At 60.6% G+C, this 115,343-nt stretch carries 102 protein-coding genes and 4 tRNA genes (1 of these 106 only partly in view); 60 read left to right on the top strand and 46 right to left on the bottom strand.

From position 1 onward, the window contains the following. Positions 1-219: the 5' portion of a DNA-3-methyladenine glycosylase 2 family protein gene (locus tag ACR0MO_RS02840; RefSeq protein ID WP_170621849.1), read on the bottom strand. 414 nt of this gene lie to the left of the window's left edge; 219 of the gene's 633 nt are visible here — the first part of the coding sequence; the start codon lies at positions 217-219; its stop codon lies beyond the left edge, outside the window. A gap of 97 nt (positions 220-316) precedes the next feature. On the opposite strand from ACR0MO_RS02840, the gene ACR0MO_RS02835 reads away from it, so the two are divergent. Beyond that, positions 317-1,543 carry an MFS transporter gene (locus tag ACR0MO_RS02835; protein ID WP_480890874.1) on the top strand — a complete coding sequence of 409 codons (1,227 nt, stop codon included), beginning with the start codon at positions 317-319 and terminating at the stop codon, positions 1,541-1,543. Here the strand turns inward: ACR0MO_RS02835 and ACR0MO_RS02830 are convergent, their stop codons facing one another. From ACR0MO_RS02830 to cysS, 3 genes are all read right to left on the bottom strand, one after another. Next, complete coding sequence (locus ACR0MO_RS02830; protein WP_480889604.1) at positions 1,544-2,326, bottom strand: squalene/phytoene synthase family protein; 783 nt, start codon at positions 2,324-2,326, stop codon at positions 1,544-1,546. Then, positions 2,323-3,957 carry a citramalate synthase gene (gene cimA / locus ACR0MO_RS02825; protein ID WP_480889602.1) on the bottom strand — a complete coding sequence of 545 codons (1,635 nt, stop codon included), beginning with the start codon at positions 3,955-3,957 and terminating at the stop codon, positions 2,323-2,325. The genes ACR0MO_RS02830 and cimA overlap by 4 nt, the downstream gene beginning before the upstream one ends. A gap of 90 nt (positions 3,958-4,047) precedes the next feature. Next, on the bottom strand, positions 4,048-5,445 hold the full coding sequence (cysS, locus tag ACR0MO_RS02820) for a cysteine--tRNA ligase (protein ID WP_480889599.1): 1,398 nt from the start codon (positions 5,443-5,445) through the stop codon (positions 4,048-4,050). Positions 5,446-5,652: 207 nt separating this feature from the next. On the opposite strand from cysS, the gene ACR0MO_RS02815 reads away from it, so the two are divergent. Both ACR0MO_RS02815 and ACR0MO_RS02810 read left to right on the top strand, forming a co-directional pair. Next, positions 5,653-5,997, top strand: coding sequence for an MmcQ/YjbR family DNA-binding protein (locus ACR0MO_RS02815; RefSeq protein WP_480889596.1), 345 nt, complete (start codon positions 5,653-5,655; stop codon positions 5,995-5,997). A gap of 56 nt (positions 5,998-6,053) precedes the next feature. Next, a complete protein-coding gene (locus ACR0MO_RS02810; protein ID WP_480889594.1) occupies positions 6,054-7,241 on the top strand; it encodes a pyridoxal phosphate-dependent aminotransferase in 1,188 nt (395 codons plus the stop codon). 5 nt (positions 7,242-7,246) lie between these two features. Here the strand turns inward: ACR0MO_RS02810 and ACR0MO_RS02805 are convergent, their stop codons facing one another. After that, positions 7,247-7,774, bottom strand: a complete 528-nt coding sequence (locus ACR0MO_RS02805; protein WP_480581036.1) for an outer membrane protein — start codon at positions 7,772-7,774, stop codon at positions 7,247-7,249. Positions 7,775-8,177: 403 nt separating this feature from the next. Between ACR0MO_RS02805 and ACR0MO_RS02800 the strand changes: the two genes are divergently transcribed. Then, positions 8,178-9,722: a trimethylamine methyltransferase family protein gene (locus tag ACR0MO_RS02800; protein ID WP_480889590.1), complete on the top strand. Its 1,545-nt coding sequence runs from the start codon at positions 8,178-8,180 to the stop codon at positions 9,720-9,722. Between the two features lie 54 nt (positions 9,723-9,776). On the opposite strand, the gene ACR0MO_RS02795 is transcribed toward ACR0MO_RS02800, so the two are convergent. Together ACR0MO_RS02795 and ACR0MO_RS02790 are read right to left on the bottom strand one after the other, a co-directional pair. Then, positions 9,777-10,019 carry an EF-hand domain-containing protein gene (locus tag ACR0MO_RS02795; RefSeq protein ID WP_170450391.1) on the bottom strand — a complete coding sequence of 81 codons (243 nt, stop codon included), beginning with the start codon at positions 10,017-10,019 and terminating at the stop codon, positions 9,777-9,779. Positions 10,020-10,560: 541 nt separating this feature from the next. Further along, complete coding sequence (locus ACR0MO_RS02790) at positions 10,561-14,181, bottom strand: vitamin B12-dependent ribonucleotide reductase (protein ID WP_480889587.1); 3,621 nt, start codon at positions 14,179-14,181, stop codon at positions 10,561-10,563. A gap of 531 nt (positions 14,182-14,712) precedes the next feature. Between ACR0MO_RS02790 and ACR0MO_RS02785 the strand changes: the two genes are divergently transcribed. Further along, positions 14,713-15,147 (top strand): hypothetical protein, encoded by a 435-nt coding sequence (locus tag ACR0MO_RS02785; RefSeq protein ID WP_170450388.1) that lies wholly within the window; start codon positions 14,713-14,715, stop codon positions 15,145-15,147. Between the two features lie 11 nt (positions 15,148-15,158). On the opposite strand, the gene ACR0MO_RS02780 is transcribed toward ACR0MO_RS02785, so the two are convergent. The 4 genes from ACR0MO_RS02780 to pdxH form a co-directional block, all read right to left on the bottom strand. Beyond that, positions 15,159-15,235: transfer RNA gene (locus ACR0MO_RS02780), tRNA-Pro, on the bottom strand. Between the two features lie 43 nt (positions 15,236-15,278). Continuing rightward, the gene (locus ACR0MO_RS02775; RefSeq protein ID WP_480708233.1) at positions 15,279-15,746 is read right to left on the bottom strand and encodes a DUF192 domain-containing protein; all 468 of its coding nucleotides are present in this window, start codon (positions 15,744-15,746) and stop codon (positions 15,279-15,281) included. 7 nt (positions 15,747-15,753) lie between these two features. Further along, positions 15,754-16,260, bottom strand: a complete 507-nt coding sequence (locus ACR0MO_RS02770) for a cold-shock protein (RefSeq protein ID WP_480626273.1) — start codon at positions 16,258-16,260, stop codon at positions 15,754-15,756. 142 nt (positions 16,261-16,402) lie between these two features. Continuing rightward, positions 16,403-17,008 carry a pyridoxamine 5'-phosphate oxidase gene (gene pdxH, locus ACR0MO_RS02765; protein WP_170450383.1) on the bottom strand — a complete coding sequence of 202 codons (606 nt, stop codon included), beginning with the start codon at positions 17,006-17,008 and terminating at the stop codon, positions 16,403-16,405. A 135-nt stretch (positions 17,009-17,143) separates the two neighbouring features. Here pdxH and fabI point away from each other — a divergent pair, with 135 nt between their 5' ends. The 5 genes from fabI (at position 17,144) to trpE (ending at position 23,147) form a co-directional block, all read left to right on the top strand. Continuing rightward, positions 17,144-17,950 (top strand): enoyl-ACP reductase FabI, encoded by an 807-nt coding sequence (fabI, locus tag ACR0MO_RS02760; protein WP_170450381.1) that lies wholly within the window; start codon positions 17,144-17,146, stop codon positions 17,948-17,950. Between the two features lie 4 nt (positions 17,951-17,954). Beyond that, on the top strand, positions 17,955-18,464 hold the full coding sequence (gene gpt / locus ACR0MO_RS02755; RefSeq protein WP_170450379.1) for a xanthine phosphoribosyltransferase: 510 nt from the start codon (positions 17,955-17,957) through the stop codon (positions 18,462-18,464). Positions 18,465-18,528: 64 nt separating this feature from the next. Beyond that, positions 18,529-19,704, top strand: a complete 1,176-nt coding sequence (locus ACR0MO_RS02750; protein ID WP_480889584.1) for an aminotransferase — start codon at positions 18,529-18,531, stop codon at positions 19,702-19,704. An 81-nt stretch (positions 19,705-19,785) separates the two neighbouring features. Beyond that, positions 19,786-21,627, top strand: coding sequence for a peptidyl-prolyl cis-trans isomerase (locus ACR0MO_RS02745; RefSeq protein WP_480889581.1), 1,842 nt, complete (start codon positions 19,786-19,788; stop codon positions 21,625-21,627). Positions 21,628-21,638: 11 nt separating this feature from the next. Continuing rightward, positions 21,639-23,147 (top strand): anthranilate synthase component I, encoded by a 1,509-nt coding sequence (gene trpE, locus ACR0MO_RS02740; protein WP_480889578.1) that lies wholly within the window; start codon positions 21,639-21,641, stop codon positions 23,145-23,147. A 42-nt stretch (positions 23,148-23,189) separates the two neighbouring features. On the opposite strand, the gene ACR0MO_RS02735 is transcribed toward trpE, so the two are convergent. Beyond that, a complete protein-coding gene (locus tag ACR0MO_RS02735; RefSeq protein ID WP_170450371.1) occupies positions 23,190-24,623 on the bottom strand; it encodes a polysaccharide deacteylase family 2 protein in 1,434 nt (477 codons plus the stop codon). Positions 24,624-24,819: 196 nt separating this feature from the next. Here ACR0MO_RS02735 and ACR0MO_RS02730 point away from each other — a divergent pair, with 196 nt between their 5' ends. The 6 genes from ACR0MO_RS02730 to lexA all read left to right on the top strand — a co-directional run bounded on the left by ACR0MO_RS02730 (position 24,820) and on the right by lexA (position 29,645). Further along, a complete protein-coding gene (locus ACR0MO_RS02730) occupies positions 24,820-25,401 on the top strand; it encodes an aminodeoxychorismate/anthranilate synthase component II (protein ID WP_170450369.1) in 582 nt (193 codons plus the stop codon). Continuing rightward, entirely contained in the window at positions 25,398-26,417 is a 1,020-nt protein-coding gene (gene trpD / locus ACR0MO_RS02725; RefSeq protein WP_170450367.1) for an anthranilate phosphoribosyltransferase, read from the top strand. Before ACR0MO_RS02730 ends, trpD begins: the two co-directional genes overlap by 4 nt. Beyond that, the gene (gene trpC, locus ACR0MO_RS02720; protein ID WP_170518825.1) at positions 26,414-27,226 is read left to right on the top strand and encodes an indole-3-glycerol phosphate synthase TrpC; all 813 of its coding nucleotides are present in this window, start codon (positions 26,414-26,416) and stop codon (positions 27,224-27,226) included. Before trpD ends, trpC begins: the two co-directional genes overlap by 4 nt. Then, positions 27,226-27,699: a cyclic pyranopterin monophosphate synthase MoaC gene (moaC, locus tag ACR0MO_RS02715; protein WP_170518828.1), complete on the top strand. Its 474-nt coding sequence runs from the start codon at positions 27,226-27,228 to the stop codon at positions 27,697-27,699. Before trpC ends, moaC begins: the two co-directional genes overlap by 1 nt. Next, on the top strand, positions 27,696-28,868 hold the full coding sequence (locus ACR0MO_RS02710) for a molybdopterin molybdotransferase MoeA (protein WP_170518831.1): 1,173 nt from the start codon (positions 27,696-27,698) through the stop codon (positions 28,866-28,868). The genes moaC and ACR0MO_RS02710 overlap by 4 nt, the downstream gene beginning before the upstream one ends. Before the next feature lie 78 nt (positions 28,869-28,946). Further along, positions 28,947-29,645 carry a transcriptional repressor LexA gene (gene lexA, locus ACR0MO_RS02705; protein WP_170450359.1) on the top strand — a complete coding sequence of 233 codons (699 nt, stop codon included), beginning with the start codon at positions 28,947-28,949 and terminating at the stop codon, positions 29,643-29,645. On the opposite strand, the gene ACR0MO_RS02700 is transcribed toward lexA, so the two are convergent. Then, positions 29,639-31,690 (bottom strand): ComEC/Rec2 family competence protein, encoded by a 2,052-nt coding sequence (locus ACR0MO_RS02700; RefSeq protein WP_480889572.1) that lies wholly within the window; start codon positions 31,688-31,690, stop codon positions 29,639-29,641. The two genes, lexA and ACR0MO_RS02700, sit on opposite strands and share 7 nt — an antisense overlap. Positions 31,691-31,768: 78 nt before the next feature. Between ACR0MO_RS02700 and gltX the strand changes: the two genes are divergently transcribed. Further along, a complete protein-coding gene (gene gltX / locus ACR0MO_RS02695; RefSeq protein WP_170450354.1) occupies positions 31,769-33,169 on the top strand; it encodes a glutamate--tRNA ligase in 1,401 nt (466 codons plus the stop codon). A gap of 122 nt (positions 33,170-33,291) precedes the next feature. Further along, complete coding sequence (gltA, locus tag ACR0MO_RS02690) at positions 33,292-34,587, top strand: citrate synthase (RefSeq protein WP_170450352.1); 1,296 nt, start codon at positions 33,292-33,294, stop codon at positions 34,585-34,587. 281 nt (positions 34,588-34,868) lie between these two features. Here gltA and ACR0MO_RS02685 read toward each other — a convergent pair whose 3' ends face one another. Further along, positions 34,869-35,936 (bottom strand): PA0069 family radical SAM protein, encoded by a 1,068-nt coding sequence (locus ACR0MO_RS02685; protein ID WP_480889569.1) that lies wholly within the window; start codon positions 35,934-35,936, stop codon positions 34,869-34,871. 289 nt (positions 35,937-36,225) lie between these two features. On the opposite strand from ACR0MO_RS02685, the gene ACR0MO_RS02680 reads away from it, so the two are divergent. After that, positions 36,226-36,924, top strand: coding sequence for a cobalamin B12-binding domain-containing protein (locus ACR0MO_RS02680; RefSeq protein WP_170450348.1), 699 nt, complete (start codon positions 36,226-36,228; stop codon positions 36,922-36,924). A gap of 180 nt (positions 36,925-37,104) precedes the next feature. Next, on the top strand, positions 37,105-37,764 hold the full coding sequence (locus tag ACR0MO_RS02675; RefSeq protein WP_480889567.1) for a DUF1638 domain-containing protein: 660 nt from the start codon (positions 37,105-37,107) through the stop codon (positions 37,762-37,764). 2 nt (positions 37,765-37,766) lie between these two features. Here the strand turns inward: ACR0MO_RS02675 and ACR0MO_RS02670 are convergent, their stop codons facing one another. Continuing rightward, a complete protein-coding gene (locus tag ACR0MO_RS02670; RefSeq protein ID WP_170518846.1) occupies positions 37,767-38,177 on the bottom strand; it encodes a SufE family protein in 411 nt (136 codons plus the stop codon). Positions 38,178-38,317: 140 nt separating this feature from the next. Between ACR0MO_RS02670 and ACR0MO_RS02665 the strand changes: the two genes are divergently transcribed. Further along, positions 38,318-38,845 (top strand): hypothetical protein, encoded by a 528-nt coding sequence (locus ACR0MO_RS02665; RefSeq protein ID WP_480881504.1) that lies wholly within the window; start codon positions 38,318-38,320, stop codon positions 38,843-38,845. A 6-nt stretch (positions 38,846-38,851) separates the two neighbouring features. Here ACR0MO_RS02665 and rnd read toward each other — a convergent pair whose 3' ends face one another. The 3 genes from rnd to purM all read right to left on the bottom strand — a co-directional run bounded on the left by rnd (position 38,852) and on the right by purM (position 41,763). Further along, on the bottom strand, positions 38,852-40,009 hold the full coding sequence (gene rnd, locus ACR0MO_RS02660) for a ribonuclease D (RefSeq protein ID WP_480889564.1): 1,158 nt from the start codon (positions 40,007-40,009) through the stop codon (positions 38,852-38,854). A 114-nt stretch (positions 40,010-40,123) separates the two neighbouring features. Continuing rightward, positions 40,124-40,720, bottom strand: a complete 597-nt coding sequence (gene purN / locus ACR0MO_RS02655; RefSeq protein WP_480889562.1) for a phosphoribosylglycinamide formyltransferase — start codon at positions 40,718-40,720, stop codon at positions 40,124-40,126. After that, positions 40,717-41,763, bottom strand: coding sequence for a phosphoribosylformylglycinamidine cyclo-ligase (gene purM, locus ACR0MO_RS02650; protein ID WP_480889560.1), 1,047 nt, complete (start codon positions 41,761-41,763; stop codon positions 40,717-40,719). Before purM ends, purN begins: the two co-directional genes overlap by 4 nt. Before the next feature lie 106 nt (positions 41,764-41,869). Here purM and ACR0MO_RS02645 point away from each other — a divergent pair. After that, a tRNA-Ile gene (locus ACR0MO_RS02645) sits at positions 41,870-41,946 on the top strand. A 92-nt stretch (positions 41,947-42,038) separates the two neighbouring features. Here the strand turns inward: ACR0MO_RS02645 and ACR0MO_RS02640 are convergent. Next, positions 42,039-43,358 carry an ATP-binding protein gene (locus tag ACR0MO_RS02640; RefSeq protein WP_170621863.1) on the bottom strand — a complete coding sequence of 440 codons (1,320 nt, stop codon included), beginning with the start codon at positions 43,356-43,358 and terminating at the stop codon, positions 42,039-42,041. Between the two features lie 44 nt (positions 43,359-43,402). On the opposite strand from ACR0MO_RS02640, the gene ACR0MO_RS02635 reads away from it, so the two are divergent. The 3 genes from ACR0MO_RS02635 (at position 43,403) to ACR0MO_RS02625 (ending at position 44,676) form a co-directional block, all read left to right on the top strand. Further along, complete coding sequence (locus ACR0MO_RS02635) at positions 43,403-44,317, top strand: MBL fold metallo-hydrolase (protein ID WP_170450331.1); 915 nt, start codon at positions 43,403-43,405, stop codon at positions 44,315-44,317. A gap of 75 nt (positions 44,318-44,392) precedes the next feature. Further along, positions 44,393-44,467, top strand: a tRNA-Asn gene (locus ACR0MO_RS02630). A gap of 134 nt (positions 44,468-44,601) precedes the next feature. Next, a tRNA-Asn gene (locus tag ACR0MO_RS02625) sits at positions 44,602-44,676 on the top strand. Between the two features lie 21 nt (positions 44,677-44,697). Here the strand turns inward: ACR0MO_RS02625 and ACR0MO_RS02620 are convergent. From ACR0MO_RS02620 to zwf, 4 genes are all read right to left on the bottom strand, one after another. Next, positions 44,698-46,317 carry a long-chain-fatty-acid--CoA ligase gene (locus tag ACR0MO_RS02620; RefSeq protein WP_170450329.1) on the bottom strand — a complete coding sequence of 540 codons (1,620 nt, stop codon included), beginning with the start codon at positions 46,315-46,317 and terminating at the stop codon, positions 44,698-44,700. Positions 46,318-46,495: 178 nt separating this feature from the next. Then, complete coding sequence (gene pgi, locus ACR0MO_RS02615) at positions 46,496-48,100, bottom strand: glucose-6-phosphate isomerase (protein ID WP_480889556.1); 1,605 nt, start codon at positions 48,098-48,100, stop codon at positions 46,496-46,498. Between the two features lie 5 nt (positions 48,101-48,105). Next, entirely contained in the window at positions 48,106-48,777 is a 672-nt protein-coding gene (gene pgl, locus ACR0MO_RS02610) for a 6-phosphogluconolactonase (RefSeq protein WP_170450325.1), read from the bottom strand. Further along, complete coding sequence (gene zwf, locus ACR0MO_RS02605) at positions 48,774-50,228, bottom strand: glucose-6-phosphate dehydrogenase (RefSeq protein ID WP_480889554.1); 1,455 nt, start codon at positions 50,226-50,228, stop codon at positions 48,774-48,776. Before zwf ends, pgl begins: the two co-directional genes overlap by 4 nt. A 173-nt stretch (positions 50,229-50,401) precedes the next feature. Here zwf and ACR0MO_RS02600 point away from each other — a divergent pair, with 173 nt between their 5' ends. Together ACR0MO_RS02600 and ACR0MO_RS02595 are read left to right on the top strand one after the other, a co-directional pair. Beyond that, complete coding sequence (locus ACR0MO_RS02600) at positions 50,402-51,355, top strand: radical SAM protein (protein WP_480889551.1); 954 nt, start codon at positions 50,402-50,404, stop codon at positions 51,353-51,355. A 92-nt stretch (positions 51,356-51,447) separates the two neighbouring features. Further along, positions 51,448-52,992, top strand: coding sequence for a caspase family protein (locus tag ACR0MO_RS02595; RefSeq protein ID WP_480889549.1), 1,545 nt, complete (start codon positions 51,448-51,450; stop codon positions 52,990-52,992). 4 nt (positions 52,993-52,996) lie between these two features. Here the strand turns inward: ACR0MO_RS02595 and ACR0MO_RS02590 are convergent, their stop codons facing one another. Further along, entirely contained in the window at positions 52,997-53,266 is a 270-nt protein-coding gene (locus ACR0MO_RS02590; protein ID WP_480889547.1) for an usg protein, read from the bottom strand. Positions 53,267-53,489: 223 nt separating this feature from the next. Between ACR0MO_RS02590 and gyrA the strand changes: the two genes are divergently transcribed. Together gyrA and trhA are read left to right on the top strand one after the other, a co-directional pair. Next, positions 53,490-56,183 carry a DNA gyrase subunit A gene (gene gyrA, locus ACR0MO_RS02585; RefSeq protein WP_480890872.1) on the top strand — a complete coding sequence of 898 codons (2,694 nt, stop codon included), beginning with the start codon at positions 53,490-53,492 and terminating at the stop codon, positions 56,181-56,183. 133 nt (positions 56,184-56,316) lie between these two features. Beyond that, positions 56,317-56,979 (top strand): PAQR family membrane homeostasis protein TrhA, encoded by a 663-nt coding sequence (trhA, locus tag ACR0MO_RS02580; RefSeq protein WP_170450312.1) that lies wholly within the window; start codon positions 56,317-56,319, stop codon positions 56,977-56,979. On the opposite strand, the gene ACR0MO_RS02575 is transcribed toward trhA, so the two are convergent. The 4 genes from ACR0MO_RS02575 to ACR0MO_RS02560 form a co-directional block, all read right to left on the bottom strand. Then, positions 56,976-58,241, bottom strand: coding sequence for a DsbA family protein (locus ACR0MO_RS02575; RefSeq protein WP_170450310.1), 1,266 nt, complete (start codon positions 58,239-58,241; stop codon positions 56,976-56,978). The two genes, trhA and ACR0MO_RS02575, sit on opposite strands and share 4 nt — an antisense overlap. Positions 58,242-58,335: 94 nt before the next feature. Next, positions 58,336-59,805 (bottom strand): carboxypeptidase M32, encoded by a 1,470-nt coding sequence (locus ACR0MO_RS02570; protein ID WP_170450308.1) that lies wholly within the window; start codon positions 59,803-59,805, stop codon positions 58,336-58,338. A 5-nt stretch (positions 59,806-59,810) separates the two neighbouring features. Further along, entirely contained in the window at positions 59,811-60,956 is a 1,146-nt protein-coding gene (ctaA, locus tag ACR0MO_RS02565; protein WP_480580974.1) for a heme A synthase, read from the bottom strand. Positions 60,957-61,018: 62 nt separating this feature from the next. Next, the gene (locus ACR0MO_RS02560; protein WP_480580972.1) at positions 61,019-61,762 is read right to left on the bottom strand and encodes an RNA methyltransferase; all 744 of its coding nucleotides are present in this window, start codon (positions 61,760-61,762) and stop codon (positions 61,019-61,021) included. Between the two features lie 162 nt (positions 61,763-61,924). Between ACR0MO_RS02560 and ACR0MO_RS02555 the strand changes: the two genes are divergently transcribed. Further along, positions 61,925-62,548 (top strand): thiamine phosphate synthase, encoded by a 624-nt coding sequence (locus ACR0MO_RS02555; protein ID WP_170629638.1) that lies wholly within the window; start codon positions 61,925-61,927, stop codon positions 62,546-62,548. Here ACR0MO_RS02555 and ACR0MO_RS02550 read toward each other — a convergent pair. Continuing rightward, positions 62,541-63,644: a HupE/UreJ family protein gene (locus ACR0MO_RS02550; RefSeq protein ID WP_480580970.1), complete on the bottom strand. Its 1,104-nt coding sequence runs from the start codon at positions 63,642-63,644 to the stop codon at positions 62,541-62,543. The two genes, ACR0MO_RS02555 and ACR0MO_RS02550, sit on opposite strands and share 8 nt — an antisense overlap. Before the next feature lie 163 nt (positions 63,645-63,807). Between ACR0MO_RS02550 and ACR0MO_RS02545 the strand changes: the two genes are divergently transcribed. From ACR0MO_RS02545 to ACR0MO_RS02535, 3 genes are all read left to right on the top strand, one after another. Further along, positions 63,808-64,701 carry a PfkB family carbohydrate kinase gene (locus tag ACR0MO_RS02545; protein WP_170621872.1) on the top strand — a complete coding sequence of 298 codons (894 nt, stop codon included), beginning with the start codon at positions 63,808-63,810 and terminating at the stop codon, positions 64,699-64,701. Next, the gene (locus ACR0MO_RS02540) at positions 64,698-65,609 is read left to right on the top strand and encodes a pseudouridine-5'-phosphate glycosidase (protein ID WP_480889541.1); all 912 of its coding nucleotides are present in this window, start codon (positions 64,698-64,700) and stop codon (positions 65,607-65,609) included. Before ACR0MO_RS02545 ends, ACR0MO_RS02540 begins: the two co-directional genes overlap by 4 nt. Before the next feature lie 64 nt (positions 65,610-65,673). After that, positions 65,674-66,351, top strand: coding sequence for a DUF502 domain-containing protein (locus ACR0MO_RS02535; RefSeq protein WP_170450295.1), 678 nt, complete (start codon positions 65,674-65,676; stop codon positions 66,349-66,351). Here ACR0MO_RS02535 and ACR0MO_RS02530 read toward each other — a convergent pair whose 3' ends face one another. The 3 genes from ACR0MO_RS02530 to ACR0MO_RS02520 all read right to left on the bottom strand — a co-directional run bounded on the left by ACR0MO_RS02530 (position 66,352) and on the right by ACR0MO_RS02520 (position 68,570). Next, positions 66,352-67,377, bottom strand: a complete 1,026-nt coding sequence (locus ACR0MO_RS02530) for a patatin-like phospholipase family protein (protein ID WP_480889538.1) — start codon at positions 67,375-67,377, stop codon at positions 66,352-66,354. A gap of 64 nt (positions 67,378-67,441) precedes the next feature. After that, entirely contained in the window at positions 67,442-68,215 is a 774-nt protein-coding gene (locus tag ACR0MO_RS02525; RefSeq protein WP_170518922.1) for a 3-hydroxybutyrate dehydrogenase, read from the bottom strand. A 136-nt stretch (positions 68,216-68,351) separates the two neighbouring features. Then, positions 68,352-68,570 carry a hypothetical protein gene (locus tag ACR0MO_RS02520; protein WP_480626285.1) on the bottom strand — a complete coding sequence of 73 codons (219 nt, stop codon included), beginning with the start codon at positions 68,568-68,570 and terminating at the stop codon, positions 68,352-68,354. On the opposite strand from ACR0MO_RS02520, the gene ACR0MO_RS02515 reads away from it, so the two are divergent. Next, on the top strand, positions 68,515-70,329 hold the full coding sequence (locus tag ACR0MO_RS02515) for an extracellular solute-binding protein (RefSeq protein ID WP_480889535.1): 1,815 nt from the start codon (positions 68,515-68,517) through the stop codon (positions 70,327-70,329). The genes ACR0MO_RS02520 and ACR0MO_RS02515 overlap by 56 nt on opposite strands. A gap of 527 nt (positions 70,330-70,856) precedes the next feature. After that, positions 70,857-71,096 carry an SPASM domain-containing protein gene (locus tag ACR0MO_RS02510; RefSeq protein WP_170450287.1) on the top strand — a complete coding sequence of 80 codons (240 nt, stop codon included), beginning with the start codon at positions 70,857-70,859 and terminating at the stop codon, positions 71,094-71,096. Here the strand turns inward: ACR0MO_RS02510 and ACR0MO_RS02505 are convergent. Beyond that, on the bottom strand, positions 71,085-71,708 hold the full coding sequence (locus ACR0MO_RS02505) for an XRE family transcriptional regulator (protein WP_170450285.1): 624 nt from the start codon (positions 71,706-71,708) through the stop codon (positions 71,085-71,087). The two genes, ACR0MO_RS02510 and ACR0MO_RS02505, sit on opposite strands and share 12 nt — an antisense overlap. Positions 71,709-71,772: 64 nt before the next feature. Between ACR0MO_RS02505 and ACR0MO_RS02500 the strand changes: the two genes are divergently transcribed. The 5 genes from ACR0MO_RS02500 (at position 71,773) to ACR0MO_RS02480 (ending at position 77,630) form a co-directional block, all read left to right on the top strand. Then, positions 71,773-73,290 carry a class I adenylate-forming enzyme family protein gene (locus ACR0MO_RS02500; RefSeq protein ID WP_170450283.1) on the top strand — a complete coding sequence of 506 codons (1,518 nt, stop codon included), beginning with the start codon at positions 71,773-71,775 and terminating at the stop codon, positions 73,288-73,290. Further along, positions 73,287-73,946 (top strand): DsbA family oxidoreductase, encoded by a 660-nt coding sequence (locus ACR0MO_RS02495; protein WP_170450281.1) that lies wholly within the window; start codon positions 73,287-73,289, stop codon positions 73,944-73,946. The genes ACR0MO_RS02500 and ACR0MO_RS02495 overlap by 4 nt, the downstream gene beginning before the upstream one ends. Positions 73,947-74,021: 75 nt before the next feature. After that, complete coding sequence (locus tag ACR0MO_RS02490) at positions 74,022-75,230, top strand: multidrug effflux MFS transporter (RefSeq protein ID WP_170450279.1); 1,209 nt, start codon at positions 74,022-74,024, stop codon at positions 75,228-75,230. A gap of 61 nt (positions 75,231-75,291) precedes the next feature. Next, a complete protein-coding gene (locus ACR0MO_RS02485) occupies positions 75,292-76,956 on the top strand; it encodes a hypothetical protein (RefSeq protein ID WP_480626066.1) in 1,665 nt (554 codons plus the stop codon). Further along, the gene (locus ACR0MO_RS02480; RefSeq protein WP_170450274.1) at positions 76,953-77,630 is read left to right on the top strand and encodes an SH3 domain-containing protein; all 678 of its coding nucleotides are present in this window, start codon (positions 76,953-76,955) and stop codon (positions 77,628-77,630) included. The genes ACR0MO_RS02485 and ACR0MO_RS02480 overlap by 4 nt, the downstream gene beginning before the upstream one ends. On the opposite strand, the gene mfd is transcribed toward ACR0MO_RS02480, so the two are convergent. After that, complete coding sequence (mfd, locus tag ACR0MO_RS02475; RefSeq protein WP_480889532.1) at positions 77,627-81,082, bottom strand: transcription-repair coupling factor; 3,456 nt, start codon at positions 81,080-81,082, stop codon at positions 77,627-77,629. The genes ACR0MO_RS02480 and mfd overlap by 4 nt on opposite strands. A gap of 21 nt (positions 81,083-81,103) precedes the next feature. After that, the gene (locus tag ACR0MO_RS02470) at positions 81,104-81,628 is read right to left on the bottom strand and encodes a component of SufBCD complex (protein WP_170453021.1); all 525 of its coding nucleotides are present in this window, start codon (positions 81,626-81,628) and stop codon (positions 81,104-81,106) included. Between the two features lie 119 nt (positions 81,629-81,747). Between ACR0MO_RS02470 and hemB the strand changes: the two genes are divergently transcribed. The 4 genes from hemB (at position 81,748) to ACR0MO_RS02450 (ending at position 86,593) form a co-directional block, all read left to right on the top strand. Next, the gene (gene hemB / locus ACR0MO_RS02465) at positions 81,748-82,746 is read left to right on the top strand and encodes a porphobilinogen synthase (protein ID WP_480872557.1); all 999 of its coding nucleotides are present in this window, start codon (positions 81,748-81,750) and stop codon (positions 82,744-82,746) included. Positions 82,747-82,889: 143 nt separating this feature from the next. Next, the gene (locus tag ACR0MO_RS02460) at positions 82,890-83,462 is read left to right on the top strand and encodes a YSC84-related protein (protein ID WP_170450268.1); all 573 of its coding nucleotides are present in this window, start codon (positions 82,890-82,892) and stop codon (positions 83,460-83,462) included. A 165-nt stretch (positions 83,463-83,627) separates the two neighbouring features. After that, positions 83,628-86,090 (top strand): penicillin acylase family protein, encoded by a 2,463-nt coding sequence (locus tag ACR0MO_RS02455; RefSeq protein ID WP_480780654.1) that lies wholly within the window; start codon positions 83,628-83,630, stop codon positions 86,088-86,090. A gap of 107 nt (positions 86,091-86,197) precedes the next feature. After that, entirely contained in the window at positions 86,198-86,593 is a 396-nt protein-coding gene (locus tag ACR0MO_RS02450) for a nuclear transport factor 2 family protein (protein ID WP_170450264.1), read from the top strand. Positions 86,594-86,596: 3 nt separating this feature from the next. On the opposite strand, the gene hflX is transcribed toward ACR0MO_RS02450, so the two are convergent. The 4 genes from hflX to trkA all read right to left on the bottom strand — a co-directional run bounded on the left by hflX (position 86,597) and on the right by trkA (position 91,152). Further along, a complete protein-coding gene (gene hflX / locus ACR0MO_RS02445) occupies positions 86,597-87,868 on the bottom strand; it encodes a GTPase HflX (protein WP_170450263.1) in 1,272 nt (423 codons plus the stop codon). Then, positions 87,868-88,107, bottom strand: a complete 240-nt coding sequence (hfq, locus tag ACR0MO_RS02440; protein ID WP_010440340.1) for an RNA chaperone Hfq — start codon at positions 88,105-88,107, stop codon at positions 87,868-87,870. Before hfq ends, hflX begins: the two co-directional genes overlap by 1 nt. Before the next feature lie 130 nt (positions 88,108-88,237). Next, on the bottom strand, positions 88,238-89,776 hold the full coding sequence (locus ACR0MO_RS02435) for a TrkH family potassium uptake protein (protein WP_170450261.1): 1,539 nt from the start codon (positions 89,774-89,776) through the stop codon (positions 88,238-88,240). Then, a complete protein-coding gene (gene trkA / locus ACR0MO_RS02430; RefSeq protein WP_170518960.1) occupies positions 89,776-91,152 on the bottom strand; it encodes a Trk system potassium transporter TrkA in 1,377 nt (458 codons plus the stop codon). The genes ACR0MO_RS02435 and trkA overlap by 1 nt, the downstream gene beginning before the upstream one ends. A 96-nt stretch (positions 91,153-91,248) precedes the next feature. Here trkA and ACR0MO_RS02425 point away from each other — a divergent pair, with 96 nt between their 5' ends. Beyond that, a complete protein-coding gene (locus tag ACR0MO_RS02425; RefSeq protein ID WP_170450257.1) occupies positions 91,249-91,728 on the top strand; it encodes a hypothetical protein in 480 nt (159 codons plus the stop codon). Here the strand turns inward: ACR0MO_RS02425 and ACR0MO_RS02420 are convergent. From ACR0MO_RS02420 to dusB, 7 genes are all read right to left on the bottom strand, one after another. Beyond that, positions 91,720-92,880, bottom strand: a complete 1,161-nt coding sequence (locus tag ACR0MO_RS02420) for an MFS transporter (RefSeq protein WP_480889528.1) — start codon at positions 92,878-92,880, stop codon at positions 91,720-91,722. The two genes, ACR0MO_RS02425 and ACR0MO_RS02420, sit on opposite strands and share 9 nt — an antisense overlap. A gap of 53 nt (positions 92,881-92,933) precedes the next feature. After that, complete coding sequence (locus tag ACR0MO_RS02415; RefSeq protein WP_170450253.1) at positions 92,934-93,512, bottom strand: helix-turn-helix domain-containing protein; 579 nt, start codon at positions 93,510-93,512, stop codon at positions 92,934-92,936. A gap of 24 nt (positions 93,513-93,536) precedes the next feature. Further along, positions 93,537-94,946 carry a nitrogen assimilation response regulator NtrX gene (gene ntrX / locus ACR0MO_RS02410; protein ID WP_170450251.1) on the bottom strand — a complete coding sequence of 470 codons (1,410 nt, stop codon included), beginning with the start codon at positions 94,944-94,946 and terminating at the stop codon, positions 93,537-93,539. After that, complete coding sequence (locus tag ACR0MO_RS02405) at positions 94,943-97,207, bottom strand: sensor histidine kinase NtrY-like (RefSeq protein ID WP_480780695.1); 2,265 nt, start codon at positions 97,205-97,207, stop codon at positions 94,943-94,945. Before ACR0MO_RS02405 ends, ntrX begins: the two co-directional genes overlap by 4 nt. Positions 97,208-97,330: 123 nt before the next feature. Continuing rightward, on the bottom strand, positions 97,331-98,698 hold the full coding sequence (locus ACR0MO_RS02400; protein ID WP_170450246.1) for a sigma-54-dependent transcriptional regulator: 1,368 nt from the start codon (positions 98,696-98,698) through the stop codon (positions 97,331-97,333). Beyond that, positions 98,698-99,780 (bottom strand): two-component system sensor histidine kinase NtrB, encoded by a 1,083-nt coding sequence (locus ACR0MO_RS02395; RefSeq protein WP_480881527.1) that lies wholly within the window; start codon positions 99,778-99,780, stop codon positions 98,698-98,700. Before ACR0MO_RS02395 ends, ACR0MO_RS02400 begins: the two co-directional genes overlap by 1 nt. Beyond that, positions 99,777-100,760, bottom strand: coding sequence for a tRNA dihydrouridine synthase DusB (dusB, locus tag ACR0MO_RS02390; RefSeq protein ID WP_480889525.1), 984 nt, complete (start codon positions 100,758-100,760; stop codon positions 99,777-99,779). Before dusB ends, ACR0MO_RS02395 begins: the two co-directional genes overlap by 4 nt. A gap of 185 nt (positions 100,761-100,945) precedes the next feature. On the opposite strand from dusB, the gene ACR0MO_RS02385 reads away from it, so the two are divergent. From ACR0MO_RS02385 to ACR0MO_RS02315, 15 genes are all read left to right on the top strand, one after another. Continuing rightward, a complete protein-coding gene (locus ACR0MO_RS02385; RefSeq protein WP_480889523.1) occupies positions 100,946-102,076 on the top strand; it encodes a bifunctional 2-C-methyl-D-erythritol 4-phosphate cytidylyltransferase/2-C-methyl-D-erythritol 2,4-cyclodiphosphate synthase in 1,131 nt (376 codons plus the stop codon). Beyond that, entirely contained in the window at positions 102,073-102,570 is a 498-nt protein-coding gene (locus ACR0MO_RS02380; RefSeq protein ID WP_170518984.1) for a phosphatidylglycerophosphatase A family protein, read from the top strand. The genes ACR0MO_RS02385 and ACR0MO_RS02380 overlap by 4 nt, the downstream gene beginning before the upstream one ends. Continuing rightward, entirely contained in the window at positions 102,567-103,034 is a 468-nt protein-coding gene (locus tag ACR0MO_RS02375; RefSeq protein WP_170518988.1) for a CinA family protein, read from the top strand. Before ACR0MO_RS02380 ends, ACR0MO_RS02375 begins: the two co-directional genes overlap by 4 nt. A gap of 207 nt (positions 103,035-103,241) precedes the next feature. Then, positions 103,242-104,423, top strand: a complete 1,182-nt coding sequence (locus ACR0MO_RS02370; RefSeq protein ID WP_170518991.1) for an ammonium transporter — start codon at positions 103,242-103,244, stop codon at positions 104,421-104,423. A 138-nt stretch (positions 104,424-104,561) separates the two neighbouring features. Beyond that, on the top strand, positions 104,562-105,242 hold the full coding sequence (locus tag ACR0MO_RS02365; protein ID WP_480889518.1) for an orotate phosphoribosyltransferase: 681 nt from the start codon (positions 104,562-104,564) through the stop codon (positions 105,240-105,242). A 225-nt stretch (positions 105,243-105,467) separates the two neighbouring features. After that, the gene (locus ACR0MO_RS02360) at positions 105,468-106,958 is read left to right on the top strand and encodes a replicative DNA helicase (RefSeq protein WP_170450230.1); all 1,491 of its coding nucleotides are present in this window, start codon (positions 105,468-105,470) and stop codon (positions 106,956-106,958) included. A gap of 117 nt (positions 106,959-107,075) precedes the next feature. Continuing rightward, positions 107,076-108,152, top strand: coding sequence for a Hint domain-containing protein (locus tag ACR0MO_RS02355; protein ID WP_480889516.1), 1,077 nt, complete (start codon positions 107,076-107,078; stop codon positions 108,150-108,152). 219 nt (positions 108,153-108,371) lie between these two features. Then, positions 108,372-109,406: an alanine racemase gene (alr, locus tag ACR0MO_RS02350; protein ID WP_480889513.1), complete on the top strand. Its 1,035-nt coding sequence runs from the start codon at positions 108,372-108,374 to the stop codon at positions 109,404-109,406. Continuing rightward, the gene (locus ACR0MO_RS02345; RefSeq protein ID WP_170621896.1) at positions 109,403-110,185 is read left to right on the top strand and encodes an MlaE family ABC transporter permease; all 783 of its coding nucleotides are present in this window, start codon (positions 109,403-109,405) and stop codon (positions 110,183-110,185) included. The genes alr and ACR0MO_RS02345 overlap by 4 nt, the downstream gene beginning before the upstream one ends. Beyond that, the gene (locus ACR0MO_RS02340; RefSeq protein ID WP_480708274.1) at positions 110,182-110,928 is read left to right on the top strand and encodes an ABC transporter ATP-binding protein; all 747 of its coding nucleotides are present in this window, start codon (positions 110,182-110,184) and stop codon (positions 110,926-110,928) included. Before ACR0MO_RS02345 ends, ACR0MO_RS02340 begins: the two co-directional genes overlap by 4 nt. Before the next feature lie 12 nt (positions 110,929-110,940). Continuing rightward, on the top strand, positions 110,941-111,570 hold the full coding sequence (locus ACR0MO_RS02335; RefSeq protein WP_480708276.1) for a hypothetical protein: 630 nt from the start codon (positions 110,941-110,943) through the stop codon (positions 111,568-111,570). Continuing rightward, positions 111,567-112,019: a paraquat-inducible protein A gene (locus tag ACR0MO_RS02330; RefSeq protein ID WP_480708278.1), complete on the top strand. Its 453-nt coding sequence runs from the start codon at positions 111,567-111,569 to the stop codon at positions 112,017-112,019. The genes ACR0MO_RS02335 and ACR0MO_RS02330 overlap by 4 nt, the downstream gene beginning before the upstream one ends. 151 nt (positions 112,020-112,170) lie before the next feature. Next, entirely contained in the window at positions 112,171-112,950 is a 780-nt protein-coding gene (locus ACR0MO_RS02325; protein WP_480889508.1) for a kinetochore Spc7 family protein, read from the top strand. 120 nt (positions 112,951-113,070) lie between these two features. After that, entirely contained in the window at positions 113,071-114,435 is a 1,365-nt protein-coding gene (gene radA / locus ACR0MO_RS02320; protein WP_480889506.1) for a DNA repair protein RadA, read from the top strand. 40 nt (positions 114,436-114,475) lie between these two features. Then, the gene (locus ACR0MO_RS02315) at positions 114,476-115,066 is read left to right on the top strand and encodes a CvpA family protein (protein ID WP_170450215.1); all 591 of its coding nucleotides are present in this window, start codon (positions 114,476-114,478) and stop codon (positions 115,064-115,066) included. The last annotated feature ends 277 nt before the right edge of the window (positions 115,067-115,343 follow it).

Raw genomic sequence — 115,343 nt, 5'->3', positions numbered from 1 at the left:
TGCGTCCTGCATCCGCTTCCAAATCGCATTGGCCGAGGCCACGCTGACCTGCTGGCTGACAATTGCGCTGAGCAGTTGGGCAAAGCCGTCGGGCTTACGCCGCAGGGGCAAAGGACCGGTCTGCTCCATCGCATAAGCCATGCGCGGGCAGGCATTGGCCAACCACTCGGCCCCTTCCGTCACGCAGTCGGGGGTTTCAATGATGCGTCCTACGGCCATGGGATCTCTGCTTTGTGACACGCATCGCACGTTAGGGGCCACAGCCGCATATGCAAGCCGCTTGTGTGTCAGCGTTTTCACCGATACGCATTGGCGCATGACGATGACCACAGCCACCCCGGACGACTCGCAAGCCAAACGCAATGTTGCTGTTCTGGTCGCCGCGCAATCGATTCTGGGCGCGCAGATGCCGATGATTTTCATCGTTGGTGGCTTGGCCGGGCAATCGCTGGCCAGCAACCCCTGCCTCGCCACCTTGCCCATTTCGCTGATTGTTCTGGGCTCGATGCTGGCCGCCACACCAATCTCGGCCATCATGCAGCGTTGGGGCCGCCGCGCGGGCTTTCTGGTCGGCGCAACAGCCGGAGCGTTGGGCGGTCTGGTCGGGGCCTATGGCCTCTATCTCGGCTCGTTCCCGATCTTTCTGCTGGGAAGCCTGCTGACCGGCATCTACATGAGCGCGCACGGGTTCTACCGTTTTGCCGCAGCCGATACCGCCTCGGACGCGTTCCGGCCCAAGGCGATTTCCTATGTCATGGCGGGCGGTCTGGCCGCCGCAATCATCGGCCCGCAAATCGTCAAACTGACATCGCAGGCCTATGTCATTCCGTTTCTGGGCACATATATCGCGGTGATTGCCGTCAACGTCATCGGCTCGGCCCTGTTCTTCTTTCTGGACATCCCGACGCCGCCAAAACCCACCGCAGACGCACCTAAAGGCCGGTCGCGGCTGGAGTTGCTAAAGACCCCGCGCATCGCCGTTGCGATCATCTGCGCCATGGTCTCCTACGCGCTGATGAACCTTGTGATGACCTCGACCCCTCTGGCGGTCGTCGGCTGCGGGTTCTCGGCCAATGACGCGGCGGATGTGGTCACCAGCCATGTGCTGGCCATGTATGTCCCCAGCTTCTTCACCGGCCACCTGATCGCGCGGTTTGGCGTCGAAAAGATCGTGGCCCTTGGTCTTGCCATCCTTGCAGGCGCCGGATTCGTCGCCCTGCAAGGGGTCGAACTGGGCAATTTCTTTATCGCCCTGATCCTGTTGGGCATTGGCTGGAACTTTGGCTTTATCGGCGCAACCAGCATGCTCGCCGCCTCGCACGAGGTGCACGAACGAGGCCGGATGCAAGGCCTCAACGACCTGCTGGTGTTCGGGGGCGTGACGATTGCCTCGCTGGCCTCGGGCGGGTTGATGAACTGTTCCGGAGGTTCTCCGGTCGAAGGCTGGACGGCTGTCAACCTCGCCATGATCCCGCTGCTGACCCTGGCGGGCGGAGCGCTGCTGTGGCTGGTCCTCAGGCCAGCCGATCCGAAGACAGCCTGATCACCACCGACCCGTCGCAGCGGTCCACATCAGAGACAGCCGCCGCCGCGCCTCACCTTGCGTCAAAGCGCCCGCCGCAACGCGATCCGGGCGTGCGATCACCCGTTTCAAAATCCATTCGGCCTGCCACCCGACATAAAGCGCCGGACGGGCGTCTGCCGATACCGCATCGCGGTCAGATCGGGCCCGCGTCAATCGCACCAAAGCTGCCTCTGCCAGCGTCTTCACCCCATCGGGCGTGCCATCCAGTAAAGGAATACGCCCGCGCGCCTCAAGCTCGGGGATCGCGCGGAACCAGTTCGCAACGCCTACGCCATAGCCGAAATCACGCAGCACACCCTCATCCGCAGCCCCAAGAGCCTGTGCCGCGGCCACCAGCAGCGAACCTGAACTGTGATTGATATAGGCGTCAAAGTGGTCCTGATCCTCGAACGGGTCACGATAGATGTCCCACCGCCGCACCGCCACATATTCGTCCAGCATCCCGGCCAGATGGGGCGACAGGACACGGGACACTGGCGTCACAACCTCATGCCGCCGCACGGTCGGACCCTGCGCAATCTCCTGCAAGGCATCGCGCCACCATTGCAGGCGTATCTCGGCAATCATTGCCTCTTGCGTGACCCAGGGCGCGCGCGCGACCTCGACATTCAGCGCATAGATCGGAAACAGGACCGCCCGCGCCGGGACAGGAGCGGCCATTGCCGCCAGAAACCGATCAGGATCGGCTTTGTGCACCAAAGCGGCACAGGCTTTGACATCCTCGTCAAACGTCGCCGTCACTCTGCCGCCGCCTGCTGAGGGTCACAATCGCGCACCAGCTTCCACTGGATTGCGTCCAACAGCGCCTCGAAGGACGCGTCGACTATGTTCGCGCTGACCCCAACGGTGGACCACCGTCGCCCCTGCCCGTCTTCGCTGTCAATGATGACGCGCGTGACGGCCTCGGTCCCGCCCTGGGTGATCCGCACTTTGAAGTCGACCAGCCGCATATCCGCCAGCACCTGAGAATATTGCCCCAGATCCTTGGCCAGCGCCTTGGCCAGCGCGTTCACTGGCCCGCGGTCACTGCCTTGCTCGTCCAGAGACTCACTGACCGACAGTTTCTTTTCACCATCGACCTTCACCACAACCACGGCCTCGGACAGGCTGACCATGTTGTTGTACTTGTTCTTGCGCCGCTCAACCGTGACCTTGTAGCGCTTGACCTCGAAGAACTCGCGCAACTGCCCCAGCTCATCCCGCGCCAGCAGTTCGAAACTGGCCTGCGCGGTGTCATAGGAATAACCCTCGGCCTCGCGCTGTTTGATCCGCTCAAGAATGCGCCCCAATGCCGGGTCGCCTTTTTCCACGGTCAGACCGGCCTCGGTCAGGCGCTTGCGCAGGTTCGACTGCCCCGCCTGGTTCGACATCGGGATGATCCGCGCATTGCCCACCGTCGCCGGATCGACATGTTCATAGGTCGAGGGATCCTTGAGAATCGCGCTGGCATGCAACCCGGCCTTATGCGCAAAAGCCGAGGCCCCCACATAGGCCGACTGCTTGCTGGGCACCCGGTTCAGGATGTCGTCCAGCATCCTGCTGATCCGCGTCAAACCGGTCAGAGCATCAAGGCTGACGCCAGTCTCGAATTGCGAAGCGTAAGGTTCTTTCAGCAACAAAGTCGGGATCAGGGCCGTCAGGTTCGCGTTGCCACAGCGTTCGCCCAACCCGTTCAGCGTGCCCTGAATCTGCCGTGCACCTGCATCTACGGCGGCCAGCGAACAGGCCACCGCATTCTCGGTATCGTTATGGGTGTGAATGCCCAACCGATCCCCCGGCAGCCCGGCATTGATCAGGTCCGCAACGATGCGGCCAACCTCGGCAGGCAGAGCACCACCGTTGGTATCACACAGCACAACCCAGCGCGCGCCAGCCTCCAGCGCAGCGCGGCAGACCTCGATCGCGTAGCCGGGGTTGTCCTTGTACCCATCAAAGAAATGCTCGGCATCGAACAGCGCCTCGCGCCCTTGTGCGACCAGATGCGCAACCGAAGCGTGGACGTTCTCGACATTCTCCTCCAGCGAAATCCCAAGCGCATGGGTCACGTGGTAATCATGCGACTTGCCGACCAGACAGACCGCCTGCGTGCCCGCATTCATCACCGCCGCCAGCACGTCGTCGTTCTCGGCCGACCGACCCGAGCGCTTGGTCATCCCAAACGCCGTCAACCGGGCCGAGGTCTTTGGTGCGACCTCAAAAAACGCGCTGTCGGTCGGGTTCGCGCCGGGCCAGCCGCCTTCGATATAATCGACCCCCAACTCATCCAGCGCCTGCGCGATTTGCACCTTCTCAGCAGTCGAGAACTGCACCCCCTGCGTCTGCTGCCCGTCGCGCAGGGTCGTGTCGTAGAGGTAAAGGCGTTCCTTGGTCATTATTCTGGCTCTTTGGCTTGTTCGGGCGGTGCCCGACCGAGGGTGGATGCGAAGCGCCCGCCCATGGGGGCGGTCGGGCGGTACGCTTTGTTAGATGCTCTCCAGTTTCGATGGATCAAATTCCGAACCGGGAACCAACTCAACGGCTTCTTTGCTCATGCGCACCTCAAGACCAGCGGCGATGAATAGGGATTTCAACCGGTCAACCTCGGCAAAATCCTTGCTGGCCATGGCCGCCACGCGCGCCGAGGCGAGCAGTTCTTCATAGGTCGAAAAATCCATCGCCTCCGAAGTTGCCCACGCGCCCAGATCGACCGTCAACAGACCAAGCAACTGCGCACTCGCCAGCAAGGCCGGCGCGTCGCCTTCCGATGCCAAACGATGCAACTCGGTGATGGCACCCGCTGTATTCAGATCATCCGCAAGTGCCGCGATCACCGAGGGTGCCGCGCTGGCGGCGGGCTCGATGCCCGCTGTCAGCGCCCGCCACTTGCGCAACGTTGCTTCGGCCTCACGCGCTTTCTTCTCAGTCCAGTCCATCGGCTTGCGGTAATGGGTCTGCAAGAATACAAACCGGATCACCTCACCCGGCACACCCTGTTCCAACAGGTCATGCACCGTGAAGAAATTACCCAGCGACTTGGACATTTTCTTACCTTCGACCTGCAGCATCTCATTATGCATCCAGACCCGAGCGAACTCACCATCGGGATGCGCGCAGCAACTCTGCGCGATCTCGTTTTCATGGTGCGGAAACATCAGGTCGTTGCCGCCGCCGTGGATGTCAAAACTCTCCCCCAGCAGCTCATAGCTCATGGCCGAGCATTCGATATGCCAGCCCGGACGACCCCGGCCCCAGGGCGACTCCCACCCCGGCAGTTCATCAGTCGAGGGCTTCCACAGCACGAAATCCATCGGATTTTTCTTATACGGCGCAACCTCGACCCGTGCGCCCGCGATCATGTCATCGACCGACCGACCCGACAGCTTGCCGTAGCCTTCCTTCCACGAGTCCACCGCGAACAGCACATGACCTTCGGCCGCATAGGCGTGGCCCTTGGCGATCAGGTCTTCGATCATCTCGATCATCTGAGGGATAAACTCAGTTGCGCGTGGCATCTGGTTCGGTTCCAGCGTCCCAAGCGCGCCCATATCATGCAGATACCACCCGATGGTCTCATCCGAGCGTTCGTGGACCAACTGCTCCAGAGACCCTTCGGCCCCGGCCTGTTTGCGCTTCAGCGCGGTCACGTTGATCTTGTCATCTACGTCGGTGAAATTGCGCACGTAAGTCACATGATCCGCGCCATAGACATGCCGCAACACCCGATACAGCGTGTCGAACACCACCACCGGCCGCGCGTTGCCCAGATGGGCCCGGTCATAGACGGTAGGTCCACAGACATACATCCGCACGTTTTCGGCATCGATCGGAACGAAATCTTCCTTCGTCCGCGTCCGCGTGTTGTGCAGCTTGATTGTCGTCATCGAAAGGGCTCCTAAAGCTTGCGCGTTGGCGCGGGCTTAGCAACTTGTCTCAGAGATGAAAACGAAAGAAACCGGCCCGCTTGATAAATCAGCAGGTAATGCAGCAGATAATGATGCAGCTCATCCGGTTCATGGCACTTGGCATAACACGCGTCACGCGCCAAGCCAAGGCTTGAGTTTGCGGACCTTCCCCGGCACTCTGCGACCATGAGCCGGGATTTCGTCAACTCCGTATGCCGCGACCTGCCGGGGACCGAATGGTCGGACCCCTGGGGTGGCGGCCACGACGCCTGGAAGGTGGGCGGCAAGATGTTTGCCTGCATCGGCACCGCAAATGACGGTGTCTCGGTCAAGACACCGGACATCGAAACCGCCCAGATGCTGATCGACGCAGGCGTGGGCGTCAAAGCCCCTTATTTTCACCGCAGTTGGGTGCGCCTGCCCTTTGATGCGGATGAGGAAGAGATGCGGCATCGGCTGGCCGCTTCGTACGATCTGGTGCGCGCATCGCTCACCAAGAAACTTCAGGCAACCCTGCCCGCGCGAAGCTGATTGACATTCGCTGGCGGCTCTGCCCCATTCAGCGTCAAGACAAACAGGGGCATTGCATGAAACTGTCAAATCGCATCACGCATCTTACCGGCGGCGGCAGCGACGGGTGGGACGTGTTCTACCGCGCGCGTCGCATGATCAGCGAGGGTCACGCCGTAACCGAACTGACGATTGGTGAGCATGACATCCGCACCGATGCCTCGATCCTGCAAGCCATGGATCTTTCGGCGCGGTCTGGCCATACCGGCTATGCTATGGTGCCGGGTACGGATCTACTGCGCGACACGGTGGCAGCACGGGTTCAGATGCGGACCGGCGTGCCCACGTCTCGCAACAACGTGCTGATCACCCCCGGCGGACAAGCCGCCCTGTTCGCGGCGCATACTGCAGTCTGTGATCCGGGGGATGTGGGTCTTTACCTTGATCCCTACTACGCGACCTACCCCGGCACGATCCGCGGTGCCGGAGCCGTTGCGCGCGCCGTTCAAACGTCGGCCGACAATGCCTTTCAGCCCCGCGCTGAAGATATTGATGCGGTCGCGGATGGGGCCGTTTCCTTGCTGATCAACTCACCTAACAATCCCACTGGCGTTGTCTATTCCCGCGAAACGATTGAAAACATTTCCGAATTATGCACCCGCCGCGACCTGTGGCTGATCTCGGACGAGGTCTATGACACGCAGGTTTGGGAAGGTGAGCACATTTCGCCCCGCGCCCTGCCCGGCATGGTCGAGCGGACGCTGGTCGTTGGCTCGATGTCGAAATCTCATGCCATGACCGGCTCGCGCTGTGGCTGGATCGTGGGCCCGGAACAGGTGATTTCACATCTGATCAATCTGGCAACACATACCACTTACGGGGTGCCCGGTTTCGTTCAGGACGCCGCCAGTTTTGCCCTGAATGCGGGAACCGAGTTAGAGGCCGAAATCGCCGCCCCTTTCCGCCGTCGCCGAGCGCTCGCCAAAGAGATTTTGGCCCGGCAGCAAACAGTGGGCCTCGTCCCTGCACAAGGCGCGATGTACCTGATGCTGGACGTGCGCGCGACCGGGCTGAGCGGCGAAGAGTTTGCGAATGCCCTGCTGGATCAACACGCGATTGCCGTGATGCCGGGTGAAAGCTTTGGACGCGCTGCTGCTGGTCACATTCGTGTTGCCATGACGGTGGATGATGATCGGTTTGCTTCGGCCTTGCAGATCCTATGTGAGTGTGCGGCCAATCTGGCGGATCAACGGGCGGCAGAGTAACCGGCCTAGAACCGGAAAGTTGTGCGCAGATTGAAAACGTTCGACCCAAGACCCCCTTCGGACCGGGTCACATCGTCAAAGTTCTGGCGCAATGCCTCACCGCTGATGATAAAATTCTCGCCAATCGGATAGGCTACGCCAATCCCATAGACAGCTGCCGTATCGCTGTCGGCTGAGGTCTCTGCGCGGGCGGCGCCGACAACAACATATCCCAACGCACCACCAAAATCGTATCCACCGCGCAGCTTGACGCTGGTCATGCTGTCCAGACTGCCCTGATCCTGACTCAGGTTCAGTGACAAACGGTTATATTCCAGTTCGCCGCCCAATACGAAATTGCCAAAATCCTGATCGTACCCGATATGCGCCCCAAAGACGGTGTTGTCGCCGCTGGACCCAGCCGGGCCATCCGCCTCGGCGTATCCGAAACTGAAACCGGCATAGGCCCCTGTCCAGTCCTGCGCAAAGGCGGGACCGACGCTGGCGATTGTCATCCAGACAATCAGGGCCGAAAGCGATTTCATCTCCGTCATCAGGACACGCTCAATCCAAAATAAGCGGCAACAGGCTTAACATAACAGGTGGTCTACAGGGACCAGAATTCAATTCACTTCACGAGTTATTCAGCAATAAGTTAATAAACTATAACAGATTTCTTCCCTAACGGGAGAAAATCTGACTCTGACACCTATCTCGCGAGGCCCGCTTCGAAACCTGCCGGTTTTTTACCACCGCGTCGCAAACGGGACAGATCGCGTCGCCCTTCGCTGCAACTATTGCGATCACGAATAGCGAGGTTCCATGCCGAACGAAATTTGGAAAATACGTCTGATCAGCCGCACCATCGGTGCGGACCGCGGGCGTGCGGCGCGCGGGCGTCCGCAGCTGTCTTGATCCTATACACTCAAGACTGATTCCAAAGACCGGACCCCTGACATGAATGACCAACCCCGTAACACCTCTCGCAGCGGTGGGCGCTCTGCGCGCCGCGCAGCCCGTGCCTCGGCGCTGCCCGAGCATCTGCGCCCGATCCGCCCCGGCATGGAGGGTGGAACATACAAGCCTCTGACCCAGGCGCAGATCGAGAAAATTCACAACGCCGCGCTGCAAGCCCTTGAAACCATTGGCCTTGCCGACGCCCCGCAAAGCGGGATCGACTATCTGGTTGGTGCAGGATGTACGCTGGGCGATGATGGGCGCATCCGGTTTCCCCGCGCGTTGGTCGAAGATACGATCGCCAAGGCAAACCGGTCGATCACCCTATACAGCCGCGACGGGCGGCACGATCTGGATCTGACCGGGACCAAGGTCCACTATGGCACCGCCGGGGCCGCTGTCAGCATGGTTGACGTCCATGGCCGCGAATACCGCGATTCAACCGTGCAGGATCTGCATGACGCGGCGCGGATTTGCCAGCAGCTCGACAACATCCACTTTGTCCAGCGTCCGATGGTGTGCCGTGACATTCTCGACAACATGGAAATGGACTACAACACGGTTTATGCTGCCTGTTCAGGGACTTACAAGCATATCGGCACCTCGTTTACCGAGCCGTCGCACGTGGCCCCGGCCATGGAGATGCTGCACATGATTGCAGGTGGCGAGGACAAGTGGCGCGAGCGGCCGTTCGTATCGAACTCGAACTGTTTCGTGGTGCCGCCGATGAAGTTCGCCACCGAAAGCTGCGAAGTGATGGAAGAATGCATCAAGGCCGGAATGCCGGTTTTGTTGCTGTCCGCAGGCATGGCCGGGGCCACCGCGCCTTCGACCATCGCCGGCGCCATCACTCAGGCAACGGCAGAATGTCTCGCCGGTTTGGTTTATGTAAATGCCGTAAAGCCAGGCGCACCCGCGATTTTTGGCACCTGGCCTTTCGGTCTGGACCTGCGGACCGGTGCCATGTCCATCGGGTCCGGAGAGCAGGCATTGCTAAGCGCAGGCTGCGCCCAGATGCATCAGTTCTACGACCTGCCGGGCGGCGCTGCTGCGGGTGCCTCGGATTCGAAAATGCCCGACATGCAGGCCGGGTGGGAGCAGATGTGCTCGAACGTCATGGCCGGATTGTCCGGGTTGAACATGGTGTATGAATCCGCCGGTATGCACGCCTCGCTGCTGGGTTTCTGTTTCGAAAGCCTTATCCTCAGCGACGATCTGATCGGACAGGCGCAGCGCTGTGTTCGCGGGATCGAAGTCAATGACGAAACGCTCGCTCTGGACCAGATTGCTCAGGTCTGCATGGGCGGCCCCGGGCATTATCTTGGAACCGACGCCACGCTCAGCCGGATGCAGGTCGATTACGTCTACCCCACCTTCGGGGATCGGACGTCGCCGAAAGAATGGGCCGAACTGGGCAAGCCGGATTTGCTGGACAAGGCCACCGCGCGGAAGGAAGAAATCCTCGGGATGCCTTCGCCTGCCCGCTTTGATCCGCTTCTGGATGCGGAACTGCGCAACAAGTTCAACATTCACTTGCCCGCGTAACATATTGAAAACAGGCGGTCCGATGGGGATCGGACCGCCTTTTGTCATGCCGGATTACCCGTTGTTGGGCAGCAGTCCGGCCTCTTGCGCAATTGCGACTTCGTCCTGATCCAACGCGCCGTCGCCGTTGGCATCCATGGCCGAGAAGGTATCGGCGTCCACCTCGGGCACGACGGCCTGCACTTCGTCGATGGTCAGCACGCCATCCCCGTTCGTGTCCGCCGCCGATTGCGCCAATGCCAGCGCGGGCAGCCCGAGTGCGATTGCCGAAATAACGGCCAAATTTTGCGGTTTCATGTTAGTGCCTCCTGAGTGAGTTTTTCGTGTTTGCGTCCGGACAGGTCTTACAAACACCTTCAACCTGGTTCTGGTCACCCCATTGACCTGAACTGCGGGATTTCGCGCCATTCTTTGCGACTTTCCCCGAGTCGGGTCCGCAATCCCTTGCTGGACGAAACGCGCAACCCGCCCGTCGGCGATTCTTGCCCGACAAAATGCAGCCGATCCGGCAAGGGCTTGCTGATAAGGGGCGACTCGGCGCAACAAAAAAGAAAGGGGGCCGAAGCCCCCTGTCAGTTTCGCCTTCCAGGCTCATTTCGTTGACCGCCCGGTATTTTTTGCCTGCGGCCTGGACTGCGCATGGGGCGAGCGCACCCGCCCCGTGAAAGAGTGGGAGGGAGCAAATATTCCGCCCCACCCTGTTTGCGGCCAACACGGGCATGTCGGCCAAGTGGAGAAAGGTCTTCGGTAAGTCTTGCGACCATTCTCCGTATTCGTCGGGGTCGGTACCTGTGGCAGTTATCCGACCCCTGCGCCCCGGGGTGCCGGGGCGCTGAACTCAGCTACACCCGCTAGTTGCGCCGCAGGTGTTGCACTTCATGCAGGTGCCGTTTCGCACCAGCGTGTAGTTTCCGCATTCGCCGCACGGGTCTCCCTCGTACCCTTGCATCTTGGCTTTGGTGCGAGCATCCATGCCGGTTGCCACGGCTGTTTCCGCGACCGGGGTATCGAAGGCCGCTGCAGTTTCCGCCATGCCGTTCAGTTCGGCCTGACCCGCGTTGAACACCGCCAGATCCTGCGGCAAACGCTTGCGCAGATAACCGGTCGAACTGATTTGCTTCAGCACTTCCAGAGACTTGGACGCCGCGCTGTCGCTGACTTCCGAGACGTTCGAGACGCCTTCTTCCTCACCGCGACCCAGATCGTCAAAGCTGGCGCCTTCGGGTTTCACATGGGCCAAATCGGTGCGGTCCAGATAGGACACGGCCAATTCACGGAAGATGTAATCCAGGATCGACGTCGCGTTCTTGATCGAGTCGTTGCCTTGCACCATCCCCGCCGGTTCGAACTTGGTGAAGGTGAAGGCGTCGACGAATTCCTCCAGCGGCACGCCGTATTGCAGGCCAACCGACACGGCGATGGCAAAGTTGTTCATCATCGCCCGGAAGCCAGCGCCTTCCTTGTGCATATCGATGAAAATCTCGCCCAACTTGCCGTCTTCGAACTCACCCGTGCGCAGATAGACCTTGTGGCCACCCACGATCGCCTTCTGGGTATAACCCTTGCGGCGATGGGGCAGTTTCTCGCGATGGCTGCGGATCATTTCCTTGACCACAACCTTCTCGATCACCTTCTCGGCCAGAACAACGGCTTTTTCCTGCGTCGAACCGCTTTCCAGCACTTCCGCCGCCTCGTCGTCATCCTCGACCAGCGCCGCCGCCAGAGGCTGCGACAGTTTCGAGCCGTCACGGTAGAGCGCGTTGGCCTTCACACCCAGCGACCACGACAGTTCATATGCCTTCTGGCAATCCTCGATGGTCGCGTCATTCGGCATGTTGATCGTTTTCGAGATCGCACCCGAGATGAAGCTTTGCGCCGCCGCCATCATGGTGATGTGGCTGTCAACCCCAAGGAAACGCTTGCCTTTCTTGCCGCACGGGTTGGCGCAGTCGAAGATCGAATAGTGCTCTTCCTTCAGATGCGGCGCGCCTTCCAGCGTCATGGTTCCGCAGACGTGATCGTTGGCTGCGTCGATATCCGCGCGGGTAAAGCCCAGATGGCGCAGCAAGTCGAAAGTCGGGTCGTTCAGCTTGGTCGCCGGGATGCCCAGAACGCCGGTGCAGAAATCCTCGCCCAGTGTCCACTGGTTGAAGACGAACCGGATATCAAAGGCGCTTTCCAGCGCGGCATCCACCTTGGCCAGTTCATTGGGGCCAAAGCCATGACCGGTCAGCGAAGTATGGTTAATGCCCGGCGCGTTACCGATGGTGCCGTGGCCGACCGCATAGCCTACGATCTCTTCGATCTGAGATGAGGAATAGCCCAGCTTTTCCAGCGCCGACGGCACCGAGCGGTTGATGATCTTGAAGTAACCGCCGCCCGCGAGCTTCTTGAATTTGACCAGCGCAAAGTCCGGCTCGATCCCGGTGGTGTCGCAATCCATCACCAGACCGATGGTCCCGGTCGGCGCGATCACAGTGGCCTGCGCGTTGCGATAGCCGTTCTTCTCACCAAGGCTCAGCGCCTCGTCCCAGGCGGACATGGCCAGATCGACCAGACGTTTATCGGGGCAGTTGCCGTGGTCCAGAGGCACCGGCTTGACCGCCAGTTTCTCATAGCCATCCGTCACACCCTGCGACGCACGGCGGTGGTTACGGATGACGCGCAGCATGTGATCAGCGTTGCGCTCATAGCCCTTGAACGGACCCAGTTCGCCTGCAATCTCGGCCGAGGTCGCGTAGGCCACGCCGGTCATGATCGCGGTCAGCGCACCACAGATCGCCCGGCCTTCGTCCGAGTCATAGCTGTAGCCCATGTTCATCAGCAAACCGCCGATATTGGCGTAACCCAGGCCCAGTGTGCGGAAGTCATAAGACAGTTGCGCGATTTCCTTCGACGGGAACTGCGCCATGGTTACCGAGATTTCCAGCGTCAGGGTCCACAGACGCGAGGCGTGCATATAATCCTCCGCCTGGAACTCACCGTCTTTCAGGAAGGTCAGCAGGTTCATCGAGGCCAGGTTACAAGCCGTGTCATCCAGGAACATATATTCCGAACACGGGTTCGAGCCGCGAATCTCACCATCTTCGGGGCAAGTGTGCCACTCGTTAACGGTGTCGTGGAACTGGATGCCCGGATCAGCACAGGCCCATGCGGCGTGGCCGACCTTTTCCCACAGATCACGCGCTTTCACGGTTCGGGCGACCTTGCCGTCGGTGCGGTTGATCAACTCCCAATCGGCGTCTTTTTCAACGGCGGTCAGGAACGCGTTGGTCACGCGGATCGAGTTGTTCGAGTTCTGGCCCGAGACCGAGCTATAGGCTTCGGAATCCCAGTCGGTGTCGTAGGTCGGGAACTCGATACTGTCGTGGCCCTGCTTGGCGTAATCCAGCACGCGCTTGATATAAGTCTCGGGGATCGCGACCTTTTTAGCCTCACGCACCGCCTTTTTCAGGGCGTCGTTTGCGTTCGGATCATAGGCGTCATCGGCAGCCCCGTCCCAGGACCGGATGGCCTCGAAAATGCCGTTCAGCATCTTCTCGTGCATCTTCGATCCGGCAACGATCGAGGCCACTTTCTGCTCTTCGATCACCTTCCATTCGATAAACTGCTCGATATCCGGGTGATCCGCATCGACGATCACCATCTTCGCTGCCCGACGGGTTGTCCCGCCTGATTTGATCGCACCCGCAGCGCGGTCGCCGATCTTGAGGAAGCCCATCAAGCCCGAGGATTTGCCGCCACCCGACAGCGCCTCGCCTTCGGCCCGCAGATGGCTGAAGTTGGTGCCGGTGCCCGAGCCGTATTTAAACAAGCGCGCTTCACGCACCCACAGATCCATGATGCCGCCTTCGTTCACCAGATCATCATCGACGGACTGGATGAAGCAGGCATGCGGCTGCGGGTGTTCATAAGCGGATTTCGATTTGGTCAGCTTGCCGGTTTTGTAATCGACATAATGGTGCCCCTGCGCCGGGCCATCGATGCCATAGGCCCAGTGCAGACCGGTGTTGAACCACTGCGGCGAGTTCGGCGCGGCACGCTGGGTCGCCAGCATATAGCGCATCTCGTCGAAATACGCGCGCGCATCCTCTTCATCCGAGAAATAGCCGCCCTTCCAGCCCCAATAGGCCCACGCGCCTGCCAGACGGTCGAACACTTGCTTCGAGGACGTCTCACCATCAAATTCAGCGCCATCGGCAGGAACCGAGCGCCACAGGAATTCGGGGACGTCTTTCTCTTTTACTTTCTTCAGCTTGGACGGAACACCGGCCTTGCGGAAGTATTTCTGCGCAAGGACGTCGCTGGCCACCTGGCTCCAGCTTGACGGAACTTCGATGTTGTCCAACCGAAAAACGATGGTTCCGTCGGGGTTCCGGATCTCTGATGTTGCAGACACGAAATCAAGATCTGCGTATGCGTCCTGCCCCGGTTTGGTGAATTTTCTTTCAATTTTCATGTCCGCTGCCTTCGAATTAATGACCGTCTACCCAGCGTCAGACCCATGAAATACCGGGCCCACCACCATGCCGAACCTGACAGACGCAGAAGATCAGGCGTTGCCCGTGGCAACACATAACCGTCTTAGCGGTTGCACATTTCTTTGGTGTGCGTTCCGTCCCTCGCCCGCGCCGTCCCCGGATTTCATACCAGATGTAGTGGCGTCTTGTTCGGCTCATACAATCTGACGTATCTCACCATAGATCGTCAACGGCATTTTTGGGTCATTTTTGAAATCTTTTGTGTTGACCCGATCCCCGACAAAGGCCTCGGGACCCGGTGCTGCGATTCCTCCACAGAATGATCCACGGCGAAATTCCGCCGAACCCAAATCTCTCAAAATGGAATTGTTGTTTTTACCAGCACAGTTATCAGCGTTTGATCAACCAACGCCCGACTGGCTAGGTTGAAACAGAATCATCCCGCGCCTTTGCAATCCGGCAAATCCGGCGCGTGACAAAAACGCAAATGATTGAGGGCTTACAAGAAGATGCAGCCGTTTCGCTTTCTCCCGGCACTGGCCCTGATCGTGGCCTGCACACAACAAGATGTGCCCGATGCGTCACGCAGCGCGCAGTTCGAAACCTACCCCACGCGCCTGTTCGAAACCTTCGAAGCCAGCTGTTCCGGCCCCGGCGAAACCTTTCAAAAACTCGGGGATCGCGGTTTTGCGTGCAGCGAGTTTTTGCCGCCCGAAGCGACCGCGTTCCTGATTCTGAACTACGACGGGGATCCTCAGGACCTGCCCAAAAGCATCATGCGGCTGATCCCGACCAAAACCTCGGGCGGCTACAGGGTCGATGCGTCCTTGGTATTTGAAGTGCCGCAGAAAAACGGATCAAAAGTTGAGGTTCCGGTGGAAAGCGAAGAATTGGACAAGACGATGAGCACGCTTTACCGCGCGTTGGGTGGCTCGCCGACCTGAACGGAAGAAAGTGGTCGGGGCGGCAGGATTCGAACCTACGACCCCCTGTACCCAAAACAGGTGCGCTACCAGACTGCGCCACGCCCCGGACCGTGCGCCTTCCTAACGATGCCGATCTGATTTGAAAAGCCCTAACAGGGCCAAATTGCGGGGCCCTGCGAAAAAATTTCGTGCCGCATCTGGGTTCCCGCCTCGATCCCGTATCGTGCGGACAAACCGGCGTTGATTTCCAACACCGCAAACACGGCATCGCCCCCTTCAATCGGGGTCAAATCGCCCGGAATGGCCCCTTGATGCACGCGCGTCACGGCTCCGGTCTTGTCCAGAAAGATGATGTCGAGCGGTATCAGAGTATTCTTCATCCAGAACACAACCGGCTGCGGCGGATCGAACACGAACAACATGCCCGACCGGTTCGCAAGGTGTTCGCGGAACATAAGGCCGCGGGATCGTTCTTGCGGGGTAACGGCAAGCTCGACGTCGAACCGAATCTGCGCCTGATCGTTTTTCAATTCGACTCGGTCAGGCCGGCATTCGGCAAACACGTTTCCGGCCCACATCGTAAGGATCACGGCAGGAACGGTAAGGCAGCGCATCATGAAAGGGTCAGTCGTCCAGCGCGGCTTCCCAGGCAAGGACCTGTGCCGCCATGCGCCCGCGCTTGCCATCGATCACCCGCATGGCCAGCGCCTCGCCCGGCTGCAGATCCGCAAGGCCCGAGCGGCGCAGAACCTCGATATGCAGGAACACATCTTCGCCGCGACCAAAGACATTGGCAAAACCAAAGCCCTTGCCCTTGTCGAACCATTTGACCCGCGCCGCCACCAGCGGGGCGTCAGAGATCACGTCAGGATCAAGTTCGGCAAAATCAGCCAGCAGCATCGAGTCCGTGCGTGCAGGCGGATCAACACTGATCACCTCGACCGCCTGAACGCCGCGATCGGTGCGATGGGTCATGATCTCGATCCCTGCCCCGTCCGCGACCGAGCTTTGACCGAAATTGCGCAACACGTTCACGTGCAACAGAATATCCGGACCGCCTTCGTCAGACACAACAAATCCGTATCCCTTTGCGGGATCGAACCATTTTACGTGTCCCCGGACGCGATACATGTTGTTCAGATCTTCTGGCACTGTTTTCCCATCGCGAATTTTAGCAGTTCGTTAAGGGTTTGTTGTTTATGGGAATGACCCACAATTTCAAGCTGAAAAAGTCGTTTATTTTCTGACTGTTGCATTTCGCGACACGTGAACGTCATGGATTCAACCTTTCCACATGCCACGCCGAATCCGGCTTTTCCCGTTGCCACCTGAATCTGTCGTGCAGACGAAACGCCCCGTCAGCCCAGAATTCGATTTCGGTTGGCGCTAATCTGTACCCTCCCCAAAACGGTGGCCTTGCTGGATTAGGACCGTGCTTTGCCGTCACCTTGGCGACCTCGGCCATCAGCGCGGCCCGACTGCTGAGCGGTTGTGATTGCCGCGATGCCCAAGCCCCCAACCGGCTTTTCAGTGACCTGGATGCATAATATTCATCCGCTTTCGGCCCATCTTCGCGGGTGATTGTACCACGAACTCGGATCTGACGCCGCAATGATTTCCAGTGCATGACAAAAGCGGCCTTCCCTGCACCGTCCAACTCGGACGCCTTTTTGCTTTCATAGTTTGTGTAGAAAACAAAACCGTTCGGTTCAATATCTTTCAACAGAACCATGCGCGAGTTGGGCATGCCATCCGCATCGACAGTTGCCAGGGCAATTGCATTGGGGTCGTTTGATTCAGTCTTTTCAGCCTCGCCTAACCACCGAGCCGCTATTTCAAACGGATCGGAGCCAGCAAAGATGCCATCACGCTCGGTCATTTCCATCCCCTGGAAAGTATTGTCCCCGAACCTAAGGCGAGAACCTGCTGCGGGCAAGGGTGCACGGCCTTGATGCAGCGCACCCAATGGCATAAACCAACGCAACACATCGCGAAGACAGGCGGAGAACCAAACATGTCAAATCAGTTGATGGCCGGAAAACGCGGCCTCATCATGGGACTGGCCAATGACAAATCAATCGCATGGGGAATCGCCCGCGCCTTGTCCGACGCCGGGGCCGAGCTGGCCTTTTCCTATCAGGGCGATGCTCTGAAAAAGCGCGTCGATCCATTGGCGGCTCAGTTGGGAAGCGAGGTTGTCCTGCCCTGCGACGTAAGTGACGAAGCATCGATCGATGCGCTGTTCACCGCGCTGGAAGAAAAATGGGGCAAGCTGGATTTCGTCGTTCATGCCATCGGATTTTCCGACAAGAACGAATTGCGCGGTCGCTATGTCGACACCAGCCGGGCGAATTTCAAACTGACCATGGATGTGTCGGTTTATTCCTTTACCGCTGTGATGCAACGGGCCGAAAAGATGATGTCCGAAGGCGGCAGCGCGATCACGCTGACCTATTACGGCGCAGAACAGGTGATGCCACACTATAACGTGATGGGCGTGGCCAAAGCGGCGCTTGAGGCATCGGTCAAATACCTGGCCGAAGATCTGGGCAAGGACGGCATCCGCGTGAACTCGATCTCGGCCGGTCCGATCAAGACGCTGGCCGCCAGCGGCATCGGCGACTTCCGCTATATCATGAAGTGGAACGAGTATAACTCGCCCCTGCGCCGCAACGTGACCATCGACGATGTGGGCAATTCGGCGCTGTATCTGCTGTCGAACCTGTCCGGCGGTGTGACCGGGGAAAACCTGCACGTGGATTCGGGTTATCACATTGTCGGCATGAAGGCCGTCGATGCCCCGGACGTCGAGAAAGGCTAAAGACATGAGCGCCAAGGACCGCCTGCCCCACGAAAAGGGATTTCACATCAGCTGGGATCAGATCCACCGCGATTCGCGCGCTTTGGCGTGGCGGCTGGACGGGCAAGGCCCCGATGACGGCGCATGGCGCGCGGTTGTTGCGATCACCCGTGGCGGCATGGCCCCGGCAATGATCGTCAGCCGCGAGCTTGATATTCGCACCGTCGATACAATCAGCGTCCGCTCGTACCACCATCAGGAACAGGGCGAGGCCGAAGTTCTGAAAGCCCCAGATGCGGCGCTTATGGGAGATGGCGAAGGTGTTCTGATCATCGACGATCTGGTCGACAGCGGCAAAACCTTGGAACTGGTACGCGCCATGTATCCCAAGGCGCATTTCGCCACCGTTTACGCCAAGCCCAAAGGCCGCCCAATGGTGGACACGTTCATCACCGAGGTCAGCCAGGACACCTGGATTTTCTTCCCGTGGGATATGGCCCTGCAATATGTCGAGCCCTATCGCGGCACCGACTGATCCCTTCTTCTGTTTAAAAATACCTCGGAGCGCGAGGCAGAGCCTCGCAAAAGATCGGCACGCCATGACCCAGACCCGCACCAGCGCCACCTTCCCACCCCCGGTGATGGAGGCGCGGCGTTGGCTGGACGGCGTCACATTTCCCGATGATCACCCTCTGATCAATGTCAGCCAGGCCGCGCCGGTGGATCCTCCGCCGCTGGCCCTGCGGCAGGCCATGGCCGACTTCACGGTGCAGCAGGACAGCGCGCATCTCTACGGACCCGTTTTGGGCAATGACGATCTGCGCACCGAACTGGCCAACCAGATCGGAGATCATTACGACGCCACTGTGATGCCGGAACAGGTTGCGATCACCTCGGGCTGCAATCAGGCCTTCTCAGCCGTCATCTCGGCCATCACCGATCAGGGGGATGAGGTGATCCTGCCAACCCCCTGGTATTTCAACCACAAAATGTGGCTGGACATGGCAGGCGTGCAAGCTATCGATCTGCCAACCGGTGATGATCTGCTGCCCGACCCGGATCAGGCCCGCGCCCTGATCACCGACAAGACGCGCGCGATTTCCCTGGTCACGCCCAACAATCCCGGCGGGGTCGAGTACCCGGCTGATCTGGTCCGCGCCTTCTATGATCTGGCGCGCGAAGCAGGCATCTATCTTCTGGTCGACGAAACCTATCGCGATTTCGACAGCCGCAGTGGCCCACCGCATGAGTTGTTCCAACAGACCGGCTGGGACGAGACGCTGGTGCATCTCTATTCCTTCTCGAAAGCCTACCGCCTGACCGGGCACAGGGTCGGCGCCATTGCGACCAGCGCGGCCTTGCTGGCCGAGATCGAGAAATTTCTGGACACCGTTGCGATATGCCCCGGCCAGATCGGCCAGTTTGCGGCCCTATGGGGGATGCAGAACCTGAACCAGTGGCTGGCAGGTGAGCGCGACGAAATCCTCGACCGCCGCGCTGCCATCGCTGAGGGGATGCAGGCACTGACGGCAAAAGGCTGGCGGCTTTTGGGGCTGGGCGCTTATTTCGCCTATCTCGAACATCCGTTCGACATGCCCTCGGATGAATTGGCCCGTCGTCTGGTCCCCGAAGCAGGTATTCTGCTGTTGCCGGGCACCATGTTCATGCCCGCAGGCGACCCTGCCGGGGAACGGCAGGTCCGTGTGGCTTTTGCCAATCTGGACCGGGCCGGAATCGGCCGGTTGTTCGATCGTTTGCAGACGCTTTCCTTCTAAGCTTGCCCCCCGGCGGCACGCGTCGTATTCAGGGCCCCGACCAACAGGGCAGAGACCTGCCAAAAACACCAAGAGGGCATTATGGCTGCAGGCAAGAACAGTCTTTCAAAAACCTTTGTCTGGATACTGATGGGCCTTCTGTTCGTAGGTCTCGCAGGCTTTGGCGCAACCAATCTCAGCGGTACGGTGCGGACCGTGGCGCAAGTGGGCGACGAAAGCGTCTCGGTCGAGGCTTATGTGCGCGAACTACAGCGCGAAATCCGCGCCGTCGAGGCGCAGACCGGTCAGCCGCTGCAAATGTCTCAGGCCCGTGAATTTGGGTTGGACCAACTGGCCCTGTCGCGCCTGACTGCGCTGGCCGCTTTGGACAACGAGGTCGCTCAGCTTGGTATCTCGATCGGGGATGAAAACCTGCAGGAAGAGATCGTGTCGATCCCGGCCTTTCAGGGCGTGAACGGCACGTTTGACCGCGAAGCCTATCGGTTCCAACTGGAACAGATCGGCATGACCGATACCGAGTTCGAAGACGATCTGCGCAAGGAGTCCTCGCGCACGATCATTCAGGCCGCTGTGACTGGTGGCGTGAAGATGCCCACAACGCTGACCGAAACCATGGTCGACTATATCGGCGCGCGCCGCAGCTTTACCGTGGCCACGCTTGGCGTTGACGCGCTGACCACTCCGGTCGCCGAGCCGAGCGAAGATCAGGTTCAGTCTTACTACGATGAGAACACGGATCAGTTCACCCTGCCTCGTACCAAAAGCCTGACCTATGCCATCCTGTCGCCCGAGATGCTGGTGGACACGGTCGAGGTTGACGAGGACACGCTGCGCCGTCTTTACGATCAGCGCGCGGACGAGTTCCAGCAACCCGAACGCCGTCTGGTCGAGCGTCTGAACTTCCCCAGCGAAGAAGCCGCAAATGATGCCAAGGCCCAGCTCGAAGTCGGCGGTACGACTTTCGAACAACTGGTTCGCGACCGCGAGTTGGAGCTGAGCGATATCGATCTGGGCGACGTCACACGCGATGATCTGGGCGAAGCCGCCGATGCGGTGTTTGCCGCCGAACTGGACGCGGTCGTCGGTCCGTTGCCGTCGGTCTTCGGCCCTGCCCTGTTCCGCATCAACGGATCGCTGGCCGCAAACAACACTCCGTTTGAAGACGCCGAACCGGCCCTGCGGGAAGAAATCGCCTCGGACCGCGCCCGCCGTTTGATTGAGGCGCAGTCGGAAGACATCAACGACATGCTGGCCGGTGGTGCGACACTGGAAGAACTGGTTGCCGAGACCGAGATGGAACTGGGCCAGATCGATTGGACCGGCGACAGCGACGAAAGCGTTGCCGCCTATGACGGGTTCCGCACCGCCGCCGAAGCCGTGCGTGAAGGCGACTTCCCCGAGATCGGCTTTCTTGAGGACGGCTCGATCTTTGCCCTGCGATTGGATGAAGAACTGCCGCCGCGCCCTGAACCGCTGGACAGCGCGCGTGATCGCGTCGCCGCTGCTTGGACTGCTGCAGAAACCAACAAGGCACTGCTGGATCAGGCAGCCTCGGTCCTGGTGGAATTGGCAACCGACGGCGATTTCACTGCAACCGGCTTGCCGTTCCGCGTCGAAAACGCCCTGACCCGCACCGCGTTTCTGGACGATGTGCCGCCCAGTTTCATGGCCGAAGTGTTCGAAATGGAACCCGGCGAGTTGCGCGTGATCAGCGGTAACGAAGCGGCCATGATCGTGCGTCTGGATGAGATTCTGCCGCCAGCCGAGACCGACGAACTGCGTCAGGTGCAGGAAGCACTGACCGCTCAACTGGATCAGGCACTGGCCCAGAATATCTTTGACGCCTATGTGCGCGATGCGCAAACACGGGCCCGCCCTGTGGTCGATCAGCAAGCCCTGAACGCCGTGCAGGCAAGCTATTAAACGAGACCAAGATGGCACTGACCCCCGATTTCGACAGTTTCGCCCGCGCCTATGAGGCGGGTGAAAATCAGGTCGTCTACACACGTCTCGCCGCTGATCTGGACACGCCAGTCTCGCTGATGCTGAAACTGACCGGCGCGCAGAAAGATGCGTTCATGCTGGAATCCGTCACTGGCGGAGAGGTGCGCGGGCGCTATTCGATCATCGGGATGAAGCCGGATCTGATCTGGCGCTGCCAGGGTGAAGTGTCTGAACTGAACCGCTCGGCGCGATTCGATGCCGAGGCGTTTACGCCTCAGGACGGCAACCCGATGGACAACCTGCGCGCGTTGCTGGCCGAAAGCCGTATCGCACTGCCCGACGATCTGCCGCAGGCCGCCGCCGGGCTGTTCGGCTATCTGGGTTATGACATGGTGCGTCTGGTCGAGTATCTGCCAGACGTGAACCCCGACCCGCTGGGTCTGCCGGACGCGATCATGCTGCGCCCGTCGGTCATCGCGGTGCTGGACGGTGTGAAGGGCGAGGTCACCGTTGTCTCGCCTGCCTGGGTCAGCGAGGGGCAATCCGCCAAGGCCGCCTATGCGCAAGCGGCTGAGCGAGTGATGGACGCGGTCCGCGATCTGGAACGCGCCATGCCTGCCGAGACCCGCGATCTGGGGGACGCGTCCGAGGTTGCGCCGCCCGTGTCGAATTTCACCAAATCCGGCTACATGGAAGCGGTTGAAAAGGCGAAGGAATATATCCGCGCGGGTGACATTTTTCAGGTCGTTCCGGCGCAGCGCTGGACGCAGGATTTCCCGCAACCGCCCTTTGCGCTCTATCGCTCGCTGCGCCGCACCAACCCGTCGCCGTTCATGTTTTACTTCAACTTCGGCGGCTTTCAGGTCGTGGGCGCAAGCCCGGAGATTCTGGTGCGCGTCTTCGGCGACGAAGTCACCATTCGCCCCATCGCAGGCACCCGCCCACGCGGCGCGACGCCCGAAGAAGACAAGGCAAACGAGGTCGATCTGCTGGCTGACAAGAAAGAACTGGCAGAGCATCTGATGCTGCTGGATCTGGGCCGCAACGATACAGGCCGCGTTGCCAAGATCGGCACCGTACGTCCAACCGAAGAGTTCATCATCGAACGCTACAGCCACGTGATGCACATCGTCTCGAACGTGGTTGGCGAACTGGCCGAGGACAAAGACGCGCTGGATGCCTTCTTTGCCGGGATGCCTGCGGGGACCGTCTCGGGCGCGCCCAAGGTCCGCGCGATGGAGATCATCGACGAGCTGGAGCCGGAAAAGCGCGGCGTCTATGGCGGCGGTGTCGGCTATTTCAGCGCGGGTGGCGACATGGACATGTGCATCGCTCTGCGAACGGCCATCGTGAAGGATCAGAAGCTTTATATTCAGGCCGGTGGCGGCGTTGTTTACGACAGCGACCCTGAGGCGGAATATATGGAGACCGTCCACAAATCGAATGCGATCCGACGGGCAGCGGCAGATGCTGCCCGGTTCACCGGCAACGGCAACTAATAAGAAAAGGCGGCGATCCCGGATCAGCCGCCTTTCTTTATCTTACTGCACTTCGCGCATCATGACGGCCGAGATCGGGGCCATCGCAACCCGATTGCCGCGATCTTCCAATCCCCAAAGCAGCAGGGCCGAGATCGTCTCGGGCCGCACACGACCCAGCATCACAACCGTGCCTTCCTGTCCGGCGCGGAACACGGCCTGGTCCAGGAACCGGCGCATGATCTTGGGGTCCTGACGTGCCCCGTCGATATCGCGGAACACCACGCCCGACGGCACACCGTTGCGGGCCGCGATCTTCTGGACTGTGTTTAGCCCGTTATCCTGCGTGATCAGCCCCCGACCCGTCACGCCCGCAATCTCGGCCACCTGATCGGCCAGTTTGCGATTGCCCTGAATGCCGGTATCGACCCCTTCCAGAATACCCACGGTTTCCGGCAGCGCTTCAAGCCACACGGCCATCGAAACCTCGGCATCCTGTGCGCTGGCCGCCTCATGCAGATCAACCAAGGCCATCACCTCGAACCCGGCGGCTCGGTGGCGGGCCATCTTCTCGGCTGCATTCGGGTCGGACGGGCTGACGGCGAAGCTGATCGGATAGGGAAAATCCTGCAGCGCCTCGGCTCCAAATGCGTCCTCGTCATCGATCAGAATGATCGACATCAGCGGTTTGGCCTCGGGGTTATCGAACGACGCGGCGTACGCCTCGATGGGCTTTCCGACCGCGATGGCAATCGATCCATCCGTACCTGCCGCGTCCGTGCTTGGTGTATCCGTCGCTGGCGGATCGTCCCGTTCAGTCAGGGGAACAACGCGTTTACCAATGATTGAGCTGGTGCTGGTCTCACCCTCCCCCCCGATCTGAGGCAGCGCTGCAAGACGCGGCAAGGTCCGGGGCAAAACATCCTCATCGCCTTCAACGGCAATCGGGCTGTTTTCAAACGGGTTCTCTTCGGTGTCCTCGTTGGACGTGCCCGGCAATTGCGCCGGTTCTGGCTGGGGTTCCAGTCCAGCCACATCTTCGTTTGCAGGCGGCGCGGGTGTCTCATCGATCACCAGCGGTTGGCTATCGTCCTGAGGGGCCTGCGGCGCTGCCCCCGGCAGTTGTGGCGCGGCGGGCGGATCCGTCAGCACCGCGACGTCCTCGGACACCGCAGGATCAGGCTGTTCGGCCTGTTGCGCCGGATCCGTGATCACAGGTTGGGCATCTGCCTCGGCCTCAAGACCTGACAGATCGGCTGCGTCCTCTTCTTGGTACTCGGCAACATTTGGCGCAGCGGGGGGCACTTCGACCAGATCCGCATCCGATCCGGTCTCGGCCACACCTTCCGGGGCCTCGGATGTCGCCACGTCTTCGGGTTGCGGCGCTTCGGTCGTGACCGCGGTTCGCTGAGCCAACGGCGCCTGCAACGACAGTACCGTGCCCAGAATCAAAACAACGACCGCGCCCGCGACCATTCCCCCGATAAATCCGCCCATGACCAGTGCCTTTCGCCTGTTTACTGCTTTGCCCATCCCGACGCCGTCTGCTGCGACGCTTGGCCTGATGACGCGCCGGGAACGGGATGTCCTCTTGACGCTGCCGCACAAGCCTGAGCATGTATGTCCCGACATTATACCGTGGCCGGGGGCTGCATCGCCAGCCTGAAATGCCCAAGCGAAGATAAGTGCCCAAATGCTGCTGCTGATCGACAACTACGACTCGTTTACCTACAACCTGGTGCATTATCTGGGCGAACTTGGGGCCGAAATGGTCATTCGCCGCAACGATGCGCTGGATGTGCAGGAAGCCATGGCGATGAACCCCGCCGGCATCCTGCTCAGCCCCGGCCCCTGCGACCCGGATCAGGCCGGGATTTGCCTGGCGCTGACCGAAGCCGCTGCCGAGACAAAGACACCCCTTATGGGTGTGTGTCTGGGCCATCAGACTATCGGACAGGTCTTTGGCGGTAGGGTCGTGCGCTGCCATGAGATCGTGCACGGCAAGATGGGCACGATGAAACATACCGGCAAAGGCGTCTTTGCCGGACTGCCCTCACCCTTTGAAGCGACCCGCTACCATTCCCTGATCGTCGAGCGTGAGACGCTGCCGGACTGCCTTGAGATCACGGCGGAACTGGAAGACGGCACCATAATGGGGCTGCAACACAAGGAACTGCCCATTCACGGCGTCCAGTTCCACCCGGAATCCATCGCATCCGAGCATGGCCACGCCCTGCTCAAGAACTTCCTGCAAGAACTGAAAGTCCCCGCATGAGCGACGCATTGAAACCACTGATCGGCGCGTCGGCTGATCGGCCTTTGACCCGTGCCGAGGCGGAACAGGCCTTTGGCATTCTGTTCGACGGCGAAGCCACCCCCAGCCAGATTGGCGGGCTACTGATGGCGATGCGCACGCGGGGCGAAACCGTGGACGAATACGCCGCCGCCGCCGCTGTGATGCGCGCCAAGTGCAACGCCGTGACCGCACCTGCGGGTGCAATGGACATCGTGGGCACCGGCGGTGACGGCAAGGGAACCCTGAACATCTCGACCGCGACGGCCTTTGTCGTGGCGGGGGCCGGTGTCACCGTGGCCAAGCACGGCAACCGGAATCTCAGTTCCAAATCCGGCGCGGCGGATGCGTTGGGCCAGATGGGAATCAACGTGATGGTTGGCCCACAAGTGGTTGAAAAGGCGCTGAATGAGGCCGGTATCTGCTTCATGATGGCCCCAATGCACCACCCGGCCATTGCCCATGTCATGCCCTCGCGGCAAGAGCTTGGGACGCGCACGATCTTCAACATTCTCGGGCCGCTGACCAACCCGGCGGGCGTCAAGCGCCAGTTGACCGGCGCGTTCTCGCGCGAATTGATCCGACCGATGGCAGAGACGCTGGGTCTGTTGGGTTCCGACCGTGCATGGCTGGTCCATGGCTCGGACGGCACCGATGAGTTGACCATTACCGGCGTCAGCTGGGTTGCCGCGTTGGAAGACGATACCGTCAAAGAGGTTGAACTGCACCCGGAAGACGCGGGCCTGCCTGTGCACCCGTTCGAGGACATCATCGGCGGCACGCCCGAGGAAAACGCCACCGCTTTTCGCGCCTTGCTGGAGGGCGCGCCGTCGGCCTATCGCGACGCCGTTCTCCTGAATTCGGCAGCCGCTCTGGTCGTGGCCGAGGCGGCCTCGGACCTGCGCGAAGGCGTTGAAAAGGCTGCCGAAAGCATCGACAGTGGCAAAGCAAAAGAGAAAATAACCGCCCTGGCGCGGATCACACAGGAAGCCGCATGACCGAGACTGTTCTGGACAAAATCAAAGCCTACAAGCTGGAAGAGATCGCAGCGGACAAGGCGCAAAAATCGCTGGACGAACTGGAAAGCGAGGCGCGCGAAGCGCCCGAAGTTCGCGGCTTTGCTGCAGCGCTGCACGATGCGTCCCGCACCGGGTATGGACTGATTGCCGAGGTCAAAAAGGCCAGCCCTTCCAAAGGCTTGATCCGTCCGGATTTTGATCCACCGGTTCTGGCGAAAGCCTATGAAGATGGTGGCGCGGCCTGTTTGTCGGTGCTGACGGACACACCAAGCTTTCAGGGCACCAAGGAATATCTGACCGCAGCCCGTACCGCCACCAACCTGCCCGCCCTGCGCAAGGATTTCATGTATGACCCCTATCAGGTCGTCGAAGCGCGCGCATTGGGGGCAGATTGTATCCTGATCATCATGGCCTCGGTCGAGGACGCTCAGGCCGCTGAACTGGAACAAACCGCTTTTGACTGGGGCATGGACGTTCTGATCGAGGTTCATGACGAGGCTGAGTTGGAGCGTGCAACGCAGTTGAAAAGCCCCCTGATCGGGATAAACAACCGTAATCTCAAGACGTTCGAGACCACTCTTGATACGACCCGACGTTTGTCGAAGCTGGTTCCGGGAGACCGGACGATCGTCTGCGAAAGCGGTCTGGGCGCGCCCGAGGATTTGGCCGATATCGCCCGTTACGGCGCGCGGTGTTTCCTGATCGGCGAAAGCCTGATGCGTCAGGACGACGTGACCGCCGCGACCCGGCACATCCTGTCAAACCCGCTGATCCCCGGAGTGATGTGATGCCGCTCACCCATTTCGATGCGCAAGGTCAGGCCCATATGGTCGATGTCTCGGAAAAAGAGGTGACGGACCGCGTAGCTGTCGCATCCGGGTACATCAAGATGGCGCCGGAAACCTTTGATTTAATTTCAGAAGGTCGCGCCAAGAAGGGCGATGTTCTGGGCGTTGCGCGACTGGCCGGGATCATGGGGGCCAAGAAAACGCCTGAATTGATCCCCCTTTGCCACCCTCTGCCGGTGACCAAGGTTGCCGTGGAGCTGACGCTGGACCCTGATCTGCCGGGTGTTCAGATCGAAGCCACCGTAAAGACCTCAGGCCAGACCGGGGTTGAGATGGAGGCGCTGACGGCCGTCTCGACCGCCGCGCTGACGGTTTATGACATGACCAAAGCCGTGGACAAGGCGATGGAGATCGGCGGTATTCGGGTTCTGCTGAAAGATGGTGGAAAATCAGGGCGTTACGAAGCGCAATGATCACGGTTGAAGACGCCCGCGCCCTGCTGTTCGATCTGGTTGCTCCGCTGCTGGTCGAGCACGTGCCACTGGCCCAATCCGCAGGTCGGGTCCTGGCTGAAGACGTCGCAGCGACGCGCGATCAGCCACCCTTTGCGGCCTCTTCCATGGATGGATACGCGGTCAAAGCGGCTGAGGTTGAACTGCATGCCATGTTCAAGGTTGTAGGGGAATCCGCTGCGGGCAATCGCTTCGATGGACGTGTAGGGCCGGGTCAGGCCGTGCGCATTTTCACCGGCGCGCCGGTGCCGGAAGGTGCTGATTTCATTGTTATTCAGGAAGATGTGGAGCGCCGGGGTGATTTGATCACCATCACCGACGCCCCCGGCCCCAAAACCAACATCCGGCCCGCCGGGGTGGATTTCGCCAAGGGCACCAAAATCACCGCCCCGCGTCTGATCCGCCCCGAAGATGCCGCCCTGATGGCCTCCATGAACATCGCAAAGGTGCCGGTCACGCGGAAACCTCAGATCGCGCTGATTTCGACCGGGGATGAGTTGGTCATGCCCGGCGAAACGCCCGGCCCTGACCAGATCATCGCCTCGAATACGTTCGGCCTGAAAGCCCTGCTGGGGGGGCTTGGCGCACATGTCCGCGTCCTGCCCATCGCGCAGGACACGGTATCGTCGCTTGAAACCGCCTTTGGTCTGGCCGAGGGCGCGGATCTGGTGGTGACAATCGGCGGCGCGTCGGTCGGCGACTATGATCTGGTGTCTGACGTGTCCGAGGCGCTGGGGATGGAACGGTCGTTCTACAAGATCCGAATGCGGCCCGGAAAACCCCTGATGGCCGGACGGATGGGCGATGCGGCCATGGTCGGTCTGCCCGGAAATCCCGTCAGCGCAATGGTTTGCGGCTATTTGTTCCTGGCCCCGATGGTGCGGCGCATGTTGGGTCTGGATACGGTTGTGACACCATTCAGGACCGCCACTTTAGTCGAGCCGCTGTCGGAGAATGGCCCGCGCGAGCACTATATGCGCGCAATCCTTGACGAAAACGGCATCCGCGCCTGTGCTGATCAGGACAGTTCCCTGCTGAGCGTTCTGGCACAGGCCAACGCCTTATTGGTGCGCCCGCCCGACGATCCCGCGCTGCCTGCGGGGGCAACGGTGCGCTACCTGCCGATATAGAACATCGTCAAATTCGTTGACACAAAACGTGAACATGCGTAGAACAAAAGAAAACGCATGAGCGACGAGGTGTGAGCGATGCTGACCAAGAAGCAATTGGATTTGCTGGAATTCATCCACAAACGCGTGCAGGCGGACGGTGTTCCGCCCAGCTTTGACGAAATGAAGGCCGCGCTGGACCTGCGTTCGAAATCCGGCATTCATCGGTTGATCACGGCATTGGAAGAGCGTGGATTTATCCGCCGTCTGGCCCACCGTGCCCGCGCGATCGAGATTGTGAAACTGCCTGAAAGCCTTGGCGGACAACCCACGGCGGGGTTCAGCCCGCGCGTGATCGATGGTGACAAGCCTGAAGGCCAACGCCCGGCAAACTTTGAACCTGTTGCGGTGGACGCTATGGAACTGCCCGTTATGGGCCGGATCGCCGCTGGTGTGCCGATTGAGGCGATCAGCCACGTCTCGCATCGTGTGGCCGTGCCCGGCCCCATGGTTTCGGGTCAGGGCTCGCATTACGCGCTTGAGGTAAAGGGTGACTCGATGATCGATGCCGGGATCAATGATGGCGACGTCGTTGTGATCCGCGAGACATCGACCGCCGATAATGGCGACATCGTTGTTGCTCTGGTCGAGGATCAGGAGGCCACCTTGAAGCGTTTCTTCCGCCGCGGTCAGGCCATCGCGCTTGAGGCCGCAAACCCGGCTTATGAAACGCGGGTGCTGCCCGAAGACAAAATCAAGGTTCAGGGTCGTCTGGTCGGGTTGATCCGCACCTACTGATCCCGCTTCTGGCGCCGGTCCCCGGAAGGTTTCGGGGACCATAAACGATGCCCTGTCAGATCGGCGCTGGTGATCAGCTTTCCATCAGTGATGGAGAGGCTACCGGTCTCATACAGCCGTTCGGGGTCAAAAACGCTGCAATCTCCGTCCATGTCCAGATTTATGGCTGAAACAACGATCTGATTCTCATGACATTCGGTGAATTCCTGCGCGGCCCTTTTGCCGGTGACATGGATGACCTCTTTGTCCTGCAAGGCAATCCGCTGGATAAGGCCGGACTGCCCCGGCCAACGACCGGCGGCGTGCCCCTGATCCTGCCCGTCCCCGTCATTCTCTAACCAGACAGTCGCAACAAAACCGCTGCCTTTTTCTTTGCTCAGCGCCCTGCCCTGTTCGGTTATGACGCCCACCAATCCACCGGACTCGGCGATCAGCACCTCGGGGCGATGGCCAGACGTCCAGAACAAAAAGGCAAGGGCAACGGGGGCAAGGCCGATCCACCGCGCCCGGCCCTGCCACAGGGCAATCCAAAGCGCGCCCAGGGCCATCACCGGCAGCATAAACCAGGGCGGGCTGACAACGTAACCCTGCGCGCCCTCAAGGCTCGAGACCCAGTCCGCTATCATCAAGATCCATCGCAGGCCAATGCCCATGATCTGAATGGCAATCGCCTCCAACCCAAACGGGGCCAACAAGGCCGCAACCACGGCAAAGGGCACCACAACCGACCCCATCACCGGAACCGACAGAAGGTTCGCCAGCAGGCCATAATGCGACATGGTGTTGAAATGTGCCGCGCCGATTGGCGCAGTGGCAAGACCGGCGATTGCAGATGACATGAGAACGCCGGCTATCGGCTGCACCCATTTGGGGCCGGGCATCGGGCCGAAGTCGCGCAATGCGCCAAAGACGGCCACAAGGGCCGTGGTTGCCGCAAATGACATCTGAAAACCGGGGCTCAGCAGGGTTTCGGGGCGCAAGGCCAGCACGATCAACGCCGCCACGGCCACCGCCCGCAACGAGATGGCACGGCGGTCGATCAGAACCGCCCCCAACATGACGGTGACCATGACAAAGGCACGTTCGGTCGCCACGTTACCGCCCGAGAGCATCAGGTAGATCACCGCAGCGACCAGCGCACATCCCGCAGCCAGTTTGCGAACCGGAACGCGCAGGGCCAAGGCCGGGATCGCGGACAGCCCGATCCGGCAGGCCACAAAGACAAACCCGGTCAACAGCCCCATATGCAAGCCCGAGATCGCAAGTAGATGCGCGAGATTCGAGGCCCGTAACGCCCCAAGCGCCGCTTGCCCCATACCGCTGCGGTCTCCGGTGGTGACGGCGGCGGCAAAGCCGCCAACCTCACCCGGCAAGATCTCACGCACCCGCTCGGAAATCTTCATGCGGATCGCGGTAATCCGAACCCCGTCCATCGCGTCCTGCGGCGGGGCAATGGTCATGACCGGAACGCGGGTGTATCCAACCGCGCCAAGGCGTTGAAACCAGGCGTGGCGGCGGAAATCGAAACCGCCGGGCTCGACCGGGCCTTGCGGCGGCGACAAATGGGCGGTGGTCATGATCCGCTGCCCCGGCGCAATGGGATCGATCTGAGAATGTACGGAAAGACGGATGCGCTGCGGTCGCCGATCATGCGGCACGTCCCCTACCCGCACCTGATCCAGCGTCAGTCGCAGCGCATCCGAGGCAGACCGGTCCATGGCGACGACCCTCCCCTCGATGGGGCCGTAATACCGCCATGACAAAACCGGTTCCGCCACCATATGGGCGCGGGCACCTGCCAGCAGAAAGCCGACAGCAACCAGCGCCCCCCCGATTGCCAACGATCCCCATCCGGCCGGTAAAAAGCGGCACAGGCCGATCAGCACCAAACCGGTGGTCGCAAAGCCCAGATAGATCGGCCAGCCCGGTTCGAACCGCAATCCGAAATAGAGGCCAATCCCAAGCGCCAGACATACCGGAGACCATGGAAACAGGAACCCCGTCTGGTTCAGCAGCGCCGCCTGGGCCCGTGCAAGAACACGCATGGTTGCCCCCGTCCTTCGGGCTCGTTAGACAAGCGCCACACTATGCCCGTCGCGGTTACCAAAAGGTTAATCAAAATAATGTCCGATCAGGTCGTCACCCGTTTTGCACCCTCACCCACCGGTTTTCTGCACATCGGCGGTGCACGCACAGCGCTGTTCAACTGGCTTTATGCGCGCGGGCGCGGCGGCAAGTTCCTGCTGCGAATCGAAGACACGGACCGCGAGCGGTCGACCCCCGAGGCCACCGCGGCGATTCTACAAGGCATGGAGTGGCTTGGGCTGGATCACGACGGCGACGTGATTTCTCAGTTCGAAGGGGCCGCACGACACGCCGAGGTTGCGCATCAGCTATTGGCTGAGGGCAAGGCTTATAAGTGTTTCTCGTCTCAGGATGAAATCGCCGCATTCCGCGAACAGGCACGGGCCGAGGGGAAATCGACCCTGTTCCGCAGCCCCTGGCGCGATGCGCCCCCTGAAACCCACCCCGATGCGCCTTTTGTGATCCGCATCAAGGCGCCGCAGGACGGCGCGACCGTGATCCGGGATCAGGTTCAGGGCGATGTGACCATCCGCAACGATCAGCTAGACGATATGATCCTTCTGCGCTCGGACGGGACACCGGTTTATATGCTGGCGGTTGTGGTTGATGACCACGATATGGGCGTCACCCATGTGATCCGCGGCGACGATCACCTGAACAACGCCGCCCGCCAGATGATGATCTACGAGGCGATGGGCTGGGACGTTCCAGTCTGGGCGCACATTCCGCTGATTCACGGGCCTGACGGCAAGAAACTGTCCAAACGCCACGGCGCTTTGGGCGCGCAGGAATATCAGGCGATGGGCTATCCCGCCGCCGGTATGCGCAACTATCTGGCACGTCTGGGTTGGAGCCACGGTGACGATGAATTCTTCACCGACGCACAGGCGAAAGAGTGGTTCGATCTGGATGGAATCGGCAAAAGCCCGGCGCGTTTCGACTTGAAAAAGCTGGAAAACCTGTGCGGTCAGCACATCGCAATCTCGGATGATGCTGCGCTGCGGCAAGAAATTGAAGATTACCTCGCGGCAGCAGAGCTGCCCGCTCTCACACAGACACAATCGGGTGATCTGGAACGTGCGATGTATTGCCTCAAGGATCGCGCGCGCACTTTCCCGGAACTGCTTGAAAAAGCGCATTTTGTACTGACCGAGCGTCCGATTGCCCCGGATGAGAAAGCCGCAAAAGCGTTGGCATCAGTATCCGATGGTATACTGAATGAATTGACGCCGCAGTTGCAAAATGCTAGCTGGTCCCGGAACGAGCTGGAAGAGACGTTGAATTCCTTTGCCGAAGCAAGGGAGGTCAAGTTCGGCAAGCTGGCAGGCCCGCTTAGGGCTGTATTGGCTGGTCGGGCCGTCACACCTTCGGTTTTTGACATGATGCTTGTGCTGGGACGCGATGAAACCCTGGCGCGGCTTTCTGAGGCAGCGAAATAAACCCAAGCTTCATAAACGGGTAACGCTGCTCCGCTAACACCCGGACTGCGCGCTTGCGCGCGGTCATTGCCCGCAGGTTTCGGCAACGATCTGGCCTGCGCACGAATGAAGAAGGGACAACCATGACTGATAGCAACAAAACAGCCACTCTGACCGTGCATGGAAAAGAGTATGAGTTGCCGGTTCACTCGCCGACCGCTGGGCCTGACGTTGTCGATATCCGCAAACTGTACGGTCAGGCGGGTGTGTTCACCTATGACCCCGGCTTTACCTCGACCGCAAGCTGCGACAGCACCATCACCTATATCGATGGCGAAAAGGGCGAGCTGCTGCACCGGGGCTATCCGATCGATCAACTGGCCGAGAAATCCCACTTCCTGGAAGTGTGCTATCTGCTGCTGTACGGAGAGTTGCCGAGCGCCAAGGATCTTGAAACCTTCGAGACCACGATCACCCGTCACACCATGCTGCACGAGCAGATGCAGTATTTCTATCGCGGCTTCCGCCGGGACGCGCACCCGATGGCGATCATGGTGGGCGTGGTTGGCGCGATGTCGGCCTTCTATCACGATTCGACCGACATCTCGGACCCGCATCAGCGCGAGGTCGCCTCGCACCGTCTGATCGCCAAGATGCCCACCATCGCGGCCTGGGCCTTCAAGTACCACACCGGTCAGCCTTTCGTTTATCCGCGCAATGATCTGGACTATGCGTCGAACTTCCTGCGCATGTGCTTCAGCGTTCCAGCCGAAGAGTATGAGGTGAACCCGATCCTCAGCCGTGCAATGGACCGCATCTTTACCCTGCACGCGGATCACGAACAGAACGCCTCGACCTCGACCGTGCGTCTGGCGTCGTCGTCCGGTGCAAACCCGTTTGCCTGTATCGCCGCCGGCATCGCCTGCCTGTGGGGTCCGGCCCATGGCGGTGCGAACCAAGCCTGTCTAGAGATGCTGGAAGAGATCGGCACCGTTGACCGTATCCCTGAATACATCGCCCGCGCCAAGGACAAGAACGACCCGTTCCGCCTGATGGGCTTTGGCCACCGCGTCTACAAGAACTTCGACCCGCGCGCCAAGGTGATGAAGCAGTCGGCTGACGAAGTGCTGGATCTACTGGGCATCGAAGACAATCCGAAGCTGCAGGTCGCCAAGGAACTTGAGCGTGAGGCGCTGGAAGATCCGTATTTCGCCGAGAAGAAACTGTTCCCGAACGTGGACTTCTATTCGGGCATCATCCTCGAGGCGATGGGCTTCCCCACCTCGATGTTCACCCCTATTTTTGCCCTGTCACGCACCGTTGGCTGGGTCAGCCAGTGGAAAGAGATGATTGCCGATCCACAGAACAAGATCGGCCGTCCGCGTCAGTTGTATCTGGGCGAGACCAACCGCGACTACGTGGATATCGAAAACCGCTAAGGCGGCATGACACAAGAAAGACCCCGCGATTTGCGGGGTTTTTTTTGAGCGGTCAAATGTGGATCCGGCCGGCAACGGTAAACCTCGTCGTGCCGCCGCTTCGAATTCTTCTAGCGTCGCCAATGCTCTTTTTCTTGACCAATGCCTCTGTTTGCGGGTTTCGGTCAGGGCTTTGATCCTTGCCGCAAGTGAACCAGCGACCCAGCCAATTGGTCCACAAGAGGCCTGATAAGATGGCGCCAGCAGCCTTTTGGCCCAGAAATGACTATGCCCGGTCCATCTCAAAACAGGCTCAGCTGGTCCCCGGCCTGCGGCGGGGTCGAGAACAGATCGCAGCGCAGAGCGTCGGATTTGATTGCCAGCCCAAGGCGCTTGCAGGTTTTCGTAAAACGCTGCGCAATGACCTGCGCATACTCCCCCTCGCCCCGCATTCTGTGACCCCAACGGGGATCGTAATCCCGACCTCCGTGCATGTCGCGCAGGCGGGACATCACCTTACCCGCGCGCGCGGGTTCATGCTGGGTCAGCCATTCTTGCCATAGTCCCGAGACCTCTCTGGGCAAGCGCAGCATGATCCAACTTGCGGTGTCTGCACCGGCGTCCCGGCCTGCCTCCAGCAACTGTTCCAATTCGTGATCGGTCAGCCCCGGAACCAGCGGAGATGTCATCACGCGCACCGGCACCCCGGCTTGCGTCAATCTGCGGATCATCTGCAACCGTCGGTTTGGTGACGGGGCCCGAGGTTCCATCCGACGCGACAAATCCCCATCCAGCGTCGTCAGCGATATACCGACCCGCGCCAGTCCCAACTCGGCCATTGGGGCCAGAATATCCAGATCCCGCTCGATCAGTGCGCCTTTGGTGACAATGGCAACCGGGTGGTTGAAATCCTGCAAAACCTGCAAGCATTCCCTTGTTATCAAACGGGTTTTCTCTATGGGCTGGTAGGGGTCTGTGTTGGTCCCCAAAGCGATAGTCGCCACGCGGTAGGACCGCGACGACAGTTCTTTGCGCAGAACATCCGCCGCGTTCGGACGGGCAACCAAACGCGTTTCAAAGTCCAGCCCTGCGGACAGACCCAAATAAGCGTGGCTGGGTCTGGCAAAACAGTACACGCAACCATGTTCGCACCCGCGATATGGGTTAATCGATCGATCAAAGGGCAAATCCGGAGAGCGGTTATAGGTGATCACACTCCGCGCGACCTCATCCCGAACCTCGGTACGCAGGGGTGGCAGGTCTTCGTCCGCCGACCAGCCATCATCGGTTGCGACAGTGGCATAGCGTTCAAACCGACCAGCGTCGTTTGATGCGGTTCCCCGCCCCCGGATTGTGAAATGATCGGCCACTTGTTCGCTCTTTGTTCCTATTGGCAAAGTAACCAAAGACCGCCGCTACGGCAAGTGCCACGCGGCTTTCCGGCCAAAAAACAGAATCCAAGGGATTTCGCCTAACGACCTGAACCATATGCAGAATGATCTTGCGAAGAATTCAGTCGCAGATTGCGAATTTCTATCCTATAGGTCGGTCCCGAAACCACTGAGGTCGTAATCGTCACAGTCAAACTGCGACGTTTTAGCCAAAACGGAACAAATGCCACCATGGACCTGTGGTCCAAACAGCTCAGGGAATCGCCCCATGTCTGATGAAGAAGACATCATCCTGTCCGAACTGAACGACGACGAACTTGTCGAACAGATGTTCGACGACCTTTACGATGGCCTGAAGGAAGAAATCGAAGAAGGTGTGAACATCCTGCTGGAACGCGGATGGATGCCTTATGACGTTCTGACCAAAGCGCTGGTCGGTGGCATGACCATCGTCGGCCATGACTTCCGCGACGGTATCCTGTTCGTGCCCGAGGTTCTGCTGGCCGCCAACGCCATGAAAGGCGGCATGGCTATCCTCAAGCCTCTGCTGGCGCAAACCGGTGCCCCGCGCGTAGGCAAGATGGTGATCGGAACCGTGAAGGGCGACATCCACGACATCGGCAAGAACCTTGTCTCGATGATGATGGAAGGCGCGGGTTTCGAGGTTGTCGATCTGGGCATCAACAACCCGGTCGAAAACTACCTGGAAGCGCTGGAAAACGAACAGCCCGACATTCTGGGCATGTCCGCCCTGCTTACCACCACCATGCCTTACATGAAGGTGGTGATTGACACGATGGTCGAGCAAGGCGTGCGCGACGACTACATCGTTCTGGTCGGCGGCGCACCTTTGAACGAGGAATTCGGCAAGGCCATCGGTGCCGACGCCTATTGCCGGGACGCCGCCGTTGCGGTGGAGACAGCGAAAGAATTCGTATCGCGCAAGCACAACCAACTGGCAGGCTGACCCGTCAGACATATCTGATTGAAAGGCCGCCCTCACCGGGGGCGGCTTTTTTGTTGGATTGTCACAAGTGAAGCGGTCAGGAACCAAGGCGTCGGCGACCTGACACAGGATGTCGGTGCAAGGCTTGCCCAAAACCGTCATTCGTCCTTTTCTGAACACAGCGCAGCAGAAAGCACAGCCATGCCGAACGACACCCTGCCCGACGATACAAGCCTGACCAATCAGGGATACTCCACCGATGCGTCCGGAAGCATCCTGTTGATCGCCTGCGGAGCCTTGGCGCGCGAGATCCTGGATCTGAAAAAACGCAATGGCTGGGATCACATGGCGCTCACCTGTCTTCCGGCAATTCTGCACATTCATCCGGAACGGATCACGCAGGCGGTCGAGGACGCCGTGGCCAAACACCGCGATCATTACGACCAGATCTTTGTGGTCTACGCCGATTGCGGCACCGGTGGACTGCTGCAACAAGCCTGCGAGCGTCTGGGGGTTGAGATGGTCAAAGGCCCCCATTGCTACTCGTTTTTCGAAGGCAATCAAACCTTCGCCGACCACGGCGATGATGAAACGACGGCTTTCTATCTGACGGATTTTCTGGCCCGGCAGTTCGATGCCTTTGTATGGAAACCGCTAGGGTTGGACCGTCACCCGGAACTGCGGGACATGTATTTCGGCAATTACACAAAGCTCGTCTATCAGGCCCAGACCGATGACCCTGCCCTGACCGAACGCGCCCGCGCCTGTGCCGACAAGATGGGTCTGGAATTTGAACGCCGCCTCACCGGATACGGCGATCTTGAGGTCACCCTGAAAGGCTGGGCCAAGCGACCGGGTTAGGGTCAGGCGTTCTCTTGCGCGACGTCGCGGATACGTTCGATCATGGCACGCAAGCCGTTTGAACGCTGCGCTGACAGGTGGTCGTTCAGCCCAAGCCGCGCCAATTCACCGCCTGCGTCCACCTTGGGAACTTCGGCCACGGGCAAACCGTTATACAGCGACCGAAGAACCGCAATCAGCCCGCGCACGATCAATGCGTCGCTATCCCCGTCAAACCGGAACACGCCGTTTTCGATCATTGGGTGCAGCCACACCTGACTGGCGCAGCCGTTCACCTTGGTCGCCGGAACCTTGAGCGCATCGTCAAGCGGGTCCATCGCCTTGCCCTGCTCGATCACATGGCGGTACCGGTCTTCCCAGTCCTCCAGAAACTCAAAATCCTCGACGATGTCTTCAAAGGCGGGCGTTGCCATTGTGCGGCGGTCCTTCCGTTGCATTCACAATTGTGACCTAAGGCGGCGATGCACGGCTGTCCAGCCCCTGCCGTGGCTTTTCAAGGGGCGGAAATTGCGCTAACCCATTGACTGAAATACAGCCAAAGAACCGTGGGTCCATGCAAAAATCATTGTCCATCCTTGTCGTCGCCGCACTGACCCTGACCGCCTGCAACAGTTGGCGCGAGTCGCGCGTGAACCCGTCGAACTGGTTTGGCTCCAGCACCCCGGCCCCGGTCGAGACAGCTCCGGCAAATAACGCGGATGCGTTGATTCCCGAGCAACGCGGCGGTCGCGGTCTGTTTGCGCGCCCTGAAGAGGTTGATACCAGCGTTCCTATCGCCAAAATCGATGAATTGCGGATCGATGCCATACCTTCGGGGGCAATCGTATATGCCTCGGGCACTGCAATCCGTCAGGGCGCATATGAGGCGCGGCTTGTACCTGTGGAATCAGAAGAAAACCGGAAGAATGGCGTTTTGGAGTTTGTGTTTCGCGTGAACTACCCGACCTATCAGACCGCACAAGGGTCTGAAAGGACGCGCATGGTGTCCGACGCGATCAATGTCACCAAGCAAGACCTGGAGGGCATCCGCGTGGTCCGGGTGGTCGGACAGCAAAACGCACTGGAATCGCGGCGGCGTTAAGGGCGTTTACAGTGAAACGACCTTGACGGCCTGACCTTTGGCAGACAGTGCAATCTTGCCCTCGCACAGCTTCAAAGCATCCTCGCCAAACACTTCGAACCGCCAGCCTGACATGGCAGGCAATTCGCGCTCGCCTGCTGCGATCTGATCCAGTTCGGAACTGGTCGCGATCAGCTTGGCGGCCACGCCCGAACTTTCGGTTTTCGATTTCAGCAGCACGCGCAGCAAATCCGCCAGCGCCGGGTTGACCTTCAGCTTGTCGCGCGAGGTATCGACCTTGGGCATCTGGTCCGGCGGGCAGTTCACACCACGCTTCACGGCAGCCAGAATACCATCGGCAATCGCGCCCTTACGCGCCTCACGCAGCAACAGGCGCGATCCGCCCAGTTCCGACGGGTTTTTGGGCTTGGTCGAGGCAAGCTCGATCAGCGCATCATCCTTGAAAACACGGTTGCGCGGCACGTTGTTTTCCTGCGCATACGACTCACGGAATTGTGCCAGTTCCCGCACGACGGCGAGAAACTTGGCCGAGTTTGTGCGGGTTTTCACCCGTTTCCACGCATCCTCGGGTCGGATGTCATAGGTTCCCGGCTGCGTCAGCGTGCGCAATTCCTCGGATACCCAATGGCTGCGCTTGGTCTTTTGAAGCTCGGCCGCAAGATGTTCGTAAATCCGGCGCAGATGGGTTACATCGGCCAATGCGTAGGTCTTTTGCGCATCCGTCAAAGGACGCTTGGACCAGTCGGTGAACCGGGATGTCTTGTCCACGCCCTGCTTGCAAATCTTGCGCACCAGTGTCTCATAGCCGACCTGCTCACCAAAACCGCAGACCATCGCGGCGACCTGGGTGTCGAACAGAGGGGTCGGGAATACATTGGCCTCGACCCAGAAGATCTCAAGATCCTGCCGGGCCGCGTGGAACACCTTGACCACATCTTCGTTTTTGAACAACTCGAACAGAGGCTCCAGCGACAGGCCATCCGCCAGCGGGTCGACCAGAACGGCGCTGTCCTCATCCTCGGACGGGACAGCCAGCTGCACCAGGCACAGTTTGGAATAATAGGTCCGCTCGCGCAGAAACTCGGTGTCTACTGTGACATAGGGGTATCCGGCAGCAGCCGAGCAGAATTCAGCCAGCTCTTGCGTCGTCGTCAGGGTTTTCATGCGCCGTACTATTCTTGCTCTTGTTCTTTGTGTGACTGCCCGTTTTTCCGCGTCCCGAGCGATACAGGCGACCATAAGACGATTTTTACGCGCGTGTAAATCACCCAAGGGCGATCAGGGCAGCATAAGAACAGACCTGTTGCCTTCTGCGTAACGGCGCAGCACCGCTGGGTAGAGTTGATGCTCCCACACCAGAACCTTTGCGGCCAGATCCTCGGGCGTATCCTCGGGCGAAATGGGGACCCGCGCCTGACCCAAAATCGGACCATCATCCAGCGCCGCCGTCACCTCGTGCACGGTGCAGCCATGTTCCGAGTCACCCGCCTCGATGGCCCGTGCATGGGTATGAAGGCCTTTGTATTTCGGCAGCAATGACGGGTGGATATTCAGCATCCGGCCCTGAAAGCGCGTGACGAAATCGCCGGTCAGAACCCGCATGAACCCGGCCAGACAGACGATATCCGGCTGTGCCTCTTCCAGCGGTTTCAGCAATTCGGCCTCAAACGCGGCGCGGTCGCCTTTGTACGGGCGATGATCGACGGCTGCGGTCGCGATCCCGCGATCCCGGGCCTTGACCAGACCGCCTGCCTGCGCGTCATTCGACAGAACCAGACAGGGCCGCGCAGGATGATCGCCGGTCATGCTGTCGACCAGCGACACCATGTTCGACCCGCCCCCGGAAATCAGGATGGCGACGCGCTTGTGACTCACAGCAGCTTGCCCGAATAGGCCACGCCCGCTGTCTCTGTGACCGTGCCGATGCGCGAGACGGTCTCACCTGCGTCGCTCAACAACGCCGACAGCGCATCTGCCTGATCTGCAGCGCAGACAACGATCATGCCGATGCCGCAGTTGAAGGTCTTCAGCATCTCGGCCTCGGCAATCCCGCCGGTTTCAGCCATCCAGCCAAAGACCGGCGGCAACTCCCACGCATTCAGATCGATCTGCGCACCCAGCCCTTCGGGCAACACGCGCGGCAGGTTCTCGGTCAGGCCACCACCTGTGATATGCGCCAGCGCATGCACGCCCCCTGCCCGGATCGTCGCCAACGCAGGTTTCACATACAGCCGCGTCGGCGTCAGCAGCGCCTCACCCAACGAGCCGTCACTGAAGGGCGAGTCAGCGTCCCAGCCCAGCCCCGAAATCTCAACCAGCTTGCGCACCAGAGAATAACCGTTGGAATGCACCCCGTTCGAGGCCAGCCCCAGCAGCACATCGCCCGCCTGCAAGCCATCCGGCAGGTCCGCCCCGCGCTCCATCGCGCCGACCGAGAAGCCCGCCAGATCAAAATCGCCATCGGGATACATGCCCGGCATTTCCGCCGTCTCACCCCCGATCAGGGCACAGCCCGATTGGGCGCAACCTTCGGCAATGCCCTCGATGATCCGCGCAGCAGTATCGGTGTCCAACTTGCCGGTGGCGAAATAATCGAGGAAGAACAAGGGCTCAGCACCCTGACAGATCAGATCGTTGACACACATGGCCACCAGATCAATGCCAACACCATCCACGACGCCGGTATCGATCGCGATCCGCAGCTTGGTGCCGACACCATCGGTCGCCCCGACCAGTATGGGGTCTTCATACCCGGCCGCCTTGAGGTCAAACAGGGCTCCGAACCCGCCCAGCCCGCTCATCACGCCGGGGCGGTTGGTCCGCTTGGCGGCGGGCTTGATCCGGTCGACCAGAGCGTTGCCTGCATCAATGTCAACGCCTGCATCGGCATAGGTGATTCCGTTCTTGCCCGCTGTCATGGTAGGTCCCTTACGAATGCTTTGCGGGCGGGTTAGTCGATTGTGCGCATCTATGCAACGGTCAGGCTTGACGCGGGCGTTCACCGTGGTACTCAAAGCCTCAGGCGGGCCTGTAGCTCAATTGGTTAGAGCAGAGCGCTCATAACGCTTTGGTTGCGGGTTCAAGTCCTGCCGGGCCTACCAGAAAACCGGGTTTTCTTACGGAATCAGGTCTTAGATTCCTCGTTCCGCATTCGAATTGATCCGACACGGCGTTGCCCAAATGTCTGCCGCATCTACCGCCCAATGATAATATCGGCGCACAATCCGCCCAGTCGCTCGCTTTTGCCCAACCTTAGCACTCCGCCATGCGCGCGGGCGACGTCGGCGACGATGGCAAGGCCAAGGCCGACGCCGCTGCCTTGGTTCTGGTTGCGCGCAGGATCAAGGCGGGTGAAAGGCTTGACCGCTTCGGTCCGCATCTCCGAAGGGATGCCCGGGCCGTCATCTTCGACCCGGATGCGCAGGGTTTTTGGCGTGACCGACAGGCTTATGTCAGCGCGATTGCCATAGCGGACGGCGTTCCCGATCAGGTTTTCGACCGCGCGTCGAATGGCCATGGGGCGCAGCATGACGGTGCCCTGCCCGTCAACGTCAACCAGTTCAGCCTGATAACCGGCCCGTTTGGCATCCTCGACGATCTGGCGCACAAGCGCCTTGGGCTCGACCTCTTCCGGAGAACCTTCGGCAGCGCCGCGGGAAAAATCCAGAAAAGCATCCAGCAAAGACTGCATCTCGGTGACGTCTTGCTGCAGCGGCGCGGCCTCATCCTCGGGCAGCATCGACAAGCCAAGCTTCAGGCGGGTCAAGGGGGTCCGCAGGTCGTGGCTGACGCCGGACAGCATAAGCGTCCGCTGCTCCATCTGGCGTTCAATGCGGGCGCGCATGTCCAGAAAAGCGTTTCCGGCTGCACGTACTTCAATCGCCCCGCCCGGGTTGTAAGGTACAACGCGCCCGCGTCCGAACGCCTGTGCTGCATCAGCCAGCCGCGTAATCGGCCGCAACTGGTTGCGCATGTAAAGAAATGAGATCGACGTCATGACAATCGCAAAGAACAGCATGGTCACGATCAACTGGTGCGGTGCCGTCGGGGCCAGCCGCCTGCGGTCGAACACAAGTTCGAGCGTCCCCAGATGCGTATCCAGATATAGCCGGGCGTCCGGGCCGTTGGGCAGCGCCACGGCATCCAGATCCGGCAAAAGGGCGTGCAGATTGGCCTCGACCTGCGGCGCAATGAAATCATACCAACGCCGCGTTCCGATATTCGGCTCTTCATTGATGCCAAGGAATCGCGCGCTGATTTCAAGCGCAACCAGATCTGGACGCACGGCAGCGATGGCCTGTTGCTGTGTCTCGACATCACTCATCGCGCTTGTGATCAGATCAACTTCGCGCGCGGCGGCACGGACCATTTGCGCGGTCACGTCCTCAAGATGCCGTTGCAGGAACGCATTCCCGACCACCAGCAACAGGACGATCACCGGCACAACCAGAATCAACGCCGCCCGGGCGTAAAGACTGTGTGGCAGATAGGGTTTGAGCCATTGCGAAGACATGCGCTAAACCTAGCGGGCTGCCCGGGTAAGAGGAAGAGGACAGAATGCAGGCCCCAGACGATTTCAACCCGCCCGCCGGGATTGCCACGCAGTTGCAACCGGGGGTGCGGCGCATTCTGGCCCCCAACCCTTCGCCCATGACCTATCGGGGCACCAATACCTATCTGCTGGGGCAGCGGGATATCGCAATCATTGATCCCGGCCCTTTGTCGGACGCGCATCTAAATGCGATTCTGGAGGCTTTGGAACCGGGCCAGAAGATCAGTCATATCTTTGTGACGCACAGCCATCTGGATCACTCACCGCTGGCGGCACCACTGGCTGCACGCACCGGAGCGCAGATCTACGCCTTTGGGGGGCCCGAGGCCGGGCGCAGCGCGGTCATGTCCCAACTGGCCCAAAACGGTCTGGCCGGAGGCGGTGAAGGCATCGATACGCAGTTTCGCCCGGACATCGAAGTCGCCGATGGAGAGGTGATTGAGGGAGAGGATTGGCAGCTTGAGGTGATCCACACGCCGGGACATCTGGGCAACCACATCGCATTGGCCTGGGGCCAGACCTGTTTCACCGCAGATCACGTGATGGGCTGGGCCAGTTCGCTGGTGTCACCACCTGACGGAGACCTGACCGATTTCATGACCGCCTGTTACCGGCTTCAGGAACGCGAATGGGCGGTCTTCCACGCCGGGCACGGAGCGCCCATCACCGACCCGTCCGGGCGGTTGGAGTGGCTGATTCAGCACCGCCTTGGACGCGAGGCGCAAATCCTGTCGGCGCTGGAAGACCGCCCCGGCACGGCCCGAGACTTGGCCGAGCGTATTTACACAGAAACTCCCAAATCCCTTCTGCCCGCAGCGGAACGCAATGTGTTTGCCCATCTGGTTGATCTGGTTGGAAAATCCAAGGCAACCCATAGCGGCGCCTTGTCCGCAGACGCCGTTTTTGCCCGGCAGGATTGAGCCCGAAAAAATTTTACGAAACGCACGCTTCCCCACTGGACGAGGAAAATCCGGGTTGTTATACGCGCCCTCAGTTCCGGCGTAGCTCAGCGGTAGAGCAGTTGACTGTTAATCAATTGGTCGTAGGTTCGATCCCTACCGCCGGAGCCAAAATCTTCCCCCTCAAAATCATGCTTCTATTGGGCGCAATCACCAATGAATTGCGGCCAGAGTTGCCCTGTCAAAAAAACTTGCCTGTACCCTCTGGACGACGCGAAATCTGGTTGTTATACGGCGCGGACCGTTCCGGCGTAGCTCAGCGGTAGAGCAGTTGACTGTTAATCAATTGGTCGTAGGTTCGATCCCTACCGCCGGAGCCATTCACCCTCACACGCGCAAGATCATCCCGCCAGGGCGTCCTTGTAATCCGCGCGCAGGTTGCGTTTCAGCACTTTGCCGGTTGCGTTCAGTGGCAAAGCATCAACGAAAACAACCTTGTCCGGGATTTGCCATTTGGCGATTTTTCCATCGAAGAAGGCCAGCAGTTCCTGTTCGCTTGGGTCCTGCCCTTCGGCTTTCACAGCCACCAACAAGGGGCGTTCGTCCCATTTCGGATGCGGTACACCTACAACGGCAGCGGTGGCGAGCTTTGGATGGGCAACGGCGATGTTTTCCAGTTCCACCGAACTGATCCATTCGCCACCGGATTTGATGATGTCCTTGGACCGGTCCCGAATCGTCATGTAGCCGTCCGGGTCCAGGGTCGCCACATCGCCGGTGGCGAACCAGCCATCCTGCAACAACTCCTGATCCTGCATCTGGAAATAGCTGTCCAGAACCCAGTGGCCGCGCACCATCAGATCGCCTTGGGTTTCGCCGTCATGGGGCAGATCATTGCCATCGTCATCAACGATTTTCAGTTCCACCCCGAACGGCGGACGGCCCTGATTCTCGCGTATTTTGCGCTGTTCTTCGATGGGCAGGTCCAGATGCTTGGCAAGCGGCGTATTGGTTGTGCCCAGCGGGCTCATCTCGCTCATCCCCCAGGCGTGAATCGTGTCAACGCCATAGGTGTCGCGGAACGTGTCGATCATCGATGGCGGGCACGCCGCGCCGCCAATCACGGTGCGTTGCAGACTGGTCAGCTGGCTGCCCGATTGCGCCGCATGGGCCAGCAATCCCTGCCAGATCGTGGGAACGCCCATAGCCAGCGTCACGCCGTAGGTGTCGATGAGGTTAACCAGCGCCTCGCCATGCAAATCCGGGCCGGGCAACGCCATTCTGGACCCCGACATCGCACAGGCATAGGGCGAGCCCCAGGCATTCACATGGAACATCGGCACAACCGGCATCACCACATCGCGGGCCGAAAACCCGATGCAATCGCGGGTGTTTGACCCAAAACTGTGCAGCAAAGTCGAACGATGGGAATACAAGACACCCTTGGGGTTCCCCGTCGTGCCCGAGGTGTAACACAGGCTCGACGCCATGTTTTCATCGAAACTGGGCCAGACAAAATCCGCATCGCCGGTCTCGATCAGTTCATCATAGAACTCCACCCCATCGATCTGGGACAGCGCCTCGTCATTACGTGGTCCCATCAGGACAAAGTGCCGGACCTCGGTCAGCGCGGATTTCAGAGCCGCGACCAGAGGGATAAAGGTGGCATCAAAAAACAGAACCCGGTCCTGCGCGTGGTTTATGATATAGGACAGTTGCTCGGGGAACAGACGCGGATTGACCGTGTGGCACACATATCCCGCGCCCGAAGTGCCATAGTAGATCTCAAGATGTCGCCGGTTGTTCCAGGCCAACGTGCCGATCCTGTCCTGAGGCTCTAATCCCAGCTTGGTCAGCGCGGATGCCAGTTTGCGCGCATTGCCGGCGACCTCGGCCCAGTTCGTGTGCGTCACGGTGCCATCGGTTTCGACCGAGTAGATTTCGGTCTGCCCGTGATAACGTTCGGCGTGATCAATCAGCGACGAGATCAGCAAAGGCTGCGTCATCATCTGTCCCAGCATGGACATCCTCCCCATTCTCGGCGCGACCATGTGCGGCCATCGCCTTGTCCTCGACACCTGGGGGTGTGGCCCCGCGCGTCAATTCAGACTTATCCTCAGGGGGAACCCTGCCAAGCATTTAATTGTCTGACAATTAAAAAATGCAACCCGCCCGCAGGGCAAGCTGCGTTAAATGGCGTTAATCGCGGTGCCGTAGAGCATATACAACCAATGCCGCGGTCGATCCATCCTTACCCGCCGCGCTTTCATCGCCGTCCACAATCGGCCCCAGCGAGGTGGCGAGTTCCTTGCCCAGTTCCACGCCCCACTGATCGAACGAATTGATGCCCAGCAGCACGCCTTCGACAAACACGCGATGTTCATAAAGGGCAATGATCTGGCCCAGCACAAACGGAGTCAGCTTGGGATAGATCAGCGTGGTCGAGGGGCGGTTTCCGGGGAACACGCGGTGGCGGGCCTGGCGGTCCTGTTCGGCCCCTTCAAAGCCTTTTTCTGCCATCCGGGCGCGGGCCTCGTCCAGTGACCGGCCACGCATCAGCGCCTCGGACTGGGCCAGACAATTGGCCAGCAACAGGCGGTGATGATGGGCCAGTTCCGGCTCGTGCCCTTCGGCGGCAACCATGAACTCGCAGGGGATGACGTCGGTGCCTTGATGGATCAGCTGGTAAAACGCGTGCTGGCCGTTTGTGCCGGGTTCGCCCCAGACAACCGGGCCAGAGGGAACGGTCAGGTCCGATCCATCCATCGCTACCGATTTGCCATTCGATTCCATCTCAAGCTGTTGGAAATAGGCGGGAAGGCGCAGCAAACGCTGGTCATAGGGCAGAACCGCGCGGCTGGCATAGCCCAACACCTGACGGTGCCAGATGCCGACAAGTGCCAGCAGAACCGGCATATTCTCACCCCATTCGGCCGAGCGGAAATGCAGGTCCATCGCCTGCCCGCCCCGCAGAAACGCATCAAACGCGTTCGACCCCACGGCGATCATCACCGGCAGACCTACCGGTCCCCAGACCGAGTAGCGCCCACCGACCCAATCGGCAAAGCCAAAGACTCGTTCTGCCGGGATGCCAAATTCCTGTGTCTTGTCCAACGCGCTGGAGACCGCTGCGAATTGCTTGGTCGGGTCACCGCCGCCGTCGCTCATCCACGCCCGTGCGGTGCGGGCGTTGGTCATGGTCTCGATCGTCGTGAAGGTCTTTGAGGCGACGATGATCAGCGTTCGCATCGGGTCCAGCTGTCGCAGCGTATCCGCAATATGCGCCCCGTCTACGTTCGAGACATAGTGAACGCGCGGGCCGTCGTGATACGGCGACAGCGCATGGGTCGCCATCACCGGGCCAAGGTCCGAGCCGCCGATGCCGATATTCACCACATCCGTAAAACTGCCCCCCACGCCCGAGACCGCACCACCGCGCACCTCTTCGGCAAAGACCCGCATCCGGTGCAGAGTATCCAGCACGTCAGGCATGACGTCCTGCCCATCGACCTGCACCGCCCCCCCATCCAGATTGCGCAGCGCCGTATGCAGCACCGCGCGCCCTTCGGTTTCATTGATCTTTTGACCCGAGAACATCGCCTCGCGCCGCGCGGCCAGGTCGGCTTCGTCACACAGGCGGATCAGCCCTGCGCGCACCTCCGCGTCGATCAGGGTTTTTGAATAGTCAAACACCATGTCACCGGTTGAGGCGGAAAAGCCCTGCGCCCGGTTCGGGTCAGCGTCGAACAAATCCAGAATACGCCCAGCCTTGCCTGCCAGCGATTTCAGGTGATCCAGTTTCATAACAGTCACTCCGCCCAATGTACGGTCATGCCACTCAGAACAGCGGCGATCGGCGCATCCTCGGGGGGCAAAGACATGGCGCGTTCCAGCGCATCGCGTTTGGCCGCGCCAAAGATAATTAGGTGTTTGGACAGTGCCCCGTCCAGAACCGGCGCGGTTAGCGTGATGCGCGGTTCCGGCTGAACCTCGGTCCGGGCCACGGCAAGCGTTGGCGCGTGGCTGTCCAGCGCAGCGGCCAGCCCCTCCATTCCCGGAAACAGCGAGGCCGTGTGCATGTCTTCGCCCATACCCAGAACCAAAACCGAAAGCGGCAGAACCGGCGCGATCAGGGACTCGATTTCCGGCAGAGCAGCCTCTGGCTCGGCCCCCGGAACATAAAGCGGGATGTACTGCGCGACCGAGGCGCGGTTGGTCAGCAGCCGCTCGCGGATCAGACGCTCGTTCGAACGGTCGCTATCAGCGGGCACGCAACGCTCATCGGTGGCCATGACGCGCACGCGATCCCATGCCAGATCGGCGGCACAAAGCACGTCGAACACCGGACCCGGCGTGGTGCCACCGGGCACTGCCAGTGCAACCGTTTCATTGTGCAGCAGCGCCGCCTCAAGCTCTCCGGCCAAGGCGTTCGCGACGTCTATAGCCAGCATATCGCGGTCGGCATAGTCCTGAATTTTCATGGCTTTATTCCTTGCCAGAGGCGACCGTCTCGTTTCATCAGCAGCTCGGCGTCGCCGGGGCCTGTGCTGCCGCTGTCATAAGGTTTGGGCACATCGCCGCGCGCCTGCCAACCGGCGATGATCGGGTCGGTCCAGGCCCATGCGGCCTCGACCTCGTCGCCGCGCATGAACAGGGTCTGATTGCCCCGGATCACGTCCATCACCAATCGCTCGTATGCATCGGGCGGATCCTGATTTTCGGGCCCCAGCGCTTCGGCGAAACTCATGTCCAAGGGCACGTCGATCAGACGCATTCCACCCGGTCCCGGTTCCTTGATCGTCACCTTCAGCGTGATGCCTTCGTTCGGCTGCAGCCGGATGGACAGCGCATTCGCGTGCCGCCCCGCAGCCTCACCAAAGATCGAATGCGGCGCGTCCTTGAACTGCACATTGATGACCGAGGACCGCGCGACCAGCCGCTTGCCGGTACGCAGATAAAACGGCGTTCCCGCCCACCGCCAGTTGCTGACATGAGCTTTCAGGGCCACATAGCTTTCAGTGGTCGAGCGTGGGTGGCCCACGACCTCACGATAGCCCGGCCCGTCCAGACCGGCCGCGAACTGACCCCGGACGATGTGATGCGGTTCGACCGGATCAAGCGCGCGGATCACTTTCAGCTTTTCATCCCGCACGGCGTCGGGATCAAACTTGGCTGGCGGCTCCATCGCGATCAGGCAGAGCAGCTGCATCAGGTGGTTCTGCACCATATCCCGCATGGCACCGGCGCGCTCATAATACTCCTCGCGCCCATCCACGCCGACAGTTTCCGCGACGGTGATCTGGATGTGATCGACATACTGGCTGTTCCACAACGGCTCGAACAGCATGTTGCCAAAGCGCACGGCCATCAGGTTCTGGACCGTCTCTTTACCCAGATAGTGATCGATCCGGTAAATCTGCCCCTCGTCAAAATGCGCCGCCAACGTGGCGTTGAGCGTTCGCGCGCTTTCCAGATCATGACCAAAGGGTTTTTCGACCACAATCCGGGTCTGCGCCGTGACCAAGCCATGCGATCTGATCTGTTCCGCTAACGGACCAAACAGGCGCGGCCCGACCGAGAAATAAAAGGCCCGAACACGATCATCCGTCAGTCTGGTCGACAGATCGCCCCACCCGTCCGCCGACATCGCATCCAGCGCAACATAATCGACGCGCTGCAAAAATCCGCGCAATGCATCCGAATCTGCCGCCCGTCTGGGCGCGTTCAGCCTTAGCGAACCGGCCACCATTTCGCGAAACCCATCCGGGGTCAGGTCGCTGCGGGCTGCGCCGATGATTCTGGCATCACCGGGCCATTGCCCGGCGCAAAACCTGCGAAACAAAGCAGGCAGAATCTTGCGCTGCGCCAGATCGCCGGTGCCGCCGAAAATGACCAGATCAAATGGGTCAACAGGTATGACGCGAGAAACCATGGCCCGTCCTTACCCTGCCCCTGTCGGCATGTCCAATGTTAGCGCAATCACATCGAGGTTTTTTGAGATTTCTTCTCATTCATCAAAACTCTGTCAGAACAGCCCCAAGCCCTTACCAACAGGACAATAAACAGCTAAGTCAGTCAAACCACTTCAAAGAACCGGATGCGGGAATGAAAGACAATGCCCCCCAGCTTGCCAATATCGGCAAGTTTCAAGACAGATTGGTGACGGCAGACGGGCAGACCCGCGCCTCGGTTGCGCTGACAAATCCGCAAACCTTGTGGTTCAATACCGGCACCTTGTGCAATATCGAATGTGTAAACTGCTACATCGAAAGCAGCCCCACAAATGATGCGCTGGTCTATATCGCTGCGGCTGAAGTGACCGACTATCTGGACCAGATCGAACAGCGCAACTGGCCCATCCGCGAAATCGGCTTCACGGGCGGCGAGCCGTTCATGAACCCCGAGATGATCGAGATGACTCGCGCCGCACTGGAACGCGGGTACGAGGTTTTGATCCTGACCAACGCCATGCTGCCGATGATGCGCCGCAAAATGCGCGAAGGGTTGCTGAACTTGCAGCGCGATTACAACGACAAGCTGACCCTGCGCATCTCCGTCGATCACTACCGCCCCGAACTGCATGATGAGGAACGCGGCAAGGGAAGTTTCGCCAAGTCCGTGACGGGGATGGAGTGGCTACGCGACAACGGCTTCAACATGGCTGTTGCTGGGCGCACCGTCTGGGGCGACAGCGACGCGGATAGCCGCGCCGGATACGCTGCGTTTTTCGAAAAACACGGCTTTGACATCGACGCCACGAACCCCGGCCAGACCGTGCTGTTCCCGGAAATGGACGAAACCGTCGAAGTCCCAGAAATCACGACCGCCTGCTGGGGTATCCTGAACAAATCCCCCGACGCCGTGATGTGCGCCAGCGCGCGCATGGTCGTCAAACGTAAAGGCGCAGAACGCCCTGCTGTGCTGGCCTGCACTCTTCTGCCCTACGCCCCCGAATTCGAAATGGGCGCAACCCTGGCCGAGGCTGAGGCGGATGTGCATCTGAACCACCCCCATTGCGCCAAATTCTGCGTTCTGGGCGGGGCCAGTTGTTCGGGTTGATCCGGCAAAACAAAAAGTAATGTAAGTCACTGAGCCTTTGCGCCCTTTTTCTGTATAGAAGGAAAAGGGTCATTTGCTGTTGGGCTGTTGTGATGTTCAGATTTCTTGTTTTTGCTTTTGCACTTTGCGCCGCGCCGCTTTGCGCGCAAGAAAGGTTGGCCTTGGTTATCGGCAATGACCAATACCAATCTGTCACCGACCTTCAGAAAGCTGTGGCCGATGCCCGCGCTGTCTCGGACAAGTTGCAGGGTGCGGGTTTTGAGACCATCGAGGGGCTGAACCTCGACCGGCGCGGCATGAACCAGAGGATCTCCGAATTCACCTCTCGCCTGGATCCGGGCGATACGGCGTTTGTATTCTTTGCCGGACATGGGGTGGAAATCGACGGCGAAAACTATCTGCTGCCCACGGACATCGTCGCGCCCCTGTCGGGTGAGACCGATTTCGTGAAATCCGAATCCATCGCCCTTTCGGATTTACTGGACCGCGTGCGCTCAACCGGTGCGCGCACTTCAATCGCCATCATCGACGCCTGCCGCGACAACCCGTTTGACACCGTCGCCGGGCGGAGTGTCGGACGGACGCGTGGGCTGGGCCGCATCAACGCACCCGAAGGCATGTTCGTGATCTTTTCAGCCGGGGCCGGACAGATGGCGCTGGACCGGCTGAGCGATAATGAACCCGCCGAGAATTCAGTCTTCACCCGCGCCTTGCTGCCGCGCCTGTCGCAGCCGGGTCTGGAATTGCGCAGCATGGTGGCCGACCTGCGGCGCGAAGTGCGGGACTTGTCCAGCAGCGTGCAGCACACGCAAATTCCGGCCTATTACGATGAATTGCTTGGGGAATTCTATTTCACCCCCGCTGTAAGCACCGCACAGCCAGAAAGCCCATCGGCGCGCCCAAGCGACGACATGCGCGCGGATCTTGAGCTTGCGCGCTCGCTTGGAACGGTGACTGCGCTGGACAGTTTCCTTGAGAAATATGCCGATCAGTCCGAGACTTATGCGTATGAGGTCGCCCTGCAACTGCGCGACGGGTTGGCCTCGGCCGATACATCAGCGGATGTTGAGCGCACCTCTGCCCCGTCCGCGCCTACAATTTCAGACTCGCAAGAGGTCATGCGCGCAACACAGACCGCATTGAATTCGCTGGGATGCAGCGCTGGTGGCGCGGATGGAGTTGCAGGCCCTCGGACCCGGCAGGCCTTTGCCCGGTATCGGTCGGCCAGTGGCTCAAATCTGGGTGCTGATGACCTGGGAACCAAACATGCGTTGGAAGAGTTGAAAGGCCAATCCGGCACCATCTGCAAAGCCACGGCACCCGCGCCAAAACCTGCCGATACCGGCGTGTCCATGGCTGGGACGTGGCAATTCAAGGCAACCTGTGCTTTGGTTGTCAAAGTGACGGGCACGACACGCTACACACATGCGGGCGGCAACAAATATACCGGGCGCCTGACCGACTCACTGGGTCAAACCGCCAACACGGTGATCTTCGTGAACGAGGGTCAGATCAGCGGGACGGACTATTTCCCCGGTATCACCGTCAAATGGCGCGGACGTCTGGCCGAGGATGGCAACAGCTACACCGCCTCAGGCTCGACCGGCTGTTCCGTATTCGCCTGGCGCGCGGGGTAAGCCGTTAATTCACGCGAAACTCGCCCACGATGTTGCGCCATTCGCCAGGCGCGATCATCTTGCGATGGGTGAACTTGACCGAGTGCAGCGGACCTTCGATCTCACGCTGCCAGAAATCGATGAATTCAAACAGTTTCGGGTGATCCGGGGCCAGATCGTATTCCTGCCAGATAAACGTGTTCAGGACGTGGATATAATCGGGCATGTGATAGAAAAACTCTGCCGTCGTCAGCCCGTATCCCTTTAGCATCAATTCCGTTTCGCTCTGCTCCATTCAGACCTCCAATTCCGTGCAAGGTCTCTTCAGAGTAACACCGAAACTGCCTAATACTTAGATAACAAGATGTTACTTGAGTGTTACTTCGGGATTTCGGGGCAAGATTCGTTGCTTGCTTGCACCTTATGTGCCGGGTCTGATAGGATGTAACCACAAAATATAGAGTCTGCACTAAGGACGAGCAGTTTACGTGAGCGATACGCCAGAAATCCCTGAAAACATGGACGAAACCCCGCCCGAGCGCCCAGTGTATGACGGCCCGACGGTCTCTATCGAATCCGAGATGCGCACGTCCTATCTGGACTATGCCATGTCGGTCATCGTTTCCCGCGCGATCCCCGATCTGCGCGACGGGCTGAAACCGGTGCATCGGCGGATTTTATACGCCATGCACGAAACCGGGAACACCCATGACAAGGCATATCGCAAATCGGCCCGCCCGGTGGGCGATGTGATGGGTAAATACCACCCCCACGGGGACTCAGCTATCTATGACGCGCTGGTGCGGATGGCGCAGGATTTCTCGATGTCTTTGCCGCTGCTGGACGGTCAGGGCAACTTTGGCTCGATGGACGGCGATAACCCGGCGGCGATGCGTTATACCGAGGTACGGATGGACAAGCCCGCCGCCTCGCTGCTGGCCGATATCGAAAAAGAGACGGTCGATTTTCAGGACAACTATGACGGCAAGGACCGCGAACCAACCGTCCTGCCCGCCCGTTTCCCCAACATGCTGGTCAATGGTGCCGGTGGTATCGCCGTGGGTATGGCAACCAACATCCCGCCGCATAACCTGGGCGAGGTGGTCGATGCCACGCTGGCGCTGATCGACGATCCGGACCTGACATCCGAGCAACTGATCGAATACGTCCCCGGCCCCGATTTTCCGACTGGCGGCGTGATGCTGGGCCGGTCCGGTGCCCGCAAGGCATATCTTGAGGGGCGCGGCAGCGTCATCATCCGCGCCAAGACCCGCACCGAGGAAATCCGCAAGGATCGCTATGCCATCATCGTGGACGAAATCCCCTATCAGGTGAACAAGGCCGCGATGATCGAAAAGATCGCCGAGGCCGTGCGCGAGAAGCGGATCGAAGGCGTGGCCCACGTTCAGGACGAATCCGACCGCAACGGCGTGCGCGTCGTGGTCGAGCTGAAGCGCGATGCAACACCAGAGGTGGTGCTGAACCAGCTTTACCGCTTTTCACCAATGCAGACCTCGTTCGGCTGCAACATGCTGGCCCTGAACGGTGGCCGCCCCGAGCAACTGACCCTGCGCCGGTTCCTGACCTCGTTCATCGACTTCCGCGAGGATGTTGTCGCCCGCCGCACCGCCTACGACCTGCGCAAGGCGCGGGAACGCAGCCATATCCTGTGTGGTCTGGCTGTGGCTGTGTCAAACGTGGATGAAGTGGTCGCCACCATCCGCTCGTCGGCTGATGCCGCCGAGGCGCGCGAAAAACTGATGACCCGCCGTTGGCCAGCCTCCGAGATCGAAGGCTATCTGCGCCTGATCGACGATCCTCTGTCCAAGATGAACGACGACGGCACCTATAACCTGACCGAAGTTCAGGCCCGCGCCATCCTCGACCTGCGCCTGCAGCGCCTGACCCAACTGGGCGTCAAAGAGGTCACGGACGAGCTGGAAGAACTGGCCGCCAAGATCAAGGAATACCTGGATATTCTGTCCTCGCGCGAGCGCATTATGTCGATCATCGGTGATGAGCTGCGCAGTGTGCGTGAGCAATTCGCCGTACCCCGCCGCACCGAGATTGTCGACTGGTCCGGCGATATGGAAGATGAGGACCTGATCGAGCGTGAGGATATGGTCGTCACCGTCACCTCGGGCGGTTACATCAAGCGCACGCCGCTGGCCGATTTCCGCGCGCAAAAGCGTGGCGGCAAGGGCCTGTCGGGGATGCAGACCAAGGAAGAGGATGTGGTCACCAACCTCTTCGTGGCGAACACCCATACGCAGCTGCTGTTCTTCACCACCGAAGGCATGGTCTACAAGCTCAAGACCTGGCGTCTGCCGCAGTCCAGCCGGACAGGTAAGGGCAAGGCGATCGTCAACATCCTGCCGATCCCGACCGGGGTTTCCATCGCGGCGATCATGCCGGTGGATGTGCCGGATGAGGAATGGGAAAACCTGCAAATCGTCTTTGCCACCAGCGCCGGAGACGTACGCCGCAACCGTCTGTCGGACTTCACCAATGTCCGCCGCAACGGCAAGATCGCGATGAAACTGCCAGAGGATGTGGAACTGGTAAACGCGCGCATCTGTTCGGAAGATGAAGACGTGATGCTGGTCACCAATTCGGGCCGCGCGATCCGCTTCCGCACCACCGATGTGCGGGTCTTCAACTCGCGCGAATCTACCGGTGTGCGTGGTATCAAGCTGACCAATGGTGACCGCGTGGTCTCGATGTCCGTAATCCGCCATTTCGAGGCTGACCCGGATGAACGCGCCGCTTACCTCAAGATGCGCCGCGCCGTGGCGGGTATCGCGGACGATGGCGAGACCGATGAGGACGAAGCAGCCCCCGGCGTGATCACGCAGGAACGCTATGCCGAGATGTCGGCGGCCGAGAACCTGATCCTGACCATCACCACCGGCGGCGCAGGCAAGCTGAGCTCCAGCCACGACTACCCGGTGCGTGGACGTGGCGGCATGGGCGTGGCGGCGATGGACAAGGCTATGCGCGGCGGCGAACTGGTGGCGTCCTTCCCGGTCGAAATCGACGATCAGATCATGCTGGCGACCTCCAAGGGCCAATCGATCCGGGTTCCGGTCGATGGCATTTCCTTCCGCTCGCGCAGCGCGGGTGGCGTGCGGGTATTCAACACCGGCAAGGGGGAAGAGGTTGTCTCGGTCGCCTGGATTGCAGACCAAGGGGATGAGGAAACCGAGGAGTAACCCTCACATTTTCCAACACTTATGAAACAAAGCGCCCGTTCTTGCGGGCGTTTTGCCGTTCTGGATCACGTTATCGGCAAGCGCCCGTTTGGCGCGCTTGCCCGAGGCCAATCCGAGGCCTAGCTTTCTTAACATGTGGTCCTTTGCCCATATCCGCCCCGCCTACAGCCGCGCCGAGCGCGTAAGCGATGGTGTGATCCATGTGCTTGGCGTGTCGTCCGCCCTGATCGCCGTGCCGATGCTGATCATCCTGACGATCTACTACCGATCGGACCCAGTGGCCGTTCTGGGCGCGTCGATCTATGGCGTGACGCTGGTTTTGATGCTGACCTTCTCAGCGCTTTACAACATGATCGAACACGACGATTGGAGCGCGTTCCTGCGCCGCCTCGACCATTCGGGTATTTACGTCAAAATCGCTGGCACCTACACGCCGTTCCTGCTGTTGTCGGGTACGCAACCAACGGGGCTGCTGATCGGGCTTTGGTTTTCGGCAACCCTGGGATCGGCGCTGAAGATGTTCGACCCGAACCGATTCCGCTGGTTCGGATTGGCGCTTTATTTGCTCATGGGCTGGGCCGCCGTCTGGGCCGGTCAATCGATGCTGGCCGAACTATCGCCCACAGTCATCACCCTGATGATCGCCGGAGGGCTGGTCTACACCGCGGGCGTCGCATTCTACCTGCTGGATTGGTTGCCGTTCCACAACACGATCTGGCATGTGTTTGTTCTGGTCGGCAGCGTCCTGTTCTTTGCCGCCGTTGCCGCGCGGATCGAATTGGTTCAGGTGGTTTAGCTTCCACCCGTGCCCGACCGTTGAGCCCTCAGCAAATCCTCGACAGCCCATAACCGATCCTGCCCCCAAATCGCCTGACCGGCTACGTAGAAACTGGGAACGCCCCACAGACCAATCTCTTGCAGTCTGCTTTGGTTTTTCTCAACCCGGTCGCGCCATGTTTGAGTGGCCAGAGCCTGACGCGCGGCCCCCCAATCAAGACCACTGGCGCCCGCAATTCGCGCCATACCCTTGTCGGAGGCTGCGTCCACTCCCTCGGACCAGACCAGACGCATGAAGGTCGAGCAGTAGGTCGCCAACCGATCATGATCCTCGGCGTAGTCAAACAAGGCGTACCCGCGTTCGACGCCAGACCCCAAAGGATCACAAATTCGACCAAACGGAATCTTCATTCTGCGCGCTTCCCGCGCACAATCGCCAAGGATGTAGCCGGACTTGAGCTTGGGTACCGGCAGCCCCCGCATCAGCATCGGCAGAACGGGGCGCAGGATCAGGCGAGCGTTATAGCGGTTGGCAAGATCAACAACGCGGTCAAAAGCCAGATAGGAATATGGGCTGCGGAATGAGAAAAAGAACTCCAGCTCCATACTGCCCTGAACGTTCGGCGGCTGCGCATTTTCTTTCAAGGGCTCTACCGAAGCATCTCCCTGACGTAGCTTTAGCTGCGCAAGCCGGTCCTCCAGATAGTGCAGCCGATCAACGCCCCAATACCATTCGCCGCCATAGTAAAACGTTCCACCCAAGTAATGTCCCATCGCGGCGAGTTTTTGGTCGCCGACCTCCATCGCCTGCCCGGGATCCACGCCACCGTCGTCGGGCATAGTCTCCCTGCCCCAAACGCCTGCGGTGATAGCACGCAGGCGTTCTGCGGCGTCAGGTTTTCCTAAAGCATCTGCAAGAAGCCGCTTTGCGGTTTCCACCTTCTTTGCCGCCGGTTCCTGCGGCGCATCCAGCCCGATCCGGCGGGCCAGACGCCCTGCATCCATCAGGGCGTTTTGCCTATGTTCCATGGGCGCGGGGATCGCATCCGAATGTGGGCCAGAGATCAAATGAATGCACAGTTTAACGCGATAGCGCTCCTGAAATTCGGGCAGGATCTGCGCGGTCAGATAGCAATAGGGATCGGCGACATCATGAAAATAATGCGCCTCATGATCTGCACCACGCAGCTTGCGCCGAAGCTCTGCCATGCCTCTGCGTGCCGATTGCAGATTGCCGCTGGTTATGGCGGCAGCCAAGTGGGATTTAATCTGTGTTTTCATGCAGAACCGGCGATCAAAGTGGCTTGGACATGTCCAGTTTACGCACCACAGCGCCAAACGCCACGCTGTCACACAACAACGTGACGGCAGATCGTCAAAGCCCGTACAGCGCCACGAATTTCTGTTCCAGATAAGCCAACAAGGGCTCCGGCCCCGGTTCGACCCCACTGGCGCGCTGTATGATCTCGCGCGGGGCGAAAAGCCCCCCGAATTGTTGTACGTTTTCGCGCAGCCAAGTGGTCGCGCCCGAGGTGTCCCCTTCGGCCAGTTGACCATCCAGCCCCGGCACCGCGTTGCGCAGGGCCTGATACAGGCACCCGGCATAAACGTTGCCCAGCGAGTAGGTCGGGAAATAACCGAACAGGCCAACCGACCAATGGACGTCCTGCAGGCAGCCGTTCGAAGGTTTGTCGACGGCATAACCGAAATCGGCCTTGAAGCGGTCATTCCAGGCAGCTTCCAGATCGTTGACCTGAAGGTCTCCGGCCATCAGCGCGCGCTCCAGGTCGAAGCGCAGCATGATGTGCAGGTTGTACTGCACCTCATCCGCTTCGGTGCGGATATAGCCGTTATGGACGCGGTTCACCGTGGCGTAGAAGGTATCGGCATCCGCAATCCCGAAATCCCCGAACGCATCGCGCATTTGGGTGTAGAGCCATCCGGTAAACGCACGCGACCGGCCAAGCTGGTTTTCATAGATCCGGCTTTGGCTTTCATGCACGCCCATCGACACGCCGCTTCCCAATGGGGTCAGCGCATAGGCCGGGTCGATCCCTTGCTCGTAGGCGGCGTGGCCGACCTCATGAATGGTCGAGTAGAAGCAGTTGAACGGGTCCGTTTTGCTGGTGCGTGTGGTGATCCGCACATCCGATCCGCTGCCCGAGCTGAACGGGTGTACGGCCTTGTCCACCCTGCCCCGGTTCAGGTCGTATCCAAACGCCAGCGCAAGGGTCTGCGATAGGCGCATCTGGGCCGCCTCGTCAAACGTACCGGCCAGCGCCTGCGGCGCGGGCTTGTCCAGAACTGCCGCGCGCAGCGCCACCAGACGCGGGCGCATCTGATCGAAAATCGCCGCGATCTGCGCGCCGGTTGTGTAAGGCTCGTAATCCTCGACCATCGCGTCGTAGATGTCTCCGCCCTGCGCGAGCGCCGCACCTTCTTCGCGTTTCAGGGCCACGACCTCTTCCAGAACCGGAAGGAAGGCCGACACGTCCTCATCCGCGCGCGCCTGTGCCCATTTTCCCTGCGCTGCCGAAGTGACGCGGGCGATGGCTTTCGCCAGATCGGCGGGCACTTTGACGGTACGCTCATAAGACCGGCGGATTTCGCGCAGTTGTGCCTGACCTGCCGTGTCCAAAGCTTCGGCTTGCTCCAGCCATTCGGCCACACGCGGGTCGGACCGTCGGGCATGAAGAACCGCCTCGATCGCGGCCATTTCCTCGGCCCGTTGGGGCGCGGCCCCGCGCGGCATCACCGTTTCCTGATCCCAGCCCAGGCGGCCAGCGATCTGCCCAAGGGCCGAGGTTTCGCGTTGAAAGGCCATCAGGTCGTCAAAGGCAGTCATCGGGCTCAGGCTCCACGAATTGAAGTTGCAATGGGATAGCCGCTCAGGAAGCGGGCGCGCAGGATCAGAGTCCAGACCACGACGGCCATGAACTGGTGGAAGATCGCGATCTGCCATGGCGCGGCATACAGCACGGTGATGACACCAACCACGACCTGTAGCGACAGCGCCGCAAAGGCCGCGTTGAAGGCGAACCGGGTTTGCGGATGCGCACTGGTCTGGCCGCGCCGCCAGACGATGATCGCGAAGATGAACAGCAGATACCCGGCGCAGCGATGGATGAACTGCACCAATCCGGGGCTTTCAAAGAAATTGCGCCACAGGGGGTCTATTGCGGTTGCATCCGGTGGCAGAAGCTGCCCGCCGATCAGCGGCCAATCGGTGAAAGACCGCCCGGCATCGATCCCGGCGACCAGCGCGCCAATGAGTATTTGCAAAAAGGTGAAATGCAGCAGGCCGGTCGACAGCGAGAACAGTTTCGCCTCTTTCGCGCGGCGGGCCTGCATCAGGTCGCGTTCCTCGCGCCCAAGTTCAAAGATGTACCAGGCCAGGAAGCCCAGGATCACAAAGGCCAGTCCCAGATGCACCGCTAGGCGATAGCTGGCGACGGCGGTCATCCCCTCACCCTGCGTGACGCCCGAGGCGACCATCCACCAGCCGACCGCGCCCTGAACACCACCCAAAGCGCCGGGGATCAGCAACTTGCCGGTCCAGCCGGTCGGGATTTTGCGGGCGACAAGGAAGCCGAAGAAGCCAAGCGCCCAGACCAGACCAATCAGGCGACCCAACTGTCGATGGCCCCACTCCCACCAATAGATGAACTGAAAATCGCTCAGTTGCATCCACTGGTTCTGGATGCGCCACTGGTCGATCTGCTTGTATTTGTCGAATTCCGCCTGCCAGTCGGCCTCGGTCATCGGCGGGATCGCCCCGGTGATCGGACGCCACTCGGTGATCGACAAGCCGCTGTCGGTCAAACGGGTCAACCCGCCCACGGCGATCATTACAACGACCAAGGCGAACAGGATCATCAGCCAGGCGCGGATCGCCTTGCGCGCGCCACCGCGTCCCTTGTCGATCATACCCGGCTGCACGGCTTGTTGTTTTTCGCTGTCTGAGACGTCTTCGAAGATGCTGCGCTTGGCGCTCATGCTGTCCTCATGTGTCCTGGATTTCGTCGCAAGCTAGGGCCACTGACGGGCGAGGTCCAGCCTCAGCCCTTATCTTTCCAACGGACCATCTGCCGCATGATCCCGTGCAACATCTGCACATCGGCCCGCGTCATGCGCATCCGCGACCAAAGGTTGCGCAGGTTGGTCTTCATGCCGTCGGCCTTTTCGGGCGGATAGAAGAACCCGGCCTCTTCCAGCCGATCTTCGTAGTGCTCGACCAGTTTCTCGACCTCGATGCCGGTGGCCCAGTCGCCCTTGCCCAAATCGGTGGCTTCATGCACCACATCGCCGGTCTGGCGCATCCACTCATAAGCGGTCAGCAAGACACATTGCCCAAGGTTCAGCGAGGCATATTCCGGGTTCACCGGCACCGAGATGATGGCGTTTGCCTTGGCGATATCTTCATTCTCAAGCCCTGCCCGTTCGGGGCCGAACAAAACGGTGACCTTTTCACCCGCCGCCACCTTCTGGGCCGCGACCTGCATGGCGCGTTCCGGGCTGTAGACCGGTTTGGTCAACCCGCGCTGCCGCGCCGTGGTGGCGAATACGAATGTACTGTCGGCCAGCGCGCCTGCCAGATCATCGAACAGCTGCGCCTCGTCCAGCAGCCGCCCCGCCCCGCTGGACATCGCCACCGCCTTGGGGTTCGGCCACCCGTCGCGCGGGGCCACGATCCGCATCCGGTCCAGCCCGAAATTCCACATCGCCCGCGCGGCGGCGCCGATGTTTTCACCCATCTGCGGGCGCACAAGCACGAAGGAAGGCTGGGATGTATCGCTGGGCATGGCTGTCTCCGAAAAACTCCGCCCGCTCTAATCCGCCAGCTTTGACAGAGCAACCCGATCCTCTTCTTCTGTTCCCAAATACCCGCTCGGCAGGCTTAAAAGTTTGCTTCCCCGCCGCAATCCGCTAAACCGCGCCAAAGACTGAAAGCGAAGGACGCGCCAATGGACACCCCCGAGCAGCCGCAGATTTATCTGATCACACCGCCGACCATCACGCTCAGCACCTATCCGGACCAGTTGGCGCGGGTGCTGGACGGGGCCGAGATCGCGTGCATTCGTCTGGCGCTGGCCGGCAATGACGAGGACACCATCGCCCGCGCTGCCGATGCCTGCCGCGAGGTGGCCCATGCGCGCGACGTGGCCATCGTAATCTCGAACCACGTGCTGCTGGCGCAACGGCTGGGGCTGGACGGGGTACATCTGGATGATGCCGCCCGGTCCGTGCGTGCGGCCCGCAAGGAACTGGGCGCGGACGCGATTGTCGGCAGTTTCTGCGGGGCGTCCAGCCATGACGGAATGACCGCTGGCGAGGCTGGCGTCGATTACGTCGCCTTTGGCCCGGTCGGCACGTCGTCGTTGGGCGATGGTACGCTGGCTGAAAGGGACCTGTTCCAGTGGTGGTCCGAGATGATCGAAGTTCCCGTTGTGGCCGAGGGCGGCCTGACCCCCGACCTGATCCGCGACCTGTCGCCCTGCACCGATTTCTTCGGCATCGGCGATGAAATCTGGTCAGCCGAGGATCCGTTGGCCGCGCTGAACGCGCTATTGGCCCACATGCCTAGCTAAGCATCCACGGCGCGACCATCCAATAGACCCCGACACCCGCAATCAGGATCGAGGCCAGAACCGATACCCGGCCTCGCATCCGATGCGACCCGCCAGAGATCAGGGCAGCACCGGCATAGCCTGCCGCCGCAACCGCGCTGAGTGCAGCCACCGCACCCCCGGCAAATCCCAGGATGGCGGGTGGCAGGTGATCGGGCGGCACGCCAATCGCGATCACGGAGGCGCTGAGCACGTTGCCCAGAAGCAAACCGGCAGCAAAAACCGCCAGTAATCGAAAGACGTGAAGACGCCTCAGGATCAGGTTCCAGAGCCCCAGAATGACGATGGCGGATGTGAGGGCGATAGAGGCTACAAATGGTGACAGCCCCAACGCTCCGTAAACCGAAAGCGCCAGTCCGAAGACCAATCCGATCGACAGGAACACCATCTGGGCGATTACTGCGCGCAGTGTCAGGGACAGAAAAACCAAGGCCAGAACCAGCGCGATCTCTTGCAAACCGTTGGGCACGATACGCGAAAACCCTTTGGGGAAGAACACCTGCACCGCCTGTTCAGGGCTGAGGGCCGCGCCGCCTTGCAATGGGATCGAAGGACTGGATTCTCCGGCCATGAGATAACCGGTGTAAGGGGCGGCCACCTGTTGCTGTTTCAAAACAACCGGCCCATGACCCGCAGGCCATGTCAGGCGCAAATTGGACGCCCCATTCGGCAAGGGCGCTGTCAGCAACAGCCTTGAAACCCGGGGGTTGGCGGTATCGCCGACAACGGGAATGCGCACCCCTTCATAGGCCAGAACGACCGGGCCACCGGCCTCAACCTGCAAGCGCGCCTTCCAGTCGGTGACAAACGCGCGGACCTCGGGCTCCAACTCGGACGAGACCCTTTGGCGTAGCGCCCGGTAGCCAGCATTGTCGGTCAGGTCAGGATGGGTTTCAGGATCAATCCCCGCCAGAAACATCTCGGCGTTCAGGGTGATTTCAAGAAACAGGCTGTCTGCCTTGGTCCAGAACTCGACAATCGTCGGCGGCGGGGTCTGGGCTTGGACGGGCATCGCCAACAGCATCAGACCCATCATCAGGCGGAAAAAGCCGCTCATGCGCAACGCTCTGCAATAGAAATCAAATCACAAATCATACCGGGCCGAGTTTCCCGCCGAACGCATCAGATCGCAAGCCTGAACGCACAGCACAGGCGGTTTATCTGTGTTGGCGTTAACGTTCGGACTTGCAAGGCCCCCGGTGCTGCGGCATGACAGCGGCATGACTCAGAACAGCGACATCCTGTGTATCGGTTCGGTCCTGTGGGACGTGATCGGGCGGTCGGCCAGCGCCATGCGGCAGGGATCGGACGTGCCGGGCCGGATCACCCGCCTGCCCGGTGGCGTTGCCATGAACATCGCCATGACGCTGGTGCGCTTTGGCATGACCCCGACCCTGCTGACCGCCATTGGCCGCGACCCCGAGGGGGACGAGTTGGTCAATTCCTGCGCACGGCTGGGAATGGTGACTGAACATATCTATCGCTCGCAGGACCTGCCCACCGACCGCTATATGGCCGTCGAAGGGGCCAACGGGTTGATCGCCGCCATTGCCGATGCACACTCGCTTGAGGCTGCAGGGGCCAAGATCCTGCGCCCCCTGATGCATGGTCCGCTGGGATACGAAAACACCCCCTTCGAAGGCCCGATTGCGCTGGACGGCAACCTGACGCTGAACCTGCTGGAAGAGATCGCGCAAAGCCCGGCCTTTGGCAAAGCCGACCTGAGGGTCGCCCCCGCCTCGCCCGGCAAGGCCGAGCGCCTGCTGCCCTTCCTGAAACACGCCCGCGCGACGCTGTATGTCAATCTGGAAGAGGCCGGTCTGCTCTGCCAGCGCGAGTTTGCCGATTCCGAATCCGCCGCCAAGGGCCTTCTGGACCGGGGCGCGCTGCGCGTGCTGGTGACAGACGGGGGCAACTCGGCCACCGTCGGCTCGTCGTCGGGTGTTCTGACCCAAACCCCGCCCTCGGTTCTGGTAACCCGCGTCACTGGCGCAGGTGACACCTTCATGGCCGCCCATATCGCCTCAGAAGCGGGCGGTGCCGACGAACAGACGGCCCTGACCCGCGCGCTGAACGCCGCCGCAACTTACGTTTCCGGAGAAACTCCCCTGTGATCAACATCCACTACTCAGCCGAGGTCCGCGCCGCCAAAGACGCAGGCCAGCCCATCGTGGCGCTGGAAAGCACCATCATCACCCATGGCATGCCCTACCCGCAGAATGTCGAGGTCGCAGCCCAGGTGGAAAAGGACATCCGCGACGCCGGGGCCGTTCCGGCCACCATGGCGGTGATCGAAGGCGTGCTGCATGTCGGACTGGAACCCGATCAGTTGCAATCTTTGGGTCAGGCGCAGGGCGTCGCCAAACTCTCACGCGCGGATATGGCCGCCTGTATCGCAACCGGGGGCACCGGGGCCACCACCGTCGCCGCCACCATGATCGCCGCGCAGTATGCGGGGATCGAGGTGTTTGCCACCGGTGGCATTGGCGGCGTGCATCAGGGTGCCGAAACCTCGTTCGACATTTCCGCCGACCTGCATGAACTGGGCCAGACACCGGTTACAGTGGTGGCTGCAGGGGCCAAAGCCATTCTGGATCTGGCCAAAACGCTGGAAGTTCTGGAAACGCTGGGGGTCCCCGTCATCGCCTATGGGCAGGACGAATTCCCCGCCTTCTGGTCCGCGAAGTCGCCCTACGCTGCACCCCTGCGCATGGACAGTGCCGAGGCCATCGCCAAGGCCCACGCCACCCGCCGCGCGCTGGGTTTGCCCGGTGGCCAACTGGTCGCCAACCCGATCCCCGCAGCCGACCAGATCCCGGCTGACGAGCTGGCCCCGATCATCGCCGCCGCGCAAGCCGATGCCGAAACCCACCGGATCACCGGCAAAGCCGTGACGCCCTATCTGCTGCAACGGATCTTTGAAAAGACCCAGGGCCGCTCGCTGACCGCCAATATCGCATTGGTCCGCAACAACGCCCGATTGGCGGCGAACATCGCTAAAGCGCTGGCAAACGGTGTGTAATTCCGCCCTATTGCACGGGCGCGTTGGACTGCTTAACTAATTCCGCAAATCACCCGGACCTGTAATGAATACACCGTTTGACGAAGAACCCCACCGCCGCCCCGGCCTGTTTTCGCGCCTGCGCGCATCGTTCCTGACGGGGATCGTCGTCATTGCTCCGGTCTGGTTGACCGTCTGGCTGATCTGGTCCGTTGTCGGCTGGATCGACAGCGCCGTCCTGCCGCTGGTGCCGCAGCAATTCCGGCCCGAGCAATATGTGGGCATCAACCTGCGCGGCGTCGGCGTTATCATCTTCCTGGTGTTCACCGTACTGGTCGGCTGGGTGGCCAAGGGTATTCTGGGCCGGTCCTTCATCTCGTTCACCGAAAGTCTGGTGAACCGGATGCCGATCGTGCGGTCGATCTATTCCGGCATCAAACAGATCTCGGAAACGGTCTTTGCTCAGACCGAGCGATCCTTTGAAAAAGCCTGCCTGGTGCAATATCCGCGCCGTGGCATCTGGGCCATCGGCTTTGTCTCCACGACCGCGAAGGGAGAGGTCAGCACCCGCGCGGAAACCGGCGGCGATTTGCTGAGCGTGTTTATCCCGACCACACCCAACCCGACCTCGGGCTTTTTGCTGTTCTTTCCGGCCGAAGACGTCATCCTGCTGGACATGAGCATCGAAGACGCCGCGAAACTGGTGATCTCGGCCGGTCTGGTCTATCCCAACGAAAAAGACCCGACCCAGCCGCCCGAGTGATCAGCCAAACATCGCGGGCAGATCGACCGTACTGTTCTGGCCCAAGTCCGATTTGTGGCGCTTTAAGAACCCGTCTGCGGCGTCACGACCCGCTTGTTTCAGCTTATGCAGGATCACCGGGTTGGGCACCGTCTTGGTGGCCACCGACAGGCTGTTCATCAGCTCGTTATCCGCAATCATATGAACCAGAACGCGGCTCATCTCTCCGGCCTTCAACTTGCCCTCTTCCAGCAATCGCTGAACGAAATTGATCGCCCGCAACTCGCGGAACAGGGATGAGTTAAAGCTGATTTCATTGATCCGGTTCTGAATTTGCTGCGGCGTCACTGGCAGTTCATCGCGCTCCAGCGGGTTGATGTTCACGATCACCACATCATCCGGCAAATCATCGCCAAACAACGGGTACAAGGCCGGGTTGCCGGTATAGCCCCCATCCCAATAGGCTTCGGTCCGCTCCGTCTCGGGGTCGTAAATCTCAACCGCCTTGAACAGCGTCGGCAAACAGGCCGAGGCGAGGATCGCATCGGTTGAAATCTCCTCCCCGGTGAACACCCGGATCTTGCCGCTGCGCACGCAGGTTGCGCAGACAAACAGGCGCGGCCCCTGATCGGCACAGATTTCCTTGAAACTGAACCGGTCCACAACGGGTTCCAGCGGGTTCGTGTAGAACGGCCCGTAGGCATAAGGCGACACCATCCGCGACCACGCGTCGCCGATGGAGTACGGCAGCGAATACTCCATGGCCTGCGCAATGCTCGCAGGCTCCAACCCGCGAAACCAGTTGGCCAGCCGCATGTCGCCCACGGCCCCCATCCGCTTCCAAAGCTCATCCAAACGCGCCCGCGCGCCGTCTCGGCCCGAATGCACCATGCCGGATTTGAACGCCGCCCCGTTCAGCGCCCCCGCTGAGGTTCCGGTGATCGCCGCAACCTCAATATCTTCCTCATCCAGAAACCGGTCGAGCACCCCCCAGGTAAACGCCCCATGCGCCCCACCGCCCTGCAATGCCAGGTTGATCTGTTTCAAGTCCCCGCCCCTTCTTCTGTTCAAAAATACCTCGGGGGTATGGGGGCAGAGCCCCCATGAAAACTCACAAAGCCGTCCAGCCCCCATCGACCGAGATCGTCGTGCCGGTGATCTGCGCCGCCGCGTCCGAGCACAGGAACTGCACGGTTCCGCCCAATTGCTCAACCGTGGCGAACTCTTTCGACGGCTGCCGCTCCAGCAGAATGTTCTTCACCACATCCTCGCGGCTCATGTTGTATTCCTTCATCGTGTCAGGAATCTGCGCCTCGACCAGCGGAGTCAGCACGTAACCAGGACAGATCGCATTGCAGGTGATCGGCTCTTGCGCGGTTTCCAGCGCTACGGTTTTGGTCATCCCGACAACCCCATGCTTGGCCGCAACATAAGCCGCCTTGAAGGGCGACGCCGTCAGCCCGTGCGCCGAGGCGATATTGACGATCCGCCCCCAGCCCGCTGCGCGCATCATTGGCAAGGCCGCCGCTGTGGTGTGAAAGGCCGAGTTCATGTTGATCGCAATAATCGCATCCCATTTCTCGACCGGAAACTGATCGATTGGCGACACATGCTGAATACCCGCGTTGTTCACCAGAATATCGCAGGTCCCGGCCTGTTCGATCAGCGCCCGGCATTCATCACCCTTCGACATGTCCGCCTTGATGTAGCGCGCATTGGTGCCGGTCTGCTTGGCGATCTCGGCGGCCAAGGCGTGATCTTCATCCCGGTCGGTGAACGAGTTCAGAACCACATCCGCCCCGGCCTTGGCCAGTTCGCGCGCGACGCCCAGCCCGATCCCCGAGTTTGATCCTGTAATGATTGCTGTTTTGCCCGACAGGCTCATGACCGTTCTCCCTTAGCATCAGATTGGGCACAGCATGCCATGCTGCACCTGCAAAGAAAACGGGGAAAGACGCCGCTAAAGCACCGCGGCAAGACCGCGCGAACCGACCAAAAAAAACGCCCGCACGAAGCGGGCGTTAAGTTATTGAGGCAGGTTTCATACAGGCAAGAAACCTATCGAGCAGTGAGACCTTTATAAGCAATTCTGTGCCTTCATCCAAGCTAAAAGTTTGAAAATAAGAAAAATCATCGGTACGGTGATCCCCAACAAAATAAGGCCAGAGCAGGATTGTTTCCAAAATGCGCCAGGATTTCCTAAGCCCTCTTCGTCCATTCGCAGCGGGAATCGCCTGCATTTTGGCGACCTCTTTCGCCCATGCAGATTCGGCCCATGGCATAGCTATGTATGGCGACCCGGCCCTACCACCGGATTTTGTGTCGCTGCCCTACGCCAATCCGGACGCGCCGAAAGGTGGCAGGGTCGTTTTTGGGAACACGGGCGGCTTTAACAGCTTGAACCCGTTTGTGCAAAAAGGCACCTCACCCTGGCAGCTTAGATTTTGGACGCATGAGAGCCTGATGGGCCGGTCCTGGGACGAACCTTTCACTCTTTACGGGCTGTTAGCCGAATCAGTTGAGACTGCACCAGACCGGTCCTGGGTCGAATTTACACTGCGGGAAGAGGCTGAATTTTCAGACGGAAGCCCGGTAACTGTCGAAGATGTGATCTGGTCCTACCAGACCCTCGGGACCGAGGGGCATCTGCGTTATCGCGGTCTGTGGGGAAAAATCGACAGCATCGAACAGACCGGCCCGCGTTCTGTCCGGATCACCTTTAACGAACCGAATCGGGAACTTGCGCTGATCGCCGGTCTGCGTCCGATCCTGCAAAAGGCGCAGTGGGAAGGTCGCAGCTTTGCCGACGCCCAACTGCATGATGTGCCAATCGGCAGCGGCCCCTATGTGATCGACGACTATGAGGCCGGGCGATACGTCAACCTGAAGCGGAACCCAGATTACTGGGGCAACGATGTCCCGTTCCGCCGGGGCACGATGAACCTGGATGATATGCGGATCGAATTCTATGGCGACGCCACGGTACTGTTCGAAGCGTTCAAAGCCGGGGAACTGTCCGCCGTCCGCGAGTTCAATGCCGACAAATGGGCCACCCAGTACAACTTCCCCGCCATCCAGCGCGGCGATGTGATCAAGACAGAAATCCCGCACGGCAAGCCCTCGGGCATGACCGGGTTTGTGATGAACACGCGCAAAGCCCCCTTTGACGACTGGCGCGTGCGCGAGGCGCTGACGCTGGCGTTCAACTTTGAATTCATCAACGACACAATCACCGGTGGCGCGCAGCCCCGGATCACCTCGTATTTCTCGGGCTCGGATCTGGCTATGCAGCCCGGCCCGGCAACCGGCAAGGTCAAAGAGCTGCTGGAGCCTTTTGCCTCGGACCTGACCCCCGGCACCCTGGAAGGTTATGCGCTGCCCCAAGGGGATGGCTCGGCCCGCAACCGCGCCAATATCCGCAAAGCGACAAAACTGCTGGCCGAGGCAGGATGGACCATTCAGGGCGGCGTGTTGCAAAACCAGAACGGCGAGGCATTCCGCATGACCGTTTTGCTGCAACAGGGCGACGCCGAGATGGAAACTGCCGTCGAAATCTATGCCCGCGCGTTGGAGCGTTTGGGCATTCAGGTCATGACAGAACAGGTCGACAGCGCACAGTATACCGGTCGCACGTCCGAGTTGGATTTCGACGTGACCCCGTTCCGCCGCGCCTTGTCCCTGTCACCGGGGAATGAGCAGCGCCTGTATTGGGGCAGTGAAAACGCCGATACGCCGGGCACGCGCAACCTGATGGGCGTCGCCTCACCCGCCGTGGACGGGATGATCGACGCGATGCTGGCCTCGGAATCGCGCGAAGATTTCGTCGCCGCCACCCGTGCGCTGGATCGTGTTCTGACCGCCGGCCGCTATGTTATCCCGATCTGGAGCTTTGATGTCGGCCGCATCGCGCATGTCAGTGCGCTGAAGTTCCCCGAGACGCTTCCGATCTATGGCGACGGCCCTCAGTACATGCCCGAAGTCTGGTGGTACGAAGAGTAACGGTCCGGCGTGATCCTTTTGCTGACAGCTAACTGACCCAAGGATGTCGGGTGCAGATCAATCCCCGGCTGTTCAATCCGGCGATCAATCGACCGGGTTCGGCAAAAATTGGCACATGCGGGACCAACCCCCAAATCTGGTATGTTGCGCGAAGCCCTCGGCTATATTCCGCGCAACCAACAAATCTTAGCGAAAGATCAAATTGACGCCTCAAAACGCTTTACTATGCGCAATTTACCGATATACCTTGTAGTTAGTCAGATCAGATCCACACTGCGATTTAATTGTTATTTTACGGACACCTATCGCGTGTCGCTCAGGTCCTGACACAGAACAAACGGACCAGCCGCCACTCACACTGAACTGCAGGTCCGATCGCCCGTTGCGGGATGTCCGCAGCGGGCATTTTTGTTCGGTACTGCCCCAAATCAGACTGCGACATTTTGTCATGTCCGAGGTCACGCCAACACATACGTAGGCTGTCTGTGGGGGAGAGCAGTCCTAAGCAAACCAAGGGAAGCTCGCACATGTTGAACTGGACAGATCTGACGCAGGACCTGGGCGCGACCTATGCCCGTGCCAAACGACGATTTCCAAACCTGAGGGATCAGGACATGGATCGCGTGTGGAACAACCGTGAACAGTTCGAGGCCTACCTGGCCGAGCGTCATCATCTGACTGTGAACGAAGCCAGGGAAGAGGTCGAGGATTTTCTGTTCACGGAACGCCTGAACCACGAACTGTCCCACGCTCATCTAGTTAAGTGACGTCACCCACAGGATCGTTGCGTCTTCGTCGCTGACAGACACCACGTTATGCCCCATACTGCCATCGTAATAAGCGCTGTCGCCGCGGCGCATTTCGACGGGTTCGTAGAACTCGGTATACAGGCGAACAACGCCGGTCAGCACGTATAGAAACTCTTCCCCGTCATGGCGCACCCAGCCGTCGAACTCATCCATTGATCGTGCCCGCACGCGCGCGCGGTAGGGCAGCATCTGCTTCTTGGTCAGTGTCTCGGCCAGCAATTCGTGCTCGTATGTCACTGTGGCATGCGCGGTTCCGTCGCCCATACGCGTGACGGCCATCCGCCCGATCACCTGATCCCGCTGCGGCGGGGTGAAAAGCTGCGGAACCGAAATTTCCAACCCGGTGGCCAGTTTCTTCAACGCGTCATAGGTGGGCGACATCTGCCCGTTTTCAATTTTGCTAAGTGTTGAGCGCGCCAGCCCCGCCTGTGTTGCCGCCTGTTCCAGCGTCCAGTTGCGCGCCTTGCGCAGCTCGCGCACCCGCGCGCCAAGATCCAGCGGCTCGAGTTCAGTCTCGACGCCAGACTCGCGGGCGATGCGGATTAGGGATTTGGGATCTTGGTCGCTCATGGCCTTTCTATAGAACCAGCCAGCCGTGCTTGCAACGCGACAAGCGCCGCGCTAGCCAGACAGCATGTTGTCGATCTTTGATCAGGGGCCGCCCGCCCCCTGCCCTGAACCGTTCAATCTGGCCGCACATGTTTTGCGTAAGGCGGATCAGTTGCCGGACAAAACCGCCCTGTCCGTCCTCGGCCAGAACGGAACGGATGAATGGAGCTACAGCCGACTGAAACGCGCCATTCTGGGAACGGGCACCGGGTTGTTGCAGGCCGGGTTGAAACCCGGTGACATTGCACTGATGCGTTTGGGAAATACGGTGGATTTCCCTATCGCCTATCTTGGGGCGATTGCCGTTGGGATCGTACCGGTCCCAACATCGTCGCAACTGACCGAACCGGAAACGGCCCGCATGATCGCCGATCTGAGCCCCGCCGCCATCCTGCGAGACCCGTCCGTGGCCTGCGCCCCGCATCCGCATCAGATCGACCTGCCTGCGCTGACCGCCATGCGCGACCTGCCCCCCGCCACGTTCGACCTGGGCGATCCCCAGCGACTGGCCTATGTGGTCTACACCTCGGGCACCTCGGGCAAGCCGCGCGCTGTTGCCCATGCGCATCGGGCGATCTGGGCGCGGCAGATGATGGTGGACGGCTGGTACGGGCTGACTCAGGACGACCGCCTGTGCCATGCCGGGGCGTTCAACTGGACCTACACGCTGGGCACCGGCCTGATGGACCCTTGGACAATTGGCGCGACCGCCCTGATCCCCGAGCCGGGCACCGACATCTCAGCACTGCCCCAGCTTCTGCGCCACAGCCGCGCGACGATTTTTGCGGCCGCTCCGGGTGTGGTTCGCAAGATGCTGCAAGCAGCCGACAAGATCGATTTGCCTAACCTGCGACACGCCCTGTGTGCGGGCGAAAAGCTGTCGCGGTCCTTGCACGCGCAGTGGCAAACGACCACCGGGACCGAGCTGTATGAAGCCTATGGCATGTCAGAATGCTCGACCTTCATCTCGTCCAGCCCGGCGCATCCGGCACGCGGCGAGGCGCTGGGGCAACCTCAGCCGGGTCGCCGCGTGGCGATCCTTGGACCGGACGGGCCAGTCCCTCAGGGACAGGACGGCACTATCGCCATCCATCGCTCGGACCCCGGCCTGATGTTGACCTATCTGAACGCCCCGGACGAAGTCGCGGACCGGATGCAGGGTGAGTGGTTCTTGACCGGCGATCAGGGGGCAATGGCCGTGGATGGGCAGATCACCTATCTGGGCCGCGACGACGACATGATGAACGCAGGCGGCTATCGCGTCTCGCCGGTCGAGGTTGAATCGGCGCTGTCCCACTATCCCGGTATCACCCAGGTCGGCACGGCTGCGGTTGAGGTCAAACCAGACACATTTGTGATCGCCGCCTTCTACACAGGCCCCCAAAGACTGGACGACGCGGCCCTGCACGCCTATGTCCAAGCCAATCTGGCACGCTACAAACAACCGCGCGCCTTTGTTCACCTTCCCGAGTTGCCGACCGGCGGCAACGGCAAACTCCTGCGCCGCGCATTGCCGGCCTATTTCAAGGCGACAACCGAATGACCCAGACCGTCAAGCTTGATATCCTGTCCGACCCGATCTGCCCCTGGTGCTATATCGGCAAGACCCATCTGGACAAGGCGCTGGCCAAGGTCCCGGATCATCCCTTTGTCATCGAATGGCATCCGTTCCAACTGAACCCCGAGATGCCGGATGAAGGCATGGATCGGCGCGAATACCTTGAGCGTAAGTTCGGCAGCAAAGAAGGCGCGGTGCGCGCCTATGCGCCTGTGGTCGAACATGCCGAAAACGCCGGTCTGACGATTGATTTCGAAGGGATGAAGCGCACCCCCAACACGCTGGACGCCCACCGCCTGATCCACTGGGCCGGGATCGAGGGCAAACAGAACGCCGTCGTCGATGCGTTGTTCGACGCCTATTTCGTTCAGGCGCGCGACATTGGCGACCCCGAGGTTCTTTCGGACATCGCCGACAGCGCGGGTATGGACGCCGCCGTGGTCATGAAACTTCTCAAATCAGACGCCGACCGCGAGGATATCCGCAAACGCGACACCCATTCGCGCGAAATGGGTGTGAATTCGGTGCCCACCTATATCGTTGCCAATCAACACGCCGTTCCGGGCGCGCAACCCCTTGAAATGTGGGAAAAAGTGATTGCCGAGATCATGTCTCAACTTGAGGCTTCCTCTGCAGAATAGCACATAGGTCTGTGCAAATTTCCGGTCTGGCGCAACCTGATCTGCCGTGATAGCGCGAACAGGTAAGGAGTGCCCATGGCCAATCGCATGTCCCGGGGGGAGTTCATTGCGCTGATTGCAATGATGTTCTCGACCATCGCCTTTTCAATCGACTCGATGCTGCCCGCCCTGCCCGAGATCGGCGCGCAGCTCAGCCCCGATGACGTCAACCGCGCGCAGCTGATCCTGACATCCTTTGTGCTGGGCATGGGGATTGGGACGTTCTTCACCGGCCCTTTGTCGGATGCCTTTGGGCGTAAGCCGGTCATCTACGGCGGCGTTGTGCTGTATATCGTGGCTTCGGTCGTGGCCTGGGCCAGTTCCTCGCTGGAACTGGTTCTGGCGGCCCGCGTGGTTCAGGGCCTTGGCGCGGCGGGTCCGCGTGTTGTGGCGATGGCGATTATCCGAGATCTATATTCGGGGCGCATCATGGCGCGGATCATCTCGATTGCGATGATGATCTTTACGCTGGTGCCCGCAGCCGCGCCAATGATGGGCGCAGGCGTGATCGCCCTGTTCGGATGGCGCGGCATCTTTGTCTCGTTCATCCTGTTTGCCCTGATTACAGTCACATGGATGGGCACCCGCCTGCCCGAGTCTCTGCCAGTGGAAAACCGCCGCCCCTTCCGGCTGCCACTGATGGTTGCCGCCACGAAAGAGATGTTTGCCCATCCCACGGTGCGCCTGTCGATCATGGTTCAGACCTTATGCATGGGTATCCTGTTCACCATGCTGACCATGGTGCAGCCCGTCTATGACGTGGTGCATGACCGGGCGGACAGCTTTCCGTTCTGGTTTGGGTTTGTGGCCCTGATCTCGGGCTCGGCCAGTCTGCTGAACGCGGCCCTCGTGGTGCGGGTTGGGATGCGCCGCATGGTCACATGGGCGCTGGGGGGCCAGATTCTGATCACCGCCGTGGTGATTACGCTGAACGCTCTGCCAATGTCGCCCAACGCCTCATTCGCGCTGTTTGTGGTGTGGCAAACCACGATTTTCTTCATGGCGGGCGTCACGCTGGGCAACCTGAACGCCATCGCGATGGAGCCGATGGGACATATTGCAGGCATGGCCGCATCAGTCATCGGATCGGTTGCCACGGTGCTGGCCGCTGGCATCGCAGCGCCTGTGGGGCTGCTGTTCGATGGCTCGATCACGCCTTTGTCAACGGGCATCCTGACCATGTGCATCGTCGCCTTTGGTCTGATGGTTCACATGGGCCGGATCGAAAACCGCCTGCCCGCCTGACCCTGTGCAGATCCCGTGAAACGCGCTAACCTGCCTTGAACATTCCGGGGGAGGTTATTTGATGAGCTATGATTACGATTTGGGCACCTATTCCTGCCCCGTCACCACATCATCGGCCGAGGCCCAGCTTTGGTTCGACCGGGGTCTGGCTTGGACCTATGGCTATAACCACGGTGAGGCTGTGGTCTGTTTCCAGAAAGCGGTTGAGCATGACCCGGCCTGCGCCATGGCCCATTGGGGCGTCGCTTATGCCGCCGGTCCGAACTACAACCTGCCATGGGAATTGCAGGATGACCGGGGGCGGCAAAAGGCCCTTGGCATAGCCTATGACGCCGCGCAGAAGGCGCTGGCGCTGACGGACACATGTACTGATGTCGAAAAGGCGCTGATCAACGCCCTGCCTGCGCGTTACCCGCAACGGGATCCGGTCGAGGATATGCATCGATGGGATTTCGACTTTGCCGACGCCATGCGCGCAGCCTTCGCTGCCCAGCCCGGACATCTGGACCTGCGCACCATCTATGTCGAATCCCTGCTGAACCTGACCCCTTGGAAAATGTGGGACCTGAGCACCGGCAAACCCGCCGAAGGGGCCGCCACACTTGAAGCGCAAGAGGCACTGGAATGGGCGATGGACAATGACCCCGCCGCCATGTCTCATCCCGGCCTGCTGCATCTGTATGTTCATCTGATGGAAATGTCGCCGACCCCGGAAAAAGCGCTGAAAGCAGGCGACGTGCTGCGTACTTTGGTCCCCGATGCCGGGCATCTTGTGCATATGCCGACCCATATCGATGTGCTTTGCGGGCACTATCAGAATGTGGTGCACTGGAACGAAAAGGCCTCGGTCGCCGATCTGAAGTATTACGAACGTGAAGGCGCGTTCAACATCTATACCGGCTATCGCCAGCACAACTATCACTTCACCATCTATGGCGCGCTGTTTCTGGGCCAGATGGAGCCCGCACTGCGCGCCAATCAGGGGCTTTGGGACACCACGCCCGAAGAAATGCTGCGCGTTGAAAGCCCGCCCATGGCGGATTTCTTCGAAAGCTATATGTCGATGGGCCCTCATATCCTGATCCGCTTTGGCCGCTGGGAAGAGGCCAAGGCACTGGAGTTGCCCGAAGACCCCGACCTGTTCCGCACGCTGACGGCAACCACCCATTACGCCCGCGCCATCGCCCATGCCGCAACCGGCGATGTGGCGCAGGCCGAAGCCGAGGAACAGCTGTTCCTCAGCGCCAAAGCCTGCGTGCCCGAGGCGCGGCGGCTGCACAACAACCGCGTTATCGATCTGCTGGAGGTCGCAACCGAGATGCTGCGCGGCGAGATTGAATACCGCAAAGGCAATTTCGAGATCGCCTTTGCGCACCTGCGCCGCTCGGTCGAGTTGGACGACACCTTGCCCTATGATGAGCCGTGGGGCTGGATGCAACCCACGCGCCACGCACTTGGGGCCCTGCTGTTCGAACAAGGCCATGTGGCCGAGGCCGAAGCGGTCTATCGCAAGGATCTGGGATTGGGCGGAAACCTCAGCCGCGCCTCGATCCATCCGGACAATGTCTGGAGCCTGAAGGGCCTTCATGATTGCCTGAAAGCGCGCAGCGAGACGGTTGAAATCAAACAGATCAAACAACGGCTTGACCTTGCGCTGGCACGAGCCGACGGTGCAGTCGGCGCATCCTGTTTCTGCGCCCAAGCCGCGATGAGAGCTGCCGAATGAAATCACTGAAACTTGCGCTGGCCGCGCTGATCTGTGGGCCGGTCTGGGCGGATCGCCAAAGTTTCACCCCCGTGGATCAGGCGGGCAGTGACCCGTCTCTGGTGGCGTTTCGCGACAACCTGCTGGCCAAAGTCGCCGCTCGCGATACCGAGGCCGTGATCGCCGCCGCCTGCCCCGATATCTATATCAGTCACGGCACCGAAAGCGGCCCCGAAGCGTTTCGGCAAAGCCTGACCGTACCGCCCGAAACGCTGGCCGAGGATACACGCCACCAGGCCGACGCGCTGCGCGAAGCCTATTGGACTGCGTTGGAAGACACTTTGTCCCAGCCCGGCTATTTCGATGATCAGGGCGAATTCTGGATGCCGCATCAATGGCAGATCTCTCTGCCCGCCGCGCTGGATCCGTTTCTGGCCTATTTCGTGACCGGAGACCGGGTCACCCTGCGCCGGTCCGCAGCGCGCAGTGGCGGTATTTTGGACTTCATCAGCCACGAGGTCGTTCTGGTGCCCGAATATCAGGACGGCGCCGAATACCAACTGGTCCGCCTGACTGATGGCACACTCGGCTATATGCACAGCGATTTCCTGTGGTCCATGGTGGGCTACCGCGCCGCACTGGTGAAATCCGACGCGGGCGACTGGCAGCTTTGTACCTTTGTGACCGGGGATTAGGCTTTCGCCTTTTTCTTCTCGGCCACAACCTTTTCCGCCAGATCGCGGGCAATGGCAAAAGCGCCCTTGATCTTGTCGCTGTCCTTCTTCCAGTCGCGGCGCACGACGATCTTGTTGTCCTTGACCTTGGCAAGGCCGCGCTGGTTCTGGATGAACTCCACCAGCCCCTGAGGCGAGGCAAACTTGTCATTGTGGAACTGGATCGTAGCACCCTTCGGCCCGCCATCCAGCTTGGCAATCCCCGCCCGTTTGCACATCGCCTTGATGCGCACCACCAGCATCAGGGTGTTCACCTCTTTCGGCAAAGCACCGAAGCGGTCGATCAGTTCCGCGGCAAAGCCTTCCAACTCGACCTTGGTCGAGAGCGACGACAGACGTCGATAGAGGCCAAGACGCACGTCCAGATCGGGCACGTACTCCTCGGGGATCAGAACCGGGACGCCCAGATTGATCTGCGGGGCCCACTGGTCGTCGGCATCCGACAGCCCCTCCATCTCACCGGCCTTGATCTTGGCAATCGCCTCTTCCAACATCGATTGGTAGAGTTCATAGCCCACGTCGCGCATCTGACCGGATTGTTCCTCGCCCAGCAGGTTGCCCGCGCCGCGAATGTCGAGGTCTTGGCTGGCCAGCGTGAACCCTGCCCCCAGCGTGTCCAGCGAGCCCAAAACCCGCAGCCGTTTTTCGGCCGTCGCGGTCAGTTTCTGGCGCGGCTTGGTGGTCAGGTAAGCATAGGCGCGGGTTTTTGAGCGCCCGACCCGCCCCCGGATCTGATAGAGCTGCGCCAGACCGAACATATCCGCCCGGTGCACAACCATTGTGTTCGCAGTCGGAATATCCAACCCGCTTTCGACAATCGTCGTCGCCAGCAGCACGTCGTATTTGCCGTCATAAAACGCGTTCATCCGGTCGTCGAGCTCACCCGCCGCCATCTGGCCATGCGCGACGACATAAGACAGTTCGGGCAGCTGGTCTTTGAGGAATTCTTCGATCTCGGGCAGATCCGAGATGCGGGGAACGACGTAAAAGCTCTGCCCGCCGCGATAGTGTTCGCGCAGCAGCGCCTCGCGAATGGTGACTGCGTCGAATTCGCTGACATAGGTGCGGATGGCCAGACGGTCGATGGGCGGAGTGCCGATGATCGACAGATCGCGCACGCCGGTCAGGCTCAATTGCAATGTCCGGGGGATCGGAGTGGCGGTCAGCGTCAACACGTGAATGTCCGAGCGCAGTTGCTTCAGGCGTTCCTTGTGGCCGACACCGAAATGCTGTTCTTCGTCGATGATCAGCAGGCCGAGATTCTGGAACCGCACCCCTTTGGCCAGCAAGGCATGGGTGCCGATCACGATATCCACCGTGCCGCGCGCCAACCCGTCGCGGGTCTGTTGCGCCTCTTTGGCCGAGACAAAGCGCGACAATTGCCGCACTTCCAGCGGGAAGCCCCGGAACCGCTCCTTGAACGACGCCGCGTGCTGACGGGCCAGCAAGGTGGTCGGCGCAACCACCGCCACCTGCACGCCCGACATGGCGGCGACAAATGCCGCGCGCATGGCGACCTCGGTCTTGCCGAAACCCACATCGCCACAGATCAGGCGATCCATCGGCGCGCCGGAATGCATGTCCTCCATCACCTCGGAAATCGCGCGCAGCTGGTCGTCGGTTTCCTGATAGGGGAATCGCGCGCTGAACTCCTCCCACGCGTGAGGGGGCGGGTCCATGACCGGAGCCTTGCGCAAGGCGCGTTCAGCCGCGATGCGGATCAGCTTGTCCGCCATCTCGCGGATGCGCTCTTTCAGCTTGGCCTTCTTGGCCTGCCAAGCGCCGCCGCCCAGACGGTCCAGCAGCCCTTCATCGTGGCCGTATTTTGACAGAAGTTCGATGTTTTCGACCGGCAGGTACAGCTTGGACTGTTCGGCATATTCCAGCAGCAGGCATTCATGGGCGGCCCCTGCGGCGGTGACCACCTCCATGCCCATGTAACGGCCAATACCGTGATCGACATGAACCACCAGATCACCGGGGGACAGCGATTGGGTCTCGGTCAGGAAATTCTCGGCCTTGCGGCGTTTCTTGGGCTGGCGGATCAGGCGGTCGCCCAGCACGTCCTGCTCGGCGATCACCGTCAGATCGGGGGTTTCGAACCCATGCTCCAACGCCCAGACTGCCAGATGCAGCCCACGCTTGCCGACACGGGTGCCGTCGGTGACCGGGATGGCTTCGGCCAGCCCCTCATCCTCGATCAACCCGGTCAGACGTTCGCGCGCGCCCTCGGAATACGAGGCGATCAGGACCGGACCTTTGGACAGCTTGTCGGTGATGTGACCTGCCAGCGCGCCGAACAGGCTGATGCTTTCCTGCTGCCGTTCGGGCGCAAAATTACGCCCGATCCGCCCGCCCGCATCGATCACGCCGGGACCGCTGGCCTGCGGCAGCGGGCTGAACTGCATCACCCGCCGGTTGCCCACGGCCTGTTCCCAAGCCGCGTCATCCATATACAGCAATCCGGGCGGCGTCGGCTTGTAAACCGTATCCATGCGTGAGCGGTTTTCCAGCGCCAGACGACGGGTTTCGTACTGATCGGCAATCGTATCCCAACGTGCCAGCCGAGACGGTGTCACCTGATCATCAACGGTGATTGTCGCATCCGGCAGATAATCGAACAGCGTTTCAAGCTTTTCGTGGAAAAATGGCAGCCAGTGTTCGACGCCTTGGTGTTTTCGGCCTGCGCTAACTGCCTCATACAGCGGATCATCAGTTCCGGCAGCGCCAAATTCGATGCGATAATTCTGGCGGAAACGGGTGATTGCAGCCTCGTCCAGAATGACCTCGGAAACCGGTGCGAGTTCAACCACCTCCAGCTTCTCAGTCGTGCGTTGGGACACTGGATCAAACCGGCGCGCACCGTCCAGCACATCGCCGAACAGGTCCAGCCGGACAGGCCCGGATTCACCCGGCGGGAAAACGTCGATGATGCCACCCCGGATTGCGTAGTCGCCCGGCTCCATCACCGTGGGGCTTTGGGTGAACCCCATGCGCACCAGAAACTTGCGCAGCGCGTCCTCATCCACGCGATGGTTCACACGGGCGGTGAATGCAGCCTCGCGCAGCACATCGCGCGCCGGCACCCGCTGGGTCGCGGCGTTTAGCGTGGTCAGCAGCACGAACCGATCCGGCATCTGGTGCACCAAAGCCGCCAATGTCGCCACTCGCGCCGCGGCGATATCAGCATTGGGCGACACCCGGTCATAAGGAAGGCAATCCCAGCCGGGGAACACAAAGACCGGCATGTCAGGGGCAAAGAAGGCCAATGCGGCGCGCATCGCCTCCATCCGCTTATCATCCCGCGCGACGTGGCAGACCGGCCCACCCGAACGCGCGATCTCGTTCAGGACAAGCTGCGCGTCAAACCCTTCCGGGGCGCCGCCGACTGTCACGTGGTTCGGAGCCTTCATCGCCTTGCCTTTCAGATTTCGCTATCCCAGAACGCCAATCGAGAGGTTCTGATACATGCCCCAGAGGGAAGTGACCAGTATCGAGATCATGCCGATGATCTGGGTGTAAAGCCGACACCGAGACAAGGCTTTTGCCACCCTTTCCAGCGTCAGTTCATGTTGCCGCAAGCGGCGGGCGTAGACGACGTTCAGAACCGTGACGATGGTCATCGGGAACATCAGCAAAAACAGGGCCTGCGCAAACTCGACGCCATAGTAAAACCCAAGCGTTGCCAATCCGGTGAATACAAAACAGGCCAGCGCCAGAAGGACGGCGCCCGACACTTCCACCAGATACAGCAAACGGTTGGAATTGATCCGAACGATGTCCAGCAGATCAAGCTCGACCTGGCCACCGATCCGGCGCGCCCGCACGACCAGGTCGTAAGGCACCCCCATCACCCAATGGCTGGCCGAGGACCACATCACCGCCAGAACGATCCAGAACCACAGATTCGAAAAGCTGCGCATGTCGATGAGTTCGAAGATCGAGGTGTACCAGTCCAAACCCAGCCCTTTATTCAAAATCCTCAGGGGGTTCTATCGCAGCGGCGCGTCCATTGGTACCCTTGAGCCCTAGGCGAATTCATGCCACCCAATGCGGCAATGTTCAAGGAGCACGCGCCATGAAACCGACCATCGCCCCCTACCCCATGACCCGCTTTCGCCGGGCCCGGCAGTCCGAGGCAATTCGGGGCTTGGTGCGTGAGAATACGCTGACTACGGACGATCTGATCTGGCCGGTTTTCGTGCGCGAGGGCGAAGGTGTGGAAGAACCGGTGCCTTCGATGCCCGGCGTCATTCGCCGCTCGGTCGATCTGATAGCCAAGGCAGCGGTTGAGGCTCAGGCCCTTGGAATCCCGGCGATTTGCATCTTTCCCTACACCGATCCGGCACTGAAAACGGAAGACTGTGCCGAAGCCTGGAACCCCGACAACCTGTCGAACCGTGCAATCCGCGCGATCAAGGCGGCCGCGCCAGAGATCGCGATCATGACCGACGTGGCGCTGGACCCCTACAATATCAACGGCCATGACGGATACGTGGTCGATGGCGAGATCGTGAATGACCGGACCGTTGAAGCCTTGGTCAAGATGACCCTTGCTCAGGCCGAGGCCGGCGCGGACATCATTGGCCCGTCGGACATGATGGATGGCCGCATCGGGGCGATGCGTTCGGCGCTGGAAGGCGCAGGGCACCATAACGTGATGATCCTCAGCTACGCCGCCAAATACGCCAGCGCCTTTTATGGTCCGTTCCGCGATGCGGTTGGAGCCTCGGGTGCGCTGACGGGTGACAAGAAAACCTACCAGATGGACCCCGCGAACTCGAACGAAGCCCTGCGCCTGATAGAACGCGACCTGACCGAGGGCGCGGATATGGTGATGATCAAACCCGGTATGCCCTATCTGGATATCTGCCGCCGGGTGAAAGACACATTCGGCGCGCCGACCTATGCCTATCAGGTCTCGGGTGAATACGCGATGATCCAGGCGGCGGCGCAGAACGGCTGGATCGATGGCGACAAGGTCATGGTGGAAAGCCTGCTGGCCTTCAAACGCGCCGGGTGCGACGGTATCCTGACCTATTTCGCCCCCAAGGTTGCAGAGATGCTGCAGGGCTAAAACCCCGGATTGTCGCGATATTTCGCCTATTGATACGCAGGCGCGCAAAGCTTTCCCGTGACATATACGGGCAATCGGCGTATTCTTGCACACAAGATCGGGATCACCCGACATATCAGGCACATTTACAAGAGACAGGACATATGAGCAGTTCCCAATCCCCCCGACTGAGCCGTCGCGGCTTTGCTTTTGGCATGGCTGGGCTGACCTTGACCGCCGCATGCGGCAACGGCGTTGGCAATTCGAACGCAGCCACGATTGATGCGCGTGTCGCCGCAACGCTGACCGAGATGTACAGCCGCTATCCAAACACGGTTGAAATTGCCAACAAGGCCAATGGCTTGCTGGTCATGCCCCTGATCACCGAAGCCGGGTTTGTCTTTGGTGGCGGCTACGGGCGCGGCGCGTTGCAGATCAACGGCGCGACGGTCGATTATTACTCGGCCGTCAAAGGCAGCGCGGGCCTTCAGATCGGCGCACAGCAATACGCACACGTCTTGTTCTTCATGACCGAGGACGCGCTGAACGATTTCCGCCGCTCCAGCGGTTGGACCGCCGGGGCTGACATTGGCTACGTGGTCAGCGATCAGGGCGATTCATTGTCGACCGACACAACCACGCTGCGCACACCGGTTCTGGCCGCTGTCTTCGGACAGGCGGGCCTGCAGATCGGCGCAACGGTCGAAGGCACCAAATACACCCGGATCATTCCGTAAGTTTCGAACACCACACCCCTCTGGCAAGCCCCGTCGCATTCCGGTGCGGCGGGGCACTTATTTTCGGTACGTCAGGACAGGTTCCTGCCGCGTTCCTCTTTCGGTTGCTGGCCCCATCCATTAGTCTTTGCGCAAACGATAATCGAACGGGATTGAGGGGCATTTATGGGTCTTGTTTTTCGCTGGCTGGTGCGTATCGCCTCGGGTCTGATCCTGTTGGTGCTTGCCGCGATCGGGCTGGTCTATTTTCTGGCCAGCCAGTCCCTGCCCGAATACGATCAAACCCTTGAGGTTCAAGGCTTAACCGCCCCGGTTGAAATCATTCGCGACACTGCAAACGTCCCGCATATCATTGGCGAAACCGACCCGGATGTGTTCTACGGTCTGGGCTATGCCCATGCACAGGATCGCCTGTGGCAGATGACCGTCATGCGCCGCACTGCGCAGGGCCGTTTGTCCGAGGTTTTTGGCGCTCGGACGGTGCCAATCGACAAGCTGTTGCGCCGGCTCGACCTCTATGGTTTGGCCCATCGGTCGGTTGACGCGCAGGACGATTACACAAAGGCCGCGTTGCGCGCCTATGCCGCTGGCGTCAACGCCCGCCTGACACAGATCAACGAAGAGGCTTTGGGCCGTGGTGCGCCCGAGATGTTTCTGTTCAACGCGCCCGTGTCGCCCTGGCAACCGGGCGACAGCCTTGCGGTGATCAAGCTGATGGGGCTGCAATTGTCGGGCCATTTGCAGGATGAGGTTCTGCGCGCGCGCACATCCCTGATGCTGAACGACCCCGCGCGCCTTTCCGACATTCTGCCAGACGTCCCCGGCCCCGGCATCGCCGCCCTGCCGGAATATGCCGCGCTGTTCCCCGGCCTGCCCCGCTATGCAGCCGGAACAGACATGCCGGACACGCCCCTGTCGCCGTTCCCCAAACGCGGGCTTGCGGGCGCGTCGAACGCGTGGGCCGCAGCACCCACCCGATCTGCCAGTGGTGGAACGCTATTGGCCAATGACCCGCATCTGGGCTTCACTGCGCCCGGTGTGTGGTATCTGGCGCATCTCGGGCTGGCCAATGGCGGCGTGATCGGCGCGACAATACCCGGCATTCCTGCCGTCATGAGCGGACGCAGCGACCGGTTGGGCTGGGGCCTGACATCCTCGTATCTGGACGACCAGGACCTGCATATCGAGCAGTTGAACCCCGACAATCCCGAAGAATACCTGACCCCAGACGGCTACAAGGAATTCCGCACCCGCCCCTCGATCATCGAGATCAAGGATGAAGCCCCCATTACCCTGACCCTGCGCTGGACCGAGAATGGTCCGGTTCTGCCCGGCAGCCATTACGATCTGGAAACGATCACGCCACCCGGTCATGTGGTTTCCCTGTCCTGGACCGCGCTCAGCCCGAACGACACGTCGATGAGCGCGTCGATGGGTTTGATGAACGTGAACACCGTGCGGGAAGCTCTTGAGGTTGGAGAGAAATTTATCGCTCCGTCGCAAAACCTTTCACTGGTCGATGGGGACACGATCGGCATGAAACTGATCGGCGCCATGCCGCAACGCAACCTGCGAAACCAGAGCAAGGGCCGTATCCCGACTCCCGGCTGGATTGACGCCAACCGCTGGCAGGGCCGCCTGCCTTATGCCAACAACCCCGAATTCGTGGCCCCCATAGGCGGCCTGCTAGGCAACACCAACAACAAGATCATCGACCGCCCCTTTCCCAACCATGTCTCGTACGAATGGGGCGACACCCAGCGCGTTCATCGCTGGGAACGCCTGATGCAATCGCGAGAGGTCCACACCCGCGACAGCTTTATCGAGGCGCAGCTTGACACTGTCAGCTTCACCGCCCGGTCGCTGCTGCCGCTGATCGGGGCTGATCTGTGGTTTACCGGCGCGTCAGCCCCCGAAGGCACACCCGAGCGCCAACGCGAGATCGCCTTGTCTCTGCTGGCAGAATGGAACGGCGAGATGAACGAGCATCTGCCCGAACCCCTGATCTACGCCGCCTGGCTGCGCGCGTTGCAGATCCGCCTGATCGCGGATGAACTTGGCCCGCTGGCCAGCGAGTTCAAGCATGTGGAACCCTTGTTCATCGAACGGGTTTATCGCGACATCGATGGTGCCTCGGTCTGGTGCGACGTCCGCCAAAGCGCGCCGGTGGAAACCTGCACCGACATGGCCCGGCTGGCGCTGGATGACGCGCTGATCTGGATCTCCGAGAATTACGGCTCGGCCCTGGAATCGCTGCGTTGGGGCGACGCGCATCAGGCCACGCATGATCATCCGGTTCTGGGACAGGTCCCGGTCCTGCGCTATTTCGTGAACATCCGGCAATCGACCAGCGGCGGTGACAACACGCTGCTGCGCGGGCGCACCTCGGGCGAAGGGCCGGATCCGTTCCAGAATGTCCACGGCGCGGGTTATCGCGGCGTTTATGATTTCGCTGACCCCGACAGCTCGGTCTTTATCACGGCCACCGGTCAGTCAGGGCATTTCCTGTCGCGCTACTATGACGATCAGGCCCAACTGTGGCGGCGCGGAGAATATATCCCCATGTCACTCGACATCGATCTGGCGCGGGCCGCCGCCGTCGGTGTGACCACTCTGATTCCGCGATAATCCGCCCGGTCGGCGAGTCCCCGCCCTATAATGCAAGGCACCGTGGCACCCCTGCCCGGTTTCGCCTACCATCCCCCTACCGACTATGTGGGACCAAGGGGGCGATCATGGCCAGTATTCGGGACGTCCTGAACAATCTTGCGCGCGACTACGCCATTGCCTGGAGTTCCGGTGATGCCGATGCTGTCGCCAGCTATTTTGCGCCGGACTGTCAGATGACCATCAACGGCGGCACGCCGCTGGAAGGCCGCGAGGCAATAGCCGCGATGGCGCGCGATCTGTACGCGGAACTCCCCGATCTGGACCTGCGCTGCGATATGCTGCGATGGGCCGGAACCCACGCCCTGTTCGTCTGGACGCTGGAGGGCAACCACGCGCAAACCGGCAACCCGGTCGTGACCCGCGGGTGGGAGGAATGGGAGTTAGACACCAACCACAAGGTGCGATCCTCATCCTGGTGGTTTGACCTGGCCGAGTATCAAAGGCAGGTCGGTCGCGACTGAGCCTTACAGCCCGGCGAACTGAGCCGCCTGTTTGTCGGTCCAAAGTACGGTGATTGCGAAACCATCCTCGGTCTGTTCTTCGGATCGGACCACATCCTGCCGGAACAGCCAGGCGCGTTTGTTGCCCTCGGAAAACCCAAGGGACAGAGTGACCTGATGGCGGACGCCCTGCAGTTTCGTGGCGATTTCCGCCAGCAGCGGGTCAATCCCATCCCCCGTCACGGCCGAGATCGCAAAGATCGCAGGATCCCGATCCGCGCGGGCCAGTGTCGCCTCGCGTTCATCAAGGTCCAGCAGGTCGGTTTTGTTCCAGACCTCCAACATCGGGCGTTCATCATCGACCCCCAATGAGGTCAGAATGGCCTGCACATCCTCGGCCTGCGCCTGCGATTCCTCATGGCTGATGTCGCGCACATGCACGATCAGATCGGCGCCCAGCACCTCTTCCAGCGTGGCGCGGAAGGCAGCGACCAGTTCGGTGGGCAGGTTCGAGATAAAGCCCACCGTGTCCGACAGGATCACCTCGGGGCCATCAGGCAGAACAACGCGGCGCATGGTTGGGTCCAGCGTGGCAAACAGCATGTCCTTGGCCATGACTTCGGCCCCGGTCAAGCGGTTGAACAGCGTGGATTTGCCTGCGTTGGTGTAACCCACAAGCGCCACAATCGGATACGGCACCTTGGCCCGCGCCGCACGGTGCAGCGTGCGCGTCTTGACCACCTTCTGCAACTGACGCCGCAGACGGACCAGTTGTTCATCAATCGCGCGTCGGTCGGCCTCGATCTGCGTTTCACCCGGACCACCGACAAAGCCCAATCCGCCGCGCTGACGTTCCAGGTGGGTCCAGGCCCGCACCAGCCGCGTCCGCTGATAGCTGAGCGCTGCCATTTCGACCTGCAACACACCTTCTCGGGTGCGAGCACGATCACTGAAAATCTCCAGAATCAATCCGGTCCGGTCGAGGATTTTGACCTTCCACGCCTTTTCCAGGTTGCGCTGCTGGACCGGGGTCACCGGACCGTCGATCAGCACCAGCTCGACCTCGGCGTCATGCAGCCGTTCGGCCAGCTCCTCGATCTTGCCGCTGCCGAACAGCAATCCGGGCTGGGCGCGTTGCAGGCGCACGATCTCGGACCCGACCACATCCAGATCGGGCAATGCGGCAGCCAGTGCCACCGCTTCTTCCAGCGCCGGTTCGGGGACACGGCGCTGTTCATCTGACTTGATTTCAGGATGCAGCACCCAGGCCCGGGTGCGCCTCCGTTCATGTTCCATCAAGAGGCGTCTTCGCCCTCATACAGGCTGATCGGCTGCGATGGCATGATCGTCGAAATCGCGTGTTTGTAGACCAGTTGCGACTGTCCGTCGCGGCGCAGTAGCACGCAGAAATTGTCGAACCAGGTGATCACACCCTGCAATTTTACACCATTGATCAGGAAAATCGTGACCGGGACTTTTGCTTTCCGTACATTGTTCAGGAACGCGTCCTGAAGATTCTGTCTGTCCGAAGCCATATTTTGTTATCTCGCCGTTGTTCTTGCTACGCGCTGCGGACCAACGCGCTCCCTCTGGCAGAGTATGGAGTGCTGCGCCCAGATATTCCAGATGAAAAATCAGGCAGTAATGCCAAGACTCAACATTGGCCTAATCCCGCCACAGCGATGGGGTGATCAGGGCGATGATTGCCAGCGTCTCAAGCCGCCCGATCACCATCGCGGCGCACAGCGTCAGTTTGGCCCCACCCGACAGGTCGATCAGCCGGATCGGGACATCCGTGGCCAACTCGATCAGCGGGCCGGTCGTGCTGAGCGCGGCAACGCTAAGGACCATCGCCTGTTCGAACCCCGACCCCATCATGGCCAGCAGCAGGTTGAACACCGCAAGCGTCAGGGCAAACAGCATCAGGAAGATCCAGGCGATAAACGCGCCGTCGCTTTGGATGCGTCGATTACCGCCATCGGCCCCGCTGACCGAGGAGGGGTGGATCAGCCGGTCAATTTCGCGCGCGCCATTCAGGTACAACGCAAAGACCCGCAACAATTTCACGCCGCCTGCCGTGGTGGCGACGCCGCCGCCGACCAGCGCAAGGCCCATCAGAATCAGACCGGGCGTTCCCAGCCCCGAAAGCTGTTGCGCATCATTCCAGTTGGCGCTTTCAAACCCGGCAGTTGTCAGAAAGGACAGGCCAGTGAACAGCATGCCCCAGATGACATGCAGCGCCTGCAAGGGCTGAAGTTGCCCGCCAATTTCGTTAACCCCGGCCCAAACGCGGAAAAACAGCAGAGCAGCAACCGCGAGTACGATCAGCAGGCCGATCCGAAACTCGGGGTCTTTGTCCAGCCGCGAAAAGCCGCTTGTCGCCGTATCCGCCGAGAATGTCAGGCGGGACAAGGCAAAGAACAGGAACAGAAGCAAAATTGCCTCACCGGTGATCCCGGCCTGTGCCCCCTCAAGCCCGCCGACCGGCGAAATGCCCGAGGTCGCCATGACCGACATCGCGTGACAGATGGCGGTCAGGCCTTGCTCTCCGGCGATCAGCAGCAGGATACAGATCACGGCCGTCAAACCGGCATAGACCGGGGTCAGCGTGCGTGTCACCCGGATCAGGCGGCCGCGTGGGTCAACCGTCTCACTTTGGGCCACGCCCGAGACGGGGCGCCCCGGCTGGCCCTTTGCGGTCACTTCGAACCCGCCCAGCGACAGGGGGGCCAGGATCGCCGCCGCCGAAATCCACATCAGCAGACCGCCCATCCAGCCCACCATCGCCCGCCACAAATGCAGCGGCGCGCTCAGTCGATCAGGGTTGGGAAACAGATCCGCACCTGTTGTGGTCAGGGCGCTGACCATGTCGAAATAGGCGTTCAGAAACGTGGTGTTGCCAAGCGCCTCGTGAAACGGGATGGCCAGAAAGAGCGGCAGGACCGTGAAACACCCCAACAGCACCGCCAGCTGCCCCAAAGTGCCCCGCCGCGGCACCCGGTTTGAGGATGCAAGGGAAATGGTCGCCACCAGAAACAGCCCCAAAAGACCGGAATACAGAAAAGCGCGCGAGGTATCGTGATCATCCAGCACCAGCGCAAAGACCGCCGGCACCCACATCGAGATCGAAACGCATCCCCAGATCAGCAAAAACAGCGGCAACCGCCGCAATAGCCCGACCTGTTGTGGTTTCACACGCGCCATCAGAAGAAATCGATCGAGACCTGCATCAGCCGCTCAACCTCGGGCACGTCCTTGGCCATGGCAAAAATCGCAACAACGTCCTTTTCGTCGATCCGCAGGCTGCCCGTGGGGCGCAATACATCATCCCCTTTGCGGACGGCCCCCACCAAAACACCTTCGGGAAAGTCGATATCACGCAGTCTTTGACCGGCCATGGGCGAGGTTGACAGAACCTCGGCCTCGATCACCTCGGCCTCGGCATCGCCAATCGAATAGACCTGCCGCACGCGCCCATGGCGGATATGACGCAGGATCGAACTGACCGTCGTGGCGCGCGGGTTGATATAGGCGTCAATGCCCAGCGGACCCATCAGGGCGACCATGCTGGGGTCGTTGATCAAGGCAATCGCCAGCGCGCAGCCTTCGGCCTTGGCCCGCACGGCGGCCAGCATGTTGGTACGATCATCATCCGTGACCGCCAGCATCGCATCGGCGCGGTCAATGCCTGCCTCACTCAGCAACGCGGAATCCAAGCCGTCGCCGTGCAATACAATTGTCCGCTCTAGCGCTTCGGCAGCTTTTTCGGCGCATTGGCGATCCCGCTCGATAATCTTCGCCCTGACCCGACCCTCGCGTTCTTCCAGCGTGCGGGCGACCTCAAGGCCCACATTGCCGCCGCCCACAAGCACCACACGGTCCTGTCGTTTTTGCGACTTGCCGAACACCTCCATCGTGCGGTCGACGTCATTTACGCTTGTGAAGACATAGCATTCGTCGCCCACAAACAGTTGGTCCTCGGATTCAGGAGCAAACAAGGTGCCCTCGCGCCGGACCCCGACAACAATCGAACTGAGGGTCGAAAACAGGTCGGTCAACTGGCGCAACGGGGTGTTCACGATGGGGCAATCCTCATCCACTCGAATGCCCAGAAGCTGCGCCTTACCATCCATGAACAGTTCGGTGTCAAAGGCCGCCGGGGCCGACAATCGGCGCATGGCGGCGGCGGCAACCTCACGTTCAGGGCTGATGACCACGTCAATGGGCAAGTGATCGCGGCGGAACAGGTCGGAATGGATCGCCTGCAAATAGGATTTCGACCGCAAACGCGCGATCTTGCGCTGGATCGAGAACACCGAATGCGCCATCTGACAGGTGACCATATTCACCTCGTCCGAGTGGGTCGCGGCGATGATCATATCCGCATCCCGCGCCCCGGCCCGGTCCAGAACATCCGGATAGCTGGCAAAGCCTGCGATGCCCTGCACGTCCAGCGTTTCGGTCGCGCGGCGCACCAGATCAGGGTTGTTGTCCACCACGGTGACGTCGTTAAGCTCGCCCGAAAGGTGCCGTGCAATCTGCCAGCCAACCTGACCCGCACCGCAAATGATGACCTTCATGTTCCTGGCCCTTCTGCCTGAAATCTTTGAATGACAGATGGCCCGATAGGGGTCAATCGAATTGTCTTAACTGTTGGTCTGGGGCAAGATAAGCACATGAAAACACTTGTTGCCCTGTTGGTTCCCCTGATGGCGCTTGGCGCCTGTGGCCCCCTGTCTTTGTATTACCGCGAGGGTGAAAGCGTCTCGCGCATGCAGACGGAAACGACCCAGTGTCAGGTTCAGGCCCTCAAGGATGCGCCGGTTGCCAACCAGATCCGGCAAAGCCCGCCGGTCTATTGGCCCGGTCGGACCTATTGCGACGGGCGCGGCAGGTGCTATCGCTCACCCGGATGGTGGGAGCCGGGAAATGTCTATACGGTGGACGTCAACAAACCCCTACGCAACAAGGTCGAGGCGCAGTGCATGGCCCAGAAAGGCTACCGCCCGGTCAGCCTGCCGCCCTGCAAATCGGGCGTGAAATCCAGCGTGCCGCTTGCCCGCACAACCACCCTGCCCCCGCTGACCACGCAATCCTGTTTCGTCAAATTCGATGACGGATCATTCCAGATCATCTCGCCCGGTCAATCAGGTTGAACCTTGCGCCGCGCGTCGGCGGGACAAGGCCAGATGCGCAAAAATGGCTAATGCGTAGATACCAATCACGGTGACCAGCATCCCGGCCTCATCAACCCGCCACAGAACGGCCAGCAAAACCGGCGTGCCCAGCAGGTTGCCCGCGTTGCCCATCTGCGCCATGGCCCCGTAGCTGAGCGCCTGCGTCTCGGCGGTTTGGTTCAGGATCGGCACGGCGGCAAAACTGCCCCCTTGCACAAGGCCCAGAACCGCAAACAGCAGGACGCAGACAACTTCCAGCGGCAGGCCGAGGAAACCGCCGGCAATGGACAGAATACCCAGCCCAAACCCCAGATTGATCACCGCGACACACGGCATCACGTTCAACAAAAATGGCACGGCCACCCAGCTGAGCACGATCCCCGCCAGCGGCATCAGCCCGGCAATCTGACCGCTTGTTTCCTCGGGCAGACGGCCCGGCAGGATGGCCAGCAAGGACACAAAGGTCAGCGTGTAAAAGAACCACCCAAAGGCCGGCGCGGACACGAAAGGCGACCGGTAGGTGCGCAGATGGACGTGCAGCACCTCGCTCCACCGCCACGGCACCGTTGGCGAGGCAGGTTGCACGGGCAACCGTGTTATCAGGATCAACGCCGCGACTCCGATCATCAGAAAACCGTGCAGCAGGAAGAACGCGGTCAGGCCAAACCGCTCGATCAAAGGCAGCCCGAGCCACGCGTTCAGCGCAAAGGCGACGCCAAAGAAAGTGCTCCACAGCACCATGGCCATGGTCCGCGCCTTGCCGCTGGTGATCTGCGCGATCAGCGTTGGGGCGGCGACGACGATTGCCAGATGCGACAGACCCTCGACAAACCGGCTGGCCAACATGACGTAAAACCCGGGCCATGTTGCCTGAAACACTGAAATCGCACCCCCAAGACACAGGCCGAAAGTCAGCAGCTTCAAAGGCCCCACCCGACCCACGATTGCCCCGGACACGGCCCCCAGCACGGCACCGAGCAGGCTGATGATCGACAGCAGCCATCCCAACGTATCCGCGTGATCGGGATACAGCTGCAAAAGCTGGGGGAAAGGCACCGCGATCTTGGCAAACTGCGTCGCCGCGCCCAGCCCGGCCAGCCAGAGCAGAAGGACCTGAAATGCTTGTCTCATACGCCGCTTCTACAGCGCCCAGTCAGACCACGGAACGCATAAATTATGCGGCCCTAATGTCTGGATCCACTGACAAGGCGCACCGGTGTTCCGTCCGACAGATACAGACGTTCCCAGATGATCTCTCCGGCGCTGATGCGAATGCGGTCATGGACGGCCTCAGACGTCTGAAACGCCTTTGGCGCAGGCGTGTGCATGTCCCACCAGCCGTCGGCGTCCAGTTCGGCCTCGGCCTGCTGAATTTCCTCGGTTGCGAATTGCCAGAGTGATACGCCCAGCAGAGCGTTTTGGCTGGTCTTCCAATCCCGTGCCCGGCTGGCGGAATAGGCAAGGCATTTATGGCTGGCCTCTTCGACCAGATGCAGACAGTCGGACGAGGTCATGACCAGCCGCCGCAAGGCGCTGTCATCCGCACGTGCAGGCCCTAGCGCGGCAAACACAGCCTGCTGAGTGTCCGGCGGCGGGGTTTGCCCGCCCCGCTCCCACCTTGAGACGGTCGCCTGATCCACCTGCAGCAACTCGGCCAGATGAGATTGTTTGTACCCGACCGACCGGCGCAACCGTTTCAGGCGTTTGCCAAAGCCGGGGTACCCGCGTGTTTCAAGCCTGTTCCCTGATGTCAGAACGCTCATGGCCAGCACAGCCTTTCCGGTACATCACTCCGCCGGTTCCGGCTCATCGATTTGCGCCACGCGCGCACCGGATTTGTTCGAGGTCACAACCCCCAGCGATTTCAGCTTGCGGTGCAGCGCGCTGCGCTCCATCCCAACAAAGCTGGCGGTGCGGCTGATATTGCCGCCGAAGCGATTGATCTGGGTCAGCAGATATTCACGCTCGAACGCTTCACGCGCTTCACGCAAAGGCAAGGTCGCCAGCGCACCGGACAGGACAACACGGCCCGACTCTTCGGCCTTATCCTCGTCGCTCGGCAATTCACGAGCCTCAATCGGCCCGGTGCCATCGCCCAAAATTAGCACCCGTTCGATCAGGTTCTTCAACTGGCGCACATTGCCCGGCCAAGTCATGGTTTGCAGCAGCGCCACGGCCTCTTCCGACAATTCGCGGATCGGCAGACCTTGGGTTTCGTTGCACATTTCGATGAAGTGCTGGGCCAGAACCGGAATATCCTCGCGCCGGTCTTCCAGCGACGGCACCGCAATCGGCACCACGTTCAGGCGGTGATACAATTCCTCCCGGAACCGTTCGGCTGCGATCTCGTCGTCCAGGTCCTTGTTCGTAGACGAGATCACGCGCAAATCGACCCGCACCTTGTCGCTGCCGCCAACCCGCTGGAATTGCTGATCGACCAGCACCCGCAGGATTTTCGACTGCGTGCCCAGCGGCATATCGGCGACCTCATCAAAGTAGATCACACCGCCATGGGCTTCTTCCAGCAAGCCCGATTCCACCCCGCGTTCCGAGGATTCGCGGCCAAACAGAACCTCTTCGACCCGCTCCGGCTCGATCCCGGCGCAGTTGACGGTCACAAACGGCGCGTTGGCGCGGTTGGAATGGGCGTGGATATAGCGCGCGGCGATCTCCTTGCCCGACCCGGCCGGACCGCTCAGCATCACGCGACCGTTCGACTTGGTGACCTTGTCCAATTGGCCCTGCATCGCCCGGAACGAGGCCGATTTGCCGATCATGTCCGAATTGCTGACCTCTTTGCGTTTCAGCGAGGCATTCTCGCGGCGCAGGCGCGAGGTTTCCATCGCGCGGCGGATCACCACCATCAGTTGGTCGATGTTAAAGGGCTTCTCGATAAAGTCATACGCGCCCTGCTTGATCGCGGCGACCGCGATCTCGATATTGCCGTGACCCGAAATGATCACCACCGGCACATCCGGGTTGTCGCGTTTGACCGCCTTCAGAATATCGATGCCGTCCATCCGACTGTCTTTCAGCCAGATATCCAGGATCAACAGCCCTGGCGGTTCGGCATTGATCGACGACATGCACTCGTCCGAGTTTGCCGCCAGCCTTGTGGAATAGCCTTCGTCCTCCAGAATGTCGGACACCAGCTCGCGAATATCGCGTTCGTCATCTACGATCAGAATGTCGCTCATCTTTGGCCTGCTTTCAGTTTGTTGGTTTTAATCGCCTGCTTCTGTGGCGCTGAATTGGTGGGCAGATTCGCCCCCGGCAAACGGATCACGGCCATCGCGCCAAAATGGTCCTGTCCGTCGAATACGGGCGCGTCTTCAAGCGTCAGCGCTCCGCCATGTTCCTCGATAATTTTCTTGACGATGGGCAGGCCCAGCCCGGTCCCTTCGTCGCGTGTGGTCACATAAGGTTCAAACAACCGCGCCCGGTCTTCGGGCAGACCGATACCGTTGTCCGCAATGGTGATGATCGTACCCGCGTCATCGTCGGAAACGGCCACCTTGATCTGTGGCTTCAGGTTTGCAGGCGCACCTTTTTCCTTCAAGGTATCAATGGCTTCGCCTGCGTTCTTGATCAGGTTTGTGAGCGCCTGATTGAGCATGGTCGCATCCAGATCCGCCGCGATTGGTTGATTAGGCAGATCCGCATCGATCTGCACGTTGGGCTGCCCGGCCTGCTGCAGCAACACAGCCTCGCGCACCAAGGCGACAACGTCTTCCTCACGCCGTTCCGGCTCGGGCATACGTGCGAATTTCGAAAACTCGTCCACAATCCGCCGCAAGTCATTGGTCTGGCGCACAATCACGTCGGTCATCGACTCGAGGCTATCGCAATCCTCTTCGTCCAGCTTGCGCGAGAATTTGCGTTTGATCCGCTCAGCGCTCAGCTGGATCGGGGTCAGCGGGTTCTTGATCTCGTGCGCGATCCGCCGGGCCACGTCGCCCCACGCCGCCATCCGCTGGGCGCTGACCAGATCGGTGACGTCATCAAAGGCCACAACATAGCCTTCAAGCCCGCCATCCTCACCCCGCCGCGTGGCCATCCGGACCAGCAGGTTCTCCAACTGCCCCTTGCGGGTCACCTTGATTTCGCCCTGCACAGCCTCTTGCCCGCTGTCCTTCAAGCTCTCGAACAGAGGCAAAAACTCAGGCACCGCAATACCGATGGCCAGATGCTGTTCGCCACGCGACCAATCCAGCAACCGTTCGGCTGAACGGTTAACGAAGGTCACGCACCCATCAGGGTCCACTCCGACAACGCCCGATGTCACCGAGCTTAGCACCGAGTCGAACAGGCGGCGGCGGCTTTCGATCTGACGTGTGTTCTCCAGCAACGTGTCGCGCTGGCCCTTCAACTGTCGGGTCATCTGGTTGAAATACCGCCCCAGCATGGCGATTTCGTCGTCGCTGGCCTCTTCGATCACCTGAACGCTCAGGTCGCCCGCGCCGACGCGCTGCGCGGCGGTTGTCAGGCGTCCCACGGGGCGCGAGAGACGCTCGGCAAACCACATGCCCAGGGACATGGCTGCAAGGATCAGGATCAGCGCAAAGCCCAGATACAAAAGGCCAAATTCGAACAGCACCCGTCCCCGTTCGCTTTCGAGCTGTTGGTAGAACTGCGCCGTTTCCTTGGTGTCGTCCAGCAGGGTCAGCAACTGGCCGTCCACTTCGCGACTGACATAGAGATACCGGTCCAGATAGGCCTGCAAGGGCACCAGCGCGCGGAATTCGTTGTTTTCCCAATCGGCGATGATCAAAAGGCCATTATCCGTTGCCTCGATCATCTGCTCGGGCGTCGGGGCTTCGTAGTTGAACAGGTAAGACCGATCCCCGCGCGAGCGGATCTCACCACTGCCATCGATCACATAGGCCTCGCGCAGGCCGCGCTGGATCTGAGATTGCCCTTGCGCCAGAACCTCGCGCAGTTCAGCGTCCGAGATGTAGAAATCGCGTGATCGGGCATTGTCGAGATACAGCGCCAGAACAGCCGCGTCCTGTGTCAGCCCTTGGCGGTGTTCAAGCTCATACGCTTCGGCTGCGGTCAGGGATGAGCCGACAACCTGCCGCACACGGTCCGAGAACCAGCCCTCAAGGCCGATATTCACCGTCAGCCCGGCAAAGATCGCAACTGTCACCGTGGGCACCAGCGCCAATAGCGTAAACGCCCCGATCAGACGCAAATGCAGGCGAGAGCCTGCCGATTTCGCCCGTCGCGCCGCGATCAGGCTGCCCAACTGGCTCAGCACAAGGGCCGCGACAACCAGCACGTAAACCAGATCTGCAAGAAGAATCAGACGCAATGTCGGGGCGGTCGCCCCCAGATCAAACGGACCAATGACAAGATAGGTTGCAAGCGCCAAGGCAGGTCCTAGAAGAACCAGCCCCAAGGTGCCGAAATTGCGCAGTTTTCGGGATTTTCGCCATCGACTAATCGATGGGATCATCCCGCTCTGTGCTCGGGTTGCCACCGTCTGCCCTCATTCTGATGTGTCGCTTGCGCGACGAACCGCCATATGTCGTGGTCGTTGCCCAGGCGATACCCGGATGCCACGCTTTGTGTGGCGATATTACATCAGTTTGCGACGGCGTGTCACCTGAATATCGAGGTCTGTAATCTTTTTCCGCAGCGTATTGCGGTTGATTCCCAGCAAATCCGCGCATTTCGCCTGATTTCCACCGGTCGCTTCCAGCGCGATTTCGATCAGCGGTGCCTCAACTTCGCGCAGGATACGCTGGTACAGGCCCGGAGGCGGTAGCATGTTGCCGTGCAGGTCGAAATACCGCCGCAGATGCCGTTCAACGGACGTGGACAGCTTCTCGCGCTCGCCCCCGCCCAGAACCGGTTCGGCCTCGGGCTGGCTGCCCAGTACCATTTCGACCTCAGCCTTTGAAATCTCATCCGCGCGGCTGGTCAGGCTCAGGCGTCGTATCGCGTTTTCCAACTGCCGCACGTTGCCGGGCCAGGAATAACGCCGGACCAGCTCGACCGCATCAGCGCTGAGCCAGCGCTTGGTGCCGCTGTCACGTTCTTCGCGGGCCAGAAAGTGCTCGGCCAGCAGGGTGATGTCATCGACCCGCTCGCGCAGGGCTGGCACATGGATCGTTGCGCCGCACAGGCGATAATACAGGTCCTGCCGAATGCGACCGCTTTCCATTCCGTCCGTCAGGTCCGACTGGCTGGTGGCCATAAAGCGCGGCACGTGATCGCCCGGCGTGTCCATCATCCGAACGATCCGGGCCTGAATCTCGTCATCGATATCGGCAATCTCATCGATCAGCAGCGTGCCGCCGCGCACGCGGGCCATGACGCGCGCGGGGCCTTCAAGGTCACGCAGGTCGGCCGCCGTTGCGGTCACAAAGGGCAAGGTACGCCGGTCCGAGAAATCGTGAATAGCGCGCGCAATCAGGGACTTACCGGTTCCACTTTCACCAGAAATCATCACCGAAAGATCGGTATTCATCACCCGCGCGACCAAACGATAAAGCGACTGCATGACCGGGGTGCGCCCGACCAGAGGCAACTCATCCGGGCGGTCGCTTTGTTCGGTTTCAGGCTCGGTATGCAGGCGCTGTTTCTGCTCTAACGCGCGCGCGGTGCGCTTCATCAGATCGGGCAGATCGAAGGGCTTGGGCAGGTAATCATAGGCATCCGCCTCAGCCGCCTGAATCGCCGTCATGATGGTGTTCTGGGCCGAGATCACGATGACCGGCAATCCGGGCCGGTCCTGAGCGATCTTTGGCAGCATTTCCAGACCGTTCCCATCCGGCATGACCACGTCCGAGATCACAACATCCCCCTTGCCCTCGCCCACCCAGCGCATCAGCGTGGTCAGCGAAGAGGTGGCGTGCACCTTGCATCCGGCCCGCGTCAGGGCCTGGGTCAGAACAGTGCGGATCGTGCGGTCGTCATCTGCGACCAGAACGGTGCCATCCATCAGGTGCTCTCCTTCGATATGCTCTCTGCCGGTGCGCGGCGCAGCGACAGTTTAAAGACGGTGCGTCCCGGAACGGATTCGGCTGAAATCCAGCCGTCATGGTCCGAGATGATCTTGCTGACCAACGCCAGCCCCAGTCCGGTTCCGTTTTCCTTGCCGGATACAAAGGGGTCGAAAATATCGCTGCGGATTTTCTCCGGCAGGCCCGGCCCGTCATCGATGATTTCGATCTGCAGGGGCAGCGAATGGCCCGAGCCATCACTGCGGCGCAGCCGGAACGAATGTTCGAAATAGGTGCGCAGGCGAATTGTGCCGCCGTCCGGCCCTGCGGCCTCGGAGGCGTTCTTCAGCAGGTTCAGAACCACTTGCAGGATCTGGTCGGGGTCTCCAAAGGCCAGAGGCAGGGAGGGATCGTAATCCTCGATTATGGTCATGTCCGCACCGAACCCCAGCAAGGCCGAGCGGCGGGCGCGGTCCAGAACATCGTGAATATTGACCGGCTTGAAGTCGGGTTGCTGCAGGTTTCCAAACTGCTCAACCTGTTCCAACAATTTCACAATCCGGCGGCTTTCTGCGACGATAAGATCTGTAAGTTCAAGATCTTGCGGCGGGATATTCATGCTGAGCAGCTGTGCCGCCCCGGTGATCCCGGCCAAAGGGTTTTTGATCTCATGCGCCAGCATCTCGGCCATGCCAATCGCGGACTGAGCCGCAGATTTGACGGTATTGCCACGAGTCATGCGCCCGGCCAGTTCGCGGGGCGAGATGATCATGATCATCGATCCCGGATGCCCGACCAAGGGCGCGATTTGCAGCGCGCATTGCAACGGCGCGCGGTTGCCCGAGCCTGCATCCACATCATTGACGAACAAGGGCGTGCCATGCTGGCGGGCGCGTAGAAACGCCTCTTCCAGCGGGGCATCCACGGCGATCTGATCCCAGACCGGCTCACCAATCACCGCTTTGCGCGAGGCATTCAGAAACCCCTCACCCGAGGAATTCACGTCGGCAATCCGATCCTCGGCATCAATGATAAAGGCCGGAACCGGCAGCGAGTTCCAGATGCTTTGATCCGAGGTCATGCCGCCACCTCTGCCGTGCCGTTCAAGGCATCGCCCAGCAAGCGCAGGACCTCGTCTGTATCGCGTGAGGTCAGAACCGCCCGGCGCAACGGCGCGGGTGTTCCGGCCTCATCCATGTACCAGCCAAGATGTTTGCGCGCGACGCGCAGGCCCAGATCGGCGCCATAGAAACCCAGCATCGCCTGATAATGCGAACGCACCATGTCGATCAGATCGGCGCCGTCCGGGATTTCAGGGGCATCGGTGCCGTAAACCTCATGGCAAATCTGCGCCAGCAGCCAGGGTTTTCCCTGCGCCCCGCGCCCGACCATGACACCGTCAGCACCGGAATGGTTCAGCGCCGTGCGCGCCGCTTCGGTATCGACAATATCGCCGTTTGCGATGACGGGGATCGAGACCGCCTCTTTCACCGCGCGGATCGCCCGCCAATCGGCCCGACCCTTATAGAACTGACAGCGCGTGCGACCGTGGATCGTAACCATCTGAATGCCAGCCCCTTCGGCCCGGCGCGCCACATCCGGCGCGTTCAGCAGCGCATCATCCCAGCCCAACCGTGTTTTCAGGGTGACGGGCACGTCCACGGCCTCGACCACCGCCTCGATCAGCGTCAGCGCGTGATCGGGCGTTTTCAGCAGGGCCGAGCCGGAATAGCCGTTTGTAACCTTCTTGGCCGGGCAGCCCATGTTGATGTCGATCACCCGCGCGCCGCGGTCCGCGACCTGACGGGCGGCCTCGGCCATCCAATGCGCCTCGCGCCCGGCAAGCTGGACGGCGGTGTTTTCCACATCCGCAGACAATTCGGCCCGTTCGCGCACGCCCGGTTTGGCCTGCACCATCTCCTGACTGGCGACCATTTCGCTGACGACCATTCCGGCCCCAAAGCGCATCACCAGATCGCGAAAGGGCCGGTCCGTGATTCCGGCCATTGGGGCCAGTAACACCGGCGGGTTCAGGGTTTTGTCAGCAAGATGCAGGGTCAACGTGCCTAATCCTTGAGCATTTGGGGTTTTGATATCGAATTCCGCGCATATGAACAACAAAACGGCGGGTCACAAGCCTGCAAAATCATCACTTGCCTATTTTTTAATCACGTTAACGCGGGTGATTGCCTCTGCATTCACCGCCCCCTAAACAATGGCGAGAACCACGGAAGGCCGAGCCCCAAATGACAACCGCCGCCATCATCGTCGCCGCCGGACGCGGAACCCGCGCCGGAGGGGGTGCGCCGAAGCAATGGCGCACGCTGGGCGATCGCACAGTGGCAGACTGGACCATCGCCAGGTTTCGCGGTCAGGTCGATCAGATCGTTCTGGTGCTTTCGCCCGACGACGACGCGGCGTGGGCGGCATATCGAACCAGTGGCCTGACCCTGACCGCAGGCGGCAATGACCGGTCCGAATCCGTGCGCAACGGGTTGGCGGCGTTGGCGGACCAAGGCGTCACCCGCGTTCTGATCCACGATGTCGCCCGCCCCTGCGTGGCGGAAAACACTATTCGAAACGTGTTGGAGGCTCTGACCTCGGCCAAGGCCGCTGCACCGGGTCTGGCGGTCACGGACGCGCTTTGGACCGGGGCGGATGGTTCGGTTACTGGCACGCAGGACCGCACGGGCCTGTTTGCGGCGCAAACCCCGCAGGGGTTTGATTACGAGGCGATCACCGAAGCACATGCCGCCCATCCCGGCGGCGCAGCGGATGATGTCGAGGTCGCGCGCGCCGCAGGGCTGGACGTGACCATCGTGCCGGGCGACCCGGATAATATCAAAATCACACGACCCGAGGATTTTGCCCGGGCAGAACGCATATTGGGGCTGGATATGGATGTAAGGCTGGGCAACGGCTATGACGTGCACCGCTTTGGCGAGGGGGATCACGTAATCCTGTGCGGCGTGAAAATCCCGCATGAGCGTGGGTTGCAGGGCCATTCGGATGCGGATGTGGGCATGCACGCGGTGACGGATGCGATCTATGGCGCACTGGCGCAGGGCGACATCGGGCAGCATTTTCCGCCAACTGACCCGCAGTGGAAGGGGGCCGACAGCGAGATCTTTCTGCGCCACGCCGTCGAACTGGCCGGGCAAATGGGCTATCGCATCTCGAACGCCGATTGCACGCTGGTCTGCGAATACCCCAAGATCGGACCCCATGCGCAGGCGATGCGGGAAGAGATGTCCAGAATCATGGGTTTGCAGGTCGGTCAGGTCTCGGTCAAGGCCACCACATCCGAGCGTCTGGGCTTTACCGGGCGCAGTGAGGGCATCGCCGCTTTGGCCACCGCCTGTCTGGTGAAGGCATGAACGCCGCGCGCCTGATCGGAACCGTCTGTGGCGTGGGCCACCTGCGTCCGGCTCCGGGGACCTGGGGATCGCTGGCCGCCCTGCCCCTGGCCTGGCTGTTGCACACATTGGGTGGCTTTCCGCTGCTGGCCATTGCCACCGTTGCGACCTTTATCGCAGGCGTGTGGGCAACGCGCGTGATGACCGCTGGTCAGGACGATCACGACCCGTCGGAAATCGTGATTGATGAGGTCGCGGGCCAGTTCATCGCGCTCTGGGCCGTGTCCTATCCGGCCTGGGCGCACGGGATTGAGATCACGGCGCTCTGGCCCGGTTGGATTGCGGGTTTCCTGCTGTTCAGGTTGTTCGACATCACCAAACCCGGCCCCGTCGGCTGGGCCGACCGGCGCAATGACGCGATGGGCGTGATGCTAGACGATGTGATCGCCGGGGTGTTCGCTGCGATTGGCGTCGCGGTTCTGGCCGGTATCGCACATGGGGTTCTGGGGCTGTGACCGCCGCCGCCCTGCTTGATCTGGCAAAGGCACGCGGCGTCATGATCGCCACGGCCGAAAGCTGCACCGGAGGTATGGTGGCCGCCGCCCTGACCGATATTCCCGGCAGTTCCGCCGTGGTCGAACGCGGGTTCGTGACCTACACCAACCAAGCCAAGCAGGACTTGCTGGGTGTGCGCCCTGACACTCTGGACGCCTACGGCGCGGTGTCCGAAGAGGTCGCCCGCGAAATGGCCGAGGGCGCGCTGCGAAACTCGCAGGCGCGACTGGCCGTGTCGGTTACCGGCATCGCGGGCCCCGGCGGATCAGAGTTCAAGCCCGAGGGGCGCGTGTGCTTTGGGCTGGCCGGTGACGGGCTGGAAACCCGCACCGAAACCGTCGAATTCGGTGCTTTGGGACGGGACGCTGTGCGCAAGGCGGCGCGGGATCATGCGTTGGCCCTGCTGCATCAGGCCTTTTCCTAAACCGCCCGTTTTTCAGGCATTCGCCCGCAACTGATGCAAAAACTGTCATCAGTTGAACAAAAGACGCCAAATTAGGCGCAAATTTCCACCCCTGCCTCTTTTTTCCTCACCCCGCCTCCGCTTCAACGCCCCGCACAATCACTCACATGGCTCCGACCTGCCCCGATGGGCGTCCCGGAGCATCCGCAGGGAAAAGGAGACCGGCCCATGAACGGAGCCGATACAGCCTGGATCATCGTTGCAACCGCACTGGTCCTGTTCATGACACTACCGGGGCTTGCCCTGTTCTATGGCGGCCTTGTGCGCGCCCGCAACGTGCTGAGCGTTTTCATGCACTGTTTCAGCATCGCCTGCCTGATGAGCGTCCTTTGGCTGGTCGCGGGGTATTCCATCGCCTTCGGCCCCGGCGAAAGTGGGCTGTGGGGCGGTTTGGGCAAAGCGTTCCTGAACGGCGTCGATGTGGACAGCCTTGCAGGCACCCTGCCCGAGATTCTGTTCTTCGCCTTTCAGATGACCTTTGCCATCATCACCCCCGCGCTGATCGTCGGCGCTTATGTGGAACGCGTGGGCTTTGGCTTTGTCCTGACTTTCTCGGCGCTGTGGATGTTGCTGTGCTATGCGCCGGTGGTGCATTGGATCTGGGGCGGCGGGATGCTGGCCGATGGCGGTATTCTGGGTGAGATCGGCGTGCGCGACTTTGCGGGCGGCATCGTTGTCCACGAAACCGCCGGTCTGGCCGCGCTGATCATCGCTGTCATCCTCGGACCGCGTCGCAACCGCACGACACCGCCGCACAATCCGGGCTTTGTTATGGTCGGTGCCGCGATGCTGTGGGTCGGCTGGTTCGGCTTCAACGGCGGTTCGCAACTGGCCGCTGACGGAGGGGCCGCGATGGCCATGACCGTCACACATCTGTCCGCGGCCACCGCCTCGCTAACTTGGGCGCTGTGGGAGAAAATCCGCTTTGGCAAAGCCTCGATGGTCGGTCTGGTGACTGGCACCATCGCGGGTCTGGCCTCGATCACGCCGGCCTCGGGCTTTGTCGGCCCGGTTCAGGCGCTGATCATCGGCGCTGTGGCAGGCATCCTGTGCCAGGAGGCGGTGTTCGTGATCCGCAACAAGCTGAATATCGACGACACGCTGGACGTGTTCGCGGTGCATGGGGTGGGCGGCATCTTTGGCACCCTTATGATTGCACTGTTCGGTCTGGGCACCTGGACCGCGCAACTGGGCGGGCTGGTGATCGTGGGTGTCTTTACGTCAGTTGTCACGATTGTACTGGTCAAGGTGGTTGCGCTGATCACCCCACTTCGCGTAGACGCCGAGACCGAAACAAACGGGCTCGATCTGTCGGTACACGGCGAGCGGGCCTATGACATGAGCAGCTAAGCCCACCTTGGCATGCTCTGCCCGTAAGGGCCTAAGCGGACCTCTTGGGGGTCCGCTTTTCTTTTTTCACCCCCTCGACTCCGGCCAAAGGGTCAGGCTATCAGCCCGCAACGTGTTTTCAGCCCAGAGGTTTGCACCATGATCCCCAGCTCATTCCCCGATAGCACCGAAATCGCCCGCCTGACCGCGCGCATGCTGCTGGAGATCAAGGCCGTGCATTTCAATTCGCGCGAGCCGTTCACGCTGGCCTCTGGCCTGCCCAGCCCGACCTATATCGACTGCCGCAAGCTGATCTCATACCCCCGCATCCGCTCGACCCTGATGGATTTCCTGACCGTCACCGTGATGCGCGAGTCTGGGTTCGAGGCGTTCGACAATATCGCAGGCGGCGAGACGGCGGGCATCCCCTTTGCTGCAATGGTGGCCGAGCGTATGGCTCTGCCGATGACCTATGTGCGGAAGAAACCCAAAGGCTACGGCCGCAACGCCCGCATCGAAGGCGCGATGAGTGAAGGGGAACGCGTGCTGCTGGTCGAGGACCTGACCACCGATGGTGGCAGCAAACTGTCCTTTGTCGATGCGATCCGCGAAACCGGCGCGACCTGCGGGCATACGGCGGTCATTTTCTACTACGGAATTTTCCGTGAGACCGAAAAGACGCTGGGCGATCATGGCGTGAAGCTGCACAGCCTTTGCACATGGTGGGACGTTCTGGCCGAGGCCAAGGCGCAAAAGGCCTTTGACGAAGAGACCCTTAGCGGCGTCGAAGCCTTCCTGAACGACCCGCGCGGCTGGCAAGAGGCCAATAAACCAACGTAAACCTCTTGTGGAAGGATTGGGGATAACCCCGGAAGAATCGGCCAGTTCGCCACGATATCTGGTGACTTTTCCCGCAATTCCTACATAATAAGCTACGCATACACAGGCATCCAAGCTGTCTGGAAAGTTATCCCTAGGCTTTACCCTAAGTTAGCCACAGGTATTTCCAGATAGCTTGCGACAGTATTTCGCGTGTAAAACCTCGGAACGGGCAGCGGGGACAAAATGAACGAGATCAGCAGTATCGAGCAGGCAGCGGCACAGATTCAGAACGCCGAAACCATGCCGCATTCCATTGAGGCCGAACAGCAGCTTCTGGGTGCAATCCTGACCAATAACGACCTCTATGACCGGGTCGCCTCGATCATTGGGGCCGAGCATTTCTATGATCCGGTCCATGCCCGCATCTATGAGGTCGCGGCCAACCGCATCGCCAAGAATGCGCTGGCCTCGCCCGTGACGCTGAAATCCTTCATGGCCGAGGATGAGGGCCTGAAGGAACTGGGCGGACCGGCCTATCTGGTCAAACTGGCAGGTGCGTCGATCAGCGCCTTTGCGGTGCATGACTACGCCCAGATGATCTATGACCTCGCCATCCGGCGCGAGCTGATCCGGCTGGGCCGGGACATCTCGGACAAGGCGGCGCGGGTTGATGTGTCCAGCGAGCCGAAAGAACAGATCGTCGAGGCCGAGCAACAGCTCTATCAGCTATCCGAGCAGGGCCAGACCGAACAGGGGTTTCAATCCTTCCTCAAGGCGGTCACAGAAGCCGTCAACGTCACCAACGAGGCTTACCAGCGCGGTGGCGGCATGGCGGGGATTTCCACCGGTCTGGCCGATCTCGACAAACAGCTTGGGGGCCTGCACCCCTCCGACCTGATCATTCTGGCGGGGCGTCCATCGATGGGGAAAACCTCATTGGCGACGAACGTGGCGTTCAACGTGGCCAAAGCCTACAAGCGCGGGCTGAAACCGGATGGCACCGAGGGCGCGATTGATGGCGGTGTGGTTGGGTTCTTCTCGCTTGAAATGAGCGCGGAGCAGTTGGCGGGCCGGGTTCTGGCCGAGGCATCCGAAATCTCAAGCCACAAGATCCGTCAGGGCGACATGACCGAGGCCGAGTTCCGCCGTTTCGTGGACGCGGCCAAGGAACTGGAAGCCTGCCCGCTGTTCATCGACGACACCCCGGCCCTGCCGATCTCACAGCTTGCGGCGCGTGCACGTCGGTTGAAGCGAACGCATGGGCTGGACCTGCTGGTGATCGACTATCTGCAATTGTGCCGCGGCATGGCCGACAACCGCGTCAACGAAATCGCCGAGATTTCGATGGGTATGAAGGCCATCGCCAAAGAGTTGAACATACCGGTTATCGCCCTGTCTCAGCTGTCGCGTCAGGTGGAAAACCGCGACGACAAACGCCCGCAACTGTCCGACCTGCGGGAATCGGGCTCGATCGAACAGGACGCCGATGTGGTGATGTTTGTGTTCCGCGAGGAATATTACAAGGAACGCGAAAAGCCCGGCGATCACGAGCTGGAAAAGATGGAAGAGTGGAAGCAGGCCATGGAACGCCTGCACGGCAAGGCCGAGGTCATTGTTGGCAAGCAGCGCCACGGCCCCATCGGCACGGTCGAACTGTCGTTCGAGGCGCAGTTCACCCGCTTTGGCAATCTGGTCAAACCCTGGCAGCAGGGCGGCGAGATCGAGGGGTACTGACCCAAGCTGATGCCGGGCACCCCTGACCCACGGGGAGAATGCCGTTGCCTCTCACCTGTACGGCAGGCTGGGAATGGGGCTAGATAGAGGCCATGCTCTGAAAAGGACGCGCGGAATTTGCCAGCCATCATCTCGGAAATTCGCTACCGGAACGGTCCGGGCTTCAACAACCCGGATGACGACTTCATCGAAATCCGGGTGCCCACGGGCCAGAGTGTCTCGGGCCTGACAGTCGAGGTGTATAACCCCAACGGCACAGTGCGCAGCACAACGTCGGTCGATAGCGGCACCATGACCACGGTCGGCGGGTTCGACTATTACGTTTTGAACGCGCGCATCAATCGCTTTGGCGCGGTATCCCTCAATGACAACGGCACCGTTCTGGCGTTCGTGTCATTCGACGGCGACGTCACGGCCACCGAAGGGGCCGCCGATGGTCTGACCGCAAACCGCATTGGCAACGACAGCGATCCGGACCTGACAGATTCAACGCAGTCGATCACGTCGACCGATGGCATCAACTACGTCGTCAACGACAACCCAAGCCCGGGCGCGCCCTGTTTTGCGACCGGCACTCTGATCCAGACCGACAGCGGGCAGATTGCCGTCGAAAACCTGAAACCCGGCGACTTGGTCCTGACCGCAACCGGAGCGTATCTGCCTCTGCGGCTGAATCTCTCCCGCGCTCTGCGACAGTCCGAGTTGATCTCGCAACCCGAGCTGCGCCCGATCCGTATCGTGGCCGGAGCCTTGGGCCAGAGCTTGCCGGGGCGCGATCTGCTGGTTTCGCGTCAACATCGCATGCTGGTGCGGTCGCCGATTGCCGGGCGGATGTTTGGAACGCAGGACGTGCTGATCTCGGCAATCCGGCTGACCGACCTACCCGGTATCTTCATCGACGACAGCATCACTCAGGTCACCTATCACCATCTGGTGTTTGATTGCCATGTTGTCCTGTTCGCCGAAGGCGCGCCCAGCGAAAGTCTGTTCACCGGCCCGCAGGCCGTGTTTGCCGTCACGCCAGAGGCGCGGGCTGAATTGCTGGCCTTGTTCCCCGCGCTGAACGCGGCTGAGGCACAGACCGGCAAGCCTGCCTGTTTCATTCCCAGCGGCAGGCAGCAGCGCAAACTGGTGGCGCGGCATCTGAGCAACGAAAAACCGCTGCTGTCGCCGCCTGCGCAGGGATCGGCTTGACCCGAAGCGGGTCAACGATAATTGGCTTCCGCCGCGTTTGACGCCAGATGTCACATAATCCAAACCCCTTTCAAACAATGGTGTTCTTGCAAAAGATTACGCTCGACAGCCGCGCGGACCGTTTGTACTCAGCCAGATGCTGCCTATGTCGCAGCGTATCTTGTCGGGAAAAGCCCGATACCCCCTTGACCTGCCACGACGCAATGGCATGAACGACGCATGAGTACAGCACGACTAACAATCAATATTCAGGCCGTTGCCAGCAACTGGCGGGCGCTGGATGCAAAGACCAATGTTGAAACCGGCGCCGTGGTCAAGGCCGACGCCTATGGGCTGGGGGCCGGACCCGTCAGCGGCGCGCTGGCCGAGGAAGGCGTGCGCAAGTTTTTCGTCGCCGTCGCCGAGGAAGGCGTCGCCGTGCGCGAGGCTGTTGGCCCGGGACCGATGGTTGCCGTGTTTTCCGGCCATATGGAGGGTGACACCGATCTGCTGCGCAATCACGATCTGACGCCGCTGATCAACTCGGCCGAGCAGTTCCAGCGCCATATGCAGGCCCTGCCCGATCACCCGTTCGGCATCCAGCTTGACAGCGGCATGAACCGTCTGGGGCTGGAACCCGCCGACTGGGCCGAGCTGCGCCCCAAGGCCGAGGCGCTGAACCCGGTGGTCGTGATGTCCCACCTCGCCTGTTCGGACGAGCCCGATCATCCGATGAACCAACAGCAACTGAAAACCTTCCGCGAGATGACCGACGGTGTCACCGCGCCGCGCTCGCTTGCGGCGACGGGCGGGACATTGCTGGGCCCCGAGTTCCATTTCGACTTCTGCCGTCCGGGCGTCGGCCTGTATGGTGGCATGCCCTTTGCCGGGGCCAAGCCGGTGGTCACGGTTGATCTGCCGGTCATTCAGGTCCGCGCCGTGGAAGTCGGAGAATCCGTAGGCTATGGCAACAGCTGGACTGCCCGGCGTCCATCGCGCATCGCCACAGTGGCGGCGGGATATGCGGACGGTCTGCACCGCGCGATTGGCGGCGGCATCGATACGTTTTCGGGCGATCAGCCCTGCCCGGTCGTGGGCCGTATCTCGATGGATCTGATCACCGTCGATGTCACCGACCTGCCGCAGGACCCCGAACGCCTGCGCATCCTGAACGGCCACCAGACCGTGGATGATCTGGCCGAGGCCGCTGGGACGATCGGTTATGAAATTCTGACGTCACTGGGCCGCAGGTACTCGCGGGGTTACGTGGAATGAACCCCATTCTGATGCTTGGCGGATTGGGCCGCGCGGTCCTGAACATGCTGGCTGCGTTCGGACGCGTCGCATTGTTTGCGCTGGACGCGGTGTCGCATATCTTTCGACCGCCCTTCTACCCGCGCGAATTCGCCATGGCATTGCTGAATATCGGCTGGCTGTCCCTGCCCGTGGTCGGCCTGACCGCAATCTTCACCGGCGGCGCGCTGGCCCTGCAGATCTATTCCGGCGGCGCACGTTTCAATGCCGAGGCCGTGGTCCCCCAGATCGTCGCAATCGGCATGGTGCGCGAGCTGGGCCCCGTACTGGTCGGCCTGATGATCGCCGCGCGCGTGACTTCGTCCATCGCCGCAGAAATCGCGACCATGAAAGTGACCGAACAGATTGACGCTTTGGTCACGCTGTCCACCCACCCGATGAAATACCTGACCGCCCCTCGCGTGCTGGCGGCGGTGATCACCGTTCCTGCTTTGGTCGCGGTGGGCGATGTGATCGGCATCATGGGCGGCTATACGGTTGCCACGCAAAACCTGGGCTTCAACCCAGCGACCTATCTGAAAAACACGGTGGATTTCCTTGAGACGCGCGACATCGTCTCATCACTGGTCAAGGGGGCCGCCTTCGGCATGATCGCGGCCATCATGGGCTGCTATTACGGCATGTCCTCGGGCCGCGGCGCGCAAGGCGTGGGCCGCGCCACCAAAGGCTCGGTCGAGGCCGCCGCCGTGCTGATCCTGGCCGCCAACTTCGTTCTCACGGGGGTGTTCTTCTCGCTATGATCCGGATGGAGAACGTACACAAAGCCTTTGGCGACAACCACGTCCTGCAGGGCATGAACCTTGAGATTCCCAAGGGCACCTCGATGGTCATCATCGGCGGCTCGGGTACTGGCAAATCGGTGGCGCTGAAATGCATTCTGGGCCTGATCAAGCCCGACAGCGGCATGATCTATGTGGACGGAAAAGACGCCACCAAGGGCGACCGGGATGCCTTTCTGGCCCGGTTCGGCATGCTGTTTCAGGGCGCGGCGCTGTTTGACTCACTACCCGTCTGGCAGAACGTCGCCTTCCGCCTACTGCGCGGCCCGCTGAAACGCCCACCCGAATACGCCCGCGAAATCGCCATCGAGAAACTGCGCCGCGTTGGCCTGAAATCCAACGTCGCCGACCGTTTCCCGTCGGAACTGTCCGGCGGGATGCAGAAACGCGTCGGCCTCGCCCGCGCCATCGCCGCCGAGCCCGAGATCATCTTTTTCGACGAGCCCACCACCGGGTTGGACCCGATCATGTCCGGCGTCATCAACGACCTGATCCGGGAAATCGTGACTGAAATGGGCGCAACGGCCATGACCATCACCCACGACATGAGCTCCGTCCGCGCGATTGCCGACAACGTGGCGATGCTGCATGACGGGGTGATCCAGTGGACCGGGCCTGTGGGCCAGATGGACGCCTCGGGCGATCCGTATCTGGAGCAGTTCATCAGCGGGAGTGCAGAAGGGCCGATTGAGGCGGTGCGGTAGGAGATACTAGGCATGAATGAGCTAATTAGCGAACTATCATTTTGTGTAGAGTCAGAACGAACAAATACGAGGTTGCTCCACAGAGTTAAAGCATTTGCCACCTCTCTGGAAGATGGACCACGAGCAGCAATAGAAAATCTGGACGATGCATACGATGCGAGTGTTGATGACGGTCAGTATCATGTCGCGCTCAAGGAAATGGAAAGAGTGCTTGGCTACCTCGAAGGCTTAAATGAAAGCTTCCAGCAGCCTCAAGAAAGCCATCTAGACGCGGAACTAGCTCCGCGATTCAGTTTGAAGAAAGAAGACAAACAGCGAGTTTTGGAACTATGCTCAGAGATGAGGAAAATTGTCTTAGCAACCGAGATTTTTGATCAACCTCACAAACGCCGCCTGCTCAACCGCATTGCGGGAATCGAGCACCAAGTTGAACAACCCGACGGGCTGCTGGATATAGTTAGAGCTGGGGTATCTGACGTTGGAGAGACGCTAGGGAAATTTGGAAAAGATATCGAACCTCTAACTAAGCGCATGAAGGAAGTATCGCAAATCGCGCGTGCCGGATCGAAGGAGTATGATCAGATTCCGGCACCCGACGAAGTAAAACGTCTCCCCGCCCCAGATGAAGAATCTGAGGAATGACCCTCCGCCTCGCCACCCTCTCGCTCCTGATCCTCTACCCCATCGCGTGGTTCGCCCCGCTGATGCGCGCCGGTCTCCTCCCCATCTTTGGCCTCAGCGAGATCAGCGTCATCACCGGCCTCCAGTCGCTTTGGAAATCCGACGTCTTCCTCGCGCTGGTCGTCACAATCTTCGCCCTCGTCGCGCCTTACGTCAAAACCATCGGCACCGCGCTGATCCAATGGGACCTGATGGATGCTCGGCTACAACCCGCACTGAACATCCTCGGCAAACTGGCAATGGCCGACATCTTCCTGATCGCGCTCTATATTACGCTGGCCAAAGGCATCTCTTACGCCACCATCGAAACCGCATGGGGACTGTACCTGTTCACCGCCTGCATTCTGGCCTCTCTGGCGCTCGGCTATATTACCGAGATGACATCCAGTTCACGAAATCCTCAGACCTAATTGATTGAAAACATTAATCTGAGTATCATTTTAGTATTCGAGCAGCAAAGTTTTTTGTCGTTTACGGGTCCGCAGCGGATCACCTTGCGTGTTTGATCTTTCCCTCCGCTCCGGTCCGGTGTGTACCGGTTTGAAAAGGAGAAGGACTATCATGGCCGCGCTCCATAACATTACATTGCAATTTCAGAATGCCTTTTTAAGACTGACTTTTTTCCTGATATGCGCCGCAGCGCTTGGCGCAGTTGTCGCTACATCGCTGTCCGCGCTCGGCGTCTGGCCGTGGTTGTCGATGCAGGCCGGATTTGTCGGCGGCCCCATCGATGCGGGCGCCTATATCCAGATCGGGTTGACCTGCCTGATTCTGATGCTGGCCTTCTACCTGCCCTCCAATGCGCGGATGATGGCGCTGGAAAACGCGCATCGGAAGTTCTCGCTGAACATGGAGGACATCGCCCATGCCTATCAGGTGGCCCATGCCGCAGACCGCAGCGGGGCGTTTGCGCTGGCCTCGGAATTCGACGCGGTGAAGGAACGGATGGCCTTTCTGCGGGATCACCCCGACCTGCAGGCGCTGGAACCTGAAGTTCTGGAAACGGCGGCCCAGATGAGCCAGGTCAGTCAGGAACTGGCCGAAACCTACGGCGAGGATCGTGTCAGACGCGCCCGCACCTTCCTGCAACAGCGGCAGGAAGAGGTTGAGTTGTTCCAGAAGCGGATCGAGGATGCGCAGACCATCCTGCACGAACTCAGCCAATGGACCCGCGACATCGAGATTGAGGAATCCATCGCCAAATCCCAACTCAGCCGCCTGCGGGACGAGTTGTTCGAGTTGCTGCCGGAACTTTCCGCCCAATTGCAATCCCCCCCTGATGACAACGATCCAAGCGCGTCCAGCGTCATCGCAATGTCCCCCCCTCGGGCGGCGGAATAGGCGCGTCAGCTCCCGCTGCGGGGGATGGCCCGTCGGGCCTGAGCCCGCAGCGCGCCACCGGCGGGGATGAAAGCCCGCAAGGGCTTGAAGAACCGCCCATCCTCGGGCACCAAAGGCCACATGGCAAAGACGACTTCCTTCTCCTGCTCGGCCTGTGGTGCCACGCATACAAGATGGTCCGGCCGCTGCGACGCCTGCGGCGAATGGAACACAATCACCCAGGACGTGCCGCTTTCGGCGGGTCCGGCCAAGAAATCCCTCGGCGGCAAGCGGGGCACGTCCATCGCACTCACGGACTTGTCGACCGAGGAGACACCGCCACCCCGTACACTCAGCGGGGTGGACGAGTTGGACCGCGTGTTGGGCGGCGGCCTCGTCCCCGCATCGGCGCTCTTAGTGGGCGGGGATCCCGGTATCGGCAAGTCCACCCTGTTGTTGCAAGCGGCAGCGCGGTTTGCGCGCGCGGGCGTCAAAACCATCTATGTCTCGGGCGAGGAAGCCAGCGCTCAGGTCCGCATGCGCGCCCGCCGGTTGGGATTGGAAGATGCACCGGTCCATCTGGCCGCAGAAACCAACCTGCGCGACATCCTTACAACGCTTGAGGCCGAGAAACCGGGCCTCGCCATCATCGACTCGATTCAGACAATGTGGGCCGACAATGTGGACAGCGCGCCGGGCTCGGTGTCACAAGTCCGGGCCGCCGCGCATGAATTGACCACGTTTGCGAAACGACATGGCGTATCGATCATCATGGTCGGTCACGTCACCAAAGAAGGTCAGATCGCCGGCCCCCGCGTGGTCGAACATATGGTGGACACCGTGCTCTATTTCGAGGGCGAGCGCGGCCATCAGTTCCGCATCCTGCGCGCCGTCAAGAACCGCTTTGGCCCCGCTGATGAGATCGGCGTCTTCGAGATGACCGGCAAGGGACTGGCCCAAGTCACCAACCCCTCGGCCCTGTTCCTGTCGGAACGCGGCACGCCCAGCCCCGGTTCCGCCGTGTTTGCAGGCATTGAAGGCACCCGCCCCGTTCTGGTCGAGTTACAGGCGCTGGTCGCGCCCTCGCCCCATTCGCAGGCGCGCCGCACGGTTGTGGGCTGGGACAGCGGGCGTTTGGCGATGATCCTTGCCGTGCTCGAGGCGCGATGCGGCGTTCCGTTCACTGGCCTGGACGTCTATCTAAACGTCGCCGGAGGCCTGAAAATCGGCGAACCCGCCGCCGATCTGGCCGTTGCCGCCGCGCTGCTGAGCGCGCGCGAAGACACTGCCCTGCCCGCAGACACGGTGGTTTTCGGAGAAATCTCTCTATCCGGGGCACTTAGACCGGCCCCGCAGACCGAAAACAGGTTGAAAGAAGCCCAAAAACTTGGTTTCACGTCGGCAATCGCTCCGGCTGGCGGCAAAACCGGTACTGTGGCAGGTCTGACACTCACCCGGCCCTCTGATTTGGTTGGGTTTGTTGGCGAAACCTTCGGAGCAGGTTAAAGTCGCGCCGCGAGGGGCAGAAAAAGAACAGGCGAGGGCCATGGAAGGTTTTACAATAATTGACGGGGTTGTGGCCCTGATCATCGTGCTGTCAGGTCTGCTGGCCTATTCGCGCGGGTTCATGCGCGAGGTTCTGGCCATCGCAGGTTGGGTCGCGGCGGCAGTCCTTGCGTTCATCTTTGCACCGCAGGCTGTTCCGCTGGTCAAGGAAATCCCAGTTGTCGGGGATTTCCTGCGCGACAGTTGCGAATTGTCGGTGATCACAGGGTTCGCCGCCGTTTTCGCCATCGCCCTGATCGTGGTCAGCATCTTCACACCGCTGTTCTCGTCACTGGTGCAGCGTTCCGCTCTGGGCGGGTTGGATCAGGCGCTTGGCTTCTTCTTCGGCATTGCACGTGGCATCCTGCTGGTTGCCATCGCCTTCTTTGTCTACGACACGGTCATGACCGGCCAGTCCTATACAATCGTGGATGAAAGCCGCTCGGCCAAGGTGTTCGAACAGTTCAGCTCGCAGATCGAAGAGCAGAACCCCGAGGCCGCCCTGGGCTGGGTCACCGCGCAGTATGAAGAGCTGGTGGCAAGCTGCACTTCGAACGGTTCGGCCCCTGCTGCTGAAAACACCGGCAACTGATTGCTGCTTTACCAGTCTACGGAAAGCCCGGCACTGCCCGGGCTTTTTTGTGTCAAGCTAAACGAACCCCTCTCCACCGCATACGGTGCATCGGATTGTCTTCAGCCCGAAACAGCCGTCGCAGCGGCTGGTGATCGGCTTGCCGTGAATATCGCGGCTTTTGATGACCTCGCCCGAGCCGTTGCAGATCTGACAGGGCGCTCGCCCCATGCCGCGACATCGATGGCACCGCCGCTTGGGTGTTTCATCTTTCTTCGATGGTGCCCTGTTTTGCCAC

The organism is Ruegeria sp. K5 (genome assembly GCF_056531805.1).
This window is presented reverse-complemented; position numbering and strand designations above follow the sequence as displayed.

Excerpts from the sequence above, each read along its gene's own strand:
- ACR0MO_RS02640 (WP_170621863.1), bottom strand. The coding sequence starts at position 43,358 with ATGTCTTCGCAATGGCTCAAACCCTATCTGCCACACAGTCTTTACGCC.
- ACR0MO_RS02500 (WP_170450283.1), top strand. The coding sequence starts at position 71,773 with ATGTTGTCGATCTTTGATCAGGGGCCGCCCGCCCCCTGCCCTGAACCG.
- ACR0MO_RS02405 (WP_480780695.1), bottom strand. The coding sequence starts at position 97,207 with ATGATCCCATCGATTAGTCGATGGCGAAAATCCCGAAAACTGCGCAAT.
- ACR0MO_RS02620 (WP_170450329.1), bottom strand. The coding sequence starts at position 46,317 with ATGCTGGGACAGATGATGACGCAGCCTTTGCTGATCTCGTCGCTGATT.
- ACR0MO_RS02335 (WP_480708276.1), top strand. The coding sequence starts at position 110,941 with ATGAATGAGCTAATTAGCGAACTATCATTTTGTGTAGAGTCAGAACGA.
- ACR0MO_RS02590 (WP_480889547.1), bottom strand. The coding sequence starts at position 53,266 with ATGGAGCAGAGCGAAACGGAATTGATGCTAAAGGGATACGGGCTGACG.
- gltX (WP_170450354.1), top strand. The coding sequence starts at position 31,769 with ATGTCCGATCAGGTCGTCACCCGTTTTGCACCCTCACCCACCGGTTTT.
- ACR0MO_RS02325 (WP_480889508.1), top strand. The coding sequence starts at position 112,171 with ATGGCCGCGCTCCATAACATTACATTGCAATTTCAGAATGCCTTTTTA.
- ACR0MO_RS02735 (WP_170450371.1), bottom strand. The coding sequence starts at position 24,623 with ATGGGCGGATTTATCGGGGGAATGGTCGCGGGCGCGGTCGTTGTTTTG.
- ACR0MO_RS02635 (WP_170450331.1), top strand. The coding sequence starts at position 43,403 with ATGCAGGCCCCAGACGATTTCAACCCGCCCGCCGGGATTGCCACGCAG.
- ACR0MO_RS02745 (WP_480889581.1), top strand. The coding sequence starts at position 19,786 with ATGGCTGCAGGCAAGAACAGTCTTTCAAAAACCTTTGTCTGGATACTG.
- cysS (WP_480889599.1), bottom strand. The coding sequence starts at position 5,445 with ATGACGACAATCAAGCTGCACAACACGCGGACGCGGACGAAGGAAGAT.
- ACR0MO_RS02545 (WP_170621872.1), top strand. The coding sequence starts at position 63,808 with ATGACTCAGAACAGCGACATCCTGTGTATCGGTTCGGTCCTGTGGGAC.
- ACR0MO_RS02525 (WP_170518922.1), bottom strand. The coding sequence starts at position 68,215 with ATGAGCCTGTCGGGCAAAACAGCAATCATTACAGGATCAAACTCGGGG.
- ACR0MO_RS02670 (WP_170518846.1), bottom strand. The coding sequence starts at position 38,177 with ATGGCAACGCCCGCCTTTGAAGACATCGTCGAGGATTTTGAGTTTCTG.
- ACR0MO_RS02385 (WP_480889523.1), top strand. The coding sequence starts at position 100,946 with ATGACAACCGCCGCCATCATCGTCGCCGCCGGACGCGGAACCCGCGCC.
- ACR0MO_RS02490 (WP_170450279.1), top strand. The coding sequence starts at position 74,022 with ATGGCCAATCGCATGTCCCGGGGGGAGTTCATTGCGCTGATTGCAATG.
- trkA (WP_170518960.1), bottom strand. The coding sequence starts at position 91,152 with ATGAAGGTCATCATTTGCGGTGCGGGTCAGGTTGGCTGGCAGATTGCA.
- ACR0MO_RS02370 (WP_170518991.1), top strand. The coding sequence starts at position 103,242 with ATGAACGGAGCCGATACAGCCTGGATCATCGTTGCAACCGCACTGGTC.
- ACR0MO_RS02730 (WP_170450369.1), top strand. The coding sequence starts at position 24,820 with ATGCTGCTGCTGATCGACAACTACGACTCGTTTACCTACAACCTGGTG.
- ACR0MO_RS02330 (WP_480708278.1), top strand. The coding sequence starts at position 111,567 with ATGACCCTCCGCCTCGCCACCCTCTCGCTCCTGATCCTCTACCCCATC.
- ACR0MO_RS02815 (WP_480889596.1), top strand. The coding sequence starts at position 5,653 with ATGAGCCGGGATTTCGTCAACTCCGTATGCCGCGACCTGCCGGGGACC.
- fabI (WP_170450381.1), top strand. The coding sequence starts at position 17,144 with ATGTCAAATCAGTTGATGGCCGGAAAACGCGGCCTCATCATGGGACTG.
- ACR0MO_RS02785 (WP_170450388.1), top strand. The coding sequence starts at position 14,713 with ATGCAGCCGTTTCGCTTTCTCCCGGCACTGGCCCTGATCGTGGCCTGC.
- ACR0MO_RS02550 (WP_480580970.1), bottom strand. The coding sequence starts at position 63,644 with ATGAGCGGCTTTTTCCGCCTGATGATGGGTCTGATGCTGTTGGCGATG.
- ACR0MO_RS02600 (WP_480889551.1), top strand. The coding sequence starts at position 50,402 with ATGAAAGACAATGCCCCCCAGCTTGCCAATATCGGCAAGTTTCAAGAC.
- ACR0MO_RS02800 (WP_480889590.1), top strand. The coding sequence starts at position 8,178 with ATGAATGACCAACCCCGTAACACCTCTCGCAGCGGTGGGCGCTCTGCG.
- trpE (WP_480889578.1), top strand. The coding sequence starts at position 21,639 with ATGGCACTGACCCCCGATTTCGACAGTTTCGCCCGCGCCTATGAGGCG.
- ACR0MO_RS02595 (WP_480889549.1), top strand. The coding sequence starts at position 51,448 with ATGTTCAGATTTCTTGTTTTTGCTTTTGCACTTTGCGCCGCGCCGCTT.
- hflX (WP_170450263.1), bottom strand. The coding sequence starts at position 87,868 with ATGGAACATGAACGGAGGCGCACCCGGGCCTGGGTGCTGCATCCTGAA.
- mfd (WP_480889532.1), bottom strand. The coding sequence starts at position 81,082 with ATGAAGGCTCCGAACCACGTGACAGTCGGCGGCGCCCCGGAAGGGTTT.
- ACR0MO_RS02570 (WP_170450308.1), bottom strand. The coding sequence starts at position 59,805 with ATGACTGCCTTTGACGACCTGATGGCCTTTCAACGCGAAACCTCGGCC.
- ACR0MO_RS02415 (WP_170450253.1), bottom strand. The coding sequence starts at position 93,512 with ATGAGCGTTCTGACATCAGGGAACAGGCTTGAAACACGCGGGTACCCC.
- ACR0MO_RS02360 (WP_170450230.1), top strand. The coding sequence starts at position 105,468 with ATGAACGAGATCAGCAGTATCGAGCAGGCAGCGGCACAGATTCAGAAC.
- ntrX (WP_170450251.1), bottom strand. The coding sequence starts at position 94,946 with ATGAGCGACATTCTGATCGTAGATGACGAACGCGATATTCGCGAGCTG.
- ACR0MO_RS02520 (WP_480626285.1), bottom strand. The coding sequence starts at position 68,570 with ATGCAGGCGATTCCCGCTGCGAATGGACGAAGAGGGCTTAGGAAATCC.
- ACR0MO_RS02555 (WP_170629638.1), top strand. The coding sequence starts at position 61,925 with ATGGACACCCCCGAGCAGCCGCAGATTTATCTGATCACACCGCCGACC.
- ACR0MO_RS02340 (WP_480708274.1), top strand. The coding sequence starts at position 110,182 with ATGATCCGGATGGAGAACGTACACAAAGCCTTTGGCGACAACCACGTC.
- ACR0MO_RS02435 (WP_170450261.1), bottom strand. The coding sequence starts at position 89,776 with ATGGCGCGTGTGAAACCACAACAGGTCGGGCTATTGCGGCGGTTGCCG.
- ACR0MO_RS02575 (WP_170450310.1), bottom strand. The coding sequence starts at position 58,241 with ATGAAAACACAGATTAAATCCCACTTGGCTGCCGCCATAACCAGCGGC.
- ACR0MO_RS02665 (WP_480881504.1), top strand. The coding sequence starts at position 38,318 with ATGCAAAAATCATTGTCCATCCTTGTCGTCGCCGCACTGACCCTGACC.
- radA (WP_480889506.1), top strand. The coding sequence starts at position 113,071 with ATGGCAAAGACGACTTCCTTCTCCTGCTCGGCCTGTGGTGCCACGCAT.
- trpC (WP_170518825.1), top strand. The coding sequence starts at position 26,414 with ATGACCGAGACTGTTCTGGACAAAATCAAAGCCTACAAGCTGGAAGAG.
- zwf (WP_480889554.1), bottom strand. The coding sequence starts at position 50,228 with ATGGTTTCTCGCGTCATACCTGTTGACCCATTTGATCTGGTCATTTTC.
- ACR0MO_RS02420 (WP_480889528.1), bottom strand. The coding sequence starts at position 92,880 with ATGAGACAAGCATTTCAGGTCCTTCTGCTCTGGCTGGCCGGGCTGGGC.
- purM (WP_480889560.1), bottom strand. The coding sequence starts at position 41,763 with ATGACAGCGGGCAAGAACGGAATCACCTATGCCGATGCAGGCGTTGAC.
- ACR0MO_RS02510 (WP_170450287.1), top strand. The coding sequence starts at position 70,857 with ATGTTGAACTGGACAGATCTGACGCAGGACCTGGGCGCGACCTATGCC.
- cimA (WP_480889602.1), bottom strand. The coding sequence starts at position 3,957 with ATGACCAAGGAACGCCTTTACCTCTACGACACGACCCTGCGCGACGGG.
- ACR0MO_RS02775 (WP_480708233.1), bottom strand. The coding sequence starts at position 15,746 with ATGATGCGCTGCCTTACCGTTCCTGCCGTGATCCTTACGATGTGGGCC.
- trpD (WP_170450367.1), top strand. The coding sequence starts at position 25,398 with ATGAGCGACGCATTGAAACCACTGATCGGCGCGTCGGCTGATCGGCCT.
- pgl (WP_170450325.1), bottom strand. The coding sequence starts at position 48,777 with ATGAAAATTCAGGACTATGCCGACCGCGATATGCTGGCTATAGACGTC.
- trhA (WP_170450312.1), top strand. The coding sequence starts at position 56,317 with ATGTGGTCCTTTGCCCATATCCGCCCCGCCTACAGCCGCGCCGAGCGC.
- hemB (WP_480872557.1), top strand. The coding sequence starts at position 81,748 with ATGAAACCGACCATCGCCCCCTACCCCATGACCCGCTTTCGCCGGGCC.
- rnd (WP_480889564.1), bottom strand. The coding sequence starts at position 40,009 with ATGAAAACCCTGACGACGACGCAAGAGCTGGCTGAATTCTGCTCGGCT.
- ACR0MO_RS02835 (WP_480890874.1), top strand. The coding sequence starts at position 317 with ATGACGATGACCACAGCCACCCCGGACGACTCGCAAGCCAAACGCAAT.
- ACR0MO_RS02455 (WP_480780654.1), top strand. The coding sequence starts at position 83,628 with ATGGGTCTTGTTTTTCGCTGGCTGGTGCGTATCGCCTCGGGTCTGATC.
- hfq (WP_010440340.1), bottom strand. The coding sequence starts at position 88,107 with ATGGCTTCGGACAGACAGAATCTTCAGGACGCGTTCCTGAACAATGTA.
- ACR0MO_RS02495 (WP_170450281.1), top strand. The coding sequence starts at position 73,287 with ATGACCCAGACCGTCAAGCTTGATATCCTGTCCGACCCGATCTGCCCC.
- ACR0MO_RS02365 (WP_480889518.1), top strand. The coding sequence starts at position 104,562 with ATGATCCCCAGCTCATTCCCCGATAGCACCGAAATCGCCCGCCTGACC.
- ctaA (WP_480580974.1), bottom strand. The coding sequence starts at position 60,956 with ATGAGCGCCAAGCGCAGCATCTTCGAAGACGTCTCAGACAGCGAAAAA.
- ACR0MO_RS02505 (WP_170450285.1), bottom strand. The coding sequence starts at position 71,708 with ATGAGCGACCAAGATCCCAAATCCCTAATCCGCATCGCCCGCGAGTCT.
- ACR0MO_RS02485 (WP_480626066.1), top strand. The coding sequence starts at position 75,292 with ATGAGCTATGATTACGATTTGGGCACCTATTCCTGCCCCGTCACCACA.
- ACR0MO_RS02460 (WP_170450268.1), top strand. The coding sequence starts at position 82,890 with ATGAGCAGTTCCCAATCCCCCCGACTGAGCCGTCGCGGCTTTGCTTTT.
- ACR0MO_RS02750 (WP_480889584.1), top strand. The coding sequence starts at position 18,529 with ATGACCCAGACCCGCACCAGCGCCACCTTCCCACCCCCGGTGATGGAG.
- ACR0MO_RS02810 (WP_480889594.1), top strand. The coding sequence starts at position 6,054 with ATGAAACTGTCAAATCGCATCACGCATCTTACCGGCGGCGGCAGCGAC.
- ACR0MO_RS02395 (WP_480881527.1), bottom strand. The coding sequence starts at position 99,780 with ATGACCTCGGATCAAAGCATCTGGAACTCGCTGCCGGTTCCGGCCTTT.
- ACR0MO_RS02535 (WP_170450295.1), top strand. The coding sequence starts at position 65,674 with ATGAATACACCGTTTGACGAAGAACCCCACCGCCGCCCCGGCCTGTTT.
- ACR0MO_RS02795 (WP_170450391.1), bottom strand. The coding sequence starts at position 10,019 with ATGAAACCGCAAAATTTGGCCGTTATTTCGGCAATCGCACTCGGGCTG.
- ACR0MO_RS02450 (WP_170450264.1), top strand. The coding sequence starts at position 86,198 with ATGGCCAGTATTCGGGACGTCCTGAACAATCTTGCGCGCGACTACGCC.
- ACR0MO_RS02400 (WP_170450246.1), bottom strand. The coding sequence starts at position 98,698 with ATGGATGGCACCGTTCTGGTCGCAGATGACGACCGCACGATCCGCACT.
- ACR0MO_RS02770 (WP_480626273.1), bottom strand. The coding sequence starts at position 16,260 with ATGTATCGCGTCCGGGGACACGTAAAATGGTTCGATCCCGCAAAGGGA.
- gyrA (WP_480890872.1), top strand. The coding sequence starts at position 53,490 with ATGGACGAAACCCCGCCCGAGCGCCCAGTGTATGACGGCCCGACGGTC.
- ACR0MO_RS02710 (WP_170518831.1), top strand. The coding sequence starts at position 27,696 with ATGATCACGGTTGAAGACGCCCGCGCCCTGCTGTTCGATCTGGTTGCT.
- ACR0MO_RS02480 (WP_170450274.1), top strand. The coding sequence starts at position 76,953 with ATGAAATCACTGAAACTTGCGCTGGCCGCGCTGATCTGTGGGCCGGTC.
- ACR0MO_RS02425 (WP_170450257.1), top strand. The coding sequence starts at position 91,249 with ATGAAAACACTTGTTGCCCTGTTGGTTCCCCTGATGGCGCTTGGCGCC.
- pdxH (WP_170450383.1), bottom strand. The coding sequence starts at position 17,008 with ATGACCGAGCGTGATGGCATCTTTGCTGGCTCCGATCCGTTTGAAATA.
- ACR0MO_RS02700 (WP_480889572.1), bottom strand. The coding sequence starts at position 31,690 with ATGCGTGTTCTTGCACGGGCCCAGGCGGCGCTGCTGAACCAGACGGGG.
- ACR0MO_RS02380 (WP_170518984.1), top strand. The coding sequence starts at position 102,073 with ATGAACGCCGCGCGCCTGATCGGAACCGTCTGTGGCGTGGGCCACCTG.
- gltA (WP_170450352.1), top strand. The coding sequence starts at position 33,292 with ATGACTGATAGCAACAAAACAGCCACTCTGACCGTGCATGGAAAAGAG.
- ACR0MO_RS02515 (WP_480889535.1), top strand. The coding sequence starts at position 68,515 with ATGCGCCAGGATTTCCTAAGCCCTCTTCGTCCATTCGCAGCGGGAATC.
- ACR0MO_RS02345 (WP_170621896.1), top strand. The coding sequence starts at position 109,403 with ATGAACCCCATTCTGATGCTTGGCGGATTGGGCCGCGCGGTCCTGAAC.
- ACR0MO_RS02560 (WP_480580972.1), bottom strand. The coding sequence starts at position 61,762 with ATGCCCAGCGATACATCCCAGCCTTCCTTCGTGCTTGTGCGCCCGCAG.
- ACR0MO_RS02680 (WP_170450348.1), top strand. The coding sequence starts at position 36,226 with ATGTCTGATGAAGAAGACATCATCCTGTCCGAACTGAACGACGACGAA.
- pgi (WP_480889556.1), bottom strand. The coding sequence starts at position 48,100 with ATGAAACTGGATCACCTGAAATCGCTGGCAGGCAAGGCTGGGCGTATT.
- ACR0MO_RS02675 (WP_480889567.1), top strand. The coding sequence starts at position 37,105 with ATGCCGAACGACACCCTGCCCGACGATACAAGCCTGACCAATCAGGGA.
- ACR0MO_RS02805 (WP_480581036.1), bottom strand. The coding sequence starts at position 7,774 with ATGACGGAGATGAAATCGCTTTCGGCCCTGATTGTCTGGATGACAATC.
- ACR0MO_RS02790 (WP_480889587.1), bottom strand. The coding sequence starts at position 14,181 with ATGAAAATTGAAAGAAAATTCACCAAACCGGGGCAGGACGCATACGCA.
- gpt (WP_170450379.1), top strand. The coding sequence starts at position 17,955 with ATGAGCGCCAAGGACCGCCTGCCCCACGAAAAGGGATTTCACATCAGC.
- alr (WP_480889513.1), top strand. The coding sequence starts at position 108,372 with ATGAGTACAGCACGACTAACAATCAATATTCAGGCCGTTGCCAGCAAC.
- moaC (WP_170518828.1), top strand. The coding sequence starts at position 27,226 with ATGCCGCTCACCCATTTCGATGCGCAAGGTCAGGCCCATATGGTCGAT.
- ACR0MO_RS02315 (WP_170450215.1), top strand. The coding sequence starts at position 114,476 with ATGGAAGGTTTTACAATAATTGACGGGGTTGTGGCCCTGATCATCGTG.
- lexA (WP_170450359.1), top strand. The coding sequence starts at position 28,947 with ATGCTGACCAAGAAGCAATTGGATTTGCTGGAATTCATCCACAAACGC.